This is a genomic window from Microbacterium sp. NPDC060117, from assembly GCF_042729315.1.
Taxonomy (GTDB): domain Bacteria; phylum Actinomycetota; class Actinomycetes; order Actinomycetales; family Microbacteriaceae; genus Microbacterium.
Window position 1 is genome coordinate 283,662 of the sequence record NZ_JBHWXR010000004.1, and the last position, 111,940, is coordinate 395,601.

106 protein-coding genes, 4 tRNA genes and 1 riboswitch (2 of these 111 only partly in view) are annotated in these 111,940 nt (G+C 70.2%); of the genes, 51 read left to right on the plus strand and 59 right to left on the minus strand.

Annotated elements, in window-relative coordinates:
* The 5 genes from ACFWCK_RS17130 to ACFWCK_RS17150 form a co-directional block, all read right to left on the minus strand.
* Window positions 1-695, minus strand: the beginning of a protein-coding gene (locus ACFWCK_RS17130; protein ID WP_378806999.1) for a hydantoinase/oxoprolinase family protein. 1,354 nt of this gene lie to the left of the window's left edge; 695 of the gene's 2,049 nt are visible here — the first part of the coding sequence; its start codon is at window positions 693-695; its stop codon lies off the left edge, out of view.
* A gap of 94 nt (window positions 696-789) precedes the next feature.
* Complete coding sequence (locus ACFWCK_RS17135) at window positions 790-1,773, minus strand: ABC transporter permease (protein ID WP_378807001.1); 984 nt, start codon at window positions 1,771-1,773, stop codon at window positions 790-792.
* Window positions 1,770-3,299 (minus strand): sugar ABC transporter ATP-binding protein, encoded by a 1,530-nt coding sequence (locus ACFWCK_RS17140; protein WP_378807002.1) that lies wholly within the window; start codon window positions 3,297-3,299, stop codon window positions 1,770-1,772. The genes ACFWCK_RS17135 and ACFWCK_RS17140 overlap by 4 nt, the downstream gene beginning before the upstream one ends.
* A 4-nt stretch (window positions 3,300-3,303) precedes the next feature.
* A complete protein-coding gene (locus ACFWCK_RS17145; protein ID WP_233311514.1) occupies window positions 3,304-4,338 on the minus strand; it encodes a sugar ABC transporter substrate-binding protein in 1,035 nt (344 codons plus the stop codon).
* A 33-nt stretch (window positions 4,339-4,371) separates the two neighbouring features.
* Complete coding sequence (locus tag ACFWCK_RS17150; protein WP_378807004.1) at window positions 4,372-4,692, minus strand: hypothetical protein; 321 nt, start codon at window positions 4,690-4,692, stop codon at window positions 4,372-4,374.
* A 220-nt stretch (window positions 4,693-4,912) separates the two neighbouring features.
* On the opposite strand from ACFWCK_RS17150, the gene ACFWCK_RS17155 reads away from it, so the two are divergent.
* From ACFWCK_RS17155 to ACFWCK_RS17165, 3 genes are read left to right on the plus strand one after another with little or no spacing between them, the layout of a single operon-like run.
* A complete protein-coding gene (locus tag ACFWCK_RS17155; protein WP_378807005.1) occupies window positions 4,913-6,202 on the plus strand; it encodes a hypothetical protein in 1,290 nt (429 codons plus the stop codon).
* The gene (locus ACFWCK_RS17160) at window positions 6,186-7,268 is read left to right on the plus strand and encodes a DUF917 domain-containing protein (RefSeq protein WP_378807007.1); all 1,083 of its coding nucleotides are present in this window, start codon (window positions 6,186-6,188) and stop codon (window positions 7,266-7,268) included. The genes ACFWCK_RS17155 and ACFWCK_RS17160 overlap by 17 nt, the downstream gene beginning before the upstream one ends.
* Window positions 7,265-8,752: a PucR family transcriptional regulator gene (locus ACFWCK_RS17165; protein ID WP_378807009.1), complete on the plus strand. Its 1,488-nt coding sequence runs from the start codon at window positions 7,265-7,267 to the stop codon at window positions 8,750-8,752. Before ACFWCK_RS17160 ends, ACFWCK_RS17165 begins: the two co-directional genes overlap by 4 nt.
* Before the next feature lie 17 nt (window positions 8,753-8,769).
* Here the strand turns inward: ACFWCK_RS17165 and ACFWCK_RS17170 are convergent.
* Window positions 8,770-8,842, minus strand: a tRNA-Lys gene (locus tag ACFWCK_RS17170).
* 64 nt (window positions 8,843-8,906) lie between these two features.
* Here ACFWCK_RS17170 and ACFWCK_RS17175 point away from each other — a divergent pair.
* The 3 genes from ACFWCK_RS17175 (at window position 8,907) to ACFWCK_RS17185 (ending at window position 11,453) form a co-directional block, all read left to right on the plus strand.
* Window positions 8,907-9,536: a DNA-directed RNA polymerase subunit beta gene (locus ACFWCK_RS17175; protein ID WP_233311509.1), complete on the plus strand. Its 630-nt coding sequence runs from the start codon at window positions 8,907-8,909 to the stop codon at window positions 9,534-9,536.
* Window positions 9,537-9,780: 244 nt separating this feature from the next.
* Window positions 9,781-10,671, plus strand: coding sequence for an aminodeoxychorismate lyase (locus tag ACFWCK_RS17180; RefSeq protein WP_378807010.1), 891 nt, complete (start codon window positions 9,781-9,783; stop codon window positions 10,669-10,671).
* Window positions 10,672-10,721: 50 nt separating this feature from the next.
* Window positions 10,722-11,453 (plus strand): flavodoxin family protein, encoded by a 732-nt coding sequence (locus tag ACFWCK_RS17185; protein ID WP_378807012.1) that lies wholly within the window; start codon window positions 10,722-10,724, stop codon window positions 11,451-11,453.
* A 104-nt stretch (window positions 11,454-11,557) separates the two neighbouring features.
* Here ACFWCK_RS17185 and ACFWCK_RS17190 read toward each other — a convergent pair whose 3' ends face one another.
* The 8 genes from ACFWCK_RS17190 to ACFWCK_RS17225 all read right to left on the minus strand — a co-directional run bounded on the left by ACFWCK_RS17190 (window position 11,558) and on the right by ACFWCK_RS17225 (window position 21,039).
* Complete coding sequence (locus ACFWCK_RS17190; protein WP_378807013.1) at window positions 11,558-12,667, minus strand: phosphate ABC transporter substrate-binding protein PstS; 1,110 nt, start codon at window positions 12,665-12,667, stop codon at window positions 11,558-11,560.
* A gap of 86 nt (window positions 12,668-12,753) precedes the next feature.
* Window positions 12,754-13,533 carry a phosphate ABC transporter ATP-binding protein PstB gene (gene pstB / locus ACFWCK_RS17195; RefSeq protein WP_233311505.1) on the minus strand — a complete coding sequence of 260 codons (780 nt, stop codon included), beginning with the start codon at window positions 13,531-13,533 and terminating at the stop codon, window positions 12,754-12,756.
* A gap of 18 nt (window positions 13,534-13,551) precedes the next feature.
* A complete protein-coding gene (gene pstA / locus ACFWCK_RS17200) occupies window positions 13,552-14,646 on the minus strand; it encodes a phosphate ABC transporter permease PstA (RefSeq protein ID WP_233311504.1) in 1,095 nt (364 codons plus the stop codon).
* On the minus strand, window positions 14,643-15,656 hold the full coding sequence (pstC, locus tag ACFWCK_RS17205; RefSeq protein WP_374107828.1) for a phosphate ABC transporter permease subunit PstC: 1,014 nt from the start codon (window positions 15,654-15,656) through the stop codon (window positions 14,643-14,645). Before pstC ends, pstA begins: the two co-directional genes overlap by 4 nt.
* Before the next feature lie 167 nt (window positions 15,657-15,823).
* Entirely contained in the window at window positions 15,824-16,951 is a 1,128-nt protein-coding gene (locus ACFWCK_RS17210) for a phosphate ABC transporter substrate-binding protein PstS (RefSeq protein WP_233311502.1), read from the minus strand.
* A gap of 123 nt (window positions 16,952-17,074) precedes the next feature.
* Complete coding sequence (locus ACFWCK_RS17215) at window positions 17,075-18,082, minus strand: NUDIX domain-containing protein (protein WP_233311501.1); 1,008 nt, start codon at window positions 18,080-18,082, stop codon at window positions 17,075-17,077.
* Window positions 18,079-20,244, minus strand: coding sequence for an RNA degradosome polyphosphate kinase (locus tag ACFWCK_RS17220; protein WP_378807015.1), 2,166 nt, complete (start codon window positions 20,242-20,244; stop codon window positions 18,079-18,081). Before ACFWCK_RS17220 ends, ACFWCK_RS17215 begins: the two co-directional genes overlap by 4 nt.
* 102 nt (window positions 20,245-20,346) lie before the next feature.
* Window positions 20,347-21,039, minus strand: coding sequence for a response regulator transcription factor (locus ACFWCK_RS17225; RefSeq protein WP_233311499.1), 693 nt, complete (start codon window positions 21,037-21,039; stop codon window positions 20,347-20,349).
* A 68-nt stretch (window positions 21,040-21,107) separates the two neighbouring features.
* Between ACFWCK_RS17225 and ACFWCK_RS17230 the strand changes: the two genes are divergently transcribed.
* From ACFWCK_RS17230 to pabB, 4 genes are all read left to right on the plus strand, one after another.
* Window positions 21,108-21,398: a hypothetical protein gene (locus ACFWCK_RS17230; RefSeq protein ID WP_233311498.1), complete on the plus strand. Its 291-nt coding sequence runs from the start codon at window positions 21,108-21,110 to the stop codon at window positions 21,396-21,398.
* A gap of 222 nt (window positions 21,399-21,620) precedes the next feature.
* Window positions 21,621-22,244, plus strand: a complete 624-nt coding sequence (locus ACFWCK_RS17235) for an FABP family protein (RefSeq protein ID WP_233311497.1) — start codon at window positions 21,621-21,623, stop codon at window positions 22,242-22,244.
* Window positions 22,245-22,246: 2 nt separating this feature from the next.
* A complete protein-coding gene (locus ACFWCK_RS17240; protein WP_378807018.1) occupies window positions 22,247-23,377 on the plus strand; it encodes a YgfZ/GcvT domain-containing protein in 1,131 nt (376 codons plus the stop codon).
* A 13-nt stretch (window positions 23,378-23,390) separates the two neighbouring features.
* Window positions 23,391-25,601, plus strand: coding sequence for an aminodeoxychorismate synthase component I (gene pabB, locus ACFWCK_RS17245; protein ID WP_378807020.1), 2,211 nt, complete (start codon window positions 23,391-23,393; stop codon window positions 25,599-25,601).
* Between the two features lie 6 nt (window positions 25,602-25,607).
* Here the strand turns inward: pabB and ACFWCK_RS17250 are convergent, their stop codons facing one another.
* The gene (locus ACFWCK_RS17250; protein ID WP_378807021.1) at window positions 25,608-26,429 is read right to left on the minus strand and encodes a class I SAM-dependent methyltransferase; all 822 of its coding nucleotides are present in this window, start codon (window positions 26,427-26,429) and stop codon (window positions 25,608-25,610) included.
* A 40-nt stretch (window positions 26,430-26,469) separates the two neighbouring features.
* Between ACFWCK_RS17250 and ACFWCK_RS17255 the strand changes: the two genes are divergently transcribed.
* Window positions 26,470-26,973 carry a GNAT family N-acetyltransferase gene (locus ACFWCK_RS17255; RefSeq protein ID WP_378807023.1) on the plus strand — a complete coding sequence of 168 codons (504 nt, stop codon included), beginning with the start codon at window positions 26,470-26,472 and terminating at the stop codon, window positions 26,971-26,973.
* Window positions 26,974-26,985: 12 nt separating this feature from the next.
* Here ACFWCK_RS17255 and ACFWCK_RS17260 read toward each other — a convergent pair whose 3' ends face one another.
* Window positions 26,986-27,945, minus strand: a complete 960-nt coding sequence (locus ACFWCK_RS17260; RefSeq protein ID WP_378807025.1) for an intradiol ring-cleavage dioxygenase — start codon at window positions 27,943-27,945, stop codon at window positions 26,986-26,988.
* A gap of 148 nt (window positions 27,946-28,093) precedes the next feature.
* Here ACFWCK_RS17260 and ACFWCK_RS17265 point away from each other — a divergent pair, with 148 nt between their 5' ends.
* Window positions 28,094-28,837, plus strand: coding sequence for a phosphoglyceromutase (locus tag ACFWCK_RS17265; protein ID WP_378807027.1), 744 nt, complete (start codon window positions 28,094-28,096; stop codon window positions 28,835-28,837).
* A gap of 163 nt (window positions 28,838-29,000) precedes the next feature.
* Here ACFWCK_RS17265 and phoU read toward each other — a convergent pair whose 3' ends face one another.
* The gene (gene phoU, locus ACFWCK_RS17270) at window positions 29,001-29,711 is read right to left on the minus strand and encodes a phosphate signaling complex protein PhoU (RefSeq protein WP_233311490.1); all 711 of its coding nucleotides are present in this window, start codon (window positions 29,709-29,711) and stop codon (window positions 29,001-29,003) included.
* Window positions 29,712-29,941: 230 nt separating this feature from the next.
* Between phoU and ACFWCK_RS17275 the strand changes: the two genes are divergently transcribed.
* Both ACFWCK_RS17275 and ACFWCK_RS17280 read left to right on the plus strand, forming a co-directional pair.
* Window positions 29,942-31,213 carry a sensor histidine kinase gene (locus tag ACFWCK_RS17275; protein ID WP_378807029.1) on the plus strand — a complete coding sequence of 424 codons (1,272 nt, stop codon included), beginning with the start codon at window positions 29,942-29,944 and terminating at the stop codon, window positions 31,211-31,213.
* On the plus strand, window positions 31,210-31,893 hold the full coding sequence (locus tag ACFWCK_RS17280) for a response regulator (protein WP_378807031.1): 684 nt from the start codon (window positions 31,210-31,212) through the stop codon (window positions 31,891-31,893). Before ACFWCK_RS17275 ends, ACFWCK_RS17280 begins: the two co-directional genes overlap by 4 nt.
* Before the next feature lie 68 nt (window positions 31,894-31,961).
* Here ACFWCK_RS17280 and ACFWCK_RS17285 read toward each other — a convergent pair whose 3' ends face one another.
* On the minus strand, window positions 31,962-32,507 hold the full coding sequence (locus ACFWCK_RS17285) for a DNA modification methylase (RefSeq protein ID WP_233311487.1): 546 nt from the start codon (window positions 32,505-32,507) through the stop codon (window positions 31,962-31,964).
* Window positions 32,508-32,675: 168 nt separating this feature from the next.
* On the opposite strand from ACFWCK_RS17285, the gene ACFWCK_RS17290 reads away from it, so the two are divergent.
* Window positions 32,676-33,158 carry a CarD family transcriptional regulator gene (locus ACFWCK_RS17290; protein WP_233311486.1) on the plus strand — a complete coding sequence of 161 codons (483 nt, stop codon included), beginning with the start codon at window positions 32,676-32,678 and terminating at the stop codon, window positions 33,156-33,158.
* Between the two features lie 73 nt (window positions 33,159-33,231).
* Here ACFWCK_RS17290 and ACFWCK_RS17295 read toward each other — a convergent pair whose 3' ends face one another.
* The 4 genes from ACFWCK_RS17295 to ACFWCK_RS17310 all read right to left on the minus strand — a co-directional run bounded on the left by ACFWCK_RS17295 (window position 33,232) and on the right by ACFWCK_RS17310 (window position 36,409).
* The gene (locus tag ACFWCK_RS17295) at window positions 33,232-34,050 is read right to left on the minus strand and encodes an ABC transporter permease (RefSeq protein ID WP_378807033.1); all 819 of its coding nucleotides are present in this window, start codon (window positions 34,048-34,050) and stop codon (window positions 33,232-33,234) included.
* Window positions 34,047-35,075 carry an ABC transporter ATP-binding protein gene (locus ACFWCK_RS17300; RefSeq protein ID WP_378807035.1) on the minus strand — a complete coding sequence of 343 codons (1,029 nt, stop codon included), beginning with the start codon at window positions 35,073-35,075 and terminating at the stop codon, window positions 34,047-34,049. The genes ACFWCK_RS17295 and ACFWCK_RS17300 overlap by 4 nt, the downstream gene beginning before the upstream one ends.
* Before the next feature lie 94 nt (window positions 35,076-35,169).
* Entirely contained in the window at window positions 35,170-36,063 is an 894-nt protein-coding gene (locus ACFWCK_RS17305; RefSeq protein WP_378807037.1) for a permease prefix domain 1-containing protein, read from the minus strand.
* A gap of 4 nt (window positions 36,064-36,067) precedes the next feature.
* On the minus strand, window positions 36,068-36,409 hold the full coding sequence (locus ACFWCK_RS17310) for a PadR family transcriptional regulator (protein WP_045273464.1): 342 nt from the start codon (window positions 36,407-36,409) through the stop codon (window positions 36,068-36,070).
* Between the two features lie 98 nt (window positions 36,410-36,507).
* Here ACFWCK_RS17310 and ispD point away from each other — a divergent pair, with 98 nt between their 5' ends.
* The 5 genes from ispD (at window position 36,508) to ACFWCK_RS17335 (ending at window position 42,148) form a co-directional block, all read left to right on the plus strand.
* Entirely contained in the window at window positions 36,508-37,728 is a 1,221-nt protein-coding gene (gene ispD / locus ACFWCK_RS17315; RefSeq protein ID WP_378807039.1) for a 2-C-methyl-D-erythritol 4-phosphate cytidylyltransferase, read from the plus strand.
* 112 nt (window positions 37,729-37,840) lie between these two features.
* On the plus strand, window positions 37,841-38,818 hold the full coding sequence (locus ACFWCK_RS17320) for a zinc-binding dehydrogenase (protein WP_378807041.1): 978 nt from the start codon (window positions 37,841-37,843) through the stop codon (window positions 38,816-38,818).
* A gap of 101 nt (window positions 38,819-38,919) precedes the next feature.
* On the plus strand, window positions 38,920-40,332 hold the full coding sequence (cysS, locus tag ACFWCK_RS17325; RefSeq protein WP_378807043.1) for a cysteine--tRNA ligase: 1,413 nt from the start codon (window positions 38,920-38,922) through the stop codon (window positions 40,330-40,332).
* The gene (gene rlmB, locus ACFWCK_RS17330) at window positions 40,325-41,350 is read left to right on the plus strand and encodes a 23S rRNA (guanosine(2251)-2'-O)-methyltransferase RlmB (RefSeq protein ID WP_233311479.1); all 1,026 of its coding nucleotides are present in this window, start codon (window positions 40,325-40,327) and stop codon (window positions 41,348-41,350) included. Before cysS ends, rlmB begins: the two co-directional genes overlap by 8 nt.
* Window positions 41,351-41,506: 156 nt before the next feature.
* Window positions 41,507-42,148 (plus strand): NAD(P)-dependent oxidoreductase, encoded by a 642-nt coding sequence (locus ACFWCK_RS17335; protein WP_378807045.1) that lies wholly within the window; start codon window positions 41,507-41,509, stop codon window positions 42,146-42,148.
* A 119-nt stretch (window positions 42,149-42,267) separates the two neighbouring features.
* On the opposite strand, the gene ACFWCK_RS17340 is transcribed toward ACFWCK_RS17335, so the two are convergent.
* Window positions 42,268-43,572 carry a DUF4032 domain-containing protein gene (locus tag ACFWCK_RS17340; RefSeq protein WP_233311477.1) on the minus strand — a complete coding sequence of 435 codons (1,305 nt, stop codon included), beginning with the start codon at window positions 43,570-43,572 and terminating at the stop codon, window positions 42,268-42,270.
* Between the two features lie 80 nt (window positions 43,573-43,652).
* Window positions 43,653-44,756 carry an ABC transporter ATP-binding protein gene (locus ACFWCK_RS17345; RefSeq protein WP_233311476.1) on the minus strand — a complete coding sequence of 368 codons (1,104 nt, stop codon included), beginning with the start codon at window positions 44,754-44,756 and terminating at the stop codon, window positions 43,653-43,655.
* A 283-nt stretch (window positions 44,757-45,039) separates the two neighbouring features.
* On the opposite strand from ACFWCK_RS17345, the gene ACFWCK_RS17350 reads away from it, so the two are divergent.
* A complete protein-coding gene (locus tag ACFWCK_RS17350; RefSeq protein WP_378807047.1) occupies window positions 45,040-46,008 on the plus strand; it encodes a DsbA family protein in 969 nt (322 codons plus the stop codon).
* Window positions 46,009-46,106: 98 nt separating this feature from the next.
* Window positions 46,107-46,179: transfer RNA gene (locus tag ACFWCK_RS17355), tRNA-Thr, on the plus strand.
* A gap of 53 nt (window positions 46,180-46,232) precedes the next feature.
* Here ACFWCK_RS17355 and ACFWCK_RS17360 read toward each other — a convergent pair.
* The gene (locus tag ACFWCK_RS17360; RefSeq protein ID WP_378807049.1) at window positions 46,233-46,889 is read right to left on the minus strand and encodes an SOS response-associated peptidase family protein; all 657 of its coding nucleotides are present in this window, start codon (window positions 46,887-46,889) and stop codon (window positions 46,233-46,235) included.
* Window positions 46,890-46,962: 73 nt separating this feature from the next.
* Here ACFWCK_RS17360 and ACFWCK_RS17365 point away from each other — a divergent pair, with 73 nt between their 5' ends.
* Window positions 46,963-47,952, plus strand: coding sequence for a DMT family transporter (locus tag ACFWCK_RS17365; RefSeq protein WP_378807050.1), 990 nt, complete (start codon window positions 46,963-46,965; stop codon window positions 47,950-47,952).
* Here the strand turns inward: ACFWCK_RS17365 and ACFWCK_RS17370 are convergent.
* Together ACFWCK_RS17370 and msrB are read right to left on the minus strand one after the other, a co-directional pair.
* A complete protein-coding gene (locus tag ACFWCK_RS17370) occupies window positions 47,927-48,649 on the minus strand; it encodes a nitroreductase family protein (protein WP_378807052.1) in 723 nt (240 codons plus the stop codon). The two genes, ACFWCK_RS17365 and ACFWCK_RS17370, sit on opposite strands and share 26 nt — an antisense overlap.
* Window positions 48,646-49,062, minus strand: a complete 417-nt coding sequence (gene msrB, locus ACFWCK_RS17375; RefSeq protein WP_233311472.1) for a peptide-methionine (R)-S-oxide reductase MsrB — start codon at window positions 49,060-49,062, stop codon at window positions 48,646-48,648. Before msrB ends, ACFWCK_RS17370 begins: the two co-directional genes overlap by 4 nt.
* Window positions 49,063-49,168: 106 nt before the next feature.
* Between msrB and ACFWCK_RS17380 the strand changes: the two genes are divergently transcribed.
* From ACFWCK_RS17380 to groL, 3 genes are all read left to right on the plus strand, one after another.
* Window positions 49,169-49,426 carry a DUF3263 domain-containing protein gene (locus tag ACFWCK_RS17380; protein WP_233311471.1) on the plus strand — a complete coding sequence of 86 codons (258 nt, stop codon included), beginning with the start codon at window positions 49,169-49,171 and terminating at the stop codon, window positions 49,424-49,426.
* A 71-nt stretch (window positions 49,427-49,497) separates the two neighbouring features.
* Window positions 49,498-50,103: a LytR C-terminal domain-containing protein gene (locus ACFWCK_RS17385; protein WP_233311470.1), complete on the plus strand. Its 606-nt coding sequence runs from the start codon at window positions 49,498-49,500 to the stop codon at window positions 50,101-50,103.
* 118 nt (window positions 50,104-50,221) lie between these two features.
* Entirely contained in the window at window positions 50,222-51,841 is a 1,620-nt protein-coding gene (gene groL / locus ACFWCK_RS17390; RefSeq protein WP_233311469.1) for a chaperonin GroEL, read from the plus strand.
* A 97-nt stretch (window positions 51,842-51,938) separates the two neighbouring features.
* Here the strand turns inward: groL and ACFWCK_RS17395 are convergent, their stop codons facing one another.
* The 3 genes from ACFWCK_RS17395 to ACFWCK_RS17405 form a co-directional block, all read right to left on the minus strand.
* The gene (locus ACFWCK_RS17395) at window positions 51,939-52,226 is read right to left on the minus strand and encodes a WXG100 family type VII secretion target (RefSeq protein ID WP_233311468.1); all 288 of its coding nucleotides are present in this window, start codon (window positions 52,224-52,226) and stop codon (window positions 51,939-51,941) included.
* Window positions 52,227-52,371: 145 nt separating this feature from the next.
* Window positions 52,372-54,078 carry a cell wall metabolism sensor histidine kinase WalK gene (locus ACFWCK_RS17400; RefSeq protein WP_233311467.1) on the minus strand — a complete coding sequence of 569 codons (1,707 nt, stop codon included), beginning with the start codon at window positions 54,076-54,078 and terminating at the stop codon, window positions 52,372-52,374.
* A 3-nt stretch (window positions 54,079-54,081) separates the two neighbouring features.
* Window positions 54,082-54,774: a response regulator transcription factor gene (locus ACFWCK_RS17405; RefSeq protein ID WP_159575299.1), complete on the minus strand. Its 693-nt coding sequence runs from the start codon at window positions 54,772-54,774 to the stop codon at window positions 54,082-54,084.
* Window positions 54,775-54,897: 123 nt separating this feature from the next.
* On the opposite strand from ACFWCK_RS17405, the gene ACFWCK_RS17410 reads away from it, so the two are divergent.
* A complete protein-coding gene (locus ACFWCK_RS17410; RefSeq protein WP_233311466.1) occupies window positions 54,898-55,491 on the plus strand; it encodes an NADPH-dependent FMN reductase in 594 nt (197 codons plus the stop codon).
* Between the two features lie 228 nt (window positions 55,492-55,719).
* On the opposite strand, the gene ACFWCK_RS17415 is transcribed toward ACFWCK_RS17410, so the two are convergent.
* Window positions 55,720-56,256, minus strand: coding sequence for a TetR/AcrR family transcriptional regulator (locus ACFWCK_RS17415; RefSeq protein ID WP_233311465.1), 537 nt, complete (start codon window positions 56,254-56,256; stop codon window positions 55,720-55,722).
* A gap of 108 nt (window positions 56,257-56,364) precedes the next feature.
* On the opposite strand from ACFWCK_RS17415, the gene ACFWCK_RS17420 reads away from it, so the two are divergent.
* On the plus strand, window positions 56,365-57,261 hold the full coding sequence (locus ACFWCK_RS17420) for an alpha/beta fold hydrolase (protein WP_378807057.1): 897 nt from the start codon (window positions 56,365-56,367) through the stop codon (window positions 57,259-57,261).
* 17 nt (window positions 57,262-57,278) lie between these two features.
* Here ACFWCK_RS17420 and ACFWCK_RS17425 read toward each other — a convergent pair whose 3' ends face one another.
* The 3 genes from ACFWCK_RS17425 to ACFWCK_RS17435 all read right to left on the minus strand — a co-directional run bounded on the left by ACFWCK_RS17425 (window position 57,279) and on the right by ACFWCK_RS17435 (window position 61,096).
* Window positions 57,279-58,922, minus strand: a complete 1,644-nt coding sequence (locus ACFWCK_RS17425; protein WP_233311463.1) for a DNA repair helicase XPB — start codon at window positions 58,920-58,922, stop codon at window positions 57,279-57,281.
* A gap of 93 nt (window positions 58,923-59,015) precedes the next feature.
* The gene (locus tag ACFWCK_RS17430; RefSeq protein WP_378807058.1) at window positions 59,016-60,797 is read right to left on the minus strand and encodes a helicase-associated domain-containing protein; all 1,782 of its coding nucleotides are present in this window, start codon (window positions 60,795-60,797) and stop codon (window positions 59,016-59,018) included.
* Between the two features lie 23 nt (window positions 60,798-60,820).
* Complete coding sequence (locus tag ACFWCK_RS17435) at window positions 60,821-61,096, minus strand: multidrug ABC transporter ATPase (protein WP_233311461.1); 276 nt, start codon at window positions 61,094-61,096, stop codon at window positions 60,821-60,823.
* A 115-nt stretch (window positions 61,097-61,211) separates the two neighbouring features.
* Between ACFWCK_RS17435 and ACFWCK_RS17440 the strand changes: the two genes are divergently transcribed.
* Complete coding sequence (locus ACFWCK_RS17440; RefSeq protein ID WP_233311460.1) at window positions 61,212-61,592, plus strand: cold-shock protein; 381 nt, start codon at window positions 61,212-61,214, stop codon at window positions 61,590-61,592.
* Window positions 61,585-62,355, plus strand: a complete 771-nt coding sequence (locus ACFWCK_RS17445; protein ID WP_378807060.1) for a DUF3027 domain-containing protein — start codon at window positions 61,585-61,587, stop codon at window positions 62,353-62,355. The genes ACFWCK_RS17440 and ACFWCK_RS17445 overlap by 8 nt, the downstream gene beginning before the upstream one ends.
* A 90-nt stretch (window positions 62,356-62,445) precedes the next feature.
* Here ACFWCK_RS17445 and serC read toward each other — a convergent pair whose 3' ends face one another.
* A complete protein-coding gene (gene serC / locus ACFWCK_RS17450) occupies window positions 62,446-63,558 on the minus strand; it encodes a phosphoserine transaminase (protein WP_233311458.1) in 1,113 nt (370 codons plus the stop codon).
* Between the two features lie 192 nt (window positions 63,559-63,750).
* Between serC and ACFWCK_RS17455 the strand changes: the two genes are divergently transcribed.
* The 5 genes from ACFWCK_RS17455 to ACFWCK_RS17475 all read left to right on the plus strand — a co-directional run bounded on the left by ACFWCK_RS17455 (window position 63,751) and on the right by ACFWCK_RS17475 (window position 67,514).
* A complete protein-coding gene (locus ACFWCK_RS17455; protein ID WP_233311457.1) occupies window positions 63,751-64,443 on the plus strand; it encodes a metal-dependent transcriptional regulator in 693 nt (230 codons plus the stop codon).
* A gap of 288 nt (window positions 64,444-64,731) precedes the next feature.
* The gene (locus ACFWCK_RS17460) at window positions 64,732-65,550 is read left to right on the plus strand and encodes a M23 family metallopeptidase (RefSeq protein ID WP_378807063.1); all 819 of its coding nucleotides are present in this window, start codon (window positions 64,732-64,734) and stop codon (window positions 65,548-65,550) included.
* 234 nt (window positions 65,551-65,784) lie between these two features.
* Window positions 65,785-66,621, plus strand: a complete 837-nt coding sequence (locus tag ACFWCK_RS17465) for a M23 family metallopeptidase (protein WP_233311455.1) — start codon at window positions 65,785-65,787, stop codon at window positions 66,619-66,621.
* Between the two features lie 291 nt (window positions 66,622-66,912).
* Window positions 66,913-67,410, plus strand: coding sequence for an HNH endonuclease (locus ACFWCK_RS17470; protein WP_233311454.1), 498 nt, complete (start codon window positions 66,913-66,915; stop codon window positions 67,408-67,410).
* Between the two features lie 30 nt (window positions 67,411-67,440).
* Window positions 67,441-67,514, plus strand: a tRNA-Arg gene (locus tag ACFWCK_RS17475).
* Window positions 67,515-67,795: 281 nt separating this feature from the next.
* Here the strand turns inward: ACFWCK_RS17475 and ACFWCK_RS17480 are convergent.
* From ACFWCK_RS17480 to ACFWCK_RS17495, 4 genes are all read right to left on the minus strand, one after another.
* Entirely contained in the window at window positions 67,796-68,140 is a 345-nt protein-coding gene (locus tag ACFWCK_RS17480; RefSeq protein WP_378807065.1) for an Lsr2 family protein, read from the minus strand.
* A 54-nt stretch (window positions 68,141-68,194) separates the two neighbouring features.
* The gene (locus ACFWCK_RS17485) at window positions 68,195-68,521 is read right to left on the minus strand and encodes a multidrug efflux SMR transporter (protein WP_233311452.1); all 327 of its coding nucleotides are present in this window, start codon (window positions 68,519-68,521) and stop codon (window positions 68,195-68,197) included.
* A gap of 13 nt (window positions 68,522-68,534) precedes the next feature.
* Window positions 68,535-68,598, minus strand: a riboswitch (guanidine-III (ykkC-III) riboswitch).
* Window positions 68,599-68,639: 41 nt separating this feature from the next.
* On the minus strand, window positions 68,640-69,494 hold the full coding sequence (locus ACFWCK_RS17490) for a LuxR C-terminal-related transcriptional regulator (RefSeq protein ID WP_378807067.1): 855 nt from the start codon (window positions 69,492-69,494) through the stop codon (window positions 68,640-68,642).
* Between the two features lie 338 nt (window positions 69,495-69,832).
* Window positions 69,833-70,390 carry a methylated-DNA--[protein]-cysteine S-methyltransferase gene (locus tag ACFWCK_RS17495; protein ID WP_233311450.1) on the minus strand — a complete coding sequence of 186 codons (558 nt, stop codon included), beginning with the start codon at window positions 70,388-70,390 and terminating at the stop codon, window positions 69,833-69,835.
* 200 nt (window positions 70,391-70,590) lie between these two features.
* Between ACFWCK_RS17495 and ACFWCK_RS17500 the strand changes: the two genes are divergently transcribed.
* Together ACFWCK_RS17500 and ACFWCK_RS17505 are read left to right on the plus strand one after the other, a co-directional pair.
* Window positions 70,591-74,250: an AAA family ATPase gene (locus ACFWCK_RS17500; RefSeq protein ID WP_378807069.1), complete on the plus strand. Its 3,660-nt coding sequence runs from the start codon at window positions 70,591-70,593 to the stop codon at window positions 74,248-74,250.
* Window positions 74,243-74,476, plus strand: a complete 234-nt coding sequence (locus ACFWCK_RS17505) for a hypothetical protein (RefSeq protein ID WP_378807071.1) — start codon at window positions 74,243-74,245, stop codon at window positions 74,474-74,476. The genes ACFWCK_RS17500 and ACFWCK_RS17505 overlap by 8 nt, the downstream gene beginning before the upstream one ends.
* Before the next feature lie 133 nt (window positions 74,477-74,609).
* Here the strand turns inward: ACFWCK_RS17505 and mscL are convergent, their stop codons facing one another.
* From mscL to ACFWCK_RS17520, 3 genes are read right to left on the minus strand one after another with little or no spacing between them, the layout of a single operon-like run.
* A complete protein-coding gene (mscL, locus tag ACFWCK_RS17510) occupies window positions 74,610-75,017 on the minus strand; it encodes a large conductance mechanosensitive channel protein MscL (protein ID WP_378807072.1) in 408 nt (135 codons plus the stop codon).
* A 28-nt stretch (window positions 75,018-75,045) separates the two neighbouring features.
* Window positions 75,046-75,321: an FmdB family zinc ribbon protein gene (locus ACFWCK_RS17515; protein ID WP_378807074.1), complete on the minus strand. Its 276-nt coding sequence runs from the start codon at window positions 75,319-75,321 to the stop codon at window positions 75,046-75,048.
* Window positions 75,322-75,350: 29 nt separating this feature from the next.
* The gene (locus tag ACFWCK_RS17520) at window positions 75,351-75,941 is read right to left on the minus strand and encodes a 5-formyltetrahydrofolate cyclo-ligase (RefSeq protein WP_233311445.1); all 591 of its coding nucleotides are present in this window, start codon (window positions 75,939-75,941) and stop codon (window positions 75,351-75,353) included.
* 74 nt (window positions 75,942-76,015) lie between these two features.
* Here ACFWCK_RS17520 and galU point away from each other — a divergent pair, with 74 nt between their 5' ends.
* Together galU and ACFWCK_RS17530 are read left to right on the plus strand one after the other, a co-directional pair.
* Window positions 76,016-76,912: a UTP--glucose-1-phosphate uridylyltransferase GalU gene (gene galU, locus ACFWCK_RS17525; protein ID WP_378807077.1), complete on the plus strand. Its 897-nt coding sequence runs from the start codon at window positions 76,016-76,018 to the stop codon at window positions 76,910-76,912.
* A gap of 25 nt (window positions 76,913-76,937) precedes the next feature.
* The gene (locus ACFWCK_RS17530) at window positions 76,938-77,633 is read left to right on the plus strand and encodes a GNAT family N-acetyltransferase (RefSeq protein ID WP_378807386.1); all 696 of its coding nucleotides are present in this window, start codon (window positions 76,938-76,940) and stop codon (window positions 77,631-77,633) included.
* A 23-nt stretch (window positions 77,634-77,656) separates the two neighbouring features.
* Here ACFWCK_RS17530 and ACFWCK_RS17535 read toward each other — a convergent pair whose 3' ends face one another.
* Window positions 77,657-79,033, minus strand: coding sequence for an MFS transporter (locus tag ACFWCK_RS17535; protein ID WP_378807078.1), 1,377 nt, complete (start codon window positions 79,031-79,033; stop codon window positions 77,657-77,659).
* A gap of 19 nt (window positions 79,034-79,052) precedes the next feature.
* Between ACFWCK_RS17535 and ACFWCK_RS17540 the strand changes: the two genes are divergently transcribed.
* From ACFWCK_RS17540 to ACFWCK_RS17560, 5 genes are all read left to right on the plus strand, one after another.
* A complete protein-coding gene (locus tag ACFWCK_RS17540) occupies window positions 79,053-80,027 on the plus strand; it encodes a hypothetical protein (protein WP_378807080.1) in 975 nt (324 codons plus the stop codon).
* An 86-nt stretch (window positions 80,028-80,113) separates the two neighbouring features.
* Window positions 80,114-80,186: transfer RNA gene (locus ACFWCK_RS17545), tRNA-Ala, on the plus strand.
* Between the two features lie 122 nt (window positions 80,187-80,308).
* On the plus strand, window positions 80,309-81,301 hold the full coding sequence (locus tag ACFWCK_RS17550; protein WP_378807081.1) for a formylglycine-generating enzyme family protein: 993 nt from the start codon (window positions 80,309-80,311) through the stop codon (window positions 81,299-81,301).
* Window positions 81,298-81,660 carry a YidH family protein gene (locus ACFWCK_RS17555; protein WP_233311440.1) on the plus strand — a complete coding sequence of 121 codons (363 nt, stop codon included), beginning with the start codon at window positions 81,298-81,300 and terminating at the stop codon, window positions 81,658-81,660. Before ACFWCK_RS17550 ends, ACFWCK_RS17555 begins: the two co-directional genes overlap by 4 nt.
* Window positions 81,657-81,998, plus strand: coding sequence for a YidH family protein (locus ACFWCK_RS17560; protein WP_233311439.1), 342 nt, complete (start codon window positions 81,657-81,659; stop codon window positions 81,996-81,998). Before ACFWCK_RS17555 ends, ACFWCK_RS17560 begins: the two co-directional genes overlap by 4 nt.
* Window positions 81,999-82,085: 87 nt before the next feature.
* Here ACFWCK_RS17560 and ACFWCK_RS17565 read toward each other — a convergent pair whose 3' ends face one another.
* From ACFWCK_RS17565 to ACFWCK_RS17580, 4 genes are read right to left on the minus strand one after another with little or no spacing between them, the layout of a single operon-like run.
* Window positions 82,086-83,531, minus strand: a complete 1,446-nt coding sequence (locus ACFWCK_RS17565) for a glycoside hydrolase family 1 protein (protein ID WP_378807083.1) — start codon at window positions 83,529-83,531, stop codon at window positions 82,086-82,088.
* 19 nt (window positions 83,532-83,550) lie between these two features.
* The gene (locus tag ACFWCK_RS17570) at window positions 83,551-85,974 is read right to left on the minus strand and encodes a beta-glucosidase (protein ID WP_378807085.1); all 2,424 of its coding nucleotides are present in this window, start codon (window positions 85,972-85,974) and stop codon (window positions 83,551-83,553) included.
* A gap of 38 nt (window positions 85,975-86,012) precedes the next feature.
* Window positions 86,013-87,641, minus strand: coding sequence for a family 20 glycosylhydrolase (locus ACFWCK_RS17575; RefSeq protein ID WP_378807087.1), 1,629 nt, complete (start codon window positions 87,639-87,641; stop codon window positions 86,013-86,015).
* A gap of 24 nt (window positions 87,642-87,665) precedes the next feature.
* Window positions 87,666-88,940, minus strand: coding sequence for an MFS transporter (locus ACFWCK_RS17580; RefSeq protein WP_378807089.1), 1,275 nt, complete (start codon window positions 88,938-88,940; stop codon window positions 87,666-87,668).
* 110 nt (window positions 88,941-89,050) lie between these two features.
* Between ACFWCK_RS17580 and ACFWCK_RS17585 the strand changes: the two genes are divergently transcribed.
* Window positions 89,051-90,169 carry a TetR/AcrR family transcriptional regulator gene (locus tag ACFWCK_RS17585; RefSeq protein WP_378807090.1) on the plus strand — a complete coding sequence of 373 codons (1,119 nt, stop codon included), beginning with the start codon at window positions 89,051-89,053 and terminating at the stop codon, window positions 90,167-90,169.
* 85 nt (window positions 90,170-90,254) lie between these two features.
* Here ACFWCK_RS17585 and ACFWCK_RS17590 read toward each other — a convergent pair whose 3' ends face one another.
* Entirely contained in the window at window positions 90,255-92,105 is a 1,851-nt protein-coding gene (locus tag ACFWCK_RS17590) for a sulfatase-like hydrolase/transferase (RefSeq protein ID WP_378807091.1), read from the minus strand.
* Between the two features lie 97 nt (window positions 92,106-92,202).
* Window positions 92,203-92,808 carry a TetR/AcrR family transcriptional regulator gene (locus ACFWCK_RS17595; RefSeq protein ID WP_378807093.1) on the minus strand — a complete coding sequence of 202 codons (606 nt, stop codon included), beginning with the start codon at window positions 92,806-92,808 and terminating at the stop codon, window positions 92,203-92,205.
* A gap of 92 nt (window positions 92,809-92,900) precedes the next feature.
* On the opposite strand from ACFWCK_RS17595, the gene ACFWCK_RS17600 reads away from it, so the two are divergent.
* Entirely contained in the window at window positions 92,901-94,202 is a 1,302-nt protein-coding gene (locus tag ACFWCK_RS17600) for an MFS transporter (protein WP_378807094.1), read from the plus strand.
* A gap of 68 nt (window positions 94,203-94,270) precedes the next feature.
* Here the strand turns inward: ACFWCK_RS17600 and ACFWCK_RS17605 are convergent, their stop codons facing one another.
* From ACFWCK_RS17605 to ACFWCK_RS17615, 3 genes are all read right to left on the minus strand, one after another.
* Window positions 94,271-95,638 (minus strand): MFS transporter, encoded by a 1,368-nt coding sequence (locus tag ACFWCK_RS17605; protein WP_378807095.1) that lies wholly within the window; start codon window positions 95,636-95,638, stop codon window positions 94,271-94,273.
* A gap of 71 nt (window positions 95,639-95,709) precedes the next feature.
* Complete coding sequence (locus tag ACFWCK_RS17610) at window positions 95,710-97,479, minus strand: sulfatase (protein WP_378807097.1); 1,770 nt, start codon at window positions 97,477-97,479, stop codon at window positions 95,710-95,712.
* Window positions 97,479-98,102: a PadR family transcriptional regulator gene (locus ACFWCK_RS17615; RefSeq protein WP_378807098.1), complete on the minus strand. Its 624-nt coding sequence runs from the start codon at window positions 98,100-98,102 to the stop codon at window positions 97,479-97,481. Before ACFWCK_RS17615 ends, ACFWCK_RS17610 begins: the two co-directional genes overlap by 1 nt.
* Before the next feature lie 125 nt (window positions 98,103-98,227).
* Between ACFWCK_RS17615 and ACFWCK_RS17620 the strand changes: the two genes are divergently transcribed.
* The 4 genes from ACFWCK_RS17620 (at window position 98,228) to ACFWCK_RS17635 (ending at window position 100,740) form a co-directional block, all read left to right on the plus strand.
* Window positions 98,228-98,884, plus strand: coding sequence for a histidine phosphatase family protein (locus tag ACFWCK_RS17620; RefSeq protein WP_378807100.1), 657 nt, complete (start codon window positions 98,228-98,230; stop codon window positions 98,882-98,884).
* A gap of 127 nt (window positions 98,885-99,011) precedes the next feature.
* On the plus strand, window positions 99,012-99,515 hold the full coding sequence (locus tag ACFWCK_RS17625; RefSeq protein WP_378807101.1) for a hypothetical protein: 504 nt from the start codon (window positions 99,012-99,014) through the stop codon (window positions 99,513-99,515).
* A 96-nt stretch (window positions 99,516-99,611) separates the two neighbouring features.
* Window positions 99,612-100,208, plus strand: coding sequence for a TMEM175 family protein (locus ACFWCK_RS17630; RefSeq protein WP_378807103.1), 597 nt, complete (start codon window positions 99,612-99,614; stop codon window positions 100,206-100,208).
* Window positions 100,209-100,212: 4 nt separating this feature from the next.
* Complete coding sequence (locus tag ACFWCK_RS17635) at window positions 100,213-100,740, plus strand: hypothetical protein (RefSeq protein WP_378807105.1); 528 nt, start codon at window positions 100,213-100,215, stop codon at window positions 100,738-100,740.
* On the opposite strand, the gene ACFWCK_RS17640 is transcribed toward ACFWCK_RS17635, so the two are convergent.
* Together ACFWCK_RS17640 and ACFWCK_RS17645 are read right to left on the minus strand one after the other, a co-directional pair.
* A complete protein-coding gene (locus ACFWCK_RS17640; RefSeq protein WP_378807107.1) occupies window positions 100,683-103,175 on the minus strand; it encodes an HAD-IC family P-type ATPase in 2,493 nt (830 codons plus the stop codon). The two genes, ACFWCK_RS17635 and ACFWCK_RS17640, sit on opposite strands and share 58 nt — an antisense overlap.
* A 51-nt stretch (window positions 103,176-103,226) precedes the next feature.
* Window positions 103,227-104,615 carry a CapA family protein gene (locus ACFWCK_RS17645; protein ID WP_378807108.1) on the minus strand — a complete coding sequence of 463 codons (1,389 nt, stop codon included), beginning with the start codon at window positions 104,613-104,615 and terminating at the stop codon, window positions 103,227-103,229.
* Between the two features lie 127 nt (window positions 104,616-104,742).
* Here ACFWCK_RS17645 and ACFWCK_RS17650 point away from each other — a divergent pair, with 127 nt between their 5' ends.
* Window positions 104,743-105,270 carry a TetR/AcrR family transcriptional regulator gene (locus ACFWCK_RS17650; RefSeq protein ID WP_378807110.1) on the plus strand — a complete coding sequence of 176 codons (528 nt, stop codon included), beginning with the start codon at window positions 104,743-104,745 and terminating at the stop codon, window positions 105,268-105,270.
* A gap of 117 nt (window positions 105,271-105,387) precedes the next feature.
* Here the strand turns inward: ACFWCK_RS17650 and ACFWCK_RS17655 are convergent, their stop codons facing one another.
* The 5 genes from ACFWCK_RS17655 to ACFWCK_RS17675 all read right to left on the minus strand — a co-directional run.
* Window positions 105,388-107,034 carry an MFS transporter gene (locus ACFWCK_RS17655; RefSeq protein WP_378807111.1) on the minus strand — a complete coding sequence of 549 codons (1,647 nt, stop codon included), beginning with the start codon at window positions 107,032-107,034 and terminating at the stop codon, window positions 105,388-105,390.
* A 33-nt stretch (window positions 107,035-107,067) separates the two neighbouring features.
* Window positions 107,068-108,081 (minus strand): glutaminase A, encoded by a 1,014-nt coding sequence (gene glsA, locus ACFWCK_RS17660; RefSeq protein WP_378807113.1) that lies wholly within the window; start codon window positions 108,079-108,081, stop codon window positions 107,068-107,070.
* Window positions 108,082-108,137: 56 nt separating this feature from the next.
* Entirely contained in the window at window positions 108,138-109,694 is a 1,557-nt protein-coding gene (locus ACFWCK_RS17665; RefSeq protein ID WP_378807114.1) for an SLC13 family permease, read from the minus strand.
* On the minus strand, window positions 109,682-110,683 hold the full coding sequence (locus ACFWCK_RS17670) for an FUSC family protein (protein WP_378807115.1): 1,002 nt from the start codon (window positions 110,681-110,683) through the stop codon (window positions 109,682-109,684). The genes ACFWCK_RS17665 and ACFWCK_RS17670 overlap by 13 nt, the downstream gene beginning before the upstream one ends.
* A 112-nt stretch (window positions 110,684-110,795) precedes the next feature.
* Window positions 110,796-111,940, minus strand: partial view of an amidohydrolase family protein gene (locus tag ACFWCK_RS17675; protein WP_378807116.1) — the 3' portion only. Its footprint extends 175 nt past the window's final position; only the last 1,145 of its 1,320 coding nucleotides appear in the window; its start codon lies off the right edge, out of view — the gene reads right to left on this strand; it ends in the stop codon at window positions 110,796-110,798.

Sequence of the window (111,940 nt, forward strand, 5' to 3'; positions counted from 1 at the left end):
ACGAAGCCGCGCCGTTCGAGCTCGCCCTCGAGCGCCTTGAGGTAGCTGCGCATGATCGGCTTGATGTACGCGTCGAGCACGGCCGTGCTCGTGCGCTCGTACTCGCGGTACTCGCGCGACAGCTCGTGCGAGATGGTGACCTCGACACCGGGGGCCTCCTCGAGGAGGATCTCGCGCATGCGCAGCTCGTGCGCCGGGTTGGCGTAGGCGTGCAGGAAGGCGACGGCGACGGCGTCGTAGCCTCGGCGCAGGATCTCGCGTGCGACCTCACGTGCGTCCTCCTCGTCGAACGGTGTCGCGACGGTGCCATCGAACATACTGCGCTCGCTGACCTCGAACGTGTCGTAGCGCTCGAGCAGCGCCTCGGGCTTGCGGTATGCGATGTCGTACATGACCCGGCGGTCGGTGCGGCCGAGCAGGTAGACGTCGCGGAAGCCGCGCGTGGCGATCGTGGCGATCCTCGCCCCGGTCCGGGTGAGCAGCGAGTTCAGGCCCAGCGTGCTGCCGTGGTTGAACATCGAGACCTGGCCGGGGTCGGCGTCGGCCTTGTCGAAGGCGGCGAGCACTCCGGCGGTGGGCTCGCTCGGGGTGGTCGGGACCTTCTCGAAGCGGAGCTCTCCCGTCTCGGGGACGAGCTTGACCACGTCGGTGAAGGTGCCGCCCACGTCGACGGCGATTCTGACGTTCTCGGGCATGAAAGGGGTTCCTTCCGGTTGAGGGCGATGGGGTCTTCGGGCAGGCCGGGGAGCCCGGTGCCCCGAGGGCGACCGGGTCTCGGCGGCGGTGCGGTCAGCGTCGGCCGCGCCCTGCGGCCGCGAGGCCGACTGCGGCGAGGATGATGAAGCCCGTCACCATGTCCTTGAGCTGGGGGTTCAGGTTGAGCAGGTCGAATCCGTTGCCGATGAGGGCGATGAGGAACACGCCGGCGACCGATCGCCAGACCGCGCCGAGTCCGCCGTAGATGCTCGTGCCGCCGAGGATCACCGCGGCGATCGCACTCAGCTCGAGTCCGGCGCCCGCGAGGGGCTGACCCGACGCGATCCGCGAGACGCCGATCGCGGCGGCGGCGCCGGCGGCGAGCCCGCTCAGCACGAACACGATGACGCGGGTGCGACCGACATGGATGCCGGAGAGCTCTGCGGCCTCGGGGTTGCCGCCGATGGCGTAGACGTGCCGGCCGAACACGGTTCGCGAGAGCACGAACCAGAGCAGGGCGACCACGGCGATCATCACGAAGACCGCGATGAAGACACCGCCGACCCTGTTGCGTCCGAGCGCGGTGAAGCCGGGGGTCGTGACGGTGATCAGACTGCCGCCCGTGATCAGCACCGCGACCGTCGTGAAGATCATCGACGACGCGAGCGTACCGAGGAACGAGTGCACGCGGAGCCGGGTGATCACGACGCCGTTGAACAGGCCGAGCGCGAGCCCGACGACGGGGGCCGCGAGCAGAGCGAGCCACACGTTGCCGGTGGTGATCGCGAGCCAGGCCGAGACCACGCCCGCGACGCTGTAGATCGCGCCGGTGGAGAGATCGAAGTTGCCCGAGATGATCACGAAGGTGCCCGCCGAGGCGATGATCACGAGAGGGGCGTTCTGGTTCAGGATGTTCACGATGTTGCCGAACGTGAAGAACGAAGGCGAGAGGATCGCGAGCGCGATGAGCACGGCGGCGAGCAGCAGCAGGACGGCGTACTCGATCGCGATCTCCCTGATCGTGTACTTCCTCCGGGCCTGGGCCCGTGTCGCGGTGGTGTCGATGGCCTCGCTCACGCTGCCGTCTCCTCTCCGGGGGTCACGTGGAAGAGCCGGAACAGGACGTCCTCCACGGCGGTCTGCTCGGGGACGATCTCCCCGAAGGTGCGGCCCGCGGAGACCAGGAACGCGCGGTGGGCGAGCTCCATGATCTCCTCGTGCTCGGACGAGATCAGCAGCACCGCGATCCCGTCCTGGGCGAGCCGGGCGATGAGCTCGTAGATCGCGCGCTTGGCGCCGACGTCGACGCCGCGCGTGGGCTCGTCGAGGATGATCGCCCGCGGCCGTGCCGCGAGCGCCTTGCCGAGAAGCGCCTTCTGCTGATTGCCGCCCGAGAACCAGCCGACCGGGAGGTCGGTGTCCGGCGGGCGCATCTCGAGCGATTGCGCGAGCTCATCCGCGACGGCCCGTTCGCTACGGCCGTCGATCAGGCCGGCCCGGGAGCGCGCCCCGAGGCTCGCGAGCGCGATGTTCTCGCGCACCGAGCGCTGCAGCACGAGGCCGTCCTTGTGTCGGTCCTCCGAGACGAGCACGAGGCCCGCGTCGATCGACTGCTTGGGCGAGCGACCCTTCCAGTCGTGCCCGCCGAACCGGACGACGCCGTCCAGGATCTCGTCCAGGCCGAACACCGCGCGCAGACACTCGGTTCGGCCGCTGCCGACCAGGCCGAGCAAGCCGACGATCTCGCCGGGCCGTACCGCGAAGCTCATGTCCTCCACCCCCGTGGAGGTGCGCAGGTGCTGCACCTCCAGAAGGAACGGGGCGGCGGGATCCGGCGCGGCGGGGCGCGCGGGGTAAGCCTGATCCATCTCGCGGCCGAGCATCGCCGTCACCAGCTCGTGCTTGCCGACTGCGGCGGCGTCGACCGTGTCGATCCGTCGGCCGTCCCGCATCACCGTGATCCGGTCGGCGACGCCGAGCACCGAGTCCAGGAAGTGCGAGACGTAGATCACGCTGCAGCCGCGATCGCGCAGCGTCCGCATGAGATCCTCGAGCTGCGCGATCTCCCGGGCGGTCAGCGACGAGGTCGGCTCGTCCATGACGATGACGCGGGCGTCGCGTGCGAGGGATCGGAGGATCTCGACCTTCTGCTGGTCGGCGATCCGCAGATCGCGCACCTTCGCCCGCGGGTCGAGCCCGAAGCCGACCTCGGCGTCGAGCGCGGCGAAGCGCGCGTCGAGGTTGCGCCGCTCGATCCCGAACCGGTGCTCCTCGGCACCCAGGAACACGTTCTGCGCCACGGTCAGGTCGGGCACGAGCGCGAGCTCCTGCGCGATCATCGCGACCCCGCGACGCTGCGCGATCCCGGGGTTCCAGCGGTCGACCGGGACGCCGTCGACGACGACGTCGCCCCGGTCTGCGGCGTAGACCCCCGCGATCACCTTGCCGAGGGTCGACTTGCCGGCGCCGTTCTCTCCGACGAACGCGTGGATCTCGCCGCCGCGCACCTCGAGGGAGACTCCGTCGAGCGCCCGGGTCGCCCCGAACCGCTTCTCGATGTCCCGGAGTTCGACGAGCACCGGTCCGGCCGCTGATGAGTTCATCGAGTCAGCCGTTCCATTCGCCGGTGAAGTCCGGAGCCGCGTCGAGGTCCTTCTTCGTGGCGATCGGGCTGATCTTGACGAGGGTGTCGGCGTCGACGACGGCCTGGACCTTGTCGCCGCGCAGCTTGTTGACCAGTTGCTCGAGTGCGGCCTTGCCCATGCTCACGGGGTAGTTCAGGTAGTCGTTCGTCCACTTGCCGTCGCGCACGGCCTTGACGGCCTCGGTCGTCCCGCCGCCGCCGGTGAGGAAGATCTTCGCCGGGTCGATGCCGGCGTTCTCGAGCGCGATCTGGGCGCCCATCGTCTGCTGGTCGGCGTTGCTCAGGATGCCGTTGATGTCCTTGTTGGCCTGCAGCAGGTTCGACACCGCGGTGAGCGACTTGTCGCGGTCGTAGGCGCCTTCGACGGTGCCCACGATCTTGATGTTGCTGTGCTGGCCGAGCACCTTCTTCCAGGCGGCGATGCGGGCGACGTCGAGCGGGGAGTTCAGGAGGCCGGCGAGCAGGCCGATCTTGCACGGGTCGATGCTCTTGCAGTACTCGACGACGGACTCCGCCTGTCGTGCGGCGCCCGCCGACGGGGGCGAGGCGACGGTCGAGACGACGCCGTCGATCTGCGGCTGCATCTTGTCGATGTCGGGGCCGATCGGGTTCAGCACCGACACGACGGGCACGTCGTTGCCGAGGGGGAAGGCGGCGGCGAGGCCGGGGCCGTCTTGTGGGACCACGATGATCCCGCTCGCCTGGCCGGTGGTTCCGGCGTTCTGCAGCTGCGACAGCTGGGTGTTGGCGTCGAACTGGCCGTCCTGGATCTTGGTGGTGATCGTGATCCCGAGCTTCTTCGAGATCTCCTTCGCCTTTTCGACCACGCCCTGGTAGACGGCCTGGTTGTAGCCGTTCTGCGAGGAGGACGCGAGGAAGACGATCGAGTACTTGTCGCCGCTCGCTCCACCCGATCCGCCGGAGGAGCTGCAGGCGGCGAGGGAGACGACGAGGGCGGCGGCGCCGACGCCGGCGACGAGGCGGGAGAGGTGCTTCATTGCAATCTTCTTTCGTGGTGCAGGGGTGTCGGATCAGATCTCGGTCTTCGAGACGCGGTGGTCGATCGCGTAGAGGCGGCCGACGCCGACGCGGGCGTCGGCGAGCAGGGCGGCGAGCTCCGGGGTCGTGCGGCCCCGGTTCGGGTGGTCGAGCCATTCCTGGTAGGCGGCTTCGTCCGGCCATACCGCGGTCACGATGATCTCGCCGGACCCGTCGACCGCGGCGGCGATCTCGGAGCCGAGCGCTCGGGTCAAGTCGAGCGACTCCTGCAGGATCGCTTCGCGGCGGTACAGGTCCAGCACGGATCCGGCCTGTGCGGGCGCGGTGTGCAGGGTCAGGACTGAGCGGATCATCGGGTCGGTACTCCGTCGTCTCGAACGTGATGGGAATGTCGTCGTGGGTCGCGTCCATCGGGATCCACGTCGGTGCCCTGACGGTATCCGGGCGCTCTCGGGACTCGCTGTGCAAAGTGCATCTTGCGCTCAAATCACAATGTGCAAAAGAATGAAACAGCGCGCGGATGCCCCCTCTGCTCCCGCGCATCCCGCGGGATGACACGGAACGGAGCGGCGCATGCGGATCGGGATCGGCGTGCGCCACCGGCGGATCGCGGCCGTCGCCCTCCGGCCGGACGGGTCGCTCGCGGCGCACGAGATCCCCGTGACGGCCGACGGCGTCGACGCGGCGCTCGAGCGGTTGCTCGGGCGGCAGGGCCTGGCCGACGCGGCCGTGCGCTCGATCGCGTTCGACCTGAGCGCGGTGCTGGACCGGACAGGGGCGGGCCCCCTCACGGTCGTCCGGATCGCGCCGCGCCCACCGGTCGACCGCGGCGACGAACCCCGGGTCGGAGACGCCCCGATCCTGCACGTGCGCGGCGGCCACACGACGCTGGGGGAGGAGCTGACCCCGTTCGACGCGGTGGGTCTCCGCGCGGCGGCACCGGAGATCCCGGCCGGATCCCGTGTCGTGATCACGGGCGTGGGCGCCCTGATCAATCCGTCGCACGAGCTCGCGGCGGGGGAGATCCTGCTCGACCACGACGCTTCACTGAGCGTGACCTTCTCGCACGCGTTCGACGGCAACTCCTTCGCGACGCGGGAGCGCACGGCCGTGCTCAACAGTGCGCTGGTACCCGATGCGGAGGCTCTCGCGATCTCCCTCGCGCTCGTCGCCGGCCGCCGCTTCCCGGACGCGAGGCTCTTCGTGACCCGCAACGACGGGGGAAGGGTGCCGCTGAGCCGGCTCCCGGCCACGCCGGTCCACTCCGCGTTCTCCGGTCCATCGATCGAGTTCCTCGGTGCCGCCGCGCTCTGCGGGCTCGACGAGGGCGATCTCCTGCTCGCGCACGGGAACGACCTCGTGCTGGGCTCTCTCCGCGCGGGAGCCCCCGCCATCGTGCCCCAGCTGGGGTGGGGCGGTGCGCGCCTCGCCACCCAGGCCGCCCACCTGGTCCCCGCCACCGAGATCCTGCTCAACGGGCGCTCCCCGCGACCGCGGCTGGTGCGACCGCGTGGGACGGAGTCGCCCGAGTGGCTCGGGGGCGGCGAGGTCGTCGAGACCGATCTCGACCTGCGGGCGCTGGGGGCCGCGTGCGCTCCTCTCTCCGACTGGGCCCTGGGGATCGTGGGAGCCGGCAATGCCGACGAGATGGCGCACGAGCTGCAGGCGGCCGAGGCCAGGGTCCGCGCCCGGCTCGCCGCGTTCGGGGCGCCGCCGTCGACCGCGCGGATCCTCGAGTCGCGGTTCGTCGCGACCACGTACGAGCACGCCCGCGTCATCTCGGTGCGGGTGCACGGGGTGGCCGGCGACCCGGTCGGCGGACTGCTCGCGGGGGAGGGGACGCCGCATGAGGTTGACGGCTGAGGATGTCAGGCACTTGCGCACCGGGGCGCTCTTCCTCGCCTGCGCGGCGGATCCCGAGTGGTGTGACGAGCAGCAGGACCGGATCCTCACGAGGATGTCGGCGGGGGCCGACGGCCCCGAGCTCCTGCCCGTGCAGGACTTCGACGACGACGCGCTCGTCGCGGCGGTGGGTTTCGTGAACAACGGGCTCCCGCTCTCCGAGCTCCGGCCGGCGGGCGACGAGTTCGTCAGCAGCGTCGAGCTCCTGGAGCGCGAGCTGGGACGCCGGATCGAGGGGCTGTTCCCGCTGGCCGCAGCGAACGTGAACTCGATGGTGCCGCTGCTGACCGGGATGCAGCTCGGTCGGCCAGTCGTCGACGCCGATCCCATGGGGCGGGTGTTCCCGCTGCTGTTCCAGTCGGTGTTCACGCTGGCGGGCCTGCCAGCAGGCCCGCTCGCCGCGACGGGTCCAGTCGGCGACTCGGCGCTGGTGCGGGTCGGCGAACCGCGCAGGGCCGAACGTCTCGTGCGGGCGCTCGCCGGGGAGTTCGGCGGCTGGTCGGCGACGGCGCTCTACCCGATGACCGCGCGCGATCTCGCCCGCACCGGTGTCATTGGCAGTGTCTCGCGCATGGTGCGCATCGGGCGGATCCTCGAGTCGTCCCGCAGCACGCAGGAGAAGCACGAACTGCTCCGGCGCGGAGAGGGCGTGCGCCGGATCATCCGCGCCAGGGTCGCCGACGTCGCAGGGCTGTCCCGGCCGGCGCCCGCCGGTGAGCCGGACCACCCCTCGAGCGTCGTCCTCGTCGAGGAGGCGCAGGGGCGCTTCGTGCAGCTGGAGATCCAGAACGAGCTCCTGATGCTCATGGTCGACGGCACGGTGGACGCGGTGATCCCTGACATCATCACGATGCTGCACCCGGACGACGGCCGTGTCGCCAGCCTCGACGACCTCTGGGTCGGCAACACCCTCGACCTCGTCGTGTTGCCCGCCGCGGCGCAGTGGTACACCGCGGAGGGTCGGCGCCTCGCGGCCCCGGAGACCCTGCACACGCTGCTGCCCGACCGCGGAAGGATCCGCCTGTGAACCGGGCCCTGTCCGGGGCCGTCGAGCTGCGCGACCTCACGGACACCCGCGAGCTCGATGGGCTCTTCGTGCTCCACCTCGTCTCCGAAGGGAGCCCGGTCCGCGATCTCGCGCTCATCTCCGACCTCGAGGACATCGGCGCGGTCGGCCCCGACACGGTGATCCTGCTCGCCCCCGGGGAGACCCGCGGCGGATGGATGATCTCGGCAGCCCTCCGCTACGCGTGGGAGCGACGCGCGTGCGCGGTGATCATCCCCGAGCAGCCGTTCACCGCCTCGGTGATCGAACTCGCGAAACGCCTCGGAGTGTCTCTTCTCAGCACACGGCGCGACATGACCCGGCTCGCGCTCGACGTCGCGATCCGGATCGGCGCGGCCCGCGCCGAGTCGGCCGCACGGGTGCGATCGGCCGTCGACCGGCTCGCCGCGGCGGACGACCCGGCACAGGCGGTGGCGCTGCTCTCCGGAGAGCTGGACGGGGCCCCGGTCTGGGTCGAGTCGGCCGGGGTACGGACGTTCGCGGCGCCGGCCGGTGCGGGAGGGGAGCCGCGTCCCTCCGGCCCTCCGGTGACGCTCGTGCGCGCCGATCTCTCCCCGCGCGACGGCGATGACGGAGCCCTGCGCGCGGCGGTGCCGGCTGCCGCGGCGGGGTTCGCGGAGGCTCTTCTCGCCGGGGCGGCGCCGTCGCTCCGGGCGTTGCTGCTCGAGCTGCGGCTCGCCGCGACGCATGACTCACTGCCCGCCGTCGCGATCACGGCGCTCACGGGGCTCGCGCCCGTCGCCGCCTTCGACGAGCCGGCGTTCCAGAGCCCCGCGGGCATCTCGGCCGGGCCGTTCGACGACGCCTTCCACGCCGTCTGCCTGCTCTCCGACGAGCCGGAGCGGCTCGGCGCGCTCGTGCATCAACTCTGGCGCCTCGCGTTCCCCGATTCCCCCCTCGCGCGGTTCGACGGCGGGTGGATCGGGTTCCTCCCCGTGACGGATCCGGAGCGCGGCGCCGAGAGCCTGGACCGGGTACGCGACGGTCTCGTGCACACCGCCGGGCTGCCGCTCGCCGGCGGAGCCTCCCAGGTGCATCGCTCGGCGGCGGAGGCGCGGCATGCCGTCCGCGAGGCGTGGCTCGCGGCGCGCCTCGCTGATCCATCGCCGGACGCGCCGCGCGCGCACGCGTTCGTGGACTTCGGCCGGATCCCCGCGCGGCTGCTCGGACGCCTCGTGCCGGCCGACCTCGCGGCGCAGCTCGTCGACGTGCTCTACCCGCGACTCCTCGGGGATCCCGGGGCAGGGCAGATCATCGACACCGTGCTGGCGTACCTCTCCTCGTGCGGCTCGGTCTCTGCCGCCGCCGTGCGACTCGGCGCGCATCGGAACACGGTGCAGACGCGGCTGCGGCGGGCGGAGGAGCTCGGTGTGACGTTGTCGGATCCGGCCGACGTACTGCCAGCTCATCTCCTCCTGGCCGCGCTGCGCCGCAGGGAGCGCTGATCCGAGCGCAAGATCGGTGGGCCCCGTGGGGCTCGAACCCACGACCCGCGGATTAAAAGTCCGATGCTCTGCCAACTGAGCTAGAGGCCCGTGTCGTCGAGTCTATCGGTCGCGACTGGGTGCCCGAGTCGGACACCGCGCGTAGCCTGGGTCGGTGCCCGCACCGTTCCATCGCCCCGTCCGCCTCTCCCCGGAGACGTTCGACTATCTGCTCGGATCCCACGACCCGGCCGAGCAGACGCGCATGGCGCACGCCACCGCGTCGGCGCTGCTGGCTCGGGTGCGTGCGGACGACAGCGGCGTGAGCGCTGAGCGACTCGTGGCCTATGCGACCGAGCACGGCATCGACGAGGTCGCGGAGCTCTGGGCGAAGAGCCCTGCCGTCTCGCTGCCGGGAACCCTGTGGCGGCTCTACCTGCTGCAGGTTTCGATCCACACGGATCCGTCCCTCGCCGCGCTCCTTCATGAGCGCGGCCGGGTTGAGCTGCCGTCCGTCGACGCCCTCGTGGCAGGCGCACCGGTTCCGGCCGGCCCCGACGAGCTCGTGGCACTCATCGACACGATCCTGCACGGCGCGTTCTCTGGCGACTTCGCGATCGCGCTCGAGCGCGCGGCGGCGTTCTGCCGCGTGCAGGCCTCGGGCTCGACGCACATCGCCGACGACTACGACCCGACCGAGCCCGACCGGGCGAGCGAGCTCACCACGCGCGCGGCCCGACTCAGCGCCTTCGCGTTGGATCTGACGGCTTCCGCCGCCGCGTGGCGCGACGGTTCGCTGAACTGAGCGGATCCTCGAGGCGCCGTTGACGACGACCGGATCCGGCGATCACTCCCGACAGGGTCGCGTCTGCGCCCGGACATGAAGAAGCCGGGCCGCAAGAACGCCTCTCGGCGGAAGGCCGCTCGCAGCGGCGAAAAATGGAGCCCGGGGTTATGCGGCCCGGCCGATCAAGTGTAACGCGTCGGGGGCGGCGGTATTCCCGTCGACCGCGACGCCGGGCGCGTCGTGCACGCCCTAGGCTCGTCCTATGGCCGCAGCCCGATTCGCCCTGCTGATCACCCCCGCCGAGTCCACGGATGAGGAGCGGGCGGATTTCAGCGACAGCTTCCGCCGGATCGACCCGGGTGCTCCCGCCCTCAGCGTGGGCGAGCTGAGCACGCAGCGCGGCGACGGCATCTTCGAGTCGATCGGCGTCGTCGACGGGCACGCCCAGGAGGTCGAAGCGCACGTGCAGCGGCTCGCGCACTCGGCCGCTCTGTGCGAACTGCCCGAACCGCACCGCGAGCAATGGCGTCAGGCCATCGCGCTCGCCGCCGCCGAGTGCGGTTCGGGGGAGTGGGTCATCAAGCTCATCCTCAGCCGCGGCGTCGACCACGGTCCGGCGCCCACGGCGTGGGTCACCGCCGCCCCGGCTGCCGACTTCTCCGCCGCACGCTCCGAGGGGATCCGCGTCGTCACTCTCGACCGCGGCTATGACAGCGGCGCCGCCGAGCGCTCGCCCTGGCTGCTGCTGGGCGCGAAGACGCTGTCGTACGCGGTGAACATGGCCGCGCTCCGGGAGGCGCACCGCCGCGATGCCGACGACGCGATCTTCGTCACCACGGACGGCGTCGTGCTGGAGGCGCCGACGGCTTCGCTCATCCTGCGCTTCGGCGACCGCTTCGTCACGCCGGCGCCCCATGGCGGCATCCTGCAGGGCACCACGCAGATCAGCCTCTTCGCGCACCTCGAGGCTCAGGGGTACGTCACGGAGTACGCCACCGTGCCGACTGCGGACCTCGCCACCGCGGACCACGCCTGGCTTCTCTCGAGTGTGCGCCTGGCAGCCCCGATCACCGCGATCGATGAGGCGACGCTCACCGTCGACCATGCGTTCACCGACGGCCTGAACGCCTACCTGCTCTCCGCGCGGGACTGAGGTTCGCTGAAGGCCTGTTCCGCGGGGAGTGAAGGTCGTAGTCTGCCCACATGGCAGAGCTCCCGGTCGCTCCTGCGGCCTACGACGACCTTCGTGCGGTGTTCGTCAACTGCACTCTGAAGCGCAGTCCCGAACTCAGTCACACCCAGGGGCTGATGGATCGCAGCATCGCGCTGATGCGATCGCAGGGCGTGACCGTCGACGGCATCCGCTTCATCGACCATGACGTCGCGACCGGGGTCTACCCCGACATGCGCGAGCACGGCTGGGCGAGCGATGCGTGGCCGGACGAGATCTGGCCGCTGATCGACGCTGCCGAAATCCTCGTGGTGGGCGGGCCGCTGTGGCTCGGTGACAACGCCTCGATCACTCGCAAGCTCATCGAGCGGCTCTACGCGATGAGCGGCCTGTTCAACGACAAGGGCCAGTACGTCTATTACGGCAAGACCGGCGGCGCGATCATCACCGGCAACGAGGACGGCGTCAAGCACGCAGCGATGTCGATCCTGTACAGCTTGCAGCACATCGGATTCACCATCCCGCCGGCGGCGGATGCGGGGTGGATCGGTGCGATCGGGCCCGGACCGAGCTATCTGGATCCCGGTTCGGGCGGCCCGGAGAGCGACTTCACCAATCGCAACACGACGTTCATGACCTGGAACCTCCTGCACACGGCGAGGCGGCTCAAGGATGCCGGCGGCATCCCCGCCTACGGGAACCTGCGACAGGCATGGAACGACGGCGAGCGCTGGGGCTACGACGCCAATCCCGAGTACCGCTGACGGCAGGCGCACACGGCGCGTCCTGCATCGTGCGGACCATCGAGGTCCCGTGGCGGTCGGTCCTGTCGTAGCCGCCGGATCCTGATCTCACCCGTTCGGCGGTGCTAGACGATCAGGTCGATCGCGAACTGGGCCTTGGTGCGCAGTTCGTCCGAGATCGGAGCGCTGCCGGTGGCGGCAGCGGCCGCCCGCTGCCCTTCGCCCGAGACGGCGATCGAGAAGAAGGCCTTCGTCAGCGCCGCGGTCTCTGCACTGTCGTACCGAGCGCAGCCGATGAGGCTCCCCACCAGCAGCAAGGGGTAGGCCCCCTCGGCGGTGGTGCCGCGGTCGATCCGGATCGCGACATCGCCCGGTGCGCGGCCCTGCTCCGTCCTCGCCGCATCCAACGCGGCGCTCGCTCCCTGAGCGGAGGGCCCCACCCAGTCGTTCCCGACTCTGATCGCGACCGAGGCCAGGCCTTCGGCCTCGCCGGCGTCGATGTAGCCGATTCGGCCTTCGCCTCCCCGCACTGCGGCGGCGACGCCGGATGACTTCTGGGCGGGTGCGCCGCCGAGACCTGTCGGCCAGCTGCCGACCACGCCGGCGGTCCAGACATCCGGTGACGTCTGGTCAAGGTAGTCGGTGAAGTTGGCGGTGGTGCCCGAGGCATCGGAGCGGTGCACCGGGACGATCGGCGACGCAGGCAGCTTCGCCGTCGGGTTGGTGGCCACGATCGCAGGGTCGTTCCAGGCCGTGATGGCGCCGGTGAAGATACCCGCGAGGGTCTTCGGATCGAGCTTCAGAGAGTCGACGCCGCGGAGGGTGAAGACGATGGCGATCGGCGAGACGTACGCGGGGATCTCGATGAGCTCGGACCCCTTGGCACACGCCGTGAAGCCACTGGCTGCGACCTCGTCGGTCGTGAAGGGCACGTCCGAACCTGCGAACGACACCCGACCCTCACGGAACGACTGACGACCGGCTCCGGATCCGGATGGGTCGAATGCCACGTGAGCATCGGGGTGGGCGGCGGTGAGGAGCGCGGACCAGGAACCGATCGCGCCCTGCTGCGCCGAGGATCCGGCGCCCAGAATGCCGCCGGAGAGCGGGGGCGGCGGCGGGATCGTCGGCGCAGTGGTGCGCGGAGCGCCCGCATCCGGACCTGCGCAGCCCGCGAGCACAAGCGCCGAGACGGCGGCGAGCGCTGCGAGGCCCGCGAAACGGCACGTCGTCACGATGGATCCCCTCGGTCGTGGGCCAGGATAGCCCAGCGAACGAGGGCCGAGTGCACGCGGCGGCGCCGGATGCACTCGGTCGACGATCATCCGAAGCGGCCGGAGACGTAGTCCTCGGTGGCCTGCTCCTTCGGCGAGGTGAAGATGGTCGCCGTGTCGGCGAACTCGATGAGCTTGCCCGGCTTGCCGGTGCCGGCGATGTTGAAGAACGCGGTCTTGTCGCTCACACGCGACGCCTGCTGCATGTTGTGGGTCACGATCACGATCGTGAACTCGTTCTTGAGCTCGGTGATGAGCTCTTCGATCGCGAAGGTGGAGATGGGGTCGAGGGCCGAGCACGGCTCGTCCATCAGTACCACCTGCGGGGACACGGCGATGGTCCGGGCGATGCACAGACGCTGCTGCTGTCCGCCGGAGAGACCCGCGCCCGGCTTGTCGAGGCGGTCCTTGACCTCGTTCCACAGGTTGGCGCCGCGCAGCGACTTCTCCACGAGAGCGTCCGCGTCCGAGGCGGAGATCCGCTTGTTGTTCAGGCGGACGCCGGCGAGCACGTTCTCCTTGATCGACATCGTCGGGAACGGGTTGGGACGCTGGAACACCATGCCCACCTGGCGGCGCACGAGCACCGGGTCGACGCCCGGGGCGTACAGGTTCTCGCCGTCGATGTACACGCTGCCCTTGACCGTCGCGCCGGGGATGACCTCGTGCATCCGGTTGAGGGTGCGCAGGAACGTCGACTTCCCGCAGCCGGACGGGCCGATGAAGGCGGTCACGGTGCGGGGCTCGATGTTCATGGACACGTCCTCGACGGCGAGGAAGTCGCTGTAGAAGACGTTCAGATCGTTGACTTCGATGCTCTTGGACACGCTGCGTGCCTTCCTGAGTTAGCGGCTCTTCGGCGCGAATGCCTTCGCGACGATCCGAGCGATGAGGTTGAAGATGACGACGACGATGACCAGCAGCAGGGCAGCACCCCAGGCCTGCGCCTGAGAGGCCTCGATGTCCTTGCCCGGGAAGCTGTACGCCGTGTAGGCCATCACCGGCAGGGTCTGCATGGGCCCATTGAACGGGTTGGCGTTGAAGTTGTCGGTGAAGCTCGCCGCGATGAAGATCGGCGCGGTCTCTCCGATCACGCGGGCCACGGCCAGCACGACCCCCGTCACGATGCCGCTCGCGGCCGTGCGCAGCACGACTTTGATGATGGTCGTGGCGCGCGGCACTCCGAGGGCGAGCGAGGCCTCACGCAGCTCGTTCGGCACGAGCCGGATCATCTCCTCGGTGGAGCGGATCACGATCGGGATCATCAGCACGCAGAGCGCGATCGATGCGGAGAAGCCGCTGAACGCCTTCGGGCCGACGATGAGCGCCATCAGCGAGAACGCGAACAGACCGGCGACGATCGACGGGATGCCGGTCATGACATCGACGAGGAACGTGACCGTGCGACGCATCGGGTTGCTCGGCTGTGCGTACTCGGTCAGATACACCGCGGCCAGGATCCCGATCGGCACCGAGATCAGTGCGGCGATCCCGGTGATGATGAGGGTGCCGACGACGGCCTGCAGGGCGCCGGGGGTGTTCGTCACGGCGAGCGTGTTCGGGTCGAAGACGGTGCCGCCGACCTTGGTCACGAAGTCCCAGTTGACCACCTTGAGGCCCTGCGCGACCACGGTCCAGACCGTGGAGATCAGCGGTGCCACGGCGAGGACGAAGGCGCATACGACGAGGCCGCGCACGACGCGGTCGACGGCCTTGCGGCGGCCCTCCACGATGCTCGATCCGACGCCGATCGCGATGAGGTAGACCACGGCGGTGAGTACGAGCCACACCGCAGGGTTGAAGAGCTGGATCACCAGGAGCACGGCGGCCACGACCACCGCGGTGCCGATCGCGAGCACGGGCTCGATCCAGCGGGGCAGCTGCCCGCTGGTGAGGCTCATCGGCGGCGCGGTCGTCGGCGCAGGACTGACGGCGGTCATACGCGCTTTCCAATCTTCGGCGAGGTGCGTGCCTTGCGCTCGGAGCGACCGAGGATGCCGCGGGCGATCATGTTGACGGCGAGCGACACCACGAAGAGCATGAGGCCGGTGCCGATCAGGGCGGAGCGCTGGATGTCGGTCGCGATGGGGAAGTTCAGCGCGATGTTTCCCGCGATCGTCTGCGAGTTGTATCCGTCGGTGAGCAGTTTCACCGAGAACAGCAGCGACGGCGAGATGATCAGCGCGATCGCCATCGTCTCGCCGAGCGCCCGGCCGAGCCCGAGCAGGATGGCGGAGACCATGCCGCTGCGGGCGTAGGGGAAGACGGCGAGCTTGATCATCTCCCAGCGCGTGGCGCCGAGGGCGAGGGCGGCCTCCTCGTTCAGGCGCGGCGTCTGCAGGAAGATCTCGCGGGTCAGCGCGGTGATGATGGGCAGGATCATCACCGCCAGGACCACGCCACCGGCGAGCATGGTCGAGCCGGTGCTCGACACCGGACCCTCGAAGAGCGGGATCCAGCCGAAGTACTGGTTGAGGAACTCCGAGAGCGGCAGCAGGAACGGGCGCATCACGATGACACCCCACAGGCCGAACACGATCGACGGCACGGCGGCGAGCAGGTCCACGACGTACGCGAGCGCGCTGGCGAGCCGGCGCGGCGCGTAGTGCGAGATGAACAGGGCGATGCCGATCGCGACGGGGGCGCCGAGGATCAGTGCGATCAGTCCCGACCAGATGCTGCCCCAGAGCATCGGGGCGACGTAGTTCCAGAAGCTGCCCCAGTGCTTGTTCTGATAGCCGGCGAGGTCGCCGTTCGTCTCCCAGTTCGCCGTGATGGCGGGCAGACCCTTGAGGATCAGGAAGATCGCAACACCGGCGAGGATCACCATGATCGACGCGGCGGCCGTCGTCGACAGGCCCAGGAAGAAGCTGTCGCCGGCGCGACGCTTCCCGACGAGGTTCTCGGCGGCGACCGGGGTCGCCGCATCACGCTGCGCGACGTCAGTCACGGTGCCACTCTTCATCTCGCATGGTGTGCGCGTCTTTCTTTGTGCTCCGGCCTGTGGCAGGAGAGGGATCGGGCCAGCACGGAAACTCGGCAGGGCCTCCGACCGGGGTCGGCTGCCCAGCCCAGCCCGGGTCGACTCCGAAGAGTCGACCCGGGCCGGCCTGATGCTTACTTGATGGTCGCGAGCGACTCCTGAGCGGCCTTGAGGACCGAGTCCGGAAGCGGCGCCGCGCCGGCGTTCTTCACGGCGACCTGCTGGCCGATCGTGCTGTCGATGAAGCCGATGTAGCTCTTCACCAGGGCGGCCTGGGCCGGGGTCTTGAAGGTGGTGCACGCGATCGCGTACGACACCAGCGGGATCGGGTAGGTCTCGGCGGTCAGCTTCGAGTAGTCGAACTTCTTCGACAGGTCACCCTTGACGCCGTTGGAGGCGTCCACCGCGGCGACCTCGAACGTCTTCGAGACGGCTTCGGGGCTGAACGCGACGGCCTTGCCGTCCTGCAGGATCGACGCGCTGGCGAGCTTGCCGATCGCGGAGTGGTCGGCGTAGCCGATCGTGCCCGTGCCAGCCTCGACGGCCTGGACGACACCCGAGCCGCCCTTCTGCTTGGAGACGTCGCCCTCGACCGGCCAGTCCTTGCCCGCGGGGAACGTCCAGACGCTCTTCTGCGTGGCGGCGAGGTAGTTGGTGAAGTTCGCCGTGGTGCCCGAGCCGTCCGAGCGCGCCACCGTGGTGATCTTGCCGGCGGGGAGGGCCTTGCCGTTGTCCTTGGTGATCGCCGCGTCGGACCAGTCGGTGATCTGCAGGGCGAAGATCTTGGCGATGGTCTCACCGCTGAGCTTCAGGTCGGTCACGCCGGGGACGTTGAAGATGATCGAGACGCCGTCGAGGTAGACGGGGATGTTGATGCCGCCCTCGGTGCACAGCGCCTTCGACTGGGTGGTCTGGTCCGCGTTCAGCGGGGAGTCGGAGCCGGCGAAGTCGTAGGCGCCGCTGAGGAAGTTGGTGACGCCACCGCCCGAGCCCTGGGACTTGTCGTAGTTGATCGTGACGCCCTTGACCTGCGCGTTGTACGCAGCGGTCCACGCAGCCTGTGCGTTCGCCTGCGCGCTGGAGCCGCCCGAGGTGATCGTGCCGGTCAGCGAGGCGTCCACCTTGGAGGTGACGCCGCTCGAGGTCGGAGCGGCCGAGGAGGATTCGGTGCTCGTGCTGCTGGGCGTCGAGGAGCAGCCCGCGAGCGCGATCGCGGCGAGCACGCCGGCTGCGCCGATCGTGGTGATGCGGTTGAGCTTCACTATGTAAGTCCTTCGCTGTGTCGAGTGTGCCCTGGTGCAGGGCCACGCCAGACGATATGCGGCGTCTGTTACGCGATCAAAGATCGAAGGTAAACGGGGGGTGAACGAAGATCGGCGTCCCCCTCAGATCTTCGGCAGGTGAGTCTCGATCGAGATGATGCCGGATCCGGGGTTGGTGGCGCTCAGATGCACGACGCTGAACGCGCCGACCTCGAGCGCGGAGGCGCTGCCGAGGTAGGACCCGTGCATGGTGCCCGTGGCGAGAGCGATCTCGCGGAGGATGTCGGGCAGCACGGGGCCATGGCTGCAGAGCACGGTCGGCTTGCCGGCCCGGACGCGCTTGCCCACCACCGTGCGCGGATCCGATTCGCCCTCTTCCCAGGCGTCCTGGCTGAGCAGCGGCGTCTTCGTGACCTTGAGCTCGAGCGACTTCGCCAGGGGCTTGACGGTCTCGACGCAGCGCCGTGCGTCGCTGGACACGATCTTCTGCACACCGAATGCCCGCAGCGGCCCCACGATCGCCTTCGACTGGGCGTGCCCGCGCGGGGTCAGCGGTCGGGAGGCGTCGGTTCCGAGCCACACGCCGCGGCTTGCCGCCTTCGCGTGCCGCAGCACGATGAGCGGGAAGGTGCGGAGCGCCCCGTCATCGACCAGCTTCGCGAACGCCTCCAGGATCTCGACGTCCACCGGGTAGCTCAGCCGCGCGCGCGCCTTCTTCAGGCTCACCCACTCCAGGGCGGCGATCTCGCGGTTCGGAACGAACACCGAAGCGCGGACGGCCTCGTCGGTCGCCTCCGCGGCCCAGTAGTGCACGACCTTCTGCTTGCGGTTGGCCATCGTGTACCGGGAGACGCCCACCGGCGCCCCCAGCGAGACGCGGATCCCGGTCTCCTCGAAGATCTCCCGCACGGCCGTCTCGGCGAGCATCTCTCCCGGATCGACCTTGCCCTTGGGCAAGGTCACGTCGCGGTACTTGGTGCGGTGGATCAGCAGGATCCGCAGCTTGTCCTCCACGACGCGCCACACCAGTCCGCCGGCCGCGTACACGGCACGATCGGGGCGTTCGGCGACGACCGTGAGGCCCGTGGTGTCCGCGGTGGCGGTGGAGGGTCCGGCGGGGCTGGGGGTCATCGCACCGCCCGTGCCCTGCGACGCTTCTGGATCTGCGACATGGTCCTATCCTGCAGGTCGACGAGCGGTGCGCCAACCTCGGAGAACGCGCGCCGGATCCATTCGCCGTCGGCTCCCAGGTGCCACGACGACGTGTCGGGGGAGAGCGCGAGGTCGAAGAACCCGACCAGCTCCTCGATGTGGGCGGGATCCGTGACCCGTACCAGCGCCTCCACCCGGCGGTCGAGGTTGCGGTGCATCATGTCCGCGCTGCCGATGAAGACCTGCGGATCTCCGTCGTTGTGGAACGCGAAGATGCGCGAGTGCTCGAGGTAGCGCCCGAGGATCGAGCGCACCGTGATGTTGTCGGTGATGCCGGGCAGATCCGTGCGCAGGCTGCAGATGCCGCGCACCCACACGTCCACCGGAACACCGGCGGCGCTCGCGCGGTAGAGCGCGTCGATGATCTGCTCGTCCACCATCGAGTTCACCTTGATGCGGATGTGCGCCGGCTTGCCGTCGAGCGCGTTCTGACGCTCCTTCTCGATCTGCCGGAGCAGGCCCTTGCGCAGGTGCAGGGGGGCGACGAGGAGACGCTTGAACTTCTTCTCGATCGCATAGCCGCTGAGCTCGTTGAACAGGCGGGTGAGGTCCTTGCCGACCTGCGGATCGGCGGTGAACAGGCCGAAGTCCTCGTAGATCCGGCTGGTCTTCGGGTTGTAGTTGCCGGTGCCGATGTGGCTGTAGCTGCGCAGCACGCCGTCCTCCTCGCGGATGACGTTGACGAGCTTGCAGTGCGTCTTCAGCCCCACCAGGCCGTACACGACGTGCACTCCGGCCTTCTCGAGCTTGCGGGCCCAGACGATGTTGTTCGCCTCGTCGAAGCGAGCCTTGACCTCCACGAGGGCGAGCACCTGCTTGCCGGATTCGGCGGCGTCGATGAGGGCCTGCACGATCGGGCTGTCGCCCGAGGTGCGGTACAGCGTCTGCTTGATGGCGAGCACGTGCGGATCGCGCGCCGCCTGCTCGAGGAACGCCACGACGCTGGTGGTGAACGACTCGTAGGGGTGGTGCACGAGCACGTCGGCCTTGCGGATCGCCTTGAAGATGTCGATGCGCTCGTTCGCGCCCGGCTTGAACGCCAGCGCGGTCGTGGGCACGTGGGGCGTGTACCGCAGGTCCGGACGATCGATCCGGCCGAGCCCGAACAGGCCGCGCAGATCGAGCGGCCCGGGGAGGCGGTAGACCTCCTGGTCGGTGATGTCGAGCTCGGTGAGGAGCAGGTCGAGCGTCACATCGTCCATGTCGTCGGTGATCTCGAGGCGGATCGGCGGGCCGAACCGGCGGCGCAGAAGCTCGGCCTCCAGCGCCTGGATGAGGTTCTCGGACTCATCCTCCTCGATCTCCACGTCCTCGTTGCGGGTGAGTCGGAACGCGTGGTGGTCGAGCACCTCCATCCCGGGGAAGAGGTCGTCGAGGTGGTTCGCGATCAGCTCCTCCAGGCGGATGAAGCGCAGCGCGCCGTCCTCCGAGGGCACCTCGACGAAGCGCGGCAGCATGGGCGGCACCTTCAGGCGCGCGAACTCCTGACGGCCGGTGCGGGCGTTGCGGATCCGGATCGCGAGGTTCAGCGAGAGGCCGGAGATGTATGGGAACGGGTGCGCCGGATCGACCGCGAGAGGCATCAGCACCGGGAAGACGTTGGCCTGGAAGTAGTCGGTGAGCTCGGCCTTGGCCTCTCCGTCCAGGTCGTCCCAGTCCACGATGGTGATGCCCTCGGCGGCCAGCGCGGGTCGGACCAGTCCGGTCCATGCGACGGCATGACGCAGCTGCAGCTTGTGCGCCTCGGCCGAGATGTCGGCGAGCACGTCGGCGGGAGCGCGGCCCACGTTGGTGGGGACAGCGAGGCCCGTGACGATGCGGCGTTTCAGGCCGGCGACGCGCACCATGAAGAACTCGTCCAGGTTGCTCGCGAAGATCGCGAGGAAGTTCGCCCGCTCGAGCACCGGGAGGGTCTCGTCCTCGGCGAGCTCGAGCACGCGCTGGTTGAACGCCAGCCAGCTCACCTCGCGGTCGAGGTACCGGTCCTCCGGGAGGAGCGAGTCGTCCGGCGCGACGAGCTCGTCGAAGTCGTCGTCCTCGGCGTCGCCGAGGCCGGAGTCTGCCAGTGCGGGATCGATCATGCGCCCCATCATTGCAGGAGGATGTTGCCTGCAGGTGAACAGGATCGGGATCCGGATCGACCGAACGCACCGCCGGGCGGATCCGGTGTCCCGGGGATCCGCTCAGCGGGTTCCGGGGGAGACGGGGCGCGTCTCGTCCTCATCGACGTTGAAGCGGTAGCCGACGTTGCGCACCGTGCCGATGATGTGCTCCTGGTCGCCCAGCTTGGCGCGCAGCCGTCGCACGTGCACGTCGACGGTGCGGGTGCCGCCGAAGTAGTCATAGCCCCACACCTCGCTGAGCAGCTGCTCGCGCGTGAACACCCGCGAGGGGTGCGTGGCGAGGAAGTGCAGCAGCTGGAACTCCTTGTACGTGAGATCCAGCGGGGTGCCGCGCAGCTTCGCGGAGTAGGACTGCTCGTCGATCGTGAGTCCCGAGGTCTGCACCTTGACGGGCTCCGCCGCCGGCGCCTCCCGGGACAGTGCGAGGCGGATGCGGGCGTCGATCTCGGCGGGGCCGGCGCCGGTGAGCAGCACGTCGTCGATACGCCATTCGCCGTTCACGGCGGTCATCCCGCCTTCGGTCACCACGAGCAGCAGCGGCCCGCGCAGGCCCGTGGTGCGGATCAGCGTGCACAGCGATTTGGCGGCGACGAGGTCGGTGCGCGCGTCCACGATCACGGCGTCGGCATCGGGCGCGGTCACCAGCTCCGCGGGCTGTGCGGGGATCACCCGGACGCGGTGGCCGAGCAGCTCCAGGGCGGGCAGAACCGGCCCCGCAGCGGGAGACGACGTCAGCACCAGCAGTTGCGCCACGCGGATCCTTTCCTGCTGACACCTTACTCAGGACTGCGAGCATCGCCGGGATGGGTGACAATGGGCGCATGGCCGAACCCGTCCTCGCTCCGCGCAGCCCCTTCGTCGGGCTCGTCGTCACCTGGGCCGTCGCCGCGGTGGGAGCCGTCCTGATCGGGCTGCTCGCGCCCGACACGCTGCTGATGACCTGGTACGTGATCGGGTTCGGCGTCTGCGTGCTGCTGTCGTTCACCGTGCAGCTGTTCCGCGGCGAGACGCGCGGGTTCATCCTTCGCGTCTCGGCGGGGAGCCTCGGCGCGCTGCTCGTGATGGGGATCGTGTCGGCGGGCTTCGGCATCTCGGCTCTCTTCGGCGGCTGACGGCGCACCGTGCCGCGTCGGGCCTCGCCCGGCGCTGCGCAGCCCGCGGACGGCATAGAGTAGTGGCATGGACATCGTCGCGCTCGAACTCTTCTTCGTCGGCCTGCTGGTCCTCGCGGGGCTCGCGATCGCCTTCTGCGCAGGGGCCGTCCTGGTCAACCTGTTCCGCGGCCAGCGCTGATCAGCGCCCGCCCCGCGACATCTGCTGAGAGAAGGCTGCTCGTGCTCGATCTTCCCTCCGACCTGCCCGCCGACATCGTGCCGCTGTCGTGGCTGCTCGGAGTGTGGGAAGGCACCGGCGTCATCGACTACGAGGTGCCCGGACCCGACGGCGACGATGATGCGCACCGCTACCGGGGCGAGTTCGCGCACCGCGTGAGCTTCAGCCATGACGGCGGCCCTTTCCTGAACTACGCGGCGACCGCGACCTTCACCCCGGAGGAGGGCGAGCCGCTCGCGCTCGTGGCCGAATCGGGGTTCTGGCGCCTGACACGGCCCGCCGACGCGCAGGACGCGGGACCGGCGCTGCTACCGCCCCGCGAGGCGCGCACGGCGGAGCGCACGGTGGATGACGTCGAGGCGCTGCGCCTGCCGGAGGGCGGCTTCGCGATCGAGGTGTCGATCGCGCACTCGGACGGCATGCTCGAGCTCTACCTCGGCCGCATCGACGGACCCCGCATCGACATCGCCACCGACGCGATCGTTCGTGCCGAGGGCGCCAAGGAGTACGGCGCCGCCTCGCGGATGTACGGTCTGGTGGACGGTCATCTGCTCTGGGCGTGGGACATCGCCGCACTCGGCGCCGGGCTGCGATCGCACGCCTCCGCCCGGCTTGCGAAGGTCTGATCGTGGCCGGCTTCCCGACTCTGCCCGGCGTGATCGCCGACGGCGGCATCGCACAGCACTTCGGGGATCCGATCCGCGAGCAGCGCGCGCTGGAGCGCGGTGACGCACTCGCACCGCTCGGCGACCGCTCCGTGATCGAGCTGACCGGATCCGAGCGCCTCACCTGGCTCGACTCGATCACGTCGCAGTCCGTCGCGCACCTTCGGGTGGGGGAGAGCACCGAGCTGCTCGTGCTGGATCCGCAGGGGCGGGTCGAGCATGTGGCCGCGGTCTTCGATGACGGCTCGTCCACGTGGCTGATCGCCGACGTCGCCGATGTCGAGCCGCTCGCCATCTGGCTGCAGCGGATGGTGTTCCGCGCCGACGTGAAGGTCGCGGTGCGCCCGGAACTGCTCGTCGTCGGCTTCTTCGCGGGTGCGGGGGCGGAGCAGCGCGCCGAACGCGTCGCTCTCTCCCCGCACGGCACGGCCGTCGTCTGGACCGACCCGTGGCCGACCGTGCAGCCCGGCGGACACCAGTACCACGTCGGCGAGCACCCCGGCTCGGGGTACCGCTGGCGCACTGCCGTGCTCGACGAGTCCGCGGCCGCGGTGCTCGCCGCAGACCACGAGACGACCTGGGCCGGCGCGCTCGCCGCGGAAGCCCTGCGGATCGCAGCCTGGCGCCCCCGCTGGGCCGCCGAGGTCGATGAGCGCTCGCTGCCGCACGAGACGGACTGGATCCGCAGCGCCGTGCATCTGAACAAGGGCTGCTACCGCGGCCAGGAGACCGTGGCGAAGGTGCACAACCTCGGCCACCCGCCGCGTCGCATCGCTGCCCTGCACCTGGACGGCAGTGAGAGCCTGCTGCCCGACGCGGGTGCCCCGGTGCTGGCCGTCGGCGCGGACGGCGCAGAAGACGAGGTCGGGTGCATCACCTCGGCCGCCCGGCATCATGAGCTCGGGCCGATCGCCCTGGCGATCCTGTCGCGTCGTGCGCCTGTCGGCGACCTCGTCGTGCGCACGCCGGACGGCGACATCGCCGCCGCGCAGGAGATCATCGTCCCGGCCGATGCGGGTGCGACAGCCGACGTGCCTCGGCTGACGCGGCTGTCGAGGCGCCCGTCCGCGCCGGATCCGCGCGACGCGCACTGACGCGGTGCGACCGGTGGGCTCGGAGATCGAGAGCACGGCGACCGACGCAGCCCGGGGCGCGGAGCAGGGGCAGGAGCGGGCGCTGCGCATCCTGCTGATCGACAACTACGACTCCTTCACGTACAACCTCGTGCATCAGATCGCGGCGACCGCCGACCGCGCGCCGGTCGTGGTGCACAACGACTGGGCCGGGTGGAACCCGTCGGTCCTCGACGGGTACGACGCGATCGTGCTCTCGCCCGGGCCGGGCGATCCGCGCGTGCCCGCGGACTTCGGGATCTGCGCCGACGCGATCCGGATCGCTGCCGAGCGGCGCATCCCGCTGCTCGGCGTCTGTCTCGGGCATCAGGGGATCGGCCACGCCTTCGGCGCGAGGGTGCGGCGTGCCCCGGAGCCCCGTCACGGCAGGCCCTCCCCGGTCGTGCACGACGGGACCGGCCCTTTCCACGGTCTCTCCTCGCCCGTCGAAGTGGTGCGCTACCACTCGCTCATGATCGATGAGGTGCCCGACGAGCTCGTCGTCACCGCGCGCGCGGGCGACGGCGTGATCATGGGCGTGCGCCACCGCGAGCTGCCACTGTGGGGCGTCCAGTTCCACCCCGAGTCGATCGGCACGCTCGACGGCACCCGCATGGTGGCGAACTTCGTCGCGTTCGCACGTGCGATGCGCGCAGGACGGCTGCCGGGGCCCGCGCCCGCGCGGGGCGAGGTCGAGGCACCGGGAGACGCCGAGGCGCCGGTCCGCATCGGTGCGCCGGACCGCCCGCTCGGGGCCGAGCAGCATCGCCCTGTCGATGCGGACCGGCCCGCGCCCGTGCCCCGCCCTGTGCTCCGACGCACCCTGCCGCTGCACGCGGACACGGCGGCGCTCTTCACCGTGCTCTTCGGCGATGCCGCGCAGGCGGTCTGGCTCGACGGCGGCCGCGGCGGTGATGACCGCGCCCGGTACTCCATCCTGGGCGGCGGAAACGAGCTGCCGACGGCGGTCGCCGACGTGCAGGCCGGCACAGTGACGGTGCGCGACGGCCGGACCGAGGACGTCATCCGCACGGGCTTCTTCGACTGGCTCGACGCCGAGCTGGCGGGCACCGTCACCGAGGCGGGCGACCTGCCGTTCGCCCTGGGCTGGGTCGGCGCCCTCGGCTACGAGCTGCGCGCCGAATGCGGGTCTCCGCATCAGCGTCGATCCGCGACGCCCGACGCGATGATGGTCCGACTCGATCGTGCGGTGGTCGTGGATCATCGTGAGGGGCTGATCCATCTGCTCGCGCTGGACGACGAGACGTGGCTCACGCAGACGGAGGAGCGGATCGCGGCGATCGGGACGCCGCAGGCCGCCGTCGACGGCGAGGGCGAGAGCGAGAGCGCCGCACCGTATTCGTCCACCACGCCGTTCGTGCTCGCTGCCCGGCACTCGCGCACCGAGTACCTGCGGCTCATCGCCGAGGCTCAGGAGCAGATCGCGGCGGGGGAGACCTACGAGGCCTGCCTGACCAACCTGCTGCAGGCGGACACCGCCATCGACCCGCTCCCCGCCTACCTCGCGCTGCGGGCGCAGAACCCGGCACCCTTCGGCGCGTTCCTGCGCATCGACGGGGTGAGCGTGCTGAGCACCTCGCCCGAGCGCTTCCTCCGGATCTCGGCGGACGGCGCGGTCGAGTCCCGCCCGATCAAGGGCACTCGTCCGCGCGGCACGGACGCGGCCGAGGACGAGCGGATCCGCGCCGAGCTCGCGGCATCGGAGAAGGACCGCGCCGAGAACCTGATGATCGTGGATCTCGTCCGCCACGATCTCGGGCGCACGGCGGAGCTCGGATCCGTGCACGTGGACGGGCTGTTCCGCGTGGAGAGCTACGCCACCGTGCATCAACTGGTCTCGACGGTGCGCTCGCGGCTCGCGGAGACACCCGTCGCCTGCGTGCGCGCGGCCTTCCCGCCCGGCTCCATGACCGGCGCGCCGAAACTGCGGACCATGACGATCCTGGACGGGCTCGAGGGCGGCCCGCGCGGACTGTACAGCGGTGCGCTCGGGTACTTCTCCTTCGACGGCGCCGTGGATCTCAGCGTCATCATCCGCACGCTCGTCGTGCACGACGGGGGCCTCGACTACGGCGTCGGCGGCGCGATCGTCTCGCTCTCGGACGCCGATGACGAGTACGCCGAGACCGTGGTCAAGGCGCGCCCGCTGCTGCGGCTGACCGGCGCGGCGTTCCCCGAGGCGTGAGCGGGCTCAGCTCGGGGTCACGGCGCTCCACGGCACGGTGAGCTCACCCAGGCGCCAGCGGGCGCGGGTGCCGAGCACCGGGTGACCGGCTTCGCGGAGAGCCGCGACGGCGGCGAGGAAGCGCTGGGTCGCCCCGAATGTGGACAGCGGCGCCGCGCGCTCCCATTCGCGGTCCAGATCCGCGAGCAGGGCGTGGATCCGCTCGCCCGGCACGTTGTGGTGGATGAGGGCCTTGGGCAGGCGCTCGGCGACGATCGACGGCCGCTCCAGATCCGCGAGCCGGAGCGACAGCGTGAAACGCTGCGGCACGCCGCCCTGATCCACGTCGACGAAGGTCGCGATGCGGCCGATCTCGTCGCAGGTGCCCTCCACGAGCAGACCGCCGGGGGCGAGCCGTGACGCCATCCGGGCCCATGCCTCGGGCACGTCGTCCTCGTCGTACTGCCGAAGCACGTTCATCGCGCGGATCACGGCGGCCCTGCGCCCCGACGGCAGCGGCACCTCGAACCCGCCCCGGGCGAACGAGACGGGCAGGTCGGCGGCGAAGTGGCCGGCGCCGCCGCGGAGCTCCGAGAGCTGGGCCAGCGCCGTCGCCACGCGCTCGGGGTCCAGCTCGAGCCCGAGCACCTCGGCGTCCGGTCGCACCCGGATGAGGCGTGCGGCGAGCTCGAAGGCGGTGACGCCGCTGGCTCCGAAACCCAGGTCGACGACGAGCGGATCCGCCGCACGACGGAACGCGGGCGAGGCGGCGATCCAGCGGTCGTTGCGTCGCAGCCGGTTGGTGCCGGTGGTGCCCCGGGTGGGCCGGCCGAGCGGAGAGGACGCCATGGGACCATCCTGCCCGGTCGCGACCCCGTAGGCTTTCCGAGTGCAGACGATCGAGGTCGGAATCCCGGGCACCGCGGACGCGGACGGCATCGTGCGCACCTATCTGACCGAGGTCGTCTCGCGGTACCACGGCAGGCCCGCCACGGAGGCGGAACGGGCGGCGGTCGTGGCGGACGAGCCCTACGACGACCTGCAGGGCGACACCGGGATCCTGCTGCTGGTGCGGGACGGCGAGGCCGTCGTCGCATGCGCCGGGGCGCGCTTCGTGGAGGGCCATGCCGAGCTCACCAAGGTCTTCACGCTGCCGGCCGCGCGGGGCAGGGGCATCGCCCGCCGCCTGATCCTCGCACTCGAGGAGGCCGCTCGCGCTCGGGGTCTGCGATCGCTCCGACTCAACACCCGCTCCGATCTCGTCGAGGCGTGCGCGATGTACGAGAGCCTCGGCTTCCTCTCGGTCGAGGCGTTCAACGCCGAGCCCTACGCCGACCGCTGGTACCGGAAGGACCTGACCCCGGCGACCGCGACGCGGCCGACGCGGGCATAGCGCGCACGGCGGTCAGCGCGGCCCCGCGCCCATCGACCCGCCCGTCGGGGCGGTCCGGGTGTCCACGCGCACGGTGAGCGTGGCGGTGTAGCCGCTCGCCGCGTCGCCGGTCATCGCCGCGATCTGCAGCGCACCGCCGTCATCGCCGAACACGTTGTCGGTGGACAGCGAGGTCTGCGCGAGGTTCTGCGCCGAGCCGTCGTAGCCCGCGGTCGCGTACACGGCCGCGCAGGCGGACTGGGGCAAGGCGATCTGCGAGGTGGCGATCGCGTTCGCAGAGTCGGTGACATCGGCGGCGGTCGGATACACCTCGAAGTGGATGTGCGGCCAGCGCCCCGAGTAGCAGCCGGGGAAGATCGAGGTGAAGGAGACCCTCCCGTCGGCGTCGGCGACCTGCACCCCGCGCAGGTAGGTCTCGTCCTCGATGCCCGACGAGTACATCGAGTACCCTCCGGCGGCATTGCAGTGCCAGGCGTAGACGGCGACACCGGCGAACGGCGCGTCCCCGGACGCCATGTCGAGGATGTTCAGTGAGAACGTCAGCGGCACGCCGGACGCCGTGGTGCCCCCGCCGATCGACGAGCGGATGTCCTGCCGCACGATCCCGGAATCGGTCAGCGCATCCGGGCCGTTCGAGCCGTCGCCGGGGTAGGGGCCGGCCGTCTCATCGGGGATCTCCGCCGCGGGCACGGCCGTGGCGGCCGCCGACGTCGCGGACGGGCTCGGCGTGCTGGTGACGGTGGGCATCGGGGACGCCGTGGACGCGGCGTTCGAGGCCACCGGCGCGCACGCCGCCAGCACCGCACCACCCGCGCCGAGCCCGACGAGGCTCAGCACCGTGCGACGCGACATCAGGGTCCGGATGTCGAACGGCGCGCCCTGATCCACGACCTCCTCCTCGGGGCGATCGAGCAGGCGGCCCTGGTACGCGGGGCCGTCGGGCGTGCGGGTCGGGTCGGGGAAGGTGCTCATGTCCGGATCCTCTCTCGGTGCTGACAGAAGGATCCTCTCGAGCCCGTCGGATCCGGGCCTATCCGTCCGCTATGCGTCTTCTAAGGAGGCGCCGTCATGCGATGACGCGGGCGTCGAGCCCGTGCGGGGCACGCCGTAGGCTGGGAGCATGACCCGCACCCTGATCCTGCTCCGCCACGGCCGGAGCGAGTGGAACGAGCTGAACCTGTTCACCGGCTGGGTGGACGTCCGTCTGAACGAGCAGGGGAGCGCGGAAGCCCTCCGCGGCGGCGAGCTGCTCGCCGAGGCGGGGATCCTGCCCGACGTGCTGCACACCTCACTGCTCAGCCGTGCGATCCAGACCGCGAACATCGCGCTCGACGCCGCAGACCGGCTGTGGATCCCGGTGAGCCGTTCCTGGCGCCTCAACGAGCGCCACTACGGCGCCCTCCAGGGCAAGGACAAGGCGCAGACGCTCGAGGAGTTCGGGCCCGAGCAGTTCCAGCTGTGGCGCCGCTCCTTCGATGTGCCGCCGCCCCCGCTCGACGACGACAGCGAGTACAGCCAGGTGAACGACCCCCGTTACGTCGGCATCGACGGCGAAGTTCCCCGCACCGAGTCGCTCAAGCTCGTCATCGACCGTCTGCTGCCCTACTGGCACGAGGCGATCGTGCCGGATCTCGAGAGCGGCAAGACTGTGCTCGTCACGGCGCACGGCAACTCGCTGCGCGGTCTCGTGAAGCACCTCGAGGGCATCAGCGACGCCGACATCGCCGAGCTCAACATCCCGACCGGCATCCCGCTCGTCTACGAGCTCGACGACGACAACGTGCCCACCGGGCCCGGTCGCTACCTCGACCCCGAGGCGGCCGCTGCGGGTGCCGCGGCGGTGGCGAACCAGGGCAAGAAGTAGCCCGGAGAACGTCGATCCCGTCCCGACCGGTTCTCAGAGCCGGTTCGGGGCGGGATCCGTCTTTCCGGGGCGCGCTCGCCCGGGAATTCCGATCGTGACGCGCCCCGAAACGAGAAGATCCGCCCCGAACCGAACGGCGGGGCGGATCTTCGACGTAGCGGGGTCAGGCCAGACCGGATCCGGCCTCAGCCTCCGCCTGCGCCTCGACGGCGAGGGCGATGTGCTCCTCATCGACGGCCCAGTCGCCGGTGGCCAGGTAGACGACCTTCTTCGCGACGGCGACCGCGTGGTCGGCGAAGCGCTCGTGGTAGCGGCTGGCCAGGGTGGCGTCGACGGTGGCGCCGGCCTCGCCCTTCCAGTTGTCGCTGAGCACCTTCTCGAAGACGCTGGCGTGCAGCTCGTCCACGTCGTCGTCGGCGTTGCGGATCGCGTCGGCGAAGCGCAGGTCCTGCGTGCGCAGCAGCTCGGAGAGCGTGCGCGCGATCTCGACGTCCAGCTCGCCCATGCGGGTGAAGGTGCCCTTCAGACCCTTCGGGATGGCGCGCTCGGGGAAGCGCAGTCGTGCCAGCTGGGCGATGTGCTCGGACATGTCGCCCATGCGCTCGAGGGATGCGCTCACCCGCAGCGCCGTCACGACGATGCGCAGGTCGCGGGCCACGGGCTGCTGGCGGGCGAGGATCTCGATGGCCTGCTCGTCGAGCGCGACCGCGAGCTCGTCGATGCGGGCGTCGTCGGCGATGACCTCCTCGGCCAGTGCGACGTCGCTGGTCGCGAACGAGCGGGTGGCCTTCTCGATCGACACGGCCACGAGGTCGGCGATCTCGACGAGCTGCGACTGCAGATCCTCGAGGGACTGGTGGAAGACTTCGCGCATGGCTGCGCACCTTTCGTTCTGTGACCCGGGGCACCGGATGGTCTGAGTCGCACGGCGGCCCGCAGAGCGGGCACGGGACGGTGCCCGTCACGGGTCGTGACACGCACGTGGCGATTCTCTTCGGCGAAGGTTAACGATTGGTGCCGTCCTCGTGAACACTAGCGCGCCAGGGGGTGCGCGAGGCGCGAACCCGCGGATCCGGGGGGTGAACGACCTCTACGCTGGTCACCATGGACAGCACTCTGCTCGCCCTCCTCGCCCTCGGGCTCGGAGTCGCGATCGGCGCAGGCATCACTGCGATGATCGTGGCCGCGATGCGCGCGAGGACCGCGGCGGAGCAGCAGGCGTCCAGCGAGCTCCCCGACGGCCTCACCGACGTGCTGTCAGCCATGGACGACGCCGCCTGCGCGGTGGATCCGTCCGGGCTGGTCACGGCCGCGAGCACGGCCGCCGCGCGCTTCGGCATCGGTGTCGGCGCCACGCTCGAGAACGCCGAGCTGAGCCGGCTCGTGCGCGCGGTGCGCGAGGGCGGATCGGAGACGGCGACGCTGCGCCTCGCGCGCGGCGGGCGCAACCTCGATCCGCGGCTGGTGGCCGCCAGGGCGAGCCGCATCGGCCCGCGCCTGAGCCTTCTCATCATCCGCGACGTCACCGAGCAGGAGCGCCTCGAGCAGATGCGCACCGACTTCGTGGCCAACACCAGTCACGAGCTGAAGACCCCCGTGGGAGCCGTGAGCCTGCTGGCCGAGGCCATCGAGTCGGCCGCCGACGACCCCGCCCAGGTACGGGCGTTCGCGACCAGGATCCAGGCCGAGGCCGCGCGTCTCGGCCAACTCACCGGCCGCATCATGAGCCTCTCCCGGCTGCAGTCCTCCGACGGGCTCGGCACGTTCGGCGCCGTCGCGATCGACGAGGTCATCGCCACCAGCGTCGAGGCGCACGCCGTGCAGGCGGCCTCGGCCGGGGTCGAGCTGAGCCGCGGCGGCGACCGCGGCGCATGGGTGCAGGGCGACGGCCAGATCCTCATCGAGGCGGTCGGCAACCTCATCGCGAACGCGATCGTCTATTCTCCGCGCGGATCCCGCGTGGGCGTCGGCGTGCGCATCGACGACGGCGTGGTCGAGATCTCGGTTGCGGACCAGGGCATCGGCATCGAGGAGGCCGACCGCGAGCGCATCTTCGAACGGTTCTACCGGGCCGACGAGGCCCGCTCCCGTCGCACCGGCGGCACCGGGCTCGGGCTGTCGATCGTGAAGCACGCCACGCAGCGTCACGGCGGCGAGGTGCGGCTGTGGTCGCGCCCGGGCCGCGGCTCCACCTTCACCATGCGCCTGCCGCAGATCGCGAGCCCCGATGTCGATGAGGACGTCGTCTCCCGCAAGAGCAAGAAACCGAAGGACAAGAGCAAGAAGAAGCGTCAGGCGCGCAAGGCCTCGCGTCTCGCCCCGTCGCCCGCGAACACCACGGACACGATCCGCACCGATACCGGAGAACTCGTATGACCCGCATCCTCCTCGTCGAAGACGAGCCCGATCTCGCCGACCCGCTCGCCTACCTGCTGCGCCGGGAGGGCTACGAGGTCGAGATCGCCGAGGACGGCCCCACGGCCCTCGCCCTGTTCCGCGAGGGCGGGGCCGACATCGTCCTGCTCGATCTGATGCTGCCCGGCATGCCCGGCACCGAGGTGTGTCGTCAGATCCGCACCGCATCCGCCGTGCCGATCATCATGCTCACCGCGAAGGACTCCGAGGTGGACATCGTGGTGGGTCTCGAGCTGGGGGCCGACGACTACATCACCAAGCCGTACTCTTCCCGCGAACTGCTCGCCCGCATGCGTGCCGTGCTGCGGCGGGTCGTGCAGTCCGAGGAGGACGTCGATGAGCGCATCCTGGAGGGCGGCCGCGTCACCGTCGACATCGACCGGCACACCGTCGCGGTCGACGGCGAGGTCATCAACATGCCGCTCAAGGAGTTCGAGCTGCTCGAGGTGCTCATGCGCAACTCCGGGCGCGTGCTCACCCGCGGCCAGCTGATCGACCGGGTGTGGGGCAGCGACTACTTCGGCGACACCAAGACCCTCGACGTGCACATCAAGCGGATCCGCTCGCGCATCGAGCAGAACCCGTCCGAGCCGGTCATGCTCGTCACCGTGCGCGGGCTCGGGTACCGCTTCGAGGGCTGACCCGCCGCACACGCGAGAGCCCCCGGATCCTCACGGATTCCGGGGGCTCTCTGCGGAACGCCGGGGGCTCAGCCGACCGGGGTCTCGCTGGGCGTCGGGGTGACCTCGACGGCCGGGGCGACCGGGGTGGAGGTCGGGCTCGGCTGCGCGGTCGGGACCAGCTGCGAGTAGTAGGAGAGGGTGCCGTCGAGCACGGGGATCGCGTACTTGACGCCCTCCGCGTCGCCGGACTGGAAGTAGACGTCGATGGTCTCCCCGGCCTTGGTGTCGAGGTTCTCGAAGGTCATCGGCTTCGCGTCGTCGCCACCGAGGCTCACCGCCTTCTGGCCCGCGATGCGGACGCTCTGGCTCGGGCCGTCTCCGATCGAGATGTGGATCGTCTGCGCGTCGGACGTGGTGTTGACCAGGCCCGCGACGAGGTTGCCGAGCGTGCCGGCGTCGTTCACCACGATGAAGGCGTTGCGGACCTCGATCGGGCCGTTCTTGGGAACGTTCGCGCCGTCGGAGGCCGAGTAGTCGATGGTGGTCGCCTGCGGAGTGATCCCGGCGCACCCGGTGGCGCCGACGATGACGAGGGCGCTGAGGGCGATGGACGCAGCAAGGCGCGATTTCACGGGTCCTCCAGAAAATTCACGTGATGATCCAGCACCATTCTAGGGGCACCCGTCCGCGACGCACGGCTCGCCTCGCGTGCGCGCGGTGCTGTTCGTCGAGGCGGGGGGCGCGAACCTTAGCGCATTCCCGCTGTGGTATCCTGGAGGTTGCCGAAAGGACACGACTTTATGCTTTTTGAGGTTGGTGAGACCGTGGTCTATCCGCACCACGGCGCCGCGACGATCATCGAGGTCAAGGACCGTGTGATCAAGGGGGAGACCAAGAAGTACCTGAAGCTGAACGTCACGCAGGGAGACCTCATCATCGAGGTGCCTGCGGAGAACGTCGACCTGGTCGGCGTGCGAGACGTGATCGGCCAAGAGGGGCTCGACCGGGTGTTCGAGGTGCTGCGCGCTCCGTTCACCGAGGAGCCGACCAACTGGTCGCGCCGTTACAAGGCGAACCTCGAGAAACTCGCTTCCGGCGATGTGATCAAGGTCAGCGAGGTCGTCCGCGACCTGTGGCGCCGCGACCAGGACCGCGGGCTCTCCGCGGGTGAGAAGCGCATGCTCGCCAAGGCCCGTCAGATCCTCACTTCCGAGCTCGCGCTCGCGGAGAAGATCGACGAGGAGAAGGCCGGAGCGCTGCTCGATGAGGTCCTCGCCTCCTGAGTTCTGCTGACGAAGGGGTGGATGCCGATGGCATCCACCCCTTCGTCGTGTCCGCAGCCGGAATCGGAGCCCGTCAGATCGAGCGCTGGTAGCTGCGGATCGCGCGCAGCGCCCAGGAGAACGCGAGGGCAGCGAGCAGGGCGAGGCCCGCGGCCTGCCACCAGCCCTCGCCGGGGTAGACGCCGGACAGCCCGCCGCGGCCGAGCTCGACGGCCCAGGTCATCGGGTTCCACCGCGACACGTTCTGCACCCACTCCGGCATGGCGGCGGCCGGCATCATCGTCGTCGACAGGAAGGTCGCGGGCAGCACGATCAACTGGGACAGGCTGATCAACGCGATCTGGCTGCGGGCGGTGAGCGCGACCGCCGTCGATGCGCAGCAGAAGATCGCCGCGAGCAGCGTGGCGATGCCGAGCGCGATGAGCATCCCGCCGACGCCGCCGGGATAGCGCGCGCCGCCGAACCAGCCGATCCCGAGGACGACGAGCGACTGCAGCACGTTGATGATGAGCTGCTGCAGGAGCTGTCCGGCGATGATCGACGAGCGGCGCAGCGGCGAGGTGAGGTACTGGTCCATCACCCCCGATTCGATGTCGTCGATGTAACCGGTGCCGGCCCATGCACCCGAGTACAGCACCGTCATCATCAGGATCCCCGGGACCAGATAGTCGATGTAGCCGTGACCGCCGAACTGCGGGAGGGCGCCGAGGGTGCGGAACACCTGTCCGAACAGCAGGATCCAGATGACCGGCTGGATGAGGCTCATCACGGGGCCCCAGGCCTGGCGGATCGAGACGATCGACCACCGACGCAGCACCTGCCCGGTCTGGGTGAACCAGTCGGAGCGGGCCGGGGTCGTGGCGGGGACGGGGGAGACTGCGATCGCGCTCATGCGGCGACTTCTTCCGTGGGGGCGGACGCAGGCGCGTCGCCGAAGGTGTGGCCGACGAAGTGCAGGTACACATCGTCGAGGGTCGGGTGGGACGCCGCGACCTGGCCGTAGCGGATCCCGGCGCCGTCGAGCGCGGCGATGACCGCGCCGACCGCGGAGCCGGCGTCGTCGGTGCGGGCGACGAGCAGGCCGTCGACTCCGGCTGCTTCGACGAGCACATCGCGCAGCCCGGGCAGGGACGAGACCGCGTCGCGCACGGCGACCGGATCCGGTTCGATCAGCGTCACCCGGACCGCGTCGCCGTGCAGCGCGGCCTTGAGCTGATCGGGCGTGCCCTGGGCGACGGCCCGGCCGCGGTTCACCAGCAGCAGCTCATCGGCGAGACGGTCGGCCTCCTCCATGTAGTGCGTGGTGAGCACCACCGTGAGAGCCTCCTCACCGGCCAGGCGCCGGATCTCGGCCCACATGGCGGCACGGGCCTCCGGGTCGAGGCCCGTGGTGGGCTCGTCGAGGAAGAGCACCTGCGGACGGTGCACCAGGGCGGCGGCGACGTCGAGGCGGCGCCGCATGCCGCCGGAGAACGTGCGCACCGGGCGCCGGGTGGCGTCCGCGAGCCCGAACTCGGTCAGCAGTCGCGCCGCGCGAGCTCTGGCGTCGGAGCCGCCGAGGCCGTGCATGCGTCCGGCGATCTCGAGGTTCTCCGTCGCCGTGAGGTTCGGATCCGTTCCGGTGCCCTGCGAGACGTAGCCGATCGCGGCGCGCACGGCCCCGGGGGCGTCTGTCACATCATGCCCGGCCACGCGGGCGCCGCCGGCGGTCGCCCGCGACAGCGTGGTGAGGATCTTGGTGGTGGTGGACTTGCCGGCGCCGTTCGGGCCGAGCAGTCCGAAGACGCGTCCGGCCGGAACGGTGAAGCTCAGGCCGTCCAGGGCGCGGACGGCGGGGCGGCGACCGCGGCCGCGGTACTCCTTGACGAGATCGTCGGCGACGATGGCGTCGCCGTCGATGCGGTGGTTCACGGGCATGACGAACATCCCTTCCGTTCTGAGGGTTCTCTGCGTTGTGGGGGGAGGGCGGATCAGGCTGGCCGTCGCGCGGGAGCCGGATCCGCCGGACCGGTCAGCGGCGGTCGCCGCTGCGCGGTGCGTAGAGCATGCGTGCCAGGAGCAGCATCATGGCGGCGAGACCGCCGACGAACGCCACCGGCGCCCACCACCAGCCCACCGTGAAGACGAGCACGACGATCACGGCGAGGGTGAGGAACCAGATCGCGGCCGTGTAGATCCCGAAGCGGGCGGCGGACTCTGGGTCCGTCTCGAAGCGGTTCGGCGGCATCTGCATCATGGCGCCGCGGGTCCAGGCCTTGTGGCGGTTGGTCTGCGTCGCGCCGAGGTAGGAGACCAGCGCGATGGATCCGACCAGGAGCACGGCGGCGAGGATCACGAGCCAGAGCTGATCGAGCGCGAGCGCGAAGGCACCGCCGAGCCCGAGCGCGAGCAGGGTGCCACCGGTGGCCAGGCCGAACCCGACGGCGCGGGCGGCGGGCAGCGGGTGGTTGGTCGTGGTCTCCTGCAGCAGCGCGTCCGTCGTGACGATGCCCAGCGCGACCGCGACGACGGCGCCGAACCCGGCGACCGAGAGCGGTGCGGCGGGCTGCGTCAGCAGCACCACGAGGAGGATGCCCACCAGGGCGGCGGCCGCGACGAGGCTCAGCAGCACCGCGCGCACCACGAAGCCGGGCTTCGGCCGCACGCGGTTGCGGGCGGTCAGCGCCTCCCAGCCGGGTGCGTGCGCAGGGCCGGCGGAAGGGTCGTCCTCGAGCAGCGCGCGCACATCGCCGAGATCGGCGACGGCCTTCCGTGCGGCTTCGGCGGGCGAGGCGCCTGCAGCGACCAGCTCGTCGACCTGTGCTGCGAGGTTCGCGCGGATCTCCTCCTTCAGGTCCTGCGCGGCCGGGGTCATCTCGATCCCGGCGAAGGCCTCGTCCAGGAGGCGGTGGATGTCGGTGTTCATGAGTTCAGTCCTTCGCGTCCAGAAGCGTGTCGATCACGCGGCGGGTGGCGACCCAGGCCGCGACGTTGCGTCGGTACACCGCGCGGCCCGCGTCGGTGATCCGGTAGTACTTGCGACGGCCGCCCTGCGTCTCGTCGCCCCAGTACGACTCGACCAGGCCGTCCTTCTCCAGGCGGCGGTAGGTCGCGTAGAGGGTGGCCTCCTTGATCTCGTGATCCCCTCCGGTGGCGTCCCGGATGGTCTTGTAGATCTCGAAGCCGTAGCGGTCGCCGCCGCGCAGCATCCCGAGCACGATCGTGTCGGTGTGCCCGCGCAGGAGGTCCGCGGAGAAGGCGTCATCGTTCATGTCAAGTACTATATCAGATCAAGTACTCGTTCACGCAAGGATTTTGTCGAACGGATCCGGAATCGGGGGAGCGGAGGATCCGGCGCTAACGTGAGAGCGTGAACGACCAGCCCTCGTCCTCGCCCCTCGCGCACAGCGCGGTGATCGTCGTGGCGGCCGGATCCGGCACGCGGCTCGCCGCCGGAGCCCCCAAGGCTTTCGTGCCGCTCGGCGAGAGCACGGTCCTCGGGCACGCGCTCGACGGCGTCTTCGCCGCCGGTCCGGCGCAGGTGATCCTCGTCGTGCCGGTGGGCTTCGAGTCCGTCGCCTCGTCGATGACCGGGGAGCACCCTGCAGAGGTCGTCGTCGGCGGCGACACCCGGCAGGGTTCCGTGGCGGCCGGACTCGCAGTCCTCGCCGACGGCATCGACACGGTGCTCGTGCACGACGCCGCGCGCGCCCTCACCCCGTCCGCGCAGTTCGCCGCGGTGGCCGCAGCGGTCGCCCCCGGCGTCGGCGTGATCCCCGCGCTGCCGGTCGTCGACACGCTCAAGCGCGTGCACGGCGGCGAGGTCGTGGCCCCGGTCGACCGTGCGGAGCTCGCCGCCGCGCAGACGCCGCAGGGCTTCCCCCGGGCGGAGCTCGTGGCCGCGTACGCGCGGGCGGCGGATCAGCGCGTCGAGTACACGGACGATGCGGCGCTCTTCGCGGCCGCCGGTGGAGCGGTGCGTCACGTCCTCGGATCCGAGGAGGCCTTCAAGATCACCACCCCGCACGACCTGGAGCGCGCCCGCATGATCCTCGACGCCGTGGCGGCTCCTGGCCCTCGCGAGACCGGGAGACCGGTCGCGGGCATGGTCATCCCTCGGATCGGCATCGGAACGGACGTGCACGCGTTCGCCTCGGGCAGCACGCTGCGCCTTGCTGGTCTGGACTGGCCGGGCGAGCCTGCGCTCGAGGGGCATTCGGACGGTGACGCCGTCGCGCATGCGATCGTGGACGCGCTGCTGGGTGCGGCCGGTCTCGGCGACATCGGACAGCATTTCGGCACGGCGCACCCCGAGTACGCGGGCGCGCACGGTGATGTGTTCCTCGCTCGCACCGCCGAGATCCTGACGGAGTCCGGGTTCGCGATCGGCAACGTCTCCGTGCAGTTCCAGGGCAATCGACCGCGATTCAGCGCACGCCGGGCCGAGGCCGAGCAGGCGCTGTCGGCGGCGCTCGGCGGTGCTCCCGTCGCCGTCTCCGCGACCACGACCGACGGGCTCGGCTTCCCCGGACGGGGGGAGGGCATCGCCGTCACGGCTGTGGCTCTCGTGCATTCGATCGCCCAGGGCTGAATCCATAACCGTAGGGATCCTCCGGATTCGCATCCGGCCTCTTGCCTGCGTGCTTACGCTGGATGATGCGGCCGCCCGCACCCCGCAGACGTCGCAGAGAGAGGTCACCGTCATGCGCGCACTCGTCCATTCCTCCTTCGGGGATCCCGCCGAAGTCCTCACCGTGCAGGACGTGCCGCTGCCCGAGCCCGGTCCGGGGCAGGTGCGGCTGCGGGTGCTGCTGGCCACCGTGCACAACCACGACCTGCTGACCGTGCGCGGCCTCTACGGCTACAAGCCCGAGCTGCCGGCGCGTTCCGGCACCGAGGCCGTCGGCGTCGTGGATGCGGTCGGCGAGGGCGTCGACGACGCGCTCCTCGGGCGTCGGGTCACCGTCGGCGGCGCGTTCGGCGCCTGGGCGGAGTTCGTGCTCGCGCCTGCGGCGGGGCTCATCCCGGTGCCCGACGACATCCTGGACGAGCAGGCCGCGCAGCTCGGATCCATGCCGTTCAGCGCGATCAGCGTTCTGGATTCGCTCGGCATCGCGGCCGGCGACTGGATGATCCAGAACGCGGCCAACGGCGCCGTCGGGCGCATGGTCGCCCAGCTCGGCGCGGCCCGTGGTGTGCACGTGGTGAGCCTGGTCCGCCGCGCGGACGGCATCGCGGAGCTCGAGACGCAGGGTGTGCGGAACGTCGTCGCGACCGACGCGGAGGACTGGCAGGACCAGGTCCGCGCACTCACCGGCGGTGCCCCGATCCGCGCCGGCATCGATTCCGTGGGCGGCGACGCGAGCGGTCAGGTCGCGACGATGCTCGGCGAGGGCGGTCTGCTCGTCGTGTTCGGTGCGATGGCCTCGCCGACCATGCGGATCTCTTCAGGCGACGTGATCTTCAAGCAGCTGACCGTGCGCGGCTTCTGGGGCTCGAAGGTCGCGGCCGCGATGCCGGCCGACCAGCGCGGAGCCCTCTTCGGAGAGCTGCTCCAGCGCATCCGGGAGGGCGTGCTCACCCTCCCGGTCTCGGCGGTGCTGCCGTTCGAGCGGATCGCGGAGGCGTCGGAGGGCAATCTCCGCGCAGGGCGCGAGGGCAAGATCCTGCTGCAGCCCTGACCGCACCCGTTTCGGGGGAGCAATGTCGGCGCGTTCCGACCCGGAATGACGACGAACAACGCTCCCCGAAACTCGCAGGAGCGCCCCGGTAGGCTTGAGCGGTGACGATCCGCCTCCATGACACGCGCGCGCAGGAACTGCGCGACTTCGTTCCGCTCGATGCCTCGAACGTGACGATGTACGTGTGCGGACCCACCGTGCAGTCCGGCCCGCACATCGGGCACGTGCGCGCGGCACTGAGCTTCGACCTGCTGCGGCGCTGGCTGCAGCTGCGGTACGGCCGCGTCACCTTCGTCCGCAACGTCACGGACATCGACGACAAGGTGCTCGCCAACGCGACCGACACCGAGGCGTGGTGGGGGCTGGCGTATCGGATGGAGCAGGAGTTCTCGGCCGCGTACGCCGCCGTCGGGATCCTGCAGCCGACCTATGAACCACGGGCGACCGCGTCGATCCCGCAGATGCAGGAGCTCATCGGGCGCCTCATCGAGCGGGGGCACGCCTACCCGGCCGCCGACGGATCGGGTGACGTCTATTTCGACGTGCGCAGCTGGCCCGCCTACGGCGAGCTCACGCACCAGTCCGTCGACGCGATGGAGGCCGCGGAGGATGCGGATCCGCGCGGCAAGCGCAACCCGCAGGACTTCGCGCTGTGGAAGGGCTCGAAGCCGGACGAGCCCGCCGACGCGATCTGGGCCTCGCCCTGGGGTGCTGGGCGTCCCGGCTGGCACATCGAGTGCTCGGCCATGGCGCGGCGCTATCTCGGCGCCGAGTTCGACATCCACGGCGGCGGCCTCGACCTGCGTTTCCCGCACCATGAGAACGAGCTGGCGCAGTCGACCGCGGCGGGTGACGCGTTCGCGCGGTACTGGGTGCACAACGGGCTCGTGACCGTCGACGGGCAGAAGATGTCGAAGTCGCTCGGCAACTTCACTCTCGCCGCCGACGTGCTCGGACGGCACGATCCGCTCGTGGTGCGCTACGCGCTCGCCGCGGCGCACTACCGCTCGAGCCTCGACCTCTCCGACTCGTCGTGGAGCGAGGCGGAGGCGGCGCTGGGGCGGATCCGCACCTTCCTTGAGCGCGCGCAGCGGGCGGTCGTCGCTGGCGAAGAGGTGCCTGCAGACGCCCTCCCCGGCGCCTTCGCCTCGGCCATGGACGACGACCTCGGTGTGCCGCAGGCGATCGCCGTGCTGCACGAGACCGTGCGCGCGGGCAATGCCGCTCTGGATCGAGGCGACGCCGACAAGGTGCGCGTCGCGATGAGCGCCGTGCGCGCGATGACGGGCGTGCTCGGCATCGACCCGATCGCCCCCGAATGGCGTGGGACCGGATCCGACACGAAGACGACGTCCGCGCTGGACGCGCTCGTGCAGGCGATGATCGCCCAGCGCGCGCAGGCCCGCGCCGACAAGGACTGGCCCGCCGCCGACCGCATCCGCGATGCGATCGGTGCGGCGGGCATCACCCTGGAGGACACTCCAGACGGAACTCATTGGAGCATCGATGGCTAAGCCGAGCAGGCCCGGAGCGGGCAACAGCAAGAAGAAGGGCGCCACCAAGGGCACCGGCGGCCTCGGCCGCAAGGCGCTCGAGGGTCGCGGCAACACGCCGAAGGCGGAGGATCGCGCCTGGCATGTGGCCGGCAAGCGCAAGGCGGCGCAGGAGCGCTACGCCGCGGCGGGCGGCAAGGGCCGTCCCGGCGCGCGCTCGGGTGCGGGCCAGAAGCCGCAGGGCGGATCCAATCCGAACCGCCGCGTGTCCTCCTCGTCGGCCTCGAACGACACCGAGACCGTCACCGGGCGCAACTCGGTGCTCGAGGCGCTGCGCACGAAGATCCCCGCCACCACGATGTACATCGCGCAGCGCGTGGAGATGGACGACCGCGTCAAGGAGATGCTGGCGATCGCCCGGCATCGCGAGATCCCCGTGCTCGAGGTCACCCGTCAGGAGCTGGACCGCATGGCCGGCTTCGACGGCGTGCACCAGGGCGTCGCGCTCAAGGTGCCGCCGTACGAGTACGCGCACCCGCAGGACCTGCTCGAGGAGGTCATCGACCGCGGCCAGACCCCGCTGTTCGTGGCACTCGACGGGATCACCGATCCCCGCAACCTCGGCGCGATCATCCGCTCGACCGCCGCGTTCGGCGGGCACGGCGTGATCCTGCCGCAGCGCCGCTCCGCGAGCGTGAACTCGGCCGCATGGAAGACCAGCGCCGGAGCCGCGGCCCGCATCCCGGTCGCGCTCGCGGCGAACCTCACCAGCATGCTCAAGGAGTTCAAGAAGCAGGGCGTGTTCGTGCTGGGACTCGACGGCGGCGGCGACGTGTCGCTGCCCGCGATCGAACTCGCGGACCGGCCCGTCGTCATCGTGGTCGGATCCGAGGGCAAGGGGCTGTCGCGCCTGGTCACCGAGACCTGCGACCAGATCGTCTCGATTCCGATCTCGGCGGCGACCGAGTCGCTCAACGCCGGCATCGCGGCCTCCGTCGCGCTCTACCAGGTCTCGACGGTCCGCGCCGCCAAGAGCTGATCGGAAGGGCGCACGAGCGGGGCGGTCCGCATGACGCACCGCGCACGGCGTTGATCCGGAGTGCACGTTCGTGCAGTGAACGCACGCGCGTGGAATAGCGCGAGAGGGCGGATCCTTCCCCTCTCCGTACCCAGTGCAGCAACGGAAGGAAAGCGCATGGCTCGCATCATCGTCATCGGAGGCACCGGCTTTGCCGGCGGCCACATCGCCGCGGAGGCGGCTTCGCGCGGACACGCGGTCGTCTCGGTGTCGCGTTCGAAGCCGTCCGAGCCGATCGCGGGCGTCGAGTACGTCCAGGGCGATGTGCTGGACGCGGCGTCCCTCGCCGACACGTTCGCCGGCGCCGATGTGGTCGTGTCGGCCATCTCGCCGCGCGGGGACATGACCGACTCCGGCCTCGACGCGGTGCGCGCGCTCGTGCAGGCGCTGACCGGCACCCCGACCCGCCTCGGGGTCGTGGGCGGGGCGATGGGCAGCCTCAGCGCCCCCGGCGGGCCTGCGCTGTGGGATCTCGGAGTCCCCGAGGAGTACCGGCACGAGGCGAAGTTCGGCATGGACTCCCTGGACATCCTGCAGGCGTCGCCCGCCGACCTGGACTGGTTCTACGTGCACCCGCCGAAGGAGTTCGGCGCCTGGGTGGCCGGGGAGCGCACCGGCTCGTACCGTGACGGCGGCGAGGTGTTCGTCGAGGACGCCGACGGCCGTTCGTACATCTCCGGCGCCGACTACGCGGTCGCCTTCGTCGACGAGATCGAGAACGGCAAGCACCGCCGCGAGCGGTTCACCGTCGGCTACTGACGGGATCCGCGCCGCGTCCACGAACGCCGAGCCACCCCCTTGTGTGCGAACCGCCCCCTTCGGGCGGCGTGCAAGGGGGTGGCTCGCGTTGAAAGGGGTGGTTCGGCGAGCGCGAACGGTCAGACCAGGTCGCGCCAGTCGATGTCGGCGCCGTCGTCGTCGAGCGGGACGGACCCGGTGATCACCGGCAGCGACATGGTCTCCGTGGGCGGGCCCATGATCGTAGCCTCGTCACGCCGATGCCGCAGCACGTCGTTGATGTACGACGTGAGCACCTCGGCCAGCGGCACCGATCGTCCCTGCGCCTGCGACATGTACCAGCGGTGCTCGAGCACCTGGTGGAACACCTCTGCGGGCTCGAGCTTGGCGCGCAGGTCGTAGGGGATCGCGCGCACCACCGGTTCGAACACCCGGGTGAGCCATTCGTGGGCGTACATCTCCTCGTCCGCCCAGTGCTTGGTGGAGCGGGCGCGGAACTCGTCCAGGTCGTTCAGCAGCCGGCGGGCCTGGTTCTCCTCGACGTCCAGTCCGGTGAGACGGATCAGACGGCGCTGATGATGGCCCGCGTCGACGACCTTCGGCTCGATCTCGACCCTGGTGCCGTCGGCGGTGGTCAGGATCGACATCTCGCCGATGTCGAAGCCGAGCGCGTTCAGCCGCTCCACGCGCTCGGTGATCCGCCAGGCCTCGCCCGCGGCGAAGGATTCGTGGGCGGTGAGAGCCGCCCACAGGGATCGGTAGGACGACACGATCCCGTCCGCGATCGCGATCGCGTCCACGCCCCGCTCGAGCCGTCCGCCGGCGGCGAGGTCCAGGATCTCCCCGGCGATGTTGGTGCGGGCCAGATCCAGGTCATAGGCTCGCTGGCCGTCGGTCAGCCCCTCCTCGTGCAGCTCGCCGGTCTCGGCGTCCACGAGGTATGCGGCGAACGCCCCCGCGTCACGACGGAACAGCGCGTTCGACAAGGACACGTCGCCCCAGTAGAAGCCGACGTTGTGCAGTCGCACCAGCAGCAGGGCCAGCGCGTCGACCAGGCGCGTGGCGGTGTCCGGCCGCAGCACGCGCGTGAACAGGGCGCGGTACGGCATCGAGAAGCGCAGATGCGAGGTCACCAGCGCTGCCGGCAGCTGCTCGCCTTTGCCGTCGGTGCGACCGGCGATCACCGCGACGCGGGACACGCACGGCACGTCCAGGCGGGCGAGGTTGCCCAGCATGTCGTACTCGCGGCGCGCCATCTCCTCCGTGGTCTCCTTCACGGCGACGACGGATCCGGACAGATCCGCGAAGCGCACCAGGTGCCGGGACAGACCCTTGGGCAGCGAGACGATCACCTCGGACGGCCATTTCGACAGCGGCTGCGACCAGGGCAGCGACAGCAGACCCGGATCCACGGCGCTGGCCGTGATGGTCAGGGCATCCTTCAACGGTGCTCCTCGGGGGATCGGCGGGGAAGACGACGACGCGGCGCGGGGGAGGCCCCCGCGCCGCGTCGATCAGACGATGATCAGGAAGCCGCGATCGGCTTCTTGTTCAGGCGCTCGCCCGACTCGAGGTCGAACGCGTGGGCGTGGCCCGGGTTCGCCGCGAGGGTGACGGTCTCGCCCGCGTTCGGGTGGTTGCGGCCGTCGACGCGCGCGACCAGGTCGGTGCGCTTGCCGGCGATCTCGGTGTGGCCGTACAGGTAGCCGTCGGCGCCGAGTTCCTCGACGAGGTCGACGACCACGGAGAGACCCTTGCCATCGGCCGGGCCGACCGTGATGTCCTCGGGACGCACGCCGACCGTGACCTGGGATCCGGTCGCACCGCTGACCGTCTCGCGGTCGAGGGGGACCACCTCGGTGCCGAACTGCACCCCGCCGTCGGCGAGGTCGGAGGTGAACAGGTTCATGGCGGGGGAGCCGATGAAGCCGGCGACGAAGACGTTCTGCGGGTTCTCGTACAGATCGCGCGGCGAGCCGACCTGCTGCAGCAGGCCGTCCTTGAGGACCGCGATGCGGTCGCCCATGGTCAGGGCCTCGGTCTGGTCGTGGGTGACGTAGACGGTGGTGACGCCGAGGCGGCGCTGCAGCGAGGCGATCTGGGTGCGGGTCTGCACGCGGAGCTTGGCGTCGAGGTTCGACAGCGGCTCGTCCATGAGGAACACCTGCGGCTGGCGGACGATCGCGCGGCCCATCGCGACGCGCTGACGCTGACCACCCGAGAGGGCCTTCGGCTTGCGGGTCAGGTAGGGCTCGAGGTCGAGGAGCTTGGCCGCCTCGAGGACGCGCTGCGCGCGCTCCTCCTTGCCGACGCCGGCGATCTTGAGCGCGAAGCCCATGTTCTCGGCCACGGTCATGTGCGGGTACAGCGCGTAGTTCTGGAAAACCATCGCGATGTCGCGGTCCTTCGGCGGGACGTCGGTGACGTCGCGGTCGCCGATCAGGATCCGGCCGGCGTTGACCTCTTCGAGGCCGGCGAGCATCCGCAGGGACGTGGACTTTCCGCAACCGGAGGGGCCGACCAGAACCAGGAACTCGCCGTCGGCGATCTCGATGTTCAGCTTGTCGACCGCGGGGCGGGTGCCTCCGGGGTAGAGCCGGGTGGCCTCGTCGAAGGTCACAGTTGCCATTGTCTTCTCCTTCACCGGCAGGTACGTGCCGGACGATCCGTAGTGAAAAAGCGACGAGGGTGAACCCGCCGTGGCCCGCCATCGGGCCGGGATCAGTATGACATGAGAGCTCCGGCGAGGTCCAGCAATCCCGGTGAAGCGCTTTCCGAGGGCGATCTCGCAGGGTCCGACCAGGGGCCGTCTGGTCATTTCTCAGCCTGCCTGGCTAGCATCGGACCGTGCCGTGCCGCGCCCGTCGGCAACAGGCTGCAGGGACACAGGTCCCGAGAAACCAAGAGGAACGATGTCGAGCGACGAAACGCCGAACGTCCCCACTCCGCCGCATTCGCGCGCGGCTGTGCGGGAGAAGGCCCAGCAGGTGAACGCCAAGCAGTCCCGCGCCCGGATCATGCGACGCGTGATCATCGCCGCGGTCGCGGTCGTCGTGGTCGGCGCCGCGGGAGGCGCCGTGGCCTGGGCCGTGGGCTCCGCTGTGTCGAAGCCTTCGCTCACCCCGTCGAACCTGCAGGACGACGGCGTCGTGGTGACCAAGAAGGATCTGGCCTCCGCTCGCGCCGGATCGGCGAGCACCCCCACGCCCTCGCCGACCACGGCGGGCAGTGCTGCGCCGACCGGATCGGCCTCGCCGACCCCTGACCCGACCGCCACCGCGGGCGCTGTCGACATCCACGTCTACGTCGACTACCTCTCGCCGGGCGCCAGTGACTTCGAGCGTGCGAATGCGAAGCAGCTCGCCACCTGGGTCGATCAGGACGCGGCCACCGTGACGTACCACCCGGTCGCGCTGCTGACCGCGAACTCCAACGGCACGAAGTACTCGCTGCGCGCCGCGTCCGCGGCCGCCTGTGTCGCGTCGATGCAGCCCGACGTCTTCTACGCGTTCAACCACGCGCTGCTCGTCGACCAGCCCAAGCAGGACACCGACGGCAAGAGCGACAAGGAACTCATCGCCCTCGCCGTGTCCAGCGGGGTGAAGGACGCCAGGGGCCTTCAGAACTGCGTCGAGGAGAACACCTACGACTCGTGGGTGAAGGATGTCACGCAGCGCGCGGTCGACGGGCCGCTGCCCGGCTCCAAGAAGGAGGCACTGAGCGGCGCTCCGACGATCGTCGTGAACGGTCAGGTCTACGCCGGATCGCTCACCGACGCCGCGGAGTTCAGCCAGTTCGTGCTGTCGGTCGCGAGCGACTCGTACTACGGCACGCCCGGCCCCACCCTGTCGCCCACGCCGTCGCCGTCCGCCGCCAAGTAGCGTCCGGACCCATCCGGGTCGGGATCGCCTGCGCGTCGAGGGCGTGGCGAATTGCTACGCTGTGGAGCGGTCGCGCCGTGACGGCGCCGGCCACTCTCGCCTCCTTAGCTCATCTGGTAGAGCAGCGGCCTTGTAAACCGCAGGTGGCCGGTTCGAGTCCGGCAGGAGGCTCCGATCCCTTCCCGTCGGGCGCGCGTGACGCGCCCACGACACGTCTGCGGCACTCAGAAGAGTCGATCCGTGCCCTTGTCATCGGCGCGTGGCGTCGCGGCGACGCGCGCGGTGGTCTCGGCGGACGCCAGCAGCGCATCGTCGATGAGCTCGCGTGCGGCGGCGGCGCCGCTCAGCCAGTCCAGGGCGAACGCCGCGGGAAGCAGCACCGGCATCCGGTCGTGGATCCCGGCGAGGCGTTCGGGCGCCGGCTGCATCACGATCGAATAGCACGTGTACCAGGTGCCGTCCTCGGTGCGGCCGCGCTGAGTGATCGCCGCCATGCCGAACAGGGCTCCACCCAAGCCGAACTGGTGCCAGGCCTTCTGCGGCTTCTGCATCTCGTACCAGCTCGTGGCGGGGACGATGGCCCTCCCCTTCAGGCTTCCGGGGCGTTCCTGCAGGCGTTCGGAGCGGGTGTTGATGGAAGGGAACCGCGACGGCCGGCCGTCGACGAGGAATCCCCACCATGCGTGCTCGAGCTGCGGCGACGCCGACTCCGAGGGCACGACGATCGGATTGAGATTGCGCAAGAGGCGTCCGGTCGGGCGCAGGGTCTCCTCCGCGTTGTGCCGCGCCCACGCGCGGATCCCCTCCATGAGTTCGTCGTCGGCTTCCTCGATCAGCTGCTGATCGCTGAATCGCGGATCCAGGCCGTAGCTCGCGCACATGGCTGGAGCGTACCTCGGGAGGGGGACATCGGTGCGGTCGTGAGCGAATCCGCGCGCGAGTAGTCTCGGAACGGTGACTGCGCACTCTCCGAAGCCGAATCGCGGGCGCACCGCGACGGCGCTCGGTGGAGCGGTCGCCATCGGCGCGATGACGGCGATCCAGGCGCGCGTGAACGGTCAGCTCGGGGTGCGCCTGGACAACGGCGTCCTCGCGGGCTGGGTGTCGTTCACGGTCGGTCTGGCGCTGCTGAGCTTCCCCGTGCTGCTCACCCGCTCCGGACGCGCGGGGCTCGGCCGTCTCTGGCGGGGGATCCGCACCGGGGAGGTGCCGTGGTGGATGCTGCTCGGCGGTGCCTGCGGCGCGCTGACCGTGTCGACGCAGGGGCTGGTCGCGGGCGTCCTCGGCGTCGCTCTGTTCACGGTGGGGGTCGTGGCCGGCCAGACGCTGCACGGCCTGCTGCTGGATCGGGTGGGATTCGGCCCCGCCGGCGTGGTCGCCATCACTCCGGGGCGGCTGCTCGGCGGAGCGTTCGCGCTCGTCGCTGTCGGCGTCTCGCTCGGCGGTGACGTGCTGGCGCGGGCGCCGCTGTGGATGCTGGTGCTGCCGTTCCTCACCGGTGCGGGCATCGCCTTCCAGTCCGCCGTGAACGGCCGGCTCGGGCAGCGCATCGCCTCGCCGCTCGGCGCGACGTACATGAGCTTCCTCGGGGGCGTGCTCGTGCTGTCCGTGTCGGCGGCCACGAGCCTGCTCGTCACCGGGGCGCCGGAGCCGTTCCCTGTTGCGTTGCCCGGCGACCTGTGGCTGTACCTGGGCGGACTTCTCGGCGCGTCCTACATCCTGCTGGGCGTGATCATCGTGGCGCGTACCGGAGTGCTGCTGATGGGACTGGGCGCGGTCCTCGGCCAGCTCGTGGTGTCGGTGCTGATCGACGTGATCTGGCCGCCCGCCGCAGGCCCTGCCGCGTGGCAGGTGCTCGTCATGGTGCTCGCGGCGGTGCTGTCGGTTCTGGTCGCGCTGCCATGGGGGAGGCGCCGGATCAGTCCTTCTTCGCGGCCTTCCTGAGCCGCCGCTGCTGCTTCGCCGCCTTCTCCCGCGCCTTCTTCGCGGCCTTCTTGGCCTTCTTCTTGGCCTTCTTCCTGGCCTTCTTGCTGGCGCACTCGCCGGTCTTGGTACGTGTCTCGGGCGTGCGGGAGTCCGGTGACGTCGTCGCCTCTTCGGGCGTGCTCCGGGCCGGCATCCGGCTCAGAACCGCGTCCGCGTCGAGCGCCCGGCGCCGTCCCGGCTCCTTGCCCGGCTTGCCGCCGACGTAGAGCCAGCCCAGCAGCTCCTCGTCGGGACCGAGTCCGTGCGCTCGTGCCACGGCGGGGGTGCGGGTGTAGCCGCCGGTGCGCCAGATGACACCCCAGCCGGCCTCGTCCAGCAGCAGGCTGAGCACGTGCGCGACGCCCGAGGCGACCGCCTCCTGCTCCCACCGGGGCACCTTGTCGCTGCGGCGGTAACTGGCGACGACGGCGATCAGCAGGGAGGCGCGCAGCGGCTTGGTCGAGGGCGAGGAGTCGCCCGTCTCCTCCGCGATCGCGGCACCCAGCCGTTCCCGATCCTCTCCGCGCAGCTCGATCAGACGCCAGGGGCGCAGCGAGGAATGATCTGCGACCCGGCCCGCGGCGGCGATCAACGGCAGCAGCTGCTCGCGGGTCGGCGCTTCGGGGGTCACCTTTGACCAGGACTGCCGGCGGCTGACCGCCTCCAGTGCACTCATGCCCCGGTGGCGGATTCGTCCGGCTGGAAGGACAGCGCGATCGAGTTCATGCAGTAGCGGTCGCCGGTCGGCGTGCCGAAACCGTCCGGGAAGACGTGGCCCAGGTGCGAACCGCAGTTCGCGCAGCGCACCTCCGTGCGCTGCATGCCGAGACTGTTGTCCTCGATGAGCTCCACGGCCTCGGGGCGGACCGATTCGTAGAAGCTCGGCCAGCCGCAGCCCGAGTCGAACTTCGTGCCGCTGCGGAACAGCTCGGCGCCGCACGCGCCGCAGGTGTAGAGGCCGGCGCGGTGCTCGTCGAGCAGCTCGCCCGTCCACGCCCGCTCGGTCGCGGCCTCGCGCAGCACGGCGTATTGCTGCGGGTCGAGCTCGGCCCGCCATTCGGCGTCGGTCTTGGTCACGCGGTGCGACATGGATCCTCCCGGGGGTCGGATCCATTCTCGCGCGTTCCGGGCCGGTGAGGGCGACTGCCGGGCGCGCCGTCCTGGCCGGGCGCCGGCGGCGACGTAGCCTGAGGGGGTGACCGACCTCCTCAGCGACCGCGAGCGCGTGATCCTCGCGTTCGAGGCGCGGCGCCCCGGGCACTCCAGTGCCAAGGAGGAGGCGATCCGCGCCGAGCTGGAGCTGACGCCGGCGCGCTACTACCAGTTGCTGGACCGCGTCATCGAGTCCGAACAGGCGCTGGTCGCCGACCCGATGCTGGTGCGGCGGCTGCGTCGGATCCGCGACGACGCGGCGGCGCGGCGAGCGGGTCGTACCGCCCTGTCCGCCGGTTGAGACGCACCCGCTCAGGGTCCTCGGCCTGTCGTTCACCGAAACCGCAGGAGGACCCCGGATAACATCGGGGAATGCCAGAATCCGCCCGCGACCGATTCGACGTGATCCCGCACGCACAGGGACGCGTCGGCGCCCACCGCGCCGAGAACCCCGGCATGCGCGGCTGGTTCGTGCTGCTCTGGGCCGCAGTGGCGACCGCGGTGCTCATCGCCGTCGGGATCTTCGCCGCGATGCTCGCCATGGGCCGGATCAGCTTCGACGGCGGCGCACCGGTTCCGAGCGTCTCGCGGACGGCGACGGCCTCCGCGCCGGCGCTGGACACCTCCTATGCCGTGCTGGTGCTCAACGCGACCGGCGCGAACGGCCTCGCGGCGAGCACGCGCGACACGATCGTCAATGCCGGGTTCGCCGGGAACGCTGTCGCGGCGAGCGATGCGAGCACCCAGGACTTCCCGACGACCACGGTGTACTACAAGACCGAGGCAGACAAGCCCGCGGCGCAGGCGCTCGCGAACCTGATCGGGGCGACGAAGATCGCCGTGAGCGACCAGTACGGCGACGATGTCGTGGCGGGTCAGAAGCAGCTGACGGTGGTGCTCGGGCTGGATCTCGCGAAGAACGCCCCGACGACCGAACCGACCCCCGCCGACACCTCGGGCGACGGTTCCGCGGGCTGAGCCGGGACGCTCCCTCCACGGCTTGCACTCACAGGGGTCGAGTGCCAGACTGGGTTTAGCACTCGACTGATCTGAGTGCTAAACCCAATGTCTACGTCCAGGAGGGACGACAGAACTCATGGCAAAGATCATCGCTTTCGATGAGGAGGCCCGTCGCGGTCTCGAGCGCGGCCTGAACATCCTGGCCGACGCGGTCAAGGTGACCCTCGGCCCGCGTGGCCGCAACGTCGTGCTCGAGAAGAAGTGGGGCGCCCCCACCATCACGAACGACGGCGTGTCGATCGCCAAGGAGATCGAGCTCGACGACCCGTACGAGAAGATCGGCGCGGAGCTCGTCAAGGAGGTCGCGAAGAAGACCGACGACGTCGCGGGTGACGGCACCACCACCGCCACCGTGCTCGCCCAGGCGCTCGTCCGCGAGGGCCTGCGCAACGTGGCCGCCGGTGCCGACCCGATCAGCCTGAAGAAGGGCATCGAGAAGGCCGTCGCCGCCATCACCGCCGAGCTGCTCGCCTCCGCCAAGGAGATCGAGTCCAAGGAGCAGATCGCCGCCACCGCGTCGATCTCGGCCGCCGACCCGGAGATCGGCGAGCTCATCGCCGAGGCCATCGACAAGGTCGGCAAGGAGGGCGTGGTCACCGTCGAGGAGTCCCAGACCTTCGGCACCGAGCTCGAGCTCACCGAGGGCATGCGCTTCGACAAGGGCTACCTGAACCCCTACTTCGTCACGGACCCGGACCGCCAGGAGGCCGTCTTCGAGGACCCGTACATCCTCATCGCGAACCAGAAGATCTCGAACATCAAGGACCTTCTGCCCGTCGTCGACAAGGTGATCCAGGACGGCAAGGAGCTCGTCATCATCGCCGAGGACGTCGAGGGCGAAGCACTCGCGACCCTGGTGCTGAACAAGATCCGCGGCATCTTCAAGTCCGTCGCCGTCAAGGCCCCGGGCTTCGGCGACCGTCGCAAGGCGCAGCTGCAGGACATCGCGATCCTCACCGGCGGCACCGTGATCACCGAGGAGGTCGGTCTCAAGCTCGAGAACGCGACCCTCGACCTGCTGGGCCGTGCGCGCAAGGTCATCGTCACCAAGGACGAGACCACGATCGTCGAGGGTGCCGGCGACGCCGAGCAGATCGCCGGTCGCGTGACCCAGATCCGTCGCGAGATCGAGAACACCGATAGCGACTACGACCGCGAGAAGCTGCAGGAGCGCCTCGCCAAGCTCGCCGGCGGCGTGGCCGTCATCAAGGCGGGCGCGGCCACCGAGGTCGAGCTCAAGGAGCGCAAGCACCGCATCGAGGACGCCGTCCGCAACGCGAAGGCCGCCGTCGAGGAGGGCATCGTCGCCGGTGGTGGCGTCGCCCTGATCCAGTCCGGCACGAAGGCCCTCAACGGCCTCGAGCTCGCCGGCGACGAGGCGACCGGCGCGAACATCGTGCGCGTCGCGATCGAGGCGCCGCTCAAGCAGATCGCCCTCAACGCCGGTCTCGAGCCGGGCGTCGTCGCGCACAAGGTCTCCGAGCTCCCCACGGGTCACGGCCTCAACGCCGCGACCGGAGAGTACGGCGACATGTTCGCACAGGGCATCATCGACCCGGCCAAGGTCACCCGCTCGGCGCTGCAGAACGCCGCGTCGATCGCCGGCCTGTTCCTCACCACCGAGGCCGTCGTCGCCGACAAGCCGGAGAAGGCTCCGGCCATGCCGGCTGACCCGTCCGGCGGCATGGACTTCTGAGTCCAGCCCCTTCGAGAAGACCCCCGGGATCCGTCCCGGGGGTCTTCTCCGTCTGCGGGGCTGCTCTGCGGGTGAACGTCCGGCGGCGAACCTCCGCTCAGTGGAACAACGCCATGGAGTCGTTCTCGGCCTGCGCGTAGAGCTGACCCGCGGAGCCGAGCGCCTGCGCGATGGCCGCGAGCGCCTGCTCCACGTGGGCCTGCGCTCCGCGCCATTGCTCCCCGGCGTTCTGGCAGGCGACGGAGGCGCCGCCGCTCCAGGACGATGTCAGCTGGGTGAGCTGCGACATCATGGCCGCCGAGTCGCTCTGCAGCCGTTCGGCGGTGGCCTGCACGGACAGCCTGGTGGTGAGGACGGCGTCGGTGTCGACGGTGAAGACGGACATGAGGATCCTTTCGTCATGGTGCATCGGATGCACCTGACGCTAGAGATCGTGCGACAGTCGTTGCGGGCTCGTCACGCAAGCGGTGCGGAACCCCCGCCGGACGCGGACTGTGCGGACCGATCGCGGAGGCGGCCGATCGCAGCGCTCAGCGCGACAGGTCGAGCGGCTCGATGGGCTGGGTGTCCTGCAGCAGGTGCTCGGGCGTCGCCCGCGGCGGTGCGAGCGGCAGCGACACGGTGAACGTCGCGCCGCCGCCCGGTGTCTCGGTCACCTGCACCGAGCCGTTCAGCGCGCGCACGATGGACGCGACGATCGCGAGACCCAGGCCGGCGCCGCCGGTGTCCCTGGTGCGGGACGAGTCGGCGCGCCAGAAGCGCTGGAAGATCTGATCGCGGATCTGCTCGGGCACGCCTTCGCCGTGGTCGACGATCGCGAACCAGCCCACGTCGCGGCGTCGGTCCGCTCCGACGACCACCTCGATGGGCGAGTCGCCGGGGGAGAAGCGCCGGGCGTTGCCGAGCAGGTTGGCGATCACCTGGCGCACCTTGTTCTCCTCGCCGAGCACGATCGGCGGGGTGGAGACGGGCGCGACGACGGCCTCGGAGAAGTCGATCTCGGGAACCGGGTCGCCGTCGCGGGGGCGTCGGCGCAGGATCGCCGGTATGCGGCCGCGCGTGGGTGTGGAACGGGTGATCGGGGCCGGACGCGTGATCGCGATGTGCGACGGTGCGGGCAGATCGGCGGAGTGCGCCTCGGCGGTCATGTCGATGACCGTGACCGGGCGCTCGGGCGCGGCCGCGCGCAGGTCGAGGGCCGCGTCCTGCGCGAGCGGACGGAGGTCCAGTGGCTCGATGGTGAGCTCGCGCTGCTCGTCCAGACGGGCGAGGGCGAGCAGATCCTCGACGAGGACCCCCATCCGCAGCGCTTCCTTCTCGATCCTGTCCATCGCCCGCGCGGTGTCCTCGCCGGGCTTGATGGCGCCCATCCGATACAGCTCCGCGTAGCCGCGCACGCTCACCAGCGGTGTGCGCAGCTCATGGCTGGCGTCGCCGACGAAGCGGCGCATCTGCTGCACCGAGCGATCGCGCTGGGCGATCGCCGCGTCCAGCCGGTCGAGCATGGTGTTGATGGCGCCGTTCAGTCGCCCCACCTCGGTGGTCGGCTCGAGATCGGTGAGCCGCTGGCTGAAGTCGCCCGCGGCGATCGCCATGGCGGTCGACTCCACGCGGCCCAGCCGGCGGAACGCGAGTGTCACCAGCCCCCGGGTGGCGAGTGCGGCGATGATGATCGTCACGAGCGCCACCGTGGTGAACACCCCGAAGAACGTCGCCAGGATGCGGTCCGGTTCGTCCAGCGACACCGCCACGATCTGCGTGTATGTGATGTTGGTGCTGGGGTCCTCCCGCACGGCCACGGCAGCGCGGAACTCGGATCCGTCCGCGCCGCGCAGCACCATCGGGTCCGCGCGACCGGCTTCGAGCGTGGCCCGGGCCAGGGGGTAGGAGGTCGGGAACTCCGGCTTGCCGGCCTTCGGCGCGCCGCCTCCGGAGTACACGAGGGCTCCGGCCGTGTCGTAGACCGCGACGAAGTAGTCCGCGAGACCCAGCGTCTCGTCCTTCAGGGTGACGCTGAACGCACCGGAGCCGTCGGGCGTGATCGTGGCGAGGTCGCTCGTCACCAGCGTCGGCAGCTGGGATTCGACGTTGTCGATGAGCAGGTTGCGCAGGATCGGCATCGTGCCGATGCCGGTGACGACGAGCCCGAGCGCGAGCACGCCGACGGTGACGCCGGTCACCTTCGCCCGAAGGCTGATCCGGCGCCACCATCGCGTGATCGCGTCGGGCTCTGCCATCCCTTACGCGGTCTTCCCCACCTTGAGCATGTAGCCGAAGCCGCGCTTGGTCTGGATGACGGGCTCCTCGGTGTGCGGATCGATCTTGCGGCGGAGGTACGAGATGTAGCTCTCGACGATGCCCGCGTCGCCGTTGAAGTCGTACTCCCACACGTGGTCGAGGATCTGCGCCTTCGACAGCACCCGGTTCGGGTTGAGCATGAGGTAGCGGAGGAGCTTGAACTCGGTGGGGCTGAGCTCGATGGGAGTGGATCCGACGAACACGTCATGCGTGTCCTGATCCATCGACAGCTCGCCGGCGCGGATCACGGACTCCTCGTCCGCCTGCATGGTGCGCCGCAGGATGGCCTGTGCGCGCGCGACGATCTCGTCCAGGGCGAACGGCTTGGTGACGTAGTCGTCTCCGCCGGCGTTCAGGCCCTCGATCTTGTCCTCGGTGTCGTCCTTCGCCGTGAGGAACAGGATCGGCGCTGTGAAACCTGCGCCGCGCAGCCGCTTGGTGACGCTGAACCCGTTCATGTCGGGCAGCATCACGTCGAGGATGATGAGATCGGGCTCCTCCTCCAGCACGGCCGAGATCGTGGCAGCGCCGTTGGCGACGGTCTTCACCGAGAAGCCGGCGAAGCTCAGGCCCGTGGAGAGGACATCGCGGATGTTGGGTTCGTCGTCGACGACCAGGATGCGCGCTTCAGTCATGCCCCCATTATGGTGACCCGATCCGTGTTCGGGCTGATTGGGGGCGGAACTTTCCTAGGGATCGGCTATGCGGCACCTCAGGAAGCGTGACGATCGGCCCCTTTCGGGTGCAGAGTGTGTCCCATGAAGATCGACATCATCGAGCACGAGGGACCGTACCGTGTCGGCGTCATCGTCGGCAGTCTCTCCCGGGAGTCCATCAACCGCCGTCTGGCGAACGCACTGACGCATCTCGCGCCCGAGGGTTTCGAGTTCTTCGAGATCTCCTACGCCGACCTGCCGCTGTACAACCGCGATTTCGACGCCGACTATCCGCAGGTCGCCCTCGACTTCAAGGACGCGGTGACGAGCGCCGACGCGGTGCTCTTCGTCACGCCGGAGTACAACCGTTCGCTGCCGGGACCGCTGAAGAACGCGATCGACTGGGGCAGCAGGCCCTGGGGGCAGAACGTCTGGGCGCACAAGCCGACCGGCGTGGTGGGCGCATCGATGGGCGCGATCGGCACGGCCGTCGGCCAGCAGTCCCTGCGCGGGACGCTCGGCTTCCTCAACGCCCGGCAGATGACCGCGCCCGAGGCCTACATCCACTACTCGCCCGGCCTGATCGACGACGACGGCCGCGTCACGACGCCCGGGACCGAGGAGTTCCTGCGCCAGTTCATGTCGGCCTTCGCCGAGTTCACGGCTCGCGTGCTGACCGTCATCCCGCAGACCTGATCCAGGCCGGATCCGCACCGTCCACGGTGAGGCAGCATCCGAGATGGATGACGAGGAGCGCGGCGGGGACTCCGCCTGCTGGCTGGCCCGGGTGTGCCCGGAGTGCGGGGCTCTGCTCGACGATCCGACCGCGCCGTGCTGGCGCTGCGGTCTGAGACCGGGGGAGGATTCCCGCGTCTGAGCGCCTCGATCGAGGCCCGCATGCGGCCGACCCCGTCAGTGCACCGGTCAGCCGCTCAGGGCGGCATGCACGGCGTGAGCGATCACCTCGCGGATGGGTGCGTCGGGATCCACGGTGACCCGGTGCAGCAGGAGGCCGTCGCCGGTGGCCATGACGAAGGCGGCGTGCCGAGCCGCGGTGTCCCCGCCGAGGCTCGTGAGGATCCCGCGCACCCACGCCTCCATGCCGAGCCGCTGTTCGCGCAGCGGTCGCACGGCGTCTTCATCCGCCTCCAGGAACAGCGCGTAGCGCGCCCTGGTCCGCGCCGCGAGCGGACCGGACTGGAGCTGGATCATCCGGGACACGGCGTCGATGAATTCGTCGGCGGAGCCGATGTCCGGGAGGCCGGCGTCCGCGCGCTCCTGTGTCGCCAGCCACTCGATCACCCCTGAGACCAGCGCCGCACGTGTGCGGAAGTGATTCGACGTGGATCCGGGCGGCAGCGCGGCTGCGGCATCCACCCGGCCGTGCGTGAGCGCGCGGATCCCCTCCGTGCCGATCAGGGTCACGGCGGCGTCGAGCGCCCGACGGCGCGTACTGCTCATGGGACGAGCGTAGATCACTACTTTCATAGTGCGCTGACACTATGAACGTAGTAAACTTCCCGGCGAACCGCAGTGGTCCGCGCGGTGCGATGACAGGGAGGTCTCGCCATGGATACCCCGGAACCCTCGCGACTCCAACGGGAATGGTCGCCGCCGCTTCCCGACGCGGCCGGATTCGAACACACGATGATCGCCACGCCGGGGCTGCGCACGCATGTGGCGTCGATCGGCGAGGGCGATCCCGTCGTGCTTCTGCACGGTTTTCCGATGCACTGGTGGCAGTGGCGCCTCATCGCGCCGATCATCGCTGCGGAGGGGTATCGGGTGATCTGCCCCGATCTGCGTGGCTCGGGCTGGACGGAGGCTGACGACCCGCGATTCGGCTCGGAGTCCCAGCTGGACGACGTGGTCGCCGTGCTGGACGCGCTCGGCGTCGGTGCCGCGCGCTTCCTCTGCCACGACATGGGAGCGATCTCGGGGATGCAGCTCGCGTACCGCAGTCCGGAGCGCGTGCGGGCGATCGTGCAGGTCGCCGTGCCACCGGGCTTCATGGAGTTCTCGCCCCGGGTGATGCCCGCGTTCGCACACATGCCGGCGCTGCTCATGCACCGCGCGGGAAGCTCGCTCAGCTACCTGTTCGGATCCCGCTATGCGGCGAAGCCGATGGCCGACGAGACGGTCGAAGCCTACCTGCGGGTGCACGAGCGGCCTGAGATCGAGCGGGCCGTGACCGCACTCTACCGGGGCATGGTGATACCGGTCTCGCGACGGCTGATGGGAGGGGTCTACAAGCGGATGCGTCTGCGCCCGCCGATGCTCTGCGTGTTCGGCAGCGAGGACGGCCCGTTCGCGGAGCCGACCGTGCGCCGCATCTGCAGGAACCACGGGCAGCATGCCGACCGGTTCGAGCTCGGGTTCGTCGACCACGGCGCGCATTTCCTCACGGACGATCAGCCGCGCGAGGTCGCCCGGCTCGCGCTGGACTGGTTCGCCCGCACCACCTGATCTCGCGTCGTGCGCCCTCAGGCCGCCTCGAGCTCGTGCGCGTCCAGGATCGTGTAGCTGTAGCCCTGCTCGGCGAGGAAGCGCTGGCGGTTCTGCGCGTAGTCCTGGTCGACCGTGTCCCGAGCGATCAGCGTGTAGAAGCTCGCGGTGTGCCCGGACTGCTTCGGTCGCAGCAGGCGGCCGAGGCGCTGCGCCTCCTCCTGCCGTGAACCGAAGGATCCCGACACCTGGATCGCCACCGAGGCTTCCGGCAGATCGATGGAGAAGTTCGCGACCTTCGACACCACGAGCAGCTCGATCTCGCCCTCGCGGAACTGCCGATACAGCTCCTCGCGCTCGTCGACGGGCGTCGCGCCCGTGATCGACGGCGCGTTCAGCGCCTCGGAGAGCTCCTCGAGCTGGTCGAGATACTGCCCGATCACGAGGATGCGCTCGCCGGGGTGCTTCGCGATGAGCTCGCGGACGGCCGTGATCTTCGCCGGAGCCGAGGCGGCGAGGCGGTAGCGCTCGTCGTCGGTCGCTGCGGCGTACTCGAGCCGGTCGTCCGGCGGCAGGTCGACGCGCACCTCGTAGCAGGCGGCGGGGGAGATGAAGCCCTGTGCCTCGATCTGCTTCCACGGCGCGTCGAACCGCTTCGGACCGATGAGGCTGAACACGTCGCCTTCCCGGCCGTCCTCGCGCACGAGGGTGGCGGTGAGACCGATCCGTCGGCGCGCCTGCAGGTCGGCGGTCAGTTTGAACACGGGCGCGGGCAGCAGGTGCACCTCGTCGTAGACCACGAGGCCCCAGTCCATCTCGTCCAGCAGCGACAGGTGCGCGTACTGGCCCTTCCGCTTCGCGGTGAGGATCTGGTACGTCGCGATCGTCACCGGCTTGACCTCCTTCACCTGCCCGGAGTACTCCCCGATCTCTTCGGCCGTCAGGCTGGTGCGCTTGATCAGCTCGTCGCGCCACTGCCGTGCCGAGACCGCGTTCGTGACGAGGATCAGCGTGGTGGTCTTTGTCGCCGCCATCGCGCCGGCGCCGACGATCGTCTTGCCGGCGCCGCAGGGGAGCACGACGACGCCGGATCCGTCCTTCGCGAACGCGTCGACGGCATCCTGCTGATACGGGCGCATCGTCCAGCCGTCCTCGGCCAGCGTGATCTCGTGCGGCGTGCCGGGCGTGTAGCCGGCGAGGTCCTCCGCGGGCCAGCCGATCTTCAGCAGCTCCTGCTTGATCTGCCCGCGCGCCCAGGCGTCCACGACATACGTGTCGGGGGAAGGGTGGCCGACGAGCAGCGGCTGGATCCGCTTGTTCCCCGCGACCTGGGTGAGCACGGCGGGATCGGTGGAGCGCAGGATGAGCACGCCCTCGTCGTCGCGCTCGATCACGAGCCGGCCGTAGCGGTTCACGGTCTCGCGGATGTCCACCGACACCGATGGCGGCACCGGGAAGCGCGACCAGCGATCCAGCGTCTCCAGCATGTCCTCGGCGGTGTGGCCGGCCGCGCGGGCGTTCCACAGCCCCAGCCGGGTGACCCGATAGGTGTGGATGTGCTCGGGGGCGCGTTCCAGCTCGGCGAAGATCGCGAGCTCATGCCGAGCGCTCTCGGCGTCGGGGTGCGCGACCTCGAGCAGCACGGTGCGGTCGCTCTGGACGATCAGCGGGCCATCAGACATAGCGGCCCAGTCTACCGGTCGCACCGGGGAGCCGGCGCTCGGCGCCCCTCGATCGGGTTCGGCGCGCGAGCGATCCGGGCGGGAGGATCGGGCTCAGGATTCGGCGTCCTCGATCGCACGTGTGGAGAGGATCGAGCGGATCGGCAGGGTGCGCTCGACGTCGCTCGCCCGGTCGCGTCCGCGCACGCGACCGCCCCCGAAGCCGGTCACCTCGAGCACCAGCTCGCGCGCCGTGCCGTCGGGCATGGCCACCTCGACGGCCAGCACCGCACGCTGCTTCGCGGCGTGCTCGAGCTCGCGCTCCAGCCAGGCTGCGTCCGCGTTGCCCTCGCGCGCCTCGCGCAGTCGAGCGATGAGCGCCGCATAGCGCTGCGCATCGGGGGGCGGCGGGGGTGCGCTCTCCGCCGTGGTGCGCACCGGCCGCTCGACGGCACCCGCCGCATCCACGAGCGCAGCGGGGTAGTGCTCGTCGGTGAGCGCCCAGAACACCGTGTCGCGGTTGACGCGCGTGGTCAGCACCGTGGTGTCCTCGGCGGTGTCCTCGGGCACGAGGCCCAGGGGGCGCAGGGCCTGGTCCACGCCGATCGCCTGCAGCAGATGCGCGTCGCGGCTGCGCACGCGGGTGCGTCCGGTCGCAGGATCGATCCCGACCTGCACCTGGCCGTGCCGGCTCGCGCTCTGCGCCAACAGATAGCGCAGCGGTTGCGGCACCCCGGTCAGCGAGATGCCCTCGAGGAAGGTCAGGACGCCTTCCTCCGTCTCGCCGGCGGACAGCGCCGTGCTGAGCGAATCGGCGGTGAAGCGGTAGGAGGAGGCCTGGCTCGCCGACTCGCGAGCGGCCATGCCGCGCAGTCGCAGATCCAGGGCGGGCAGCAGCGGGCCCGGCGCGATCGCGGTGAGGTCGTTCTGCAGGAAGATCCGGTCGACTTCGGCGGGCACGTACGCGGCGAGGGCGGAGGGATCCGGATCCGCTCCGCGCCGCGGCGCCTCGGCCCAGGGGCTCTCCGCGGCGGCTCCGTCCTGGCCCGCGTCCGCGACGAGGCCGATCAGCCGGGCCTGCCGGACCAGCGCGTCGGTGCGCCCCGGCCAGCTCGGATCCCAGGGGTGCTCGCCCGGCCAGTCCGACAGGGGGATCCATCCGCCGTCCTCGGAGCGCAGCACCGGGGGCAGCGCTTCCCGGAAGCCCGCGACCAGTCGCGACCAGCGCTCGGACCCGGGCAGCCGGAGCCATGCCGCACCCGCATCGGACAGGTGCAGGGTGCGTTCGATCGGCCGGAGCAGCCCCGCGGCCGTGCCGAGCGCGAGCAGGTCGTCGAGCAGCGCCGGGTCGTCGGGAAGGCCGCGTTCGCTCATCCGGCGCTTCTCGGAGAGGCCCACCGTGCCTCCCGCGAGCAGCGCCAGCGGACCCTCCTCGGCGAGCAGAAGCGCGTCGGCGAGGGTCGCGACCGTGGTGAAGGCTCGTTCGGCGGCTCGGGCGGACGAGGGCTCGTCGGCACTCGCGGCGAGGACGCCCGAAGCCGAGTCGGTCGCCGTGAGGAGCGGGTCCGCGGCGGCGTCGCGTCCGGCGACGGCCGCCGCCACCGTCGGCGGCAGTGTCGTCCCCGACGGCGGGAGCAGGGCGAGGGCGCGCAGCGTCTCGGAGACGGCACCGGGATCCGAGCCGGATGCGGCGGCGACGAGACCTGCGGCCTCGGCGCGGGTCAGACGGGGCAGGACCCGTGTCACGGACGACGGATCCAGCAGCCCCTCGGCGGCGTCGAAGAAGTCATGCCAACCGGCATCGGGGCGCACCTCACGGCGTCCGAAGAGCGCGGCGAGCTCGTCATCGGTGCGCGCGGACAGCGCCTCGGCGAGAAGGCGCGCATGGGTGCTCATGGTGAGGACGGCTCGCGGCGGCGTCAGGAGCGCCGCGCCGCGCGGCCTCTCCGCACGAAGCTCATGACGAGCAGCACGATGATCATGCCGAAGGCGATCGGCAGACCCCAGAACGGGAAGACGCCCACCACGGGCCAGGCGCCCTGCGTGAAGTCAGCCTGCTTCATGCCCACCGCGGTGGCGATGATGATCACGAAGAAGCAGATCACCGACAGGGCGGCCAGCGTCAGCGCGCCGAAGGTCAGGAACCGATCGATCCCGCGGATCTCCGGCTCGGGGGCAGGCGGCCGAGTGCTCATCCGTCCCAGCCTACCCGCTCCGCGACCGGTAGGCTGGTGGGGTGCGGGGCTTCCGCACGCATCCCGATCGGATCCCCCGGATCCGGCGCCCGAGTAATTGCAGCGAGGTTCTCCCATGCCCACCGGCAAGGTCAGGTTCTACGACGACGAGAAGGGGTTCGGCTTCATCACCACCGATGACGGCCAGGACGTCTTCCTGCACGCCACGTCCCTCCCCGCCGGGTCCGCGGTCAAGGCCGGCACGCGAGTCGAGTTCGGCGTCGCCGACGGCAAGCGCGGCCTGCAGGCGCTCTCGGTGCGCGTGCTCGAGGCTCCGGTGAGCCTCTCCAAGTCCAAGCGCAAGCCGGCGGACGACATGGCTGTGATCGTCGAGGACCTCGTGAAGCTGCTCGACGGCATCGGGGGCGACCTCCGTCGCGGCCGCTACCCGTCGTCCAGTCACGGCCGCAAGATCGCGGCCGTGCTGCGCAACGTGGCCGAGGACTTCGATGCCTGAGGACGACGACACGGCCGCCACGCCGGTCGAGGCCGAGCAGGCTGCGGACGGATCGGCAGCCGCCGAGACCGTCGCGCCCGCGGTCGAGGAGCGTTTCTCGACCGATGAGCCGCTGGCCGTGCCGCTCGTGAGCGAGCGTCTGCGGGGAGCGCGCGATCTCGCGCTGGCGGCCCTGCACGAGATCACCCCCGCCGCGTCGGTGGGGCCAGCTGCGGGCTACCTGCCCGAGGTCGACGGCGTGGTCTCGCTGCGCTTCGAGAATCGGCTCGGCGGCTACCCCGGCTGGTATTGGACCGTCTCGGTCGCCCAGGTCGGCGACGAGGGGCCGACCGTGCTCGAGGCCGAGCTGCTGCCCGGCGACGGCGCGCTGCTGGCGCCGGAGTGGGTGCCGTGGGCCGAGCGCCTCGCGGAGTACCGCGCGCATCAGGCGGAGCTCGCCGCGTCGGCGCAGCACGATGCGGAGGCGAGCGGATCCGATGAGGCTTCCGGCGACGTGCTCTCGGACGGATCCGACGACGACCTCGACGACGACGATCTGGACGATGTGGACGAACTCGACGAGGACGAGGACGACGCGGCACCGCGTCTGCACGCCGGCGACCTCGACGGGGTGGACATCGACGAACTCGATGACTCCGCAGAGCCCGCGGATGACTCCGACGAAGATGACTCCGATGACGAGTCCGAGGATGACGATTCCGACGAGGACGAGTCCGACGAGGATGACGATTCTGATGAGGACGACGACTCCGAGGAGGAGTGAGTCCCCGGTTCCGGGCGCGGCCCGGGACCGCACCGATACGAGAGAAGGCGCCTCCGAGTGGAGGCGCCTTCTCTCGTATCGGAGCGCGATTCAGGCGCCCTGGTGCTCCAGCACGTAGTCGATCGAGCGGATGAGCTGGCGCACGTCGTCCGGCTCGATCGACACGAAGGTGGCGATGCGCAGCTGGTTGCGGCCGAGCTTGCGATAGGGCTCGGTGTCGACGATTCCGTTCTCGCGCAGGGTCTTGGCGATCGCGGCCGCATCGACGGAGTCGTCGAAGTCGATCGTGGCGACCACGGGGGAGCGGTCGGCCGGGTTCGCGACGAACGGCGTCGCGACGGCGCTCGCCTCCGCCCAGCGGTACAGCTCCTGCGACGACTCGTTCGTGCGGGCGGCTGCCCAGGCGAGTCCTCCGCTGCCGTTGATCCACTGCAGCTGGGAGTCGAGCAGGTGCAGCGTGGTCAGAGCCGGGGTGTTGAGCGTCTGCTCGAGGCGGGAGTTGTCGACCGCGTTCTTCAGGCTGAGGAACTCGGGGATGTATCGACCGGAGGCGGCGATCCGCTCGATCCGCTCGATCGCCGCAGGCGAGACCGCGGCGAACCAGAGGCCTCCGTCGGAGCCGAGGTTCTTCTGCGGGGCGAAGTAGTAGACGTCGGTCTCGGTCACGTCGAAGTCGATGCCGCCGGCAGCGCTGGTCGCATCGATGACGGTCAGGGCGCCGTCGGCCGCGACGCGACGGATCGGGGATGCGACTCCGGTCGAGGTCTCGTTGTGCGGCCAGGCGTAGACGTCGACGCCTTCGACGATCTCGGCCTCGGCGCGGGAGCCGGGCTCGGCCGTGCGCACGTCGGGAGCCTGCAGCCACGGGGCCGCCGCGGCCTTGGCGAACTTCCCGCCGAACTCGCCTGAGACGAGGTTCTGCGCGCGGTTCTCGATGAGGCCGAACGCGGCCGCATCCCAGAACGCCGTGGATCCCCCGTTGCCGACGATGATCTCGTAGCCCTCCGGAAGGCGGAACAGCGACGACAGCTGCTCGCGGACGCTGCGGACGAGGTTCTTCACCGGCGCCTGACGGTGCGAGGTGCCCAGCAGGCTCGACCCCACCGCGGCGAGCGCGCTCACCTGCTCCGGACGGATCTTGGACGGGCCGCATCCGAAGCGGCCGTCGACGGGCAGAAGTTCGCGGGGAATCTCGATCGCCATGCACAGATTCTAGGTGTCGGGGGGAGGGCACTCCTGCCCATGTGACACCGTGCGACGGGCTCTGCGCGCGGGGCAGGACATCCTGCGCTGCAGCGCAGCGGTGCTCCTCTGCAGCAGAGCCGACGCATATCCGCAGAAGGTAGGCTTGCCTAACACCACGCGACCGCATGCGCGGCACGACAAGGGGGATCGATGGCCGACCTGATCGACACCACGGAGATGTACCTCCGCACCATCCTCGAACTCGAGGAGGAGAACATCGTCCCTCTGCGCGCCCGGATCTCCGAGCGCCTCGGGCACTCGGGACCCACGGTGTCGCAGACGGTCGGTCGCATGGAGCGCGACGGGCTCGTGGTCGTCTCCGAGGATCGCCGGCTCGAACTGACCGACGCCGGACGTCGCAAGGCTGTGGACGTGATGCGCAAGCATCGCCTCGCCGAGCGCCTGCTCTCCGACGTGATCGGACTGGACTGGGCGTACGTGCACGAGGAGGCCTGCCGCTGGGAGCACGTCATGAGCGAGCAGGTCGAGCGCCGTCTGGTCGAGCTGCTCGGTCACCCCACCGAGTCGCCGTACGGCAACCCGATCCCCGGCCTGGACCAGCTCGGCGGTACGCCGGCGCGCACCTTCGACGAGGGCGTGATCGGACTCGTCGAGCACATGAACACGGCGGGGACGCCGACCGAGGGCACCGTGCGTCGTCTGGCCGAACCCGCGCAGGTGGATCCCGAGCTGCTGGAACAGCTGCGTGACGCCGGTGTCGTCCCCGGAGCGCGCGGGCGATTCCGCTTCAACGAGGGCTATGTGCTCATCGAGGTCGACGGGCAGGACGAGGGGCTCGAGCTTCCGGTCGAACTCGCGTCGCACATCTTCCTGGTCGCCTGAGCTCTCTCTGGCGCATCCGGGCGGTTCCGCCGCCTGGGCAACGCCTGTGCGCGCCCGGTTGGATCCGCGGAAAATCAACGTTCAGCAGATCCTTGGGGCAGTGTGACACATTCGTGACTTTCCGGTAGCGTCGGAAGGGCCGTCGGCGAGAAGCCCATCGACGGACTCCACGGCGCTCGCCTCATCGGCCCGTCGCCGCCGCGGAGAGACATGCGTCCGAACCCCGTACGGACCGACCCGAACGACGACGGACCGGCGCGATCCCGCGCAGAGGCCGGAGGACAGACTTTGCCTGAGACCACGATCGAGACCACCAGCCCGACGAGCGCCTACGCGACGACGCTCAGGAAGGGCCCGGCCCGATCCGCTTTCGTGCGCCCGGTCCGCACCGTGGCGATCCTGGGTGCTGTCGGCGCCCTGGTCGCGGCCATCGGACTCCCGGCGTTCGCGTCGACGAGTGGTCCTGCCGATGCGGCTCCGGTGACCACCGAGCAGCTGGCGGCCGACAACGCGCAGTCGATCGTGGTCGCGTCCGAGGCGACGCAGGCCCCGAGCGCCCGCGGGCAGTTCACTGCGACGACGCCCGACGAGATCGAGAAGCGCAAGGCCGAGGACGCCGCCGCAGCCCGCGCTGCCGAGGCGGCCGCATCGGCAGCATCGGCCAGCAGCTCCCGCCCGTCCCTCGCCGGGATGGCTCTTGTCGCTCCGGGCTCGGGCGCCGTGCGCTACCCGGTCACCAGCTTCACTCCCGGCGAAGGACCCGGATCCGGTCGCGGTCATGAGGGCTGGGACATGATCGCCCCTGAGGGCACCCCGATCTATGCGGCAGCCGCCGGCACCGTGACCGCGTCCGCCGAGAGCATCGGCGGGTACGGCGTCTCGATCATGATCATGAGCAATCTCAACGGCACCATGGTGGAGACCCGTTACGGTCATATGGTCTACGGCAGCCGGATGGTTCAGGCGGGTGACCAGGTCTCCGCGGGTCAGCTGATCGGGCTGGTCGGCAACACCGGCAACTCCTACGGATCGCACCTTCACTTCGAGGTGCGCATCGGCGGCTCGGTCATCGATCCGGAGCCCTGGCTCGCCGCGAACGCGGGCTGACCGGCGTTCGGCGTCCATCGGTCGGACGGATCGCTTCTCCCGAATCCGGGGGTGACAGATTCATCACGATCGGGTAACGTCGGGGAGGTCGCCGACGAGAAGCCCGTCGGTGATAACCCCGGCGGCCGCCTCCCGGCTCGTCACCGCCGCGGTCATCCTGATGCAGGTCGAAATCCCGACCTGCACGCGAATGCGGACGAGCCGACGCACGGCGCCGAGGCCTGGAGGAAGCCCTTGGCCGAAGAACTCGAACAGACCGACATGTCCGTCGACACGCGTTCCCCGAAGCGTGCGACGAGCCCGGTCTCCCGATCCGTGGTGCGCCCGATCCGCACCTTCGCCGTTCTCGCCGCCGTCGGAGCGCTGGTGACCGCGATCGCGCTGCCCGCTCTCGCGACCGGCGCCGCGTCGCCCGCCACCGCGTCGCCGGCGACCGCGCAGCAGATCGCCGCGGGTCACGCGCAGTCGATCGTCGTCGCCTCCGAGGCGACGGCGGTGTCGGGCACGCGGAGTTCTTTCACCGCGACGACGCCGCAGGAGATCGAGCAGAAGAAGGCGGAGGAGGCCGCCGTCGCTGCGGCCAAGGCCGCCGCAGAGGCCGCAGCCAAGCCCTCGGTCGCCTCCGTGCGCACCAACATGGCGCCGATTGCGAGCCCCGGGCAGGTCATCTACCCCATGGCGGCCGGCTCCTACACGCTGAGCGACGGCTTCGGCGCGGCCCGCAGCGGTCGAAGCCACATGGGTCAGGACTTCGCCGCGCCGATCGGCACTCCCATCTATGCGGCCGCTGACGGTTGCGTCACGATCTCGCAGGACGGTTACGGAGGCTACGGCGAGACGATCGAGCTCTCGCACCCCGCTCTGAGCGGGGCCAACGCGATCTCCACGCTGTACGGGCACATGAACTACGGGAGCCGCGCCGTGAGCGTGGGCCAATGCGTCACCGCCGGACAGTACCTCGGCGAGGTCGGCAACACCGGATGGGTCTCCGGATCCTGCCTGCACTTCGAGGTGCTCGTGAACAACACCGAGATCGATCCCCTGGCATGGCTCGAGGTGAACGTCCGCTGATCCGGCAGGGCGTTCACCGGAAGTTCTCCGCGTGGTCGCCACGGCATGGGTTAGCCTGATTCCGTCGTTGCAAGGGCGGAGGAACACGATGGAACGAATACCGAGCATCCGAACCACGGATGCACTCGGTCGACTCGTTCTTCGGCATTGCCCGCAGGATCTGCACGGATCATCCGTGCGCTCACGGCGCTGTCTCTCGTAGACAGCGCCGTTTTCGTATCCTGCGGACCCTCCGCCTGCGCACGGTCGAGAGACCGGGAAGCCGTCCCGGTCGGATCGAAGGGATGCAGGATGCGCACACTGGTGCTCAACGCAGGGTATGAACCGCTCGCGATCGTGTCGTTCCGACGCGCGATCGTCCTCGTCATGAACAAGAAGGCCTCGGTCGTCGAACGCGTCGACGACGACCCCGTCTGGGCGGCGAGCGGCCGCTTCGACCGCCCCGCCGTGATCGTCCTGAGCCGCTACGTGCGGATGCCGAGGAGCCGGCACGCCCCCGTCACCCGACGCGGGGTGCTGCGCCGTGACGGCAATCGCTGCGGCTATTGCGGGAAGTCCGCATCCACCATCGATCATGTGCTGCCGCGTTCGCGCGGAGGCAAGAACTCCTGGGAGAACCTCGTCGCGTGCTGCCTGCGCTGCAACAACGTCAAGAGTGATCGCACGCCGCAGGAGATGGGCTGGGAGCTGCGTCTGACGCCGGCTCCGCCACGGGGGACCGGGTGGACCGTTCGGGGATCCGAGCGCGGCGATCCCAGCTGGGAGCCGTACCTGGCGATGGCGGCGTAGGACCGTGGACGCTCGTTAGACTGAGAGGGCGCCTTCGTAGCTCAGTCGGATAGAGCGGCCCTCTCCTAAAGGGCAGGTCGCAGGTTCGAATCCTGTCGGGGGCACAAGCCGCAGAGGACCGCCCCGGAGGGGTGGTCCTCTGCGGCTTTACACCTCCCCACAGGCGAGGCTCCGTTCGCCAGGAGGCTCCGCACGCCGACCTGTCTCGCAACGCGACCCGCCTCGGGATCTCGTCGGCGTGTGGAGGGGCGAATGGAGATGCGGGGGCACAACTGATGGAGATGCGGGGGCCCACACGACCCGATCTCGGCACCCCCGCCACCTCGCCGCACATGTGGGAAAGGACCGCCCAGACGGGCGGTCCTTTCCGTTTCGGGTCCTGCGGTCAGTTCGCCGCGCGGTACGCCTCGATCACGTCGGCGGGGATCCGGCCGCGTTCCGAGAGCTTGTAGCCGTTGTCTCCCGCCCACGCGCGGATCGACGCGGTCTCCGGATTGCGGTTCGGGCGCTTGCCCGCTGCGGCCGGTCGCCCGGTCGCCACGCGCTGCGTGCGCCGACCTGCGGAGAGGTAGGGGGCGAGCGCCGTACGCAGGTCTGCGGCGTGCGCGCTGGTCAGATCGATCTCATAGGCGGATCCGTCGAGCGAGAAATGAACGGTCTCGCCTTCGCCCACTTCGAGAACGGAACCGTCGATATCGTCGACGAGCTGATGAACGATTTTGCGTGCCATGGCGACAAACTTAGTTGCAGGAATTGCCGGCGGCAATGATTGAAATGCGGAATGTCATGCATGCCCCGGATCGATCAGTTTCAATCCGACAATGCACCCGACCAATCCGACGATCAGCAGGATCCGGAGCCAGGACACGTCGGAATCGCCGGTGATCATCGCCCAGACGACGGTGAGCGAGGCGCCGATGCCGACCCACACCGCGTAGGCCGTGGCCGTGGGGATCTCTCGCATCGCCCACCCCAGCCCGAACATCGACGCGGCGAGACCGATCACGAAGACGACACTCGGCCACAGCTTCGTGAAGCCTTCGGATTTGCCGAGGGCAGTGGCCCAGACGGCTTCGAACATTCCGGAGATGATGAGCACGATCCACGCCATGGCGGGCCTCCTCGAGAGCCAGTCTTTTCGCTGTCCGGGTACTGGCCCGCCTCGTCCGGGTGCGCGGTGCGCGATTCCGAGCCTAGCCGCACTCCCTGGGCAGGAGCAGGGCAGAGCCTCAGGGGATCAGCCCGTCGCGCCGAGCACGGGCGACGGCGGCATGACGGGTCGGAGCATCGAGCTTGGCCATCGCCGTGCCCAGATAGGCCTTCACCGTCGATTCGCGCAGCCCCAGCTCGGTGGCGACCTGCACGTTCGTCTGGCCGAGAGCGGCGCAGCTCAGCACGTCCAGTTCGCGCGGGGACAGGTGCACCTCGGCGGCGCGCGGCAGGGGCGCGGGGGCGGAGAGCGCCAGCAGACGGCGCTCCAGATCACCGAGGCGATCACGCACCGCCTGATCCGGCACGAGGGCAGCGATCGAGCGCAACTCGGCGAAGCTCTCCCGCAACTCCTCGCGATGCGCGGGGCTCAACGAGGGCGGGGGAGCGGGTGTGCCCGCGGCATGCAGACGGCGTTCCACCTCCTCGCGGATGCGCAGTTCACTGGCGAGCGCGTCGGCGATCTGCATCGCCGGAGCGGTGGTGACGCCGCCGGCCGGCGGGTCCTCCCACGCTCCCGCATACAGAACGCCACGCGGCCGTCCGGACACGATCACGGGGATCGCGAGCAGGGTGCGCAGCCCCTCGCCCAGCACGAAGCCGTCGTAGTCGTGGGTGATCTGCTGCGAGGCGCCGTAGTCGTGCGTCATCCGCGGACGCAGTTCGGTCATGGCCCGGCCGCCGAGACCGCGCTGGGGCTGCACGCGAAGTCCCTCGAGGCTGCGCGTGCGGGAGCCGACGATCGCGGTGACGGGAACCTCGCCGCTGTCGAGCAGGCCGCCGAAGGCGACCGGGAAACGGGTGCGCCGGATCAGGTCGCGCACGGCCTGCGCGACCAGATCCGCATCGGATCCGACAGTCTCGAACGAGTTCACCGATTACCAACTTCCGGGGTTTCGCGCCCCGTCTGGTCGTTTCGTAGCGTCGACGTTATCATTCCAGCGCGCATCGGGGCTCGCCGGAGGACCACGGAGAATGGCGAGGACACGCGGTGCTGTTCCTGATCTGGTATTTCGTACGTCCCTTTGGTGGCATTCGCCGCAATTCCCGGCGCAGTGGCGCGGAGACATCGCCCTCGGCCTGCTGTTCGGCCTCGGTCGGGTTTCCCGACCGTATTAGTGATCACGCGAGGCTTTGTCGCATTCGCGAATCGGAACCGGATCCGCAATCCGCGAGTATTCGTCCCGTGCGGATACGCGTCCGCCCCGGCGGCCTACACGCCGGGGCGGACGTCGTCCGCGGTGCGGCCTCGGGCGGCCGCATCCGCCTCCAGGTCCAGCAGGTACCGCTTGCGCTCGGGGTGCGCTCCGTACTGGCCGGGTGAACCGTCGGCGCGCACCACGCGGTGGACGGGGACGACGATCGAGAAAGGGGTGTTCCGGCACGCCGTGCCCACCGCGCGGGCGGCGCCGGGACTGCCGGCCATCGCCGCGACCTCGCCGTAGCTCGCGCTCTCGCCCCAGGGGATCTCGGACACGGCCTGCAGCGCGGCGCGGGTGAAGCCGTTCACGAGGCGCCAGTCCAGCGCGAGCTCCCGATCGAAGCGGATCGGGGCTCCGTCGAAGTACGCGTTCAGCAGTGCCTCCACGTCGGCGCCGGCACCCGGATCAGGTTCCGGCAGCGCGTGCAGCATCCGCGCGGTCGCCTCCAGCGCCCAGGGCGAATCGCGGTGCATCCCCTCCGGCAGGTCGAAGGCGACCAGCCCCTCGTCGGAGAAGACGAGCAGCGCATCTCCGAACGGGGTGTCGGCGAAGTCGTAGCGGTAGGTCATGCACCCATCCTCGGTCACCACCCGGACCGGCGGAGGCGTAGAGGCGCAATCGGTGAGGAACGACCGGAAAATGCCCGCTGTGGAGGAAGAAAGCGCCTGAATCCGGCGAAACCCAGCGGATCTGACGGTTCTGCCCATCCCGCACGCCTAGTCTTTGTCGTGTGTGGCGACGTGACGGGAAGAACGCGGAGGACAGGTCCGTGACGCCCAGCGACGTCGACGTGGCGGAGCCGGGCGTGCAGGTGGCGCACGCTGCGACCGTCGAACGGGCTCGTCTCAGGGCGGAGGCCGCGGAGCTCGGCGGGCCATCGCCGCTCACGGCCTATCGCGATGTCGCCGCCGGCGGGATCGACATCTCCCGGGCGCACCCCGGGAGCCTGCCCCAGTTCATCACCGGCCGCTCCACGTTGCTCTCGAACCTGTTCCGCGACGAGGTGGGGCTGCGCAACGCCCGTCTGGCCGCTGATCGCATCACGGCGAAGAACACCGAGCTGCGCACCGTGCGCGGTCTCGACGCCGTGCACCTCGCGGTCGGGCTGTGCACGTGGCGGATCGGCGGTGTCGACTACGCCGCCCCGATGCTGCTGCGGCCGCTCGCGATCCGACGGCACTACGCCGACTATGAGCTGAAGCTGCACGGACAGTTCTTCCTCAACCCCGAGCTCGTGCGCATCGCCCGCGATCACTTCGGGATCACGATCGACGATGCCAGGCTCGCGGCCCTGGCATATCAGAACGGGGTGTTCGCCCCGCAGCCCGCCATCGACATGCTCCGTGCGGCGACGTCGTCCGTCGACACGTTCTCGGTGCAGCCGCGCATGGTGGTGTCCACCTTCGCGGATGTCGGCACCGCGATGGCCCGCGACGCGCACGACCTCGACCATCCCGTGCTCAACGCACTGGCGGGGCACGCCGCCGATCGCGAGCGCGTGACCGCACCCGGTCCGACCCCGTCCGCCGCCGGTCCGGACGACCGGGCTCCGGCCTCGGACAACCTGCTCCTCGACGCGGACAACGAGCAGGAGCAGGTTCTCGCGCGTATCGCGGCCGGGCACTCGCTCACCGTCTCGACGCTGCCGGGAACCGGCGGGACCCAGACCGTGATCAACGCCATCGGAGAGCTGGTGCGCGCGGGCAAGCGCGTGCTCGTCGTCTCGCCCCGCCGTTCGACGCTCGACGGCGTGCGGCACCGCCTGAGCGGGATCGGGCTGGACGGCTTCGCGGTCTCCCCGGCCTCCGTGCGCCGCGATCTGGTGCGCGCGATCGGCCGCAACGAGAAGGCCGCCGCGCCCAAGCTCGCTGAGATCGATGACGCCCTGCTCCGACTCCGCACGGTGCTGCGGGACTACCGCCGTGCTTTGACGGAGAGGGACCCGGCGCTGGGCGCCAGCGTGCTCGACGCCACTCGCATGCTCACCCGGCTCGCGCTGCTGCCGACGCCGCCGTCCACCACGGCCCGGCTCGGCCGGCCCGCGCTGCAGAATCTCGCGGAGGATCGGACCCACGCCGCCGAAGCGCTCGCGCAGGCCGCGCGGTTGGGGGAGTTCCGGTTCGGGCCCGACGATTCGCCCTGGTACGGGGTGGTCTTCTCCTCCTCGGACGAGGCGCATCGCGTGCACGCGCTCGCCGAGGGGCTGCATGCCCGCACCGTGCCGGATCTGCTCGAGCAGGGCTACGAGCTCGTCGCCCAGACGCGTATGCGTCCGTTCTCGACGATCTCCGAGCTCGGCGAGTACCTGCGCCTGCTCCAGGGGATCCGCGACTCGCTCGACCGGTTCACCCCGGCCGTGTTCGAGCGTCCGCTCGGAGAGCTCATCAAGGCCCACGGCAGCCGCAGGGAGAGCGCGGCGCTGACCGGCGCGAACCGTCGTCGGCTGCGCCAGCTCGCCAAGGAGTACGTGCGCCCCGGCGCGCATGTGGGCGACATGCACGACGCGCTCACGCGCATCCAGGCCCAGCGCACCGAGTGGCAGCGCTACGTCGATGCCGGCGTCGCCCCCGAGGTACCGCTCGGGCTCGCCGACGCCTCGGTGGCCTGGCGCGATGTCGACGCGCAGCTCGCCGAGCTCGATGCGGCGCTGGGCCGCCGCGAGCCGCTCGCGACGCTGCCCGTCGCGCGCCTGCTGCGCACGCTCGCCGGCCTCGCCGCGAAGTCGGACGTCTTCGAGAATCTCATTGAGCGCGCCCGTATCCGCGACGAACTGGCCGGGCTCGGCCTCGAGCCGCTGCTCATCGACCTGTCCACCCGACACCTCTCCGAGGATCGCGTCGGCGCGGAGCTGGAGTACGCCTGGTGGCAGTCCCTGCTCGAGCAGGCACTCCGGCAGAACCGCTCGCTGCTGGGGGCGAACACCTCGGTCGTCGACCAGCTCGAGCGCGACTTCCGCCTCGTCGACGAGGCGCACGCCGGCGCCGCGGGGCCGCTGCTCGCCTGGCAGCTGAGCGGCCAGTGGCGGATCTCGATCGTCGATGAGGCCGCAGAGGCGCAGAACCTCCGTCACGGGCTCACGCAGCATCGCACCACCGTCGCCGAGCTGGTGGCCGCGGCGCCCACGCTCATGCGCGTGCTCGCGCCGGTCTGGATCGCCTCGCCCTATCAGGTGCCGGATCTGCCCGACTCCGTCGAGTTCGACACCGTGATCCTCGTCGATGCCGCCGCGATCAACCTGGCCGAGGCGACCCCGGCCATCCGCCGTGCCCGTCAGATCGTCGCGTTCGGCGACCCGGTGCTGCAGAAGCCGACCGCGTTCCAGGTGGCGACGATGCCTGCGGAGGACCGCGAGGTGGAGGAGCCGTTCGACGACGTCTCGGTGTTCGAGCGCCTCTCCGAACTTCTGCCCGTGGTCACGCTGACCCGCAGCTACCGGGCCGGCGGCGAGGACCTCGCGTCACTCATCAACGACGCGTTCTACGGCGGCGAGATCGTCTCGCTGCCCTGGGCCGGTTCTTACCTGGGTCGCGGATCCCTGACCGTCGACTACGTCGAGGGCGGGGTCGGCATCCCGCATCCGGAGACCGGCGCGATGGAGAGCCCCGAGGCCGAGGTCGCCCGCGTCGTGACGCTCGTGGTGGAGCACGCGGTGCATCGTCCGACCGAGTCGCTCATGGTCGTCACGGCGAGCCGCACGCACGCCGAACGGGTCTTCGCGGCGGTGTCCATCGCCTTCGCGGGGCGCAGCGACGTGGCCGAGTTCGTCGGACGCGACACGCAGGAGCCCTTCATCGTGCTGACGCTGGAGGAGGCGGCGGCGGAGAGCCGTGACCGCGTGATCTTCTCGCTCGGCTACGGCGTCACCAAGCACGGCCGCGTGCTCAGCGATTTCGGTGACCTGTCCTCGCCCGATGGCGACCGCCTGCTCACGATCGGCATGACCAGGGCGCGCCGCTCGATGGTGATGGTCTCCTCGATCCGCCCGTCTTCGTTCGACGAAGGGCGTCTCGACCACGGTGCGGCCACGCTCATGTCGATCCTCGGCGACCTCGCCGGGCACGCGCGCGAGGAGCGCGCGGAGGACCAGGCGGATCCGCTGACGCTCGCGCTCGCCCGAGAGCTGCGTCGCATCGGGGTCTCGGTGGACGTGGACTACCGCGGGCTGCTGCCCCTCGTGGCGCAGCACGCCGGCAAGGCGGTCGTGATCGAGCCGGATCCGGAGTCTCGTCCTGAGTCGCTTCGCGAGACCCTGCGACTGCGCCCGCAGGTGCTGCGGCGCCTCGGCTGGCACTACATCAGGGTGCACGCCTTCGACCTGTACAGCGATCCTGCCGGCGTCGCGCGCCGCATCGGCGAGGTGCTCGGGGTGCCCCTCGACGCGCCGCGAGTGGACGGCGACACCCAGCCGCTCGACGTCGACGATGCCTGACGGTGAGCCTGAGCCGTCGTCCGCGTCCACCGAGGCGGGTGCGGACGGAGCCGGATCCCGGCAGCGCGTCGTGCGCATGCGCGGGTCGCGGCGCGCGAAGCTCACCCCGGCGCCGGGTACGCATGCCGAGCCGGACGAACGCGACCGGGACACCGGGGCGCAGGCGAAGAGCGCGGCGGGTCCGAACGATGCGGCGCTGCGTCGCGAGGTTCCACCGCACTACTGAGGCCTGGTGCACGGCGCTCTCGCCAGCGAGCGGCGTTTCGTCTCGCTCCGGCTGCGCCGGTGCTCGCTCAACGACCCGATCGGACGACGCCCCCGTCACCACGAGGGCGCGGGGGCGTCGAGGACGGGTCCGATCAGGCCGACTTCTGCTTCTCGAGCAGATCCCGGATCTGGATCAGCAGAACCTGCTCGCTGGGCAGCTCCTCGGGCGCCTCGACGACGCCCGCCTTCGCGGCCTGGCGATCCTTGAACTTGTTCATCGGCATGACGAGGAACAGGTAGACGACGAGTGCCACGGCAACGAAGTTGATGATCGCGGCGATGATGGCGCCGATGCCGAAGTGCGCATCGGCGAAGATGCCAGGGATCGTGATCGTCCACTTGGCGAGGTCACCCGACGGGACGAGAGCTCCGATCAAGGGGTTGATGAAGCTCTCGACGATGGTGTTGATGATCGCGGTGAACGCGGCACCTATGACGACGGCGACAGCGAGGTCGATGACGTTCCCGCGTGTGATGAATTCCTTGAACCCCTTGATCATGCTTCTTTCTCTCCCCTGAACGTCGACCTCAGGATCCCGAGGCCGGTGCGGAGGCGGGCGCGGGTTTGGCGCTCGCCGTCGATTCCGTCTTCGATGATGCCCCCGGCGAGGAGGAAACCCCAGATCCCGCGCGGGAGTCGGTGCGATAGAAGCCCGAGCCGTTGAAGGTCACGCCGATCGATCCGTACTCCTTGCGCAGCCGGCCCTGGCATTCGGGGCATTCGGTGAGGGCGCTGTCGGAGAACGACTGCACGGCGTCGAAGCGGTGTCCGCACGCGGTGCAGGCATAGGAGTAGGTGGGCATGGGGCCTCGCAGGTCTCGGTTCGGGAAGGTCAGGTCAGGGGGAAGACGACGGTGCGCAGGGGGGTGACGGCGCCGGTGACCGGCTGGTCGTGCACGTCGTGGGGCACCTCGTCGAGGATCTCGGAGTCGTAGACGACGGCGTACACGGGCGGGCACTTCTGCATCGAGCCGAGCGTGCGATCGAAGTAGCCGCGCCCCCAGCCCATCCGCATGCCAGTACGATCCACCGCGGCGGCCGGGATGAGCAGCAGATCCACCTCGTCCAGCGCCATCGGGTTGAGGATCTCGCCGGTGGGCTCGGGGAGACCATGCAGGCCGGTCGTGATCTCCTCGTCGGATCCCGCCACCGCCCAGTCGAGGAGGCCGTCCTCGCGGGTGATCGGCAGCAGCACGCGGATGCCGCGGGCCAGCGCCTCGCGGATGAAGGTGCGCGTGCCGGGTTCGGTCGTGGTGGAGAGGAAGCAGGAGATCGAGCGGGCGCCGGTCGTGGCGATCAGCTCGTCCAGACGGGCCGTCAGAGCGGTCTCGGCTGCGGCGCGCTGCGGGTCGGACAGCAGACCGCGGCGCTCGCGCAGATCGGCGCGCAGTGCGCGTTTCGCATGGTCGATCTCGCCGGGCATGGCCCCGATTCTACCGGGGGCCCGCGCGTGTCGGCTGAGGGCCGGATCCGCGCCCGCGCCCGTAAGCTGAGCAGATGACGAAGGCACGCATCAAGGCGGTGATCCCCGCGGCCGGCCTGGGAACGCGCTTCCTTCCCGCCACGAAGGCGATGCCCAAGGAGATGCTGCCGGTCGTCGACAAGCCCGCGATCCAGTACGTGGTCGAGGAAGCCGTGGCCGCGGGCATCGAGGACATCCTCGTCATCATCGGGCGCAACAAGAACGCGATCTCCAACCATTTCGACTCCGTGCCGGAGCTGGAGGGCAAACTGACGCAGAAGGGCGACCACAGCCGCCTCGCCCGCGTCGTCGCGTCCAGCGACATGGCCGACATCCACTACCTGCGCCAGGGCGAGCCCAGGGGGCTCGGACATGCCGTGCTGCGCGCGCGCACGCACGTCGGCGAGAGCTCGTTCGCGGTGCTGCTGGGCGACGACCTCATGGACGATCGCGATCCGCTGCTGACGGCGATGATCGCCGAACATGAGCGCAGCGGTGCGGCCGTGATCGCGCTCATGGAGGTGGATCTCGACCAGATCCACCTGTACGGCACGGCGGCGGTGGATGGCGTGCCGGACGGTGCTGCGGGCGATATCCGGCATGTGACCGGGCTCGTCGAGAAGCCTGCGCGCGATGAGGCGCCGTCCAACCTGGCCGTGATCGGCCGCTACGTGCTCCCCGCGTCGATCTTCGAGATCCTCGAGCGCACTCCGCCGGGGAAGGGCGGGGAGATCCAGCTCACGGACGCGCTGCAGGAGCTCGCCGCGGATCCGGACGGACCCGGCGTGCACGGCGTGATCTTCCGCGGGCGCCGCTACGACACGGGCGATCGCCTGGAGTACATCAAGGCGATCGTGCAGCTCGCCGCGGACCGCGATGACCTCGGACCGGACCTTCGGGTCTGGCTCAAGGAGTTCGCCGAGAGGATCTGAGCGGATCGTGGACGTCTCAGCGCCGATGCGGCACGGACCGGTCGAGCTCCGGCTCATCCGCACCAAGGACGCGCGCCCGCTGCAGCACGAGCTCGTCACCAACCGACGCTGGCTGCAGCCGTGGGAGGCGACGCTGCCCGGCCTGCAGACCGGCATCGACATGCGGGTGAGCATCCGGCGCCTACTGCAGCAGTACCGCGACGGCAGCGGCTACCCGTTCGTGATGGAGTACGACGGGAAGATCGCCGGGCAGCTCAACATCTGGGGAGTCATGCGCGGATCCCTGTGCTCGGCAACCATCGGGTACTGGGTCAGCGAGCGATTCGCGGGACACGGGATCACCCCGGCCGCCGTCGCGATGGCGACCGACCTGGCGTTCTCCTACCTCGGACTGCACCGGATCGAGATCTGCCTGCGGCCGGAGAACCGGCCGAGTCTGCGGGTCGTGCAGAAGCTCGGTTTCCGCTATGAGGGGATGCGCCGGCGGTTCATCCACATCGACGGCGACTGGCGCGACCACCTCGCGTTCTCGCTGGTGCGTGAGGATGTGCCCGAGGGCGTGCTGAACCGCTGGGCCTCGGGACGCGTCCCTGCCGAGTGGGCGGCAGTGCCGGCCTCGGACCTGCCGTCGACCGGCGCGACGGGTGAGGCCGGAGGGGTGCCCCCGACCGGTGTGACGGGCGACGCCGGCCTGCGTGGCGAATCGGGCGTCCAGAGCTGAGCGCGATTCGTCGGTGAAGCCGCTCAGCCCTCGGCGGGCTGGGCGACCGGCTCCGGGGCGGGGCGACGGATCCCGATCCACGACACGACCCCGCCGACGGCGAACAGGGCGGCGGTGACCCAGGTGGCGCTGTGGAAGCCCGGCAGATTCAGCGTGCCACCGACGATGGTCGAGAGCATCGCCACCACGAGCAGCCCCGCCACGCGCGAGACGGCGTTGTTGACCGCCGAGGCGATGCCGGACCGGTTCTCGTCGATCGATCCGAGGATCGCCGACGTGAGCGGGGCGACCGTCAGCGACAGGCCGATGCCGAGCACGATCATCGCCGGCAGCACCTGCCACCAGTAGTCGAACTCCTTCGAGACCAGGAGCAGCAGCAGCGTCCCCGCGGCCATGGCCAGCGGGCCTCCCGCCATGAACAGGCGAGGCCCCAGCCGTCCGGCGAGGCGGCCCACGCGCGAGCTGAGCAGGATCATCAGGATGGTGATGGGCAGGCTCGCGAGGCCGGCCTCCGTGGCCTTGAGCCCCGCGCCCTGCTGCAGGTAGACGCCGATCACGAATCCGTTCAGCGACAGGGCGGCGTAGACGAAGAGGGTCGACAGGTTGCCCCAGGCGAAGTTGCGTACCCGGAACAGCGACAGCGGCATCAGCGGGTGCGGGCGGCGCTGGCGCAGCAGGAAGACGACCAGCAGGGCTGCGCCCCCGATCGCGGTGACGAGGATCACGGGGGAGCCCCAACCCTGATGCGGCTGCTCGATGAGCGCATAGACGACTCCGCCGAGGCCGATCGCGCAGAGCGCCCCGCTGAGCCAGTCCACCTGCGAGGTGCGCTCGTGCTCCGGCAGGCGGAGTCGGCGCAGGAGCAGGAGCGTGACGGCGATCGGGAGCACGTTGATGAGGAACACGAAGCGCCAGGAGAGCAGGTCCACGAACAGTCCGCCGAGCAGCGGGCCGACCAGCTGCGCGGCGGTCGTGAACGCCGTCCACACCCCGATCGCCCTGGACTGCACCTCGCCGCGCATCACGGCTGTGATCAGGGCGAGCGAGCTCGGAACGAGCAATGCCCCTGCGGCGCCCTGCGCGGCGCGGGCGATGATGAGCACCAGGGGAGTGGGCGCGGCCGCGACGGCGATCGAGGCGATGCCGAACGCGATCAGTCCGATCCGCATCACCAGCACTCGCCCGTAAGCGTCGGAGACGGATCCGGCGAGCAGGATCAGAGCGCTGAGCGTGATCAGATAGGCGTCGACCGCCCACTGCTGGGTGGTGATGCCGCCGCCCAGTTCACGGCTGATCGCCGGCAGGGCGACGGTGACGACGGTGCCGTCGAGGAAGGTGACGAACGACGCGAGGACGGCGACCGCGATGACGAGGCGCTGCAGAGGGGTGAACGAGGCCACGTGGCCGACCCTACTCGCCGTGGCGGACATCGGGGCGGCGGCAGGGCTGCGCGGCCCGGCCTGGGCTCGGCGTGCGCGTGTCGGCGCGGTCGCGGGCGGGCCGTCGCATACCGTGGAGGGCATGAACGGGCCGGTGCTGAGCGGGGGCGTGATCGTCCTGGTCGCGGCGCTGCTGTGGCTGCTCTACTTCCTGCCCTCGTGGCGGGGGCAGCATCAGTACGACGCCGCCGAGCGCAACGCGCTGCGCCTGAACCGCGCCCTGCGGGTGCTCGCGGAGACCAGCGAGGCGCCGCGCGAGGTGCAGCTCGAGTTGAACGCCCGCACGGCCCTCGCCCAGCAGAAGCTGGCGAAGAGGCTGCAGAGCGACCGCGAGCAGGCGGATCTGCAGCGGCTGCGCGAGCAGCTCGCCGCCACGCACGCCGATCCGGCGTTCCTGCGAGCCCGTGCTCGCCGCCGTACGCGACTCGTCGCCACGGTGATGTTCGTCCTCGCGCTCGCCGCGACCGGCGTGGGTGTCTGGCAGCTGGTCGTCGGCGGCTCCTCGATCCTCCTCTGGGCCGGTGGCGCCGTCGCGCTGCTCGCCCTCCTGATGCTGCAGCGGATGGCAGCCGTCGCCCGGCGTGCGGCCCGCCGCTCGGTGCGCATCGTGCCGGCGCCCGCCGTCGACGACTCGTCCGTGCGCGAGACCGAGCTGCACGACCAGGGCCCCCGCACCTGGACGCCGCGCACGCTGCCCGAGCCGCTGACCTCGGTCGCCGGTTCCCGCGCGCACGCGGCGCGCGCCACGATCGACGCTCAGGCGCTCGCACGCGAGGCCGCCCGCGCCGCTGAACTGCAGCGCAAGGCGGATGAGCTCGCCGCTTCGCAGGCGCCCGTGCCGATGCCCGCACCTGCGACCGCGCAGGAGTCGCCGTACGCACGGATGGGCTACGTCGACGACGCCGAGATCGAGGCGCACGTGCGGCGACTGCTCGCCGAGCGCGCCGCGGGCTGAGCCGGATCCGACACGCCCGGCGGGCGTGGCAGGCGCCGCCGATGACGAGTGCGGCAGGATGCCCGTGCTAGGCTGATATGGTTCACGGGCCCATGGCGCAGTTGGTAGCGCGCTTCGTTCGCAATGAAGAGGTCGGGGGTTCGAATCCCCCTGGGTCCACCGGAACAAGAGGCCCCGAGCAGTCGCTCGGGGCCTCTTTCGTGCTCGCCGCGACCTGCGGCGGGCCCGTCCGCGACCGTCCCGATTCGCCGGGTCGCGGGCCGCAGAGGATGATGGATCCCATGGGTGAAGCCTGCGGTCCCGACTGCGCCTGCGGCGCGCCGCCTCGCGACGTGCTGTCCGGCGGGCGCTCGGCGCTTCCGCTGCTCGGCGCGCCGAGTACGGGCGGAGCAGCCGCGGCCGGGCGCCATGCGATCGCGCAGGCGCGGATCCCCGCGGGAACGTTCGTCATGGGCGACTCCTCGGGCGATGAGAACCGTGGAGACGGTGAGACACCCCGGCACGCCGTCGCGCTCGCGGGATACGCGATCGACGCGACGACGGTCACGAACGCCGACTTCGCCCGCTTCGTCGAGGCGACCGGTTACCGCACCGAGGCGGAGACCTTCGGCTTCTCGGCGGTGTTCCACCTCGCGGTGAGCGCTCCCGATGACGACATCATGGGCCCCGCCGCCGGCACGCCATGGTGGTACGGCGTGCGCGGGGCGGACTGGGCGCATCCGGGCGGATCCCGCTCGGATCTCGACGGGCTCGCCGACCACCCGGTCGTGCACGTGAGCTGGAACGACGCCGCCGCGTACTGCGACTGGGCCGGCCGCCGGCTGCCCACCGAAGCCGAGTGGGAGTACGCCGCGCGCGGCGGCCTCGACGGGGCGAAGTACCCGTGGGGCGACGAGGAGCCCGACGACGGCGGCTGGCGCACGAACATCTGGCAGGGGTCGTTCCCCCGTGAGAACACGCTCGAGGACGGCTGGCTGACGACGGCCCCGGTGCGGGCCTTCGCCCCCAACGGCTACGGCCTGTTCCAGCCGGTCGGCAACGTCTGGGAGTGGTGCGCGGACTGGTTCGATCCGCGGGCGTACGAGCGCTCGGCCGAAACGGATCCCCGAGGTCCGTCGCTCGGCATGGCGCGCGTGCTGCGCGGCGGCAGCTACCTGTGCCACATCTCCTACTGCAATCGCTACCGCAACTCCGCGCGCAGTTCCAACACCCCCGACTCGTCGATGGGCAACGCCGGATTCCGCACCGTCTCGCTCCGAACGGAGAACGCATGAGCACCAGTCGCTTCCCCCGGCGCGTCTACGACCGCGGCGAGGAGCCGGACGCCCGGTTCACGCTCGCCAACGAGCGCACGTTCCTGGCCTGGATCCGCACGTCTTTGGCGTTGCTCGCGGGCGGCGTCGCGCTCGAGGCCCTCGGGCTGGGCATGCACCCCGGGTTCCGGCACGCCGCCTCGATCCTGCTCATCGTGGCGGGACTGCTGACACCCGTGCAGGCCTGGCTGGGCTGGATGCGCACGGAGCGTTCGCTGCGGGAGTCGACCCCGCTGGGTCCGCCGTGGATCGCGATCCCGCTCGTCCTCGTGGTCGTCGCGACCGGGATCCTGGTGCTGCTCGGAGTGCTCCTGGCATGACCGGGGGTCCCGAGCGGGTCTTCGACCCCGGCCTGCAGCCCGAGCGCACCGCCCTGGCCTGGCGGCGCACCGCGCTCGCGCTCGCCGGCGGATCCGTCGTGATCATGCGGATCCTGCCGTCGGTGATCGGCGCGGCGGCGCTCGTGCTCGGGTTCGCGGGCCTCGCTCTTGCTCTGGTCGTGCTGGTCGGCTCGCACCGCCGCTACCGGCGTCAGCACCGGGCGCTCACCTCGACCGAACCGGTCGTGCTGCGCTCGGGCTGGCCGGTGGTCGCGCTGACGGCGGCGACGCTGCTCGTCGGGGTGCTCTGCCTGCTGTTCGTGCTCGGCCGCGGCTGAGGAGCGCCGTCGGGCGCTGAGGGGACGCGAAACACCCCGGGCGCCCCCCCGATGAGAAGGGCGGCCCGGGGTGCTGCGGGCGGGCGGTCAGACGATCGCGCGGAGGCGCTCGTCGAGCGCGTCGAGCGCCTCCGCCGAGAGCACGTCCTTCGCCATGCCGGCCACGGCGGCGAGCGGGAAGCCCCGGGCCATGCCGATCATCGGGTGCGCGCCGATTCCGGGGGCTGCGGCCTCGAGCAGGGCCCGGCTGCGCTCGTCGTCCAGGAGGTCTCCCAGCGGCGAATCCCGGGAGAACAGCGCCGGCGCTCCGGAGGTCGCGATCGGATCAGGAGCGAAGGACGCGGTCCCGGCGGGGATCGCGGAGGCTCCTGAGCGGGCGACCTCGCCCAGCCAGGCGAGGCTCGGCTTGGGGGTTCGGGCGAAGGTCTCCCGATCGACGGCGATCAGTCCGAACGTCGGCGCCCAATGCCCCCACTCGTAGTTGTCCAGCGCAGACCAGTGCAGGTAGCCGCAGATGTCGATGCCGTCCTCGATCGCCGCGGCGAGATGCCGGAGCGCTTCGGTCGTGTAGGCGATGCGGCGCGTGTCATCTCCGGTCGCGATGCCGTTCTCCGTCACGAGAAGCGGGAGTCCGGTCACCTCGTGCGCGTGCCGCAGGGCCAGACCGAGGGCGTCCGGACGATACGCCCATCCGGTGATGGTGTTGTCCGGGTGCGCCGGGTGCGGCACGGGGCCGTGCTCGTTCACCGGCTGGCTCGTGTACGACTGCACGCCCACGAAGTCGTCGTCGCGCGAGGCCTCCAGGTAGAGGTCCTCCCATGCCCAGGTGACCTCGCGGAACACCTCCTCGTTCCCCGGGGTCGGCGTGAACGCCTGCTGCGCGATCGTCCAGCCGACCTTCGCGGTGGTGCGCTCGCGCAGCACCGTCGTCGCGATCCGGTGCGCCTCGATCATCCGCTCGCCGAGTGCGGGATCCGGGCTCAGGGGGCCGTCGTGCGCCAGCGTGAGCCCCTCGCCGGCCCCGGACACCGTGCCCGCGAGGAACTTCTGCATGAGGGCGACCATGTTGGGCTCGTTGATGGTGCACACCCATTCCACGCCGCCGAGGATCGTCGAGGCCTTTTCGACGTAGCGGCGCCAGCGCTCCAGGGCCTCGTCTCCCATCCAGCCGCCCGCCTCCGCGAACCAGTACGGCGAGGTGAAGTGGTGGAGCGTGATGACCGGCTCGAGTCCGTGCTCGCGGGCGGTCTCGATCATGCGGCGGTAGTGAGCGAGCTCGGCGAGCGACCAGCGGTCGCGCTCCGGTTCGATCCGCGCCCACTCGATGCTGAACCGGTAGGCGTTCAGCCCGGCCTCGGCGAGGAGGCGCATGTCCTCCGGGTAGCGGTGGTAGCTGTCGTCGGCGTCGCCGGAGTACTCGGCGAGAAAGCCGTCGCCCTCCCAGCGCCAGATGTCGCTGGACGTGTTGTTGCCCTCCACCTGGTGGGCGGCCGTGGAGGCTCCCCAGAGGAACCCTTCTGGTACTCGTGACATGGATCCGTCTCCTCGTTCGTCAGTCGATCGTGATGATGTGCTCGTCGCCGAGGGCGTCGATGCCGGCCCCGAGGCGCACGGCGTAGCGCCCGGGCTCGGCGATCCAGGCGTGCTCCTCGACGGACCAGTGCTGGAAGGCGCGACGCGGGATCGTGATCGCGATCGGCGTCGCGACCCCGGCCTCGGCGCGGACCGTGGCGAAACCGGCGAGCCAGAGCGCGGGGCGGTCGATCGCGGAGTCGTCCACGCGGGACACGAAGGCCTGGAGCACCTGCTTGCCGGCGCGGCTCCCCACGTTGGTCACGGTCGCGGAGACTCGTGCGCCCCCGTCCGAACCGATGGCCTTCTCGTCAGCGATGCGCCACTGCGTGTAGCCGAGACCCGACCCGAAGGCTGCGACCGGTGCGGGACCCTCCGGGCGTCGGGCCCAGGCGCGGTAGCCGATGTGCAGACCCTCGTCGTACGTCAGCGTGCCGTCCTGCGGGGTCGTGTTCCACACCGGCACGTCCTCCTGGTCGCGGGCCCAGGTCGTGGTCATCCGGCCGCCCGGCTCCACGGCACCGCTGAGCACATCGGCGAGAGCGGTGCCGAACTCCTGCCCGGGGAACCAGCTCAGCAGCACCGCCGCCACGTCGTCGACCCACGGCGTGAGCACCGGCGCCCCGGAGTTCACGACGACGACCGTGCGGTCGTTGACGGCGGCGATCCGCCGCACCAGGTCGTCCTGACCCTCGGGAAGAGCGAGGGATGGCCGATCGAAGCCCTCGGACTCGATGCTCTCGCTCGTGCCGACCACGACGATCGCGACGTCCGCATCCCTGGCCGCATCGACCGCGTGCTGCAGCTCGGCGGCCGGATCGCCGAAGACGCTCTCCGTGCCGAGCAGGATCATCGCGAACGGGAAGCCCCCGGGCAGGAACGGCACGAGGTCGAGTTCGATCTGCACCTGCTGGCCGGCCTCGAGATCCACTTCGGCGGAACGCACAGGGGGATTCAGCACGCCGGAGACGAGGTCCTCGGTCATCGGGGCGATCTCCTCGTCCACCATGATCTCGCCGTCGATCCGCAACGTCGCGTGTCCCAGGCCGGCGAAGCCGACCCTCTGCGGGCCCGACTGCTCCGCGGTGTAGACCGTGCGGAACTCGAGCCTCCTCGATCGTGCCAGCTCCGGGGCGAAGAGCCAGCCGAAGCGTCCGGAGGGGAACGTCTCGGAGCCGAACTCCTCGCCGGACTCGCCGATGTAGCGCACCAGGGTCCCCGCCTCGCCGTCGGGAGTCCTGAGCACTCCTCGGGGGAACGGGCGGAGTTCGGCCACCGGTGGCAGGCCCGGTGCCGCCACGGCGCCGGGGAATGCCTCGGCGATGCCATCCCAGGGCGAGTGCTCGACCGCTGGGAAGACCATGGCCGAGCCGCCACCCTGACCGCGACCGCGCAGGGCGTGCTGGCCGATGACGGCGACCTTCGGCGCGCCCTCGAGCGGCAGGACGCCGTCATTGCGAACGAGCACCATGCCGTCCGCGGCGGCCTCGCGCAGCAGCGCGGCGATCGCGGGCGCGGTCCAGGACGGGACGTCCTTCGCCGCAGGTGCGCCTTCGAGCGCGCCGACCCTGGCCGCGAGGCGCAGCAGACGCTCGACCTTCTCGTCGAGCGCGGATTCGGCGACTTCGCCGGATCGCACCGCGGCCACGAGAGCGGCGCCCCATGGACCGTCCGGGCCGGGCATGACGAGGTCCTGCGCCGCGTTGGCGCTCTGCACGGTGTCCTTCACACCGTTCCAGTCGGAGACCACGACGCCGTCGAAGCCCCACTCGTCCTTCAACGGGGTGCGCAGCAGATCGTTCGATGCGGCGTGCGCGCCGTTGATCCTGTTGTACGACGACATGACCATCCAGGCGCCCGCCTGCACGGCCCGCTCGAACGGGGCGAGGTAGAGCTCGCGCAGCGTGCGCTCGTCGACGATCACATCGACGCTGTCCCGCTCGGTCTCGCTGTCGTTCGCGATGTAGTGCTTGGGCGTGGCCCCGACACCCTCGGCCTGCAGAGACTCGATGTAGGCGGCGGCGATCTCGCCGGTCAGCCACGGGTCCTCGCTGTACGCCTCGAAGTGCCGCCCGCCGCGCGGTGAGCGGTGCAGGTTGATCGTCGGGCCGAGCACGACCCCGACGCCCTTCGCGCGCGCTTCGGCCGCGATGAGCTTTCCGAGTCGTCTCACGCGGTCGAGATCCCAGCTGGCGGCGATCGATGTGGCGGAGGGCAGGCTCGCCGAGGGATCCCGGTCGTCCATCGCGGGGCCTCGGACGCCGGTCGGGCCGTCCGAGACCATGATCGTCGACAGGCCGACAGCCGGTTCGGCGGCGAACGTCCAGGTCGAGGCCCCGGTGAGGAGCGTCACCTTCTGTTCCAGGGAGAGGCCGGATACGAGCGAGGGCAGGTCGGGTGTCATGTCGTCTTCTTTCGTGGAGTGGATCCGGCGGTCGACCGTCATCGTGCGCCGCCGGGCAGGGGGAAGTACGCGAGGCGGTCTCGGCGCCAGAGCGGCTCCTGGGCGGCGAGACGGGGGCGGATGTCACCCCAGTCGCGTGCGGGCCCGGCGTCCCACGCCCGCTGGGCGAGCGCCGGCAAACGGGGCAGGAGCAGGAACGTCAGATCGTCGAAGCTCTGCACGGTCTCGCACCAGATGGCCGCTTCGAATCCGACGACGTCGAGGCCGCTGTCCTCGTCGAATCCGGGGATCGGGACGGTCGCCGCGCGTTCGATCGTGACCGCGGGGTAGGCGGGAAGGCCGAGCCGCGCGCGAAGCGCCTCGACCTCCGGATCCTCCGAGGGCTCGGCGTAGGGCGCGTCGAGGTAGGCGATGTCCGTGCGGGACATGATGACCCTCGCCCGCTGCGCGATCATCCGCTCCGGGTCGCCGGCAGCCTCGGCGAACGTCGTCGCGAGCATCTCGAGGAGCTTCGGCGGGAGCATGCTGAGGAGCGGGTTCTCGCCGGCGTCGGGGAGAGGCGCCTCGCCGATCCACAGCTGCACCAGCTCGCCGGGCTCGGCCGTCGCGCGGATCGTCTCCTGCCAGCCGACCGGCACCTTCCCGTGCGCGCGGACGATGGCCCTGGCGCGGGCGACGAAGGCGTCGTGCAGCTGCTGCGGCATGCCGAAGGCCTCATCGCCGCCGATGTGCAGGTACGGTCCGGGTGTCACGGCGGCCACGGCCGCGATCACATCGTCGACGAAGGCCCAGACATCGTCCTTGCGGGGGTCGAGGAACTGCGGGGCGAAGTCCTCGGCGGCCATGCGCGCGACGGCCTCCATCGGGTCCGCGATGACCGGTTGAGCGAGCCCGGTGGGCGACAGTGCGGGGTACGCGGCGATCGCCGCCCCGCTGTGACCCGGCATGTCGATCTCCGGCACGACCGTGACGTGGCGGGCTGCCGCGTAGGCGACGACCGCGGCGTAGTCGTCCTGCGTGAAGAAGGGAGTGTCGCGCGGCGTCAGCGCGGGGCGGGCGGGGATCTCGAGACGCCAGCCCTGCTCGTCCGTCAGGTGGAGGTGCAGCACGTTCATCCGGTACCGCTCCAGCAGGTCGATCACCCGGAGCACGTCGGCCGGCGTGAAGGCGTGCCGCACGACGTCGAAGGAGAGGCCGCGCCAGGCCAGCGCGGGCCCGTCGAGGATCCGCACGGCGGGGATCGCAACGGTGCCGGCGGAGCGGGGCGAGTGCTCCGTGAGCGCACGCAGCACGGTCGCCGCGTGGTGCAGCCCGACGGCCGCGCTCCCGACGAGGCGCGCCCCGTCCGGGGTGACGAGGAGAGAGAAGCGCTCCGCGTCGAGGGGCGAGCCGTCCGGTGCCAGGCCGTGCGCCGGCGGAATCGCGGCCAGCGCCTGATCCTCGGGATCGACGAGGAGGTGGATCCCCCCTGGCACCGCAACGCCGACGAGCGGCTCGCCCAGCCGCACGCCGGTCGCCGCGCGCAGGCGGTCGACGAGAAGAGCTGCGAGGGGGAGCAGATCCGGCGAGGAGACGGTCACGAGGGTCTCCTCGGAGAGGACCAGGATCCCCGGGAGCTCCTCCACGAAGCGCGGCGCCGGGAGGAGCAGGGATGCAGGCGAGATCATGAGTGCCTTTCAGGTCGGGTGAGGTCAGCGCACGCTGCGGATGGGGAGGACAGCCAGCGCACCCGCGATGCCGATGGCGCCGACGACGAGGAACAGCGGGCCGTAGCCGAGCGCCATCACGAGGAAGCCCGCCGCGGCGGGTGCGACGGTGCCGGGGAGGGTCGCGGCCAGGTTGAGCACGCCCAGATCCTTCCCGTAGGCCTCGGGGTCCGGGAGCACGCTGGACATGAGGGCCTGGTCGACGGCCACGAACGCACCGAAGCCGATCGTCACCACGATCGACTGCAGGATGAGACCCAGGACGGTCGGCACGAGGAACGGGATCGCGGCGCCGAGGGCGATGAACAGGCCTGCGGCGAGGACGATCGGCTTGCGGCGGCCGATGCGGTCGGAGAGCGGCCCGGAGATCGCCGTCGCGACGAGGAGTCCGGGAAGCGCGATCAGGCTCAGCAGCGGGACGAGGGAGGTCGCCTCGGCGAGTGTCAGTCCGACGTAGTCCTGAGCGATGTAGAGGGAGTACGTCGAGGTCATGTAGTAGCCGCCGAAGAGCAGGATCCGTCCCAGGAAGCCCCAGAAGAAGTCCGGGTGGCGTACGGGATTGACCCAGAACGCCGACAGGAACGCGCCCAGCGAGAACGGGCGACGCGCTTCGCCGCGGTTGTCGCGTCCGCGCACGACGAGGGTGAACAGCAGGATCAGCACGACGACGAGTCCCGCGACGCTCGCGTAGCCGAGAGGGATCCGGCGCACGAAGAAGGAGCCGAGGATCGGGCCGAGGACGGCGCCGAGCAGGACGCCGAGTCCGACGAACGTCGAGTACCGGCCGCGGAAGCGCTCGGGTACGCGGTCGGGGAGAAGCGCCGAGAACGGTCCTTGCCAGGCGTTGAACCCGAACTGCACGACGAGCATGCAGACGGTGAGCGTCGCGACGTCGGGTGCGAGCCCGGCGGTGAGCAGGCCGACAGTGCCGATCGCCGCGCCGACGAGCATCCAGGGGTGCCGCGACCCCCATCGTGAGCGCGTGCGATCGGAGAGCACTCCGAAGACGGGCTGCGCGAGCATCGCCGCGATCGCGGAGAGGGAGTTGATCAGAGCGAGGTGCTGGATCTTGGCGGCGGCGTCGAACTCCTGCACCTGGATCGCCATGAAGAAGGCGGCGACGCCGTAGGCGATCGGGGCGGCCGCGGCGGCGAACGGTGCGAGACGGAACAGGCGACGCAACTCCGCGGGCAGGCGGTGCGCCGCGGGGGCGGCATCGCTCTCGAGGGTGGGGGGCGGGGCATCAGCATTGGTGGACATCGGTGTCTCCAAAGGCGAGGGTTCGGGATCACTGTTCCGGTGCCTCATCGCTCCCAAACAGTGTCACCACCGTAGTGGTAACTATTCAGATCTGCAAGACTCGATCGATCATGATGAACGAGACGAGGGCCCGGGGCAGCTACCGCACGGGGCGCGAGCGGGTGGAGCGGATCCTCGATGCCGCCCACGAGCTGTTCGTGGCGCAGGGGTATCGGGCGACGTCGCTGCGGGACATCGCCCGAGCTGCCGGCGTCTCCCACCCCGCCGTCCTGCGCTACTTCTCGTCGCGCGGCGAGATCCTCACCGCTCTCATCGCACGCCTGGACGCCGAGAGCGCCCAGCGCTGGGATCGTCACCGTGAGGCGGGGGACGGACCCATCTCCGCGGCGGCGATCGCGCGGGGAGGGCAGGCGGTCCCGGGCTGGATCGAGCTGTTCACCGCGCTGCTCGGGGAAGGCACGAGTCCGACCCATCCCGGCCACGCGCTGATGTTGGAGCGTCGACGCAGGGGGGCCGTACTCGCAGGGGACGCGCTCGCGGGCCTCAGGATGACCGGGGCGCAGGGCGAACTCGAGCTCCGGCTGCTCGTCGCGGGCTGGGAAGGGATGCAGATCCTGTGGCTGTACTTCCCCGGCGAGATCGACCTCGTGGAGCAGCTCGCACGGCACGAGATCGGCTCCCGCAACCCGACCGGCCCGTCACCGGCCATCCCCGCCGTGGTCGCCGCGCCGGAGCGGGAGCGGCACGAGGTGATCGCGGCGGCGGCGCGCCAGTACGCCGAGCACGGTTACTACGAGACATCGATGCAGGCGGTCGCGGATGACGCCGGGATCACCCGTGCGGCCCTCATCCACATCGCGCCGACGAAACGCGCCCTGCTGGATGTGGTGCTCACCGAGCTCTTCGGCGCGCCGGATCACACCGAGGTGCTCGGGCTCACCGCGCGGCCGCGCTGGGTCACGGCGGCCGAGGTGGTGCTGCTCTGCGAGGCGACCGTTCCGTCTCATCCGGCGCACGCGTTCTTCCGCGAGCGCCTCTCCGCTGCCCGGGCATCGGTGGGGACCATGCTCGCGGACGAGGGCGTGAGCGACCCCGCGATCGAAGCGGACTGGGTCGTCGGATCCTGCCTCGGAATCCTCATCGCATGGCTCTACGAACCGGAGCTCGTGGACCCCACCGCCCTGCTGCAGGGAGTCCTCAGCCGGGTGCGCTCCCACGCGACGCAGTGACGAGCACGAAGCGGACCGCCCCGGAGAGGTGCGGGCCGCTTCGCCGTGTCGAACCGACCTGCGTCGCGTCCTGCTCGTCGGTCGATCAGTGTGCGGAGAGGACCGCGCGCACGTCGAACACGGCCGACTCCGGCGTGTAGGTTCCGTCGAGCTGGAACAGCAGGTACCGCGCGGCGCTCCCCAGGTACTCGTGCCCGCAGCCGACCGCCGTCTCGACGGCGTCCCGATACGGACGGACCCGACCGAGATCCAGGAAGGTGAGGGCATTCGCCGCCTCGAGTCGAGTCCACACGCTGTCGAGGTCGCGAAGGATCCCGGCGAGCACGCGGTAGGCGGCTTCGTCGCCGGTGATGCGGGCGAGCGCCTCGGCGGCGGGGATCACGACGGACGCGTCCGGATCCTCGAGCGCTCGCCGCAGCGCCACGGCCGCCGGTCCCGTGGCCGGATCCGGCGCGAGTGCGAGCAGCCCGATCGCACCCCACCGTCGCACCGTCGGATCCGGGTCCTCCAGTGCGGCGAGGAAGTCCTCGACGGCCGAGGCGTCCCGATCGGCGCCGCGGTCGGCGAGCGTGAGCACGCGCTCGAGCGGGTAGGCGCCGGGCGCCCGGCTCTCATCCCAACCCTGCGCGGGGGAGTCCTCGGCCAGGAACCCGTTGTCGTGCACGGCGAGGATGTGCGCGCGCAGTGCGGCGCGCAGCTCCGACTCTACGTCTGCCCCCGCGGGGGAGCCGGCGAGGTTCACGACCTCGTGCGGGTCGCTCTCGAGGTCGTACAGCTCGGCCCCCGGGGCGGGCTGCCACCAGCGCTCCTGTGCGGCGTCGAGCCGGCCGTCGAGGTGCGCCCGCTCCCAGGCGCGATAGCCCGCGGCGTTCCAGGCGAATGCCTGATGCTGCAGGTGCGGGCGGTGCGGCGTGTAGTTGCGGATGTAGCGGTACCGCCCGCTGCGCACCGTGCGCGCCAGCTGGTAGCGCTCGTCCATGCGGTTGCGTGCGCTGTACGCATGGGTGGGCAGCAGGCGCGTGAGGGGGTCGGCCCCCATGTGCGCGGGAACATCGAGTCCCGCCAGGTCGAGCAGGGTGGGGGCGATCGCGAGTGTCGACACCGGCGAGACGACGCGCGCGCTGGGAGCGCCCAGTGGGGAGCCGAGTCGCTCGGGGACGGCGATGATGAGCGGGACGTGCACGCCCTCCTCGTAGAGGAAGCGCTTGCTGCGCGGCATCACCCCGCCGTGGTCCGACGTCAGCAGGACGATCGTGTCCTCGGTGAGGCCGTCCTCGTCCAGCTGGGCCAGCAGCCCGGCGACGAAGGTGTCATACGCGGCGACGGCGGAGTAGTAGACGGAGAAGTCGCGGCGCACGGCGGGGTCGTCGGGCAGATAGGGCGGGACCTCGACGGCCTCGAGGGGGACCGCCGGCGGAAAGGGCTTCCGGTCCATGCGGGCGAGGAACGGCGCGAGCGCCGCCATGAACGGCGAGTTCTCGTCGAAGACCGAGGACTCGTGCGAAGCGTCGAAGTTGAACACCGCGACGAACGGCGTGCCATCGGGCCGATCGCGCCAGTGCGCCGTCGCCGAGCTCTCCGCCCAGATGGCGGCGGGATCGAAGGCGGCGTTGTAGTCGGTCTTGGCGTTGTTGGTGCAGTAGTAGCCCGCCTCACGGAAAAGCTCTGGATAGGTGGTCATCCAGTCCGGCACCGACGCCGAGGACCGCATCCGGTCGGCGGGGGAATGACTTTCGGGTGCGATGCCGGTGAGCAGGCCGAACCGCGAGGGGGCGCACACCGGTGCGGGCGAGCTCGCCGCGGTGAACAGCACCCCGCGCCCCGCGAGGGCGTCGATCGCGGGGGTGACGGCGAGCCTGTCGCCGTAGCAGCCGAACCACGGCGGACAGTCCTCCGAGACGATCCAGAGCACATTGGGGCGCTTTTCCGAGTCCACATCGACCTCTCTCTAACTACCGAGTACTCAGTAGTTATAACAGAGCGGATCGGATCGGGCCAGCCCTCGGTGGGCTCCGGGCTGCCGCCGTCCGGCTTCAGTCCTCGACGAGTGGCGCGACGGCCGCGTCGAATGCGGCGATGAGGTCGAAGCCCGGCCGCAGCAGGTACTGCAGCTGCAGCCCGTCCATGAGGGCGATGACCTGCGACGCCGCGTCGTCGGCGTCGAGGCCCTGGGTGAGCCGCCCTGCACGGATGTCGCGGCGCAGATAGTCCTTGAACTGCAGCACGGCCCCGCGGTAGCGGCGCAGGAAGTAGTCGTGGGCGGGATGCTCGGGATCCGTCGCCTCAGCGGCAAGGGTCACGAAAAGCCGCATGAAACCGGGGCGTTCGAGGTTGCGACGCAGGATGTGCCGGCAGGACTCGAGCATCCCTCCGCTCTCGTAGGCGGCATCGAGGGCTTCCTGATCCGCCTCGTTGCGGCGTTCGAGCGCGGCCAGCAGCAGTTCCTCCTTGGTGGGGAAGTAGTGCAGGAGGCCCTGGATGGTGAGCCCGATCTCGTCGGCCACGGTCTTGAGTGAGCCCTGCCGGTACCCCTGGCGCCCGAACACGGCGACGGCGGCGTCCAGGATCTGGGCTCGGCGCTCCTCGGGGTTGAGGCGGGCTGCCCTGATGCGCCGGGTCGGCGTCGACTGATCCGTCATGTCCTGATCGTATCGATTTCGGCGGAGGTCTTGCGCTATCTACTGAGTACTCGGTAAATATGGATCACCCGCCAGAGAAAGGCCACACCGCCGTGGACGAACACCGCACCGATGCAGCATCCCTCGATCCGATCGCCGTGACGGCAGAGGAACCCCCGACGCCCGCAGCGCCCGAACGGCTCGTCACGGCCGGCTTCCAGACGTCGCTCTTCTTCGCCTTCCTCGGCACCTGGACAGCGCTCCTGCCCGCCACCGGCATCACACTCGCTCTCAAGGTGAACCAGATCGATCCGGCCGGCAAAGCCACGAGCCTCTCGCTCGTCCTGGGGGTCGGCGCGTTCGTCGCCCTCGTCGCGCAGAACATCTTCGGCGCCTTGAGCGATCGCACCTCGAGCCGGTTCGGCATGCGCCGCCCCTGGATCCTGGGCGGGATGGTGACCGGGGCCGCCAGCCTCATCGGGCTCGCCTTCGCATCGAACATCCCGATGCTCATCGGTGCGTGGGCGCTCACCCAGCTGACGTTCAACATCCTGCTCGCCGGACTCAACCCCGTCATCCCCGACCAGGTGCCACGGCGTCAGCTTGGCCGGGTCTCCGGACTCGTCGGGATCACCCAGGTCCTCGCCAGCGTCGCCGGCGCCTTCCTCGCGCAGGCATTCCTGCCCAATCTCACCGCCGCGATCCTCATCCCCGGCATCGCACTGCTCGTGCTCGTGACCGTGTTCCTCTTCGTGCTCAAGGACCGTCGGCTCCGTCGCGAGGACGTCGCCCCGTTCGACCTGCTGCTCTTCCTCAAGGCGTTCTGGACGAGCCCGCGCAAGGCCCCCGACTTCGCCCTCGCCTGGGTCTCGCGCCTGCTCGTGACGTTCGGCAACATGACCCTCGCGAACTACCAGCTCTACTTCCTGCTTGATCGGTTCGGATTCACTCAGGCCGACGTGGGGCAGGCGGTGCTGCTGCTCACGCTCATCGGCGCCGCGACGACCATTCCGACGAGCATCCTGCTCGGGCGGCTGTCGGATCGGCTCGGGCGGCGCAAGATGTTCGTGCTGCTCTCGGCGATCATCGTCGCCATCGCGCACATCGTCGCGGCGATGGCGCCCTCTTTCGCGGTGTTCGTGATCGCCGCCGTCGTCGCCGGACTCGCGCTCGGGGCGTATCTCGCGGTCGACCAGGCGCTCATCGCCGAGGTGCTGCCCTCCCGCGGCGACGTGGCAAAGGACATGGGCGTGCTGCACCTCGCGAACGTGCTGCCGCAGACGCTCGTCCCGGTCACGGCCCCGCTGTTCCTGATGATCGGCGGCGGCGACAACTACGCTGCGCTCTTCATCGGCGGCGCGATCATCGCGATCATCGGAGCGGTCGTCAACCAGTTCATCCGCTCCGTGCGCTGACGACGGCGACGAAGCGGTCCGCCCCGGAGGTGCGGGCCGCTTCGCCGTGGGAACAGGACACCGACGGATCAGGAGGTGAGCGCGAGCCGGCGGGCCTCGAGTTCGTCGGCGACAGTCCTGACGTCGCGCGGGTAGGTGCGGTACAGGATCCCCAGCACGGCCGCGTTGACCAGCATGAGGATCACGAGCACCCAGAGGAACACGGCCTGCAGGCCGAGGGCGTTCGCGAGGAACCCGGCGCCGATCGAGAACACGGCCCAGCCGATCGCCTCGAAGATCGTGATCATGATCGCGAAGGCCTGGCCGCGCAGCTCGGGCAGCGTGATGGCCATGATGATCGGCCGGTTGACGCCCGGGTTCATGCCCTGCGCGATGCCCATGAGTCCCCAGATCAGTGCATAGACGCCGATGCCCGTGTACGCGAACTGGGTGCCGAAGAACGCGACGACCGCGAACAGCACCTGTGCGGCCTGGATGTAGGCGACACGGCCGCGCTGCGGCGCCCGGCGGTCGAGGACGCCCACGAGGAAGCCTCCGCCGAGCGTGCCGAGGAAGTAACCGATGCCGAAGGGGAGCGCCGCGATCGCGGCCGTGGCATTGTCGAAGCCGCGCACCGTGACGAGGAACTGGATCCCGAACACGCCGATCAGCAGGTGCCCCGAGAGCAGGCGGGAGACCATCATCACGACGTAGGACGGGACGCGGAACAGTGACATCACGCTGCGGAAGGTGGGCTTCACCTCGGCGCGTTTCTCCGCGGCCAAGCCGGCGAGCTGCTTCTCCGCGGCGCCGACGCCCGGATCCTTGAAGAGCGCGAGGATCGCGGCGCCCGCGAGGATGCAGACGCCGCCGAGCGCCCACATGCCCCAGCGCCAGCCGTCGGCGAAGTGCGAGAGCTGCGCGATGAGCGGGCTGAGGACGGCGCCGATGCCCGCGGCGGCGCCGTAGAAGATGCCCACCGCGCGGGCGCGGTTCTTGTCGTCGAAGAGATCCGAGACCACGGCGTTCGCGATCGGCTGGGCGCCGATGAGCGCGGCGGCCATCAGGGTGTTGAAGATCAGGAGGGCGAGGAAGTCGTGCGAGAAGCCCGCTGCGATGCCGAAGGCCCCGGCCAGTGCGGTGCTCAGGGCCAGCGCGGTGCGGCGCGACGTCCTGCCCGAGATCCAGACCCAGGCGGGTCCGAACGGGACCGAGATGATCTTCCCTGCGGCGGCGAGCAGGCCCAGATGGCCGTTGTCGAGGCCGAGGGCCTTGGCGATGGTCGGGAACAGCGTCGTGGTCAGTCCGCCCTCCGTGCCGTCGACCACGAGCATGCCGGTCAGAGTGAAGAGGTTGCGCCAGCGGTGCGGCACGTGAGCCGCCTTCTCGGCGCGGATCACCGAGGTGGGCGTGCTCGCGACTGGGGCGAGGGGCGGGGCGGAATCGGGTGCGGACATAGGGGTCTCCTGGATCATCGTCGATCGAGCAGGCGGATGGGGAGGGGGAGAGAAAGGACCAGGGGCGGACGTCAGAGGGCTGAGAGCTCCTGGGCGACGCCGCGCAGCAACGCCGGGGGCAGGGCGATCGTCGCCGCGAGCTGGTAGAGCGACGTGCTGCCGAGCATGCCGAGGGTCTCGGTGTGCACGAGCTGCGGCACCGCGCCCCGCAGCACCTCGACGGCGAGCGGGTGCGAGAGCAGCTCCGGCAGCGGTGTGCCGAGCCCGAACCGTCCGGCTGGGAAGTCGTCGAGCGGCGGGAGCGGCTGGGCCGCGGCCGTCGCGAGCGCGGCCTGCGCGGCGACGAGCAGGTGCTCCTCGCGGGGCTCGTCGTCCGAGGGGATGCCAAGCCGCGCGTACTGGCTCTCCGGGGCGTCGTTCTCGTGCAGCAGTCGGGCGAGCAGGCGGAGCATGCGCAGTTCCAGCCCGGGATCGTCGAGAGGATGCCGCTGCTGCGGATCCTCCTGCAGATCGAAGAGCAGCGTTCCGTGCAGGAACGGACTCACCATCGCCGAACCGCGCAGCCGCAGTGGGCGGACGCCCTTCATGAACGGGAACGGCTGGGCGAGCTCCGCGCCGGCGAACTCCGCCGGTGCGAACCGTCCGCGCATGTGCGTCGGCATGAGGGTGTACTCCTCGAGCGGCGCGTTCTGCGGCGTGGCACAGGCCCGCATGTAGACGTACCGCCCGTCCGTGACGTTGACGTGCCCTCCGTGGATGCCGAAGAGCGCGCCCTCGTGGATCGGAGCGTCCGCTCCGTCCCGGGCTTCGGATCCGCTCGGGCGGAGCGCGATCCCGAGCATGTCGTCCGTGGGGGCGACGCCGAAGAGGTCCAGCAGGGTCGGGGCGATGTCGATGGTCTGCACCAGATCGTCGTTGCGGATGCCGGCCTCGCCCGTGCGCGGATCCCAGAGGAACGCGGGCAGGTGCACGAGCTCCTCGAACCAGGGCTGCACGCTCTTCGCCCACCATCCGTGCTCGCCGAGGAGGAATCCGTGATCCGTGTTGACGAGCAGCAGGGTGTCGTCCCACATGTCGTGCTCGTCCATGAAGTCCAGGACCCGGCCCAGCGACCTGTCGCACATCGAGACGAGCGCCTTGTACTCGGAGCGGGCGTGCTCGACCTGGTCTTCGGGCTCGGTGACCTTCGCATAGGGCGGCCAGTCGAACTCCGGCCCCTCGTAACGATGCGGATAGAGCCGGCGGTACTCCTCATAGGTGAAGAACGGCTCGTGCGGATCGAAGCACTCGATCTGCAGGAACCACTTGTCGGCGTCAGCGTTCGTGGCGAGGAACTCCAGACCCGCATCGAAAGTGCGGGTCTGCGGATGGTCGGTCTCGCGCGTGAGATATCCGCGATTGATCGCGTCCTGCCGCTGCAGGCGGTCCTTGAACCCGATGAGCGGGCCCATCGCTGCGACATCGGCCTTCCAGGTGTCGCCCTCCTGTCCGCGGAAGAACTCCCAGGTCGTGTAGCGCGTGTGATAGGTCGCGCCGCCGTCCTCCCAATAGTGCGGATGGTCGCTCGCGAGGTGGGTGTGCACGCCCGCCTTGCCGAGCATCTCCGGCATCGAGTCGTCCCAGGGCTCGAGCGGCCCCCAGGAGCGGTGCAGGAAGTTGTGCCGCCCGGTGTGCAGCTCGCGACGGGCGGGCATGCAGGGCATGGAGCCGGCGTAGAACCGATCGAAGGTCACCGTCCGCTCGGCGAGGCGGCGGAAGTTCGGTGCGTGGATCTCGTCCGTGCCATAGGGCGGCAGCATGTGCCGGTTCAGGCTGTCGAACATGACCATGATCGCGCGCATCAGCGGGTCGCTCCGCTCTCGGACGTCTCGGCCGCAGGCCGGTGCGAGGCGGCCGGGGCGGATCCGATCACTCCGTCGAGCAGGTCCCGGCGCAGCTCGCGCAGCATGTCCATGTACCCGTCGATCGCGGCCATGCCGTAGACGTGCAGGCGCTCGTTGAACGCGGCGGCGAACTCGTAGTCGAACTCGACGTCGGGGGCGACCTGCAGGGTGCGGTCGCGGAGGCGGAAGCGCGCGACCTGCTCCTCCCGCGCCGTGAGCTCGGTCTCGATGAGGCCGATGAGCTGCTCCCGGGTCATGAACCCCGCGAAGCTGAGGCGCGCGCCGAACTCCGGATCCTGGAAGCGGCTCGGCGGGCTGTAGGGCCCGGTGAGCCAGTCGAGCAGGACGGTCATGCCCTCCGGGGTGACGCGGTAGATCTTCGCATCCTGAGCGCCGGGACGGTCGTCGACCGTGAAGACGACCCAGCCGCGCTCGACCATGCCGGCGAGCGAGCGGTAGACCTGGCTCATCGTCGTGTTCGACCGCAGGAAGCGTCCGTGCGTGTCGAGGTAGCGCTTGATCTCGTAGCCGGTGGACGGCTTCTCGCCGATCAGGCCGAGGAGGAGGTGCTCGAGCTTCATTGATCCAACCTATGACTCTTGTGTCATCCTCGCGATGACAGACCGAGGATGACACAAGAGTCATAGGTGCGTCAAGAGCCCACGTCTGCGGTGGGCACAGGGGTCCAGGGCGCTACGGTGGCGGGGTGGAGACTCTCGACCCGCTGCCCGACCGCCCCGCCCCGGATAATCCGCAGGGCAAGCTCGTGCTGCTGCGCCATGGCGAGACCGAATGGTCGCGCAGCGGCCGGCATACGGGTCGCACGGACATCCCGCTCACCCTGCGTGGGGAGGAGCTGGCCCGGCACGCGGGCGCGCTCGTGACCGGCTACGATTTCCGGCTCGTCCTGTCCTCACCGCTGGAGCGAGCTCGGCGCACGGCCGAGCTCGCCGGACTCGAAGCCGAGGTCGATCCGCTCCTCGTGGAGTGGGACTACGGCGGCTACGAGGGGCGCACCACGAAAGACATCCGCGCTGAGCTGGGCTACAACTGGAGCGCCTTCACGCACGGTGTGGTCCGCGGCGAGACTCCGGGGGAGACCGTCGAGGAGGTCGCCGCACGGGCTTCGCGGGTGCTCACCCGGGTGCTGCCGGCCATGGTGGACGGCGATGTCGCGCTGATCGCGCACGGCCATTACCTGCGGATCCTGACGGCCGTGTTCCTGCGCCAGGCCCCGCGCTTCGGGGCCGCGATCACGCTGGACGCCGGATCCGTCTCGGTGCTCGGATTCACCCGCGAGCAGCCCGCGATCCTGGCCTGGAACCATGGCCCGCAACTGCCGTTGGAGCCGTCGGAATCCTGAAGACTTCCAAGAAGACCTCTCCGCTCGGCGAGCGAGTGCCGGTGCTGTGCTCCCGCTCGCGTTGCCGATACTCTGGCTGAGCGCATCGGCGGCGGGAGCCGGCCGTGGAGGGCGACGAGGAGTGCGAATGACGGAGGCGGTCGACGCGGAGGAGCGCGCCGCGCGCGCAGATCGTCTCAAGGAACGGATCTACATCGCTTTCGCGACCCTGGCCGTGCTGATCGCGGCCGGCGGGCACGGATCCGAAGCCCTCGAAGTCCTGCTCACGCTCCTGATCACGGTCGGAGGGCTGGTCGCCGCCGTGTTCTTGGCTGACCTGCTGTCTCATCTCGTGGTGCACTCGCGATTGCCCAGTGCGCGCGAGCTGCGCGGAGCCGTCGGCGCCAGCTTCGGGGCAACGCTCGCGCCGGTCGCGCCCGCCCTGCTCCTGCTCGGAGCCGTCCTGGGCTGGTGGTCGACCGAGGCCGGGATCATCGCGGGACAGGTGTGCGTCATCCTCGGACTGGTCGCCGTCGGCTACCTCGCGGTGCGCAACGTGCCGATGCGTTGGTGGCAGCGCATCCTCGCGATAGGACTCGAGGCGCTCCTGGGCGTCGTCGTGATCGTGATCCAAGTGCTCGCGCACGGCTGACATCGGGGAGAGGATGACGGCATGACAGGTCTGCCCGACGGCACGAACACCCCATCTTCGCGAAGGCGATCACCGCGGAGCTATCGCGGGGATCGCATGCTGGCGCTCAGCGACGGCGTGTTCGCGTTCGCCATCACCCTCCTCGTCCTGGACCTCGTGGTGCCGAGCCTCACCGTGCGGGACGTCGTCGGTGAACTGCTCGGAGAGTGGCCGCAATTCCTCGCGCACATCATCTCCTTCGCGACGATCGGGGCGGCGTGGTTGGCGCACTCCGCGATCACCGATCACATGGCCCGCTCCGATTCGACGTTCGCGCGGCTCAACCTGCTTGTGCTGCTGCTGGTTTCGTTCATGCCGTATCCCACGCGTCTGCTTTCGATCTTCATCGCGTCGGACACCCGCGAACGCATCGCCGTCACGCTGTACGGGGCGAGCGGACTCCTCCTGATCGGGTTGCTCTGGCTGCTGTGGGCCTATGCGAGGCGCGAAGGGCTCTTCGACGCCGAGGTCTCCGGTGACGAGCTCGCCCTGTTCACCGGCCGGATGCTTCCCGGGATGGCATGCTACGCGGCGCTGATCATCGTCGGCTGGTTCCTGCCGATGGTCGCGGTCATCGGCTACGCCGTGATCGCGCTGTACTTCATCATCCCGTTCCGGCTGCGCCGGCTCCACCGACAGCAGAGGCTGCAGTGAGCGCATGACGGATCCCGAGGCCCCCATCCCACCCGCCGGTGAGGACACCGCGCGCACTGGTGAGGTCGTCCCGCGTCCTCTGTTCCCGCCCCAGGGCGGTGGCGATCCGTCCACCGCGGCTCGGCCCGCACTCATCACGGTCGTCGCGGTGCTCGCTGCCCTGAACGGCATCGTGAGCGCCTTGATCGGCACGATCATCCTGTTGAGCCGCTATGACGCCGACCCGGAGGATGTTCTCATGGTGTCGCTGATCGGCGCCGGGGTGATCCTGTTCGGGTTGCTCACGCTCGCTGTCGCCGGCGGCCTCGGGCGGGGGAGCCGCCTGTCTCGCGCCCTCACCACCGTCTACCTCGGGGTGCAACTGCTGCTCGCCGTGCTCGCCCTCGCGATCAGCGGCTGGGACGGGTGGGGCGTCATGGGCATCGTCGTCGATGTGCTCATCGTGCTCGCCCTGTGGCTGCCGCGGGGCGCTCGCTACTTCGCCGCGCCTCTCGCCATGACGACCGAACCGCCGTCCCGCCTCGCCGGCTGATTTCGGGCGGCATGCCGCTCGAGCGCGCGCAGTACGAACCGGGTGTGCACGAACCGCACCACCTCGATGCCGCAGATCGTGAGGATCGTGATCGCGGCGACGAGGTAGGCCGCGTCGCGTCCCGGATCCACGAGCGCGAAGAACGTGGTGGACAGCGGCACCGTGAACACCACGACGAGTGCGAGGAACATCGCCCCGATCACCAGCACCTTGAGGCGCGTGACCGGACGCGACAGCACTGTGAGCACCCAGATCCCCACGATGGCGAGGATCAGGGTCGCTCCCGTGCGCAGCTGTTCCGCAGGTACGCCGAGATCGGTCGCGAGGCGTGCGTACAGCGTCAGCGCGAGTGCGATGAGCACTCCGGCGGGGATCGCGAAGCTCAGCGAGCGGCGCAGGAACCCCGGCACGTACCGCTGGGCGTTCGGCATCAGGGCGAGGAAGAACGCGGGGATCCCGATGGTCAGTCCGTCGGTGATGGACAGCTGACGCGGCAGGAACGGGAACTCCATCACCAGGCAGCCGAACAGGATCGCGAGCCCCGTCGCATAGGCGGTCTTGGTGAGGAACAGCATCGACACGCGCTCGATGTTCGCGATCACCTGCCGACCCTGCGCGACCACATCGGGCAGATGCGAGAACTGGCCGTCCAGCAGCACCAGGCGTGCGACGGCCTTGGTGGCGGGGGAGCCGGAGTTCATCGCGATGCCGATGTCGGCGGTCTTGATCGCCAGTGCGTCGTTCACGCCGTCGCCGGTCATCGCCACGACGTGCCCGCGCGACTGCAGTGCCACGACCATGCGCTTCTTCTGCTCGGGAGTGACACGGCCGAACACGAGGTGCTCCTCGAGCACCTGCGCGAGCTCGGTGTCGTCGTCCGGCAGGCTCCTCGCATCGAATCCGTCTGCGGCATCGAGCCCGACTTCGCGGGCGATCGCCGCGACCGTGCGCGGGTTGTCGCCGGAGATGATCCGGATCCCCACACCCTGCTCGCGGAAGTACGCGAGCGTCGAGGCGGCATCCGGTCGCACCTGCTCCCGGAAGGTGAGCACCACGACGGGCACGAGGTCGTCCGGCAGCGTCTCGGCCGCGATCTGCGCATCGGAGAGCGCGACTCCTGCCCTGGCGAGCACGAGAGTGCGTCGGCCGGTGTCGGCGAGGGTCGTCACCAGCGCGCCGAGTGCGCCGGAGGGATCGGTCGCGGCGTCGCCGAACACCATCTCGGGAGCGCCGAACACCCAGCTCTCCGCGGATTCTCCGAACGAGACCGCGCTCCACTTGCGCGCTGAGGAGAACGGGATCGTGGCAGGGTCCGTTCCGCCCGCTGCCGGGGCGGGGAAGGAGCCGCGCAGGGCACGCGCCGTCGCGTTGGCCTCGGGCGCCGCGGCATACCAGCCGAGCACGCGCTGCCAGCCGTGGACGGCCTCGCCCGCGCCGGCCACGGGGTGCGCCTCGTCGAAGGCGATCTCGCCCACGGTGAGCGTCCCGGTCTTGTCCAGGCACACCACGTCGACGCGGGCGAGACCCTCGACCGCGGGCAGCTCGTTCACCAGCACCTTCTGGGCGGCCAGCCGAGCAGCGCCCACGGCGAAGGCGATACTCGTCATCAGCACGAGGCCGAGCGGGATCATCGCGGTGAGCGACGCGATCGTGTTCACCACCGCCTGCACCCACGCGCCGGTGCGGAAGGCCTTCTCGTAGCCGCCCGCGACCATGACCTGTGCGTTGAACACGAGAAGCCCGATCGGTCCGATGAGCCAGCTCATCCAGCGCAGCACGCGGTCGACCGAGGTGCGCAGCTCACTGGAGACGAGGGAGAAGCGCTTGGCCTCGCCCGCGAAGCGGTTCGCGTACGAGTCTGCGCCCACGCGCACGACCTGTGCCCGCGCCTCACCTGCGACGACGACGGATGCGGACAGCAGCTCGTCGCCCGGGAGCTTGTCGACCGGATCCGACTCGCCCGTCAGCATCGACTCGTCGACCTGTATGCCGCGCGTGGTGAGCACCTGCGCGTCGGCGGGGATCTGATCCCCGGCGCGCAGGACCAGCACGTCGTCGAGCACGACCTCTGCGGAGGCGACGTCGTGCTCCTCGCCCGCGCGCAGCACGGTCGCGTGCGGGGCGTTCAGCAGCGCGAGCTTGTCGAGCGCGGCCTTGGCGCGGAATTCCTGGATGCAGCCGATGATGGCGTTGCCGAACGCGGCGAAGCCGAACAGCGCGTCCTGCCAGCGCCCCACGAGGAAGAGCACGAAGAAGCACGCGAACACGATCCCGTTGAACAGCGTGAACACGTTGGCACGCACGATGTTCCATGCGCTGCGACTGGTGTCCGCCTGATAGGCGTTGCTGCGGCCGTCGGCGAGGCGGGCGGCGACGGCGGCGTCATCCAGGCCGGTCGCGGAGTTCGTCGCAGCGGCGTGCGTCTGTGCGGTCACGAATCGGCCCCCTCGGTCGTCGCGCCGCCACCGGCGCCGCTGGTGTCATGTCTATCGGTCCGGCTGCGGCCCGTCGAGTCCGATCGTTGCGCGCGCAGCGGGCTCTCCGGCCGGGATGAGTCGGCGGCCCAGCTCCTGCAGGCGGTGAAGCTCGGCGAGCCGGGCCTCAGATCGGGAAGGCAGCGTCGTCTCCCGGGCGATCTCGTCATCGAGGCCGACCACGCGCACGTCCACGCAGCGCTCGCCGTCGAACGTGAAGCGGCGGGTGATGAAGCGATGCTCCACGGCGGTGATCCGAGTGACGGTACGGCCCTTCTCGATGCCGCGGACGATGGTGGTGCGCAGCATCAGACCCAGCGTCGAGTTTGGCACGTTCGGCAACCACGACACGGTGTCGCCGTGGGCATACGCGATCAGCACGTCCTTCTCGAACCCGCTGAACGGATCCCGCACGCGCACCTGCTCGAGCGGCTGCACGGTATGCGGGTGGTTGCCGAGGAGGGCATCCACCCCGAGCGCGGCGATGCGGTGCGCCGTGTCGATGAGCGGTTGTACCGGAAACGACTCGAACTCCAGGCTCCAATGCAGGCAGGCGAGCACGACGTCGGCGTTCTTCTGACGGCGGGCGATCTCTAGGTGCCGACGGATCAAGGAAAGATCCGGATCCTGCGCGTTGAGTCGCACCAGGTTGACGCTGTACTCGGTGCCCGTGGGGAACTCTCGGCCATTGACGGAGAAGCTGTACGACAGGATCGCGATGCGGATGCCACCACGCTCCACGATCGGGACGTCGTCCTGCTCGACGGGGGAGCGGGAGGTGCCGACGAAGCCGACGCACTCCGCGTCGAGCACGTCCAGCGTCTCCCGCAGGCCGCCGATGCCCTGATCGAGGCAATGGTTGTTCGCGGTGGAGAAGAACGTGAAGCGGGATCCGGATCCGGTGAAGACGCGCAGCATCTCGCGCGACGAGTTCAGCGGTGGGGCCTTCAGGATGCTGCGCGGTGGTGCCGCCTGCGCGCGCGACGGGGAGACCGGCGTCTCCAGATTCGCGAGCGCCAGGTCGGCCGAGAACGCCCACTCTGCGACCTCGTCCCAGAGGTGCGCCGCGGTCTCGGGACGGATGTGCTCCGAGGTCAGCAGATCACCGGCGGAGGTCACCGTGATCGAGTCGACCGCGATGAAGTCCCGAGGCGGCGCGAACCGGAGGGGAGCGGTCAGCCGCGTTTCGATGTCGGTGTGTCGCTGGGCATGCTCGACGGGATGCACGAAGAACTTGTGCGCCCACCACAGCTTGTCACCGAGCCGCATCGCTCCGGCGTCGCCCTCCACGATGCGCGAGTGCCGGGTGCCTCCCGGCAACAGGAGGCCATACACGCGCAGAAATGCCCGGATCAGCGCCGCGAGCATGGCGTCCTCCTCGATGTCGCGATAAAGTGTCACAGATGTGACATTTGGACGGTAGGAGCTCGAGGGTGCGGCCGTCAACGGAGGTCGTGCAAGTGGCGCAGAGCTGCGCAGAACGAGCCACCTCGCACCCGACGCAGGTCCCCGGAGAACGAGGAACAGGATGGTTCACCCGAACGCGGTGCGGTCACAGCGCTGGCTGACGGCGGCGCTTCTCGAACTGATGCGGGAGAAGCCGTTCGCGCGGATCACGATCAGTGAGATCGCCGACAAGGCGCAGCTGTCCCGCCGCACGTTCTATCGCAACTTCGCGACGAAGGAGCAGATCCTCTCCGCTTACACGCGCGACCTCATGGAGGAGTACATCGCCGCGGTGCGTCCGGTCGTCGACCGACCGATGCGCGACATCGTGTTCATCCACCTGACGTTCTGGCGACGGCACCTGGAGTTCCTGCGCACGATGCAGCACGAGCAGATGCTGTTCCTGCTGCTGGAAAAATACAACGAATACATCGCGGAGGTCCGCGATCGAGCGGGAAGCACGCGCTACACCGAGCTGAGCCGGGAAGAGTACGCGCTCGCGTTCAACGCGGGCGGCCACCTCAACGTGGTGTTCGAATGGTTGCGCCGCGGCGCGGTCGACGACCCGGAAGCCGTCGCCGCGACGTTCGAGGGCTTCGGCGACCGCTGAGCGGGCCCTTCGACAGGCTCAGGGACCCTGGGGCGACGGGCTCAGGGACGGGGCCCTTCGACAGGCGCAGGGGCCGGGGCGACGGGCTCGGCGACCGGAGGCGCAAGGAACGGTGGATCAGGCCTTCTCCGGAAGGTTCTCCGGTGCGGGGATCTCCTCTGGACGGTAGCGCGGCAGGCGCGATGCCGGCAGCGCGGCGATCGCACTGATTCCGGCGAGCACGAGGAAGCCGAGCCGCAGCGTGCGCAGACGTTGCTCCTCGTTGATCGCCACGGCCGCGTCGATCTGCGCCGGGGTCGCATCGGTCTCGGCGAACTTCGCCTTCAATGCGTCGTTGCTGAGGAAGTTCACCTGGTCGAGATCCACCTGCGTCATCAGCTCCGGCGGGAGATCATCGTGCGCCGCCACGGCCTGGGTGAAGCCCAGACTCAGCAGGGTCACCAGCAGGGCACCCATCACCGCCGTGCCGACGGCGCTCGCCAGGTTCTGCGTGGTTCCGCGGATGGATCCGACATCACCGGCGAGCTCCTTCGGGGCGGCCGTCACCAGCACGTTGAACACCAGGGTCACCAGCGAGCCCTGGCCGATGCCGAACACCACGAGGCCGAGGATCGTCGGGAGGGTCTCCCAGTTGTTGGTCACGACGAAGGAGAGCCAGATCAGGGCGGCCGTGGTGAGCACGAACGAGAACAGTGCGATCGTGCGCGGAGCGAAGCGCTGGTAGAACCGCACGATCAGGGTCGCCGTGATGAACACCGTGAGGTTGAACGGCATCATGGCGAGCGAGGTGTCGAAAGGCGTGCGCCCCTGCACCACCTGGATGTACGTCGGCACGGTGAAGTTCACCGCCGCCTCCATCGCGACGATGATGAACATCGCGTACACCGCGGCGCGCTCGGTGCGCTTGCCGAGCACGCCCAGATCCACGAGCGGCACCCTACCGAGGCGCATGCGACGGCGGGTCCAGAGGAAGAATGCCTGCCCGAAGATCACGCCGAACACGACGAACACCGGGGCCGGCGACAGCCCGAGGATCGAGAACGGCGCGCCCGGTTCCGCGAGCAGGATCCCCCAGGAGTTCAGGTTGTTGAACCCGAGGGTGAGCAGCACGATCGCGGCGCCGATGAGCACCGAGGCGACGAGATCGATCCGGATCGCCGGGTTGCCCTTGTCGCCGCGCAGACGGAAGCTCAGCGCGAAGACCGCGACCGCGAGGCCGAGGGTGATGAAGAACACCGGACGCCAGCCGACGAGCGTACCCAGGGTGCCGCCGATGAGAAACGCGCTGATACCAGAGAACGCGCGGGCGGAGCCGAGCGAGCCCACCGCCGTGGCCTGCTGCGCGCCGCGGTAGTTCTCAGCGATGAGCGCCACCAGCGCAGGCACGATGATCGCCGCGGACGCCCCGGCCAGCACCTGACCGGCGATCGCCCAGTTGATCGAGGTCGCGGTGATCATCATCACGCTGCTCAGCGCGAACACCGCCACCACGACGCGGAAGATGAGCACCCAGCCGACCCGCTGGCCGAGCTTCGCGCCGGTCATCACGAGGGCGGCGACCGCGAGACCGTACACGACGATGGTCGAGCTCGCCGTGGTCGGGGGCACGCCGAAGTCGTGCACCATGCCGCCCAGCGAGATCGGCAGGGCCGCGACGTTGAACGACATCAGCACCTGGGCGAGGAAGAGTCCCACCATCGGCGCCCAGGAACGCCGTTCTTCGGTGGAAGCAGGGGCCGCGCTGGGGGCGGTGTCATCGGTCATGGGGACTCCTTCGGTGGGGGAGAGCGGATCCGGTCAGCTGCCGGATCCGCGCACCGGGCGGGGATCGGATGCGAAGAGGTTGAGTCCGAGCGTGCGCGACAGGAACGCACAGGCGCGTTGCCCGCGCACGCTGTTCCCGGCCTCGTCCAGGCGCGGCGAGAAGGCGCCGACCGCGCCCTTGCCGGGCGCGATGGCGACGATGCCGCCGGCCACGCCCGACTTGGCGGGCAGGCCGATCTCGAACAGCCACGCTCCGCTGCGCTCATACATGCCGCAGCTCGCCAGCAGCGCGAGGGTGTCCCTCGCCGTGGCGGCGGAGACCACCCGCTCCCCGGTGACGGGGTTCACGCCGCCGTCGGCCAGGGTTGCCCCCATCACGGCGAGGTCGTGCGCGGTGACGGCCAGAGAGCACTGCCGCGTGTAGATGTCGACGGCCTCGTCCGGAGCGATCGCGAGGCGGTCATAGCTCTGCAGCAGCCGCGCGAGCGCATGATTGCGGTGGTTCGTGAACGACTCCGAGCGATACACCTCGCCGTCCAGGGCGAGCGGGCGGCCCGCGAACCGGCTCAGACCGTCGCGGATCCGCTGCCAGCGCTCGTCCGCGTGCGCACCGGGGATGAGCGCCGTGGTCGCGATCGCACCGGCGTTCGCCATCGAATTCATCGGGCTGCCGCCGTTGAGCTCGACGGCGACGACCGAGTTGAACGCGAGCCCGGTGTTGTCCACGCCGACCACGTCGCGGATCGTCTCGTGGCCGATCTCCTCCGCGGCAAGCGCGAACACGAACGCCTTCGAGATCGACTGGATCGAGAACGCGACGTCCGTGTCACCCGCCGAATGCGCGCCGCCCGAGACGTCGACGACCGACAGCCCGAACCAGGCCGGATCCGCCTCGGCGAGGATCGGGATGTAGTCGGCGACGACGCCGTCGTCCTGCCCCGCGTAGCGCGCATGCGCCTCGGCGACCAGCGCATCAACCTGTTCCGCCTGCGGCAGCGCGCCTGTGGCGCTGAGCTGGGGGATGTCGCTCACATCGGCTTCGAACACATCGCGTCCTCTCGTCGAAACCCTCGTCGTGCCGCCGCTCGGCCAGTATTTCGCACCTAGAACCGCCAGACCAGTGGCACCACGAAGACCGCCACCGCACCGAACAGCAGCAGACAGGGCAGGCCGAGCTTCCAGTAGTCGCCGAATCGGTAGCCGCCGGGCTCCTGCACCATGAGGTTCCCGGGCGTCGCGACCGGCGTGAGGAACGAAGCGGCGCCGGCGATCGTGATCGCCATCATCATCGGCAGCGGCGAGACGTGCGCCGAGTGCGCCACCGCGATCGCGATCGGCGCCACGATCAGCACCGTGGCCAGGTTGCTGATGAACTGACCGAGCACGAGCACCACCACCACGATCCCCGCGAGGAGCAGCGTCGGCGACGATCCTCCGAACCACGACAGCAGGGTGTCGGAGATGAGATCGGCGGCTCCCGAGGTCTGGATCGCCGTGGACAGCGGGATCATCCCGGCCACCACGACCAGCGTGCTCAGCGAGATCGAGCGCTGCGCCTGCGCGATCGTCAGGATCCGCGTCGCCACCAGCACCACGCCCGCGCCGATCACGACGATCGACGGCGGCACGAGACCGGTGGCCAGCAGCATGCACATCGCGGCGAGCACGCTCACGGCGACGGTGGCGCGACCGCTCCAGCTCACGCTCTGCCGGCGCACCCGGTCGGGGGATTCGACACTGATGACGCCGGCCATGTCGGCCCTGCTTTCCAGGTCGCTCCACGCGCCGCGGACCACGAGCACGTCACCGGGCTGCAGGTCAGCGGAGTCCAGGGGGTAGCCGCCGCGGTGCACGGCGGCGATCAGCAGGCTTTCGCTCGCCGTGCGCATCCCCGAGAACACGTGCGCGCCGAGGAACGGCGACCGCGGCGGGATGACGACCTCGACAACGCCTTCCTCGGCGCCGATCCGGGCGTCGCCCGTGCTCAGTGCGTACTCGGCGGCGATGGTCTCGGCGTAGGCGCTGAGGTCGTTCGGAGCGTTCTGCGCCGCCCGGTGGGGGAGCAGCCTCGGTCCGAGCAGCACGCACAGGATCACCACACCGACGAGCAGCGGCACCCCGACGATCGCGAACTCGAAGAACCCGAACGCGCGATCCCCCGCCTCCACGCTGAGCTCTGAGACCAGCACGTTGATCGGCGTGCCGAGCATGGTGAGCAGGGATCCGGCGTGCGCGGCGAAGGCGAGGGGCAGCAGCAGCTGTGAGGGCGGCTGTTTGGCCCGGGCGGCCAGTGCCACCCCGACCGGCACCAGGGCGGCGACCGCGCCGTTCACGCTGATCAGGGCGGTGAGCAGGGCCGACAGCAGCATGAGGGCGATCAGCACCGAGGAGCGCTTGTCGCCCACCCGGCGCGTCAGCTGCTGCCCGGCCCAGGCGGTGACGCCGGTCGCCTCGAGCGATTCGCTCACCACGAACAGGCCTGCGAGGTAGATCACGATGGGGTCGCCGAATCCGGCGATCGCCTGCTCGAAGGTGACAGCGCCGGTCGCGAACAGTGCGAGCGTGACGAGCAGTGCGACGATCGGCGCGGGCAGCCGGTTCGACAGGAACAGGACGATCGCCACGATGAGCACGGCGAAGGTGGTGATCAGCGGATCCACGGGGTGTTGCCTTCCGGAGCGGGTTCTGCGAGCCGGGTGCGGGCCAGCAGACAGGTGACCAGATTTTCGAGGGGTTCGGCGATGAGCAGCAGGAGCAAGCCGACGCCGACGGCGAGCAGGGCGGATCCGATGCGCTCGAAGCCGAGAGCAGGCGATGCGAGGCCGGGGGAGAGCGTCCCGAGCAGGATCACGGTTGCGGCGATGGCGGCGACTGCGGTCGCGAGACGCTCGGCCAGGGTGCTCGCGACGACCAGCAGCGCGCCGACGACGATCGCTCCCACGACCAACCAGCCGGGCGCGAGCACGCCGATCGCCACGGCCGCGGCGGATCCCGCCATGGTCGCGATCGCGTACCGCAGCGCGGAACGGGCGGTGCCCGGACCGGGCACGAAGGCGAGGCAGAACGCGAGCGGGCCCCAGTGCAGCCGCTCCGCCCCGAACGCGGCGCCCACGAACAGCAGCACCGCGCAGCCGGCGGCGAGCAGCATGGCATGCGAGATCGCCCGACCCCACGACAAGGGCCTGGGCTCGGCTGCCAGTCCGACCAGCGCCGCCGCTCCGATCAGGAAGGCGGCTCCGGCGAACGTGGAGAGCGCCACGAGCCCCGCCGACCCTGCGGGCATGGTCACCGCGTCGAAGACGAGGATCGCCGGGGCCACCGCGAGCGCCCTCGGATCCCAGCGCAGGAACACCGCCTGCGCCAGCGCGCAGATCACCACCGCGACGAGCAGCGGCCCGAACGCGGGCCCAATCAACGATCCGGCGCCGGCGACGACGGCGATCCACACCGCGCCGATCCATTGCTGGGGGCGGTGCAGCGCACGCACGACAGTCGTCGCGACGACGATCCCCAGGTACACCGACTGCGCGGCCACGGACCCGACCAGCAGCAGTGCGGCGACGACAGGCACTGCGCCGATCGCCATGAGCAGCGCCGCCTGCACCACGAGCCGCCCTCCGGCGGGTGTGGGCGGGGCGACGGCGTTCATCGGCGGAATCCTATGGTCGGATGCGGATGCGGATGCGGATGCGGATGCGGATGCGGATGCGGATGCGGATGCGGATGCGGATGCGGATACTGCCCGACCGCATCCGCGGGGATCAGAGCTGGTCGAGCAGACGGTCGATCTCGGCGAACCGCGTCACGGTCGGGTTCTCGATCAGCTGTCCGCGTGCCGTGACCAGCACCGGGGCGTCAAAGGCGCGGAAGCCGTCCAGCGGGTTGGCGTCCAGCAGCACCAGATCCGCGGCCTTGCCGACCTCGACGGATCCGGTGATGTCCGCGATCCCGAGAATTCCGGCGTTCACCTGGGTGGCGGCGTGCAGTGCGTGCGCAGGGGTCAGACCGCCGTGCCGGGCGAGGAAGTCCAGTTCGCGCCAGGTGTTGTAGTGCGTGACGTAGGTGAGTGCGGAGTCGGTGCCCATGCCGATCTCGACGTCGTTGGCGAGGGCGTCGGAGATGCCCTGCAGCATCTCCTGCATGATCATCTCGGCGTTGGCCTTGACGATCTCGTTCACGCCGGTGATGCTGCGATCCAGCTTCACCAGCGGCAGGCAGGCCTGCAGGGTCGGGACCAGCGTGGAGTGCCCGCGCAGCGATCGCGGATTGTCCTTGTAAAGCGCGATGATCTCATCGGTCATCCCGGAGCCGTGCTCGATGGTGTCGACGCCCGCGCGCAGGCAGGCGGCGATGCCGACCGCGCTCTGGGCGTGGGCGGCGACGATGATCCCGGCGTTGTGCGCCTCCTCGCAGATCGCGGTCATCTCCTCCTCGGTCATCTGCGGGCGGCCGGCCTCGCCGATCGCCCGGGCGTCGGTGACTCCACCCGTGGCGGCGATCTTGATCGCGGTGACGCCCTTGCGCAGGTTGATGCGCACGTTCTTGCGGGCGGTCCACGGATCGTCGCTGATCAGGGCGATCTGCGGCGCGCCGTGGCCGCCGCTCACGGCGAGCAACGGTCCCGAAGCGAAGATCCGCGGGCCCAGGTACTTTCCGGCGTCGATGGCGTCGCGTGCGCGGACCACCTCGTACCGGGCGTCGCCGAGGCTGCGGATCGTGGTGACCCCGCTGTTCATCTGGGTGATCACGTTCTTCTTGGTGCGCGAGTCCAGCAGCGGCTTGCCGAGCGGGCCGTGCATGAACACGGCAACGGCCTTCTCCATGCCTTCGCTCGTCATGAATGCAGGCAGCGGCTTGCCGTCGGAGAACAGGTGCGCGTGCGCGTTGATCAGCCCGGGCGTGAGGT

Coding starts and splice junctions, on each gene's coding strand:
- ACFWCK_RS17140 (WP_378807002.1), bottom strand. CDS start 3,299: ATGAACTCATCAGCGGCCGGACCGGTGCTCGTCGAACTCCGGGACATC.
- ACFWCK_RS17145 (WP_233311514.1), bottom strand. CDS start 4,338: ATGAAGCACCTCTCCCGCCTCGTCGCCGGCGTCGGCGCCGCCGCCCTC.
- ACFWCK_RS17150 (WP_378807004.1), bottom strand. CDS start 4,692: ATGATCCGCTCAGTCCTGACCCTGCACACCGCGCCCGCACAGGCCGGA.
- ACFWCK_RS17155 (WP_378807005.1), top strand. CDS start 4,913: ATGCGGATCGGGATCGGCGTGCGCCACCGGCGGATCGCGGCCGTCGCC.
- ACFWCK_RS17160 (WP_378807007.1), top strand. CDS start 6,186: ATGAGGTTGACGGCTGAGGATGTCAGGCACTTGCGCACCGGGGCGCTC.
- ACFWCK_RS17180 (WP_378807010.1), top strand. CDS start 9,781: ATGGCCGCAGCCCGATTCGCCCTGCTGATCACCCCCGCCGAGTCCACG.
- ACFWCK_RS17185 (WP_378807012.1), top strand. CDS start 10,722: ATGGCAGAGCTCCCGGTCGCTCCTGCGGCCTACGACGACCTTCGTGCG.
- pstA (WP_233311504.1), bottom strand. CDS start 14,646: ATGACCGCCGTCAGTCCTGCGCCGACGACCGCGCCGCCGATGAGCCTC.
- ACFWCK_RS17215 (WP_233311501.1), bottom strand. CDS start 18,082: ATGACCCCCAGCCCCGCCGGACCCTCCACCGCCACCGCGGACACCACG.
- ACFWCK_RS17220 (WP_378807015.1), bottom strand. CDS start 20,244: ATGATCGATCCCGCACTGGCAGACTCCGGCCTCGGCGACGCCGAGGAC.
- ACFWCK_RS17230 (WP_233311498.1), top strand. CDS start 21,108: ATGGCCGAACCCGTCCTCGCTCCGCGCAGCCCCTTCGTCGGGCTCGTC.
- ACFWCK_RS17250 (WP_378807021.1), bottom strand. CDS start 26,429: ATGGCGTCCTCTCCGCTCGGCCGGCCCACCCGGGGCACCACCGGCACC.
- ACFWCK_RS17260 (WP_378807025.1), bottom strand. CDS start 27,945: ATGAGCACCTTCCCCGACCCGACCCGCACGCCCGACGGCCCCGCGTAC.
- ACFWCK_RS17265 (WP_378807027.1), top strand. CDS start 28,094: ATGACCCGCACCCTGATCCTGCTCCGCCACGGCCGGAGCGAGTGGAAC.
- phoU (WP_233311490.1), bottom strand. CDS start 29,711: ATGCGCGAAGTCTTCCACCAGTCCCTCGAGGATCTGCAGTCGCAGCTC.
- ACFWCK_RS17275 (WP_378807029.1), top strand. CDS start 29,942: ATGGACAGCACTCTGCTCGCCCTCCTCGCCCTCGGGCTCGGAGTCGCG.
- ACFWCK_RS17280 (WP_378807031.1), top strand. CDS start 31,210: ATGACCCGCATCCTCCTCGTCGAAGACGAGCCCGATCTCGCCGACCCG.
- ACFWCK_RS17290 (WP_233311486.1), top strand. CDS start 32,676: ATGCTTTTTGAGGTTGGTGAGACCGTGGTCTATCCGCACCACGGCGCC.
- ACFWCK_RS17295 (WP_378807033.1), bottom strand. CDS start 34,050: ATGAGCGCGATCGCAGTCTCCCCCGTCCCCGCCACGACCCCGGCCCGC.
- ACFWCK_RS17300 (WP_378807035.1), bottom strand. CDS start 35,075: ATGCCCGTGAACCACCGCATCGACGGCGACGCCATCGTCGCCGACGAT.
- ACFWCK_RS17305 (WP_378807037.1), bottom strand. CDS start 36,063: ATGAACACCGACATCCACCGCCTCCTGGACGAGGCCTTCGCCGGGATC.
- ACFWCK_RS17310 (WP_045273464.1), bottom strand. CDS start 36,409: ATGAACGATGACGCCTTCTCCGCGGACCTCCTGCGCGGGCACACCGAC.
- ACFWCK_RS17320 (WP_378807041.1), top strand. CDS start 37,841: ATGCGCGCACTCGTCCATTCCTCCTTCGGGGATCCCGCCGAAGTCCTC.
- rlmB (WP_233311479.1), top strand. CDS start 40,325: ATGGCTAAGCCGAGCAGGCCCGGAGCGGGCAACAGCAAGAAGAAGGGC.
- ACFWCK_RS17335 (WP_378807045.1), top strand. CDS start 41,507: ATGGCTCGCATCATCGTCATCGGAGGCACCGGCTTTGCCGGCGGCCAC.
- ACFWCK_RS17345 (WP_233311476.1), bottom strand. CDS start 44,756: ATGGCAACTGTGACCTTCGACGAGGCCACCCGGCTCTACCCCGGAGGC.
- ACFWCK_RS17350 (WP_378807047.1), top strand. CDS start 45,040: ATGTCGAGCGACGAAACGCCGAACGTCCCCACTCCGCCGCATTCGCGC.
- ACFWCK_RS17360 (WP_378807049.1), bottom strand. CDS start 46,889: ATGTGCGCGAGCTACGGCCTGGATCCGCGATTCAGCGATCAGCAGCTG.
- ACFWCK_RS17370 (WP_378807052.1), bottom strand. CDS start 48,649: ATGAGTGCACTGGAGGCGGTCAGCCGCCGGCAGTCCTGGTCAAAGGTG.
- msrB (WP_233311472.1), bottom strand. CDS start 49,062: ATGTCGCACCGCGTGACCAAGACCGACGCCGAATGGCGGGCCGAGCTC.
- ACFWCK_RS17385 (WP_233311470.1), top strand. CDS start 49,498: ATGCCAGAATCCGCCCGCGACCGATTCGACGTGATCCCGCACGCACAG.
- groL (WP_233311469.1), top strand. CDS start 50,222: ATGGCAAAGATCATCGCTTTCGATGAGGAGGCCCGTCGCGGTCTCGAG.
- ACFWCK_RS17395 (WP_233311468.1), bottom strand. CDS start 52,226: ATGTCCGTCTTCACCGTCGACACCGACGCCGTCCTCACCACCAGGCTG.
- ACFWCK_RS17400 (WP_233311467.1), bottom strand. CDS start 54,078: ATGGCAGAGCCCGACGCGATCACGCGATGGTGGCGCCGGATCAGCCTT.
- ACFWCK_RS17405 (WP_159575299.1), bottom strand. CDS start 54,774: ATGACTGAAGCGCGCATCCTGGTCGTCGACGACGAACCCAACATCCGC.
- ACFWCK_RS17410 (WP_233311466.1), top strand. CDS start 54,898: ATGAAGATCGACATCATCGAGCACGAGGGACCGTACCGTGTCGGCGTC.
- ACFWCK_RS17415 (WP_233311465.1), bottom strand. CDS start 56,256: ATGAGCAGTACGCGCCGTCGGGCGCTCGACGCCGCCGTGACCCTGATC.
- ACFWCK_RS17420 (WP_378807057.1), top strand. CDS start 56,365: ATGGATACCCCGGAACCCTCGCGACTCCAACGGGAATGGTCGCCGCCG.
- ACFWCK_RS17425 (WP_233311463.1), bottom strand. CDS start 58,922: ATGTCTGATGGCCCGCTGATCGTCCAGAGCGACCGCACCGTGCTGCTC.
- ACFWCK_RS17430 (WP_378807058.1), bottom strand. CDS start 60,797: ATGAGCACCCATGCGCGCCTTCTCGCCGAGGCGCTGTCCGCGCGCACC.
- ACFWCK_RS17435 (WP_233311461.1), bottom strand. CDS start 61,096: ATGAGCACTCGGCCGCCTGCCCCCGAGCCGGAGATCCGCGGGATCGAT.
- ACFWCK_RS17440 (WP_233311460.1), top strand. CDS start 61,212: ATGCCCACCGGCAAGGTCAGGTTCTACGACGACGAGAAGGGGTTCGGC.
- ACFWCK_RS17445 (WP_378807060.1), top strand. CDS start 61,585: ATGCCTGAGGACGACGACACGGCCGCCACGCCGGTCGAGGCCGAGCAG.
- serC (WP_233311458.1), bottom strand. CDS start 63,558: ATGGCGATCGAGATTCCCCGCGAACTTCTGCCCGTCGACGGCCGCTTC.
- ACFWCK_RS17455 (WP_233311457.1), top strand. CDS start 63,751: ATGGCCGACCTGATCGACACCACGGAGATGTACCTCCGCACCATCCTC.
- ACFWCK_RS17470 (WP_233311454.1), top strand. CDS start 66,913: ATGCGCACACTGGTGCTCAACGCAGGGTATGAACCGCTCGCGATCGTG.
- ACFWCK_RS17480 (WP_378807065.1), bottom strand. CDS start 68,140: ATGGCACGCAAAATCGTTCATCAGCTCGTCGACGATATCGACGGTTCC.
- ACFWCK_RS17485 (WP_233311452.1), bottom strand. CDS start 68,521: ATGGCGTGGATCGTGCTCATCATCTCCGGAATGTTCGAAGCCGTCTGG.
- ACFWCK_RS17495 (WP_233311450.1), bottom strand. CDS start 70,390: ATGACCTACCGCTACGACTTCGCCGACACCCCGTTCGGAGATGCGCTG.
- ACFWCK_RS17505 (WP_378807071.1), top strand. CDS start 74,243: ATGCCTGACGGTGAGCCTGAGCCGTCGTCCGCGTCCACCGAGGCGGGT.
- mscL (WP_378807072.1), bottom strand. CDS start 75,017: ATGATCAAGGGGTTCAAGGAATTCATCACACGCGGGAACGTCATCGAC.
- ACFWCK_RS17515 (WP_378807074.1), bottom strand. CDS start 75,321: ATGCCCACCTACTCCTATGCCTGCACCGCGTGCGGACACCGCTTCGAC.
- ACFWCK_RS17520 (WP_233311445.1), bottom strand. CDS start 75,941: ATGCCCGGCGAGATCGACCATGCGAAACGCGCACTGCGCGCCGATCTG.
- galU (WP_378807077.1), top strand. CDS start 76,016: ATGACGAAGGCACGCATCAAGGCGGTGATCCCCGCGGCCGGCCTGGGA.
- ACFWCK_RS17530 (WP_378807386.1), top strand. CDS start 76,938: ATGCGGCACGGACCGGTCGAGCTCCGGCTCATCCGCACCAAGGACGCG.
- ACFWCK_RS17550 (WP_378807081.1), top strand. CDS start 80,309: ATGGGTGAAGCCTGCGGTCCCGACTGCGCCTGCGGCGCGCCGCCTCGC.
- ACFWCK_RS17555 (WP_233311440.1), top strand. CDS start 81,298: ATGAGCACCAGTCGCTTCCCCCGGCGCGTCTACGACCGCGGCGAGGAG.
- ACFWCK_RS17560 (WP_233311439.1), top strand. CDS start 81,657: ATGACCGGGGGTCCCGAGCGGGTCTTCGACCCCGGCCTGCAGCCCGAG.
- ACFWCK_RS17565 (WP_378807083.1), bottom strand. CDS start 83,531: ATGTCACGAGTACCAGAAGGGTTCCTCTGGGGAGCCTCCACGGCCGCC.
- ACFWCK_RS17570 (WP_378807085.1), bottom strand. CDS start 85,974: ATGACACCCGACCTGCCCTCGCTCGTATCCGGCCTCTCCCTGGAACAG.
- ACFWCK_RS17575 (WP_378807087.1), bottom strand. CDS start 87,641: ATGATCTCGCCTGCATCCCTGCTCCTCCCGGCGCCGCGCTTCGTGGAG.
- ACFWCK_RS17580 (WP_378807089.1), bottom strand. CDS start 88,940: ATGTCCACCAATGCTGATGCCCCGCCCCCCACCCTCGAGAGCGATGCC.
- ACFWCK_RS17585 (WP_378807090.1), top strand. CDS start 89,051: ATGATGAACGAGACGAGGGCCCGGGGCAGCTACCGCACGGGGCGCGAG.
- ACFWCK_RS17595 (WP_378807093.1), bottom strand. CDS start 92,808: ATGACGGATCAGTCGACGCCGACCCGGCGCATCAGGGCAGCCCGCCTC.
- ACFWCK_RS17605 (WP_378807095.1), bottom strand. CDS start 95,638: ATGTCCGCACCCGATTCCGCCCCGCCCCTCGCCCCAGTCGCGAGCACG.
- ACFWCK_RS17610 (WP_378807097.1), bottom strand. CDS start 97,479: ATGCGCGCGATCATGGTCATGTTCGACAGCCTGAACCGGCACATGCTG.
- ACFWCK_RS17615 (WP_378807098.1), bottom strand. CDS start 98,102: ATGAAGCTCGAGCACCTCCTCCTCGGCCTGATCGGCGAGAAGCCGTCC.
- ACFWCK_RS17625 (WP_378807101.1), top strand. CDS start 99,012: ATGACGGAGGCGGTCGACGCGGAGGAGCGCGCCGCGCGCGCAGATCGT.
- ACFWCK_RS17630 (WP_378807103.1), top strand. CDS start 99,612: ATGCTGGCGCTCAGCGACGGCGTGTTCGCGTTCGCCATCACCCTCCTC.
- ACFWCK_RS17635 (WP_378807105.1), top strand. CDS start 100,213: ATGACGGATCCCGAGGCCCCCATCCCACCCGCCGGTGAGGACACCGCG.
- ACFWCK_RS17650 (WP_378807110.1), top strand. CDS start 104,743: ATGGTTCACCCGAACGCGGTGCGGTCACAGCGCTGGCTGACGGCGGCG.
- ACFWCK_RS17655 (WP_378807111.1), bottom strand. CDS start 107,034: ATGACCGATGACACCGCCCCCAGCGCGGCCCCTGCTTCCACCGAAGAA.
- ACFWCK_RS17670 (WP_378807115.1), bottom strand. CDS start 110,683: ATGAACGCCGTCGCCCCGCCCACACCCGCCGGAGGGCGGCTCGTGGTG.